Annotated in this window: 101 protein-coding genes and 3 pseudogenes (1 of these 104 only partly in view); 52 read left to right on the top strand and 52 right to left on the bottom strand. The window is 73.8% G+C overall.

The window, feature by feature from the left end; all coding sequences use genetic code 11:
• Together AB0947_RS27070 and AB0947_RS27065 are read right to left on the bottom strand one after the other, a co-directional pair.
• Positions 1-997: the 5' portion of a carbamoyltransferase C-terminal domain-containing protein gene (locus tag AB0947_RS27070; protein ID WP_366752922.1), read on the bottom strand. 638 nt of this gene lie to the left of the window's left edge; only the first 997 of its 1,635 coding nucleotides appear in the window; its start codon is at positions 995-997; its stop codon lies off the left edge, out of view.
• A 33-nt stretch (positions 998-1,030) separates the two neighbouring features.
• A complete protein-coding gene (locus AB0947_RS27065) occupies positions 1,031-2,038 on the bottom strand; it encodes an NAD-dependent epimerase/dehydratase family protein (RefSeq protein ID WP_366752921.1) in 1,008 nt (335 codons plus the stop codon).
• A 282-nt stretch (positions 2,039-2,320) separates the two neighbouring features.
• Between AB0947_RS27065 and AB0947_RS27060 the strand changes: the two genes are divergently transcribed.
• Together AB0947_RS27060 and AB0947_RS27055 are read left to right on the top strand one after the other, a co-directional pair.
• On the top strand, positions 2,321-3,214 hold the full coding sequence (locus AB0947_RS27060; RefSeq protein ID WP_366752920.1) for a polysaccharide pyruvyl transferase family protein: 894 nt from the start codon (positions 2,321-2,323) through the stop codon (positions 3,212-3,214).
• A gap of 101 nt (positions 3,215-3,315) precedes the next feature.
• Positions 3,316-3,879 (top strand): hemerythrin domain-containing protein, encoded by a 564-nt coding sequence (locus AB0947_RS27055; protein WP_366752919.1) that lies wholly within the window; start codon positions 3,316-3,318, stop codon positions 3,877-3,879.
• 132 nt (positions 3,880-4,011) lie between these two features.
• On the opposite strand, the gene AB0947_RS27050 is transcribed toward AB0947_RS27055, so the two are convergent.
• On the bottom strand, positions 4,012-4,362 hold the full coding sequence (locus AB0947_RS27050; RefSeq protein ID WP_366752918.1) for a DUF3040 domain-containing protein: 351 nt from the start codon (positions 4,360-4,362) through the stop codon (positions 4,012-4,014).
• Positions 4,363-4,596: 234 nt separating this feature from the next.
• Between AB0947_RS27050 and AB0947_RS27045 the strand changes: the two genes are divergently transcribed.
• From AB0947_RS27045 to AB0947_RS27015, 7 genes are all read left to right on the top strand, one after another.
• Positions 4,597-4,740 (top strand): hypothetical protein, encoded by a 144-nt coding sequence (locus tag AB0947_RS27045; RefSeq protein ID WP_366752917.1) that lies wholly within the window; start codon positions 4,597-4,599, stop codon positions 4,738-4,740.
• Between the two features lie 207 nt (positions 4,741-4,947).
• A complete protein-coding gene (locus tag AB0947_RS27040) occupies positions 4,948-6,162 on the top strand; it encodes a cytochrome P450 (RefSeq protein ID WP_366752916.1) in 1,215 nt (404 codons plus the stop codon).
• 133 nt (positions 6,163-6,295) lie between these two features.
• Positions 6,296-7,039: a beta-phosphoglucomutase family hydrolase gene (locus AB0947_RS27035; RefSeq protein WP_366752915.1), complete on the top strand. Its 744-nt coding sequence runs from the start codon at positions 6,296-6,298 to the stop codon at positions 7,037-7,039.
• On the top strand, positions 7,036-9,435 hold the full coding sequence (locus AB0947_RS27030) for a glycosyl hydrolase family 65 protein (protein ID WP_366752914.1): 2,400 nt from the start codon (positions 7,036-7,038) through the stop codon (positions 9,433-9,435). Before AB0947_RS27035 ends, AB0947_RS27030 begins: the two co-directional genes overlap by 4 nt.
• A 300-nt stretch (positions 9,436-9,735) precedes the next feature.
• The gene (gene dhaK, locus AB0947_RS27025; protein WP_366752913.1) at positions 9,736-10,728 is read left to right on the top strand and encodes a dihydroxyacetone kinase subunit DhaK; all 993 of its coding nucleotides are present in this window, start codon (positions 9,736-9,738) and stop codon (positions 10,726-10,728) included.
• Positions 10,729-10,795: 67 nt separating this feature from the next.
• Positions 10,796-11,401, top strand: coding sequence for a dihydroxyacetone kinase subunit DhaL (dhaL, locus tag AB0947_RS27020; protein ID WP_366752912.1), 606 nt, complete (start codon positions 10,796-10,798; stop codon positions 11,399-11,401).
• Complete coding sequence (locus AB0947_RS27015) at positions 11,398-11,808, top strand: PTS fructose transporter subunit IIA (RefSeq protein ID WP_366752911.1); 411 nt, start codon at positions 11,398-11,400, stop codon at positions 11,806-11,808. The genes dhaL and AB0947_RS27015 overlap by 4 nt, the downstream gene beginning before the upstream one ends.
• Positions 11,809-11,971: 163 nt before the next feature.
• Here the strand turns inward: AB0947_RS27015 and AB0947_RS27010 are convergent, their stop codons facing one another.
• Positions 11,972-12,673 (bottom strand): glycoside hydrolase family 75 protein, encoded by a 702-nt coding sequence (locus AB0947_RS27010; protein WP_366753049.1) that lies wholly within the window; start codon positions 12,671-12,673, stop codon positions 11,972-11,974.
• Positions 12,674-13,093: 420 nt separating this feature from the next.
• Between AB0947_RS27010 and AB0947_RS27005 the strand changes: the two genes are divergently transcribed.
• Together AB0947_RS27005 and AB0947_RS27000 are read left to right on the top strand one after the other, a co-directional pair.
• On the top strand, positions 13,094-14,071 hold the full coding sequence (locus tag AB0947_RS27005) for a fibronectin type III domain-containing protein (protein ID WP_366752910.1): 978 nt from the start codon (positions 13,094-13,096) through the stop codon (positions 14,069-14,071).
• Between the two features lie 221 nt (positions 14,072-14,292).
• Entirely contained in the window at positions 14,293-14,868 is a 576-nt protein-coding gene (locus AB0947_RS27000) for a hypothetical protein (RefSeq protein ID WP_366752909.1), read from the top strand.
• 35 nt (positions 14,869-14,903) lie between these two features.
• Here the strand turns inward: AB0947_RS27000 and AB0947_RS26995 are convergent, their stop codons facing one another.
• From AB0947_RS26995 to AB0947_RS26980, 4 genes are all read right to left on the bottom strand, one after another.
• Positions 14,904-15,449 (bottom strand): PadR family transcriptional regulator, encoded by a 546-nt coding sequence (locus AB0947_RS26995; protein ID WP_366752908.1) that lies wholly within the window; start codon positions 15,447-15,449, stop codon positions 14,904-14,906.
• A gap of 31 nt (positions 15,450-15,480) precedes the next feature.
• Positions 15,481-17,496: an NADPH-dependent 2,4-dienoyl-CoA reductase gene (locus tag AB0947_RS26990; protein WP_366752907.1), complete on the bottom strand. Its 2,016-nt coding sequence runs from the start codon at positions 17,494-17,496 to the stop codon at positions 15,481-15,483.
• A gap of 163 nt (positions 17,497-17,659) precedes the next feature.
• Complete coding sequence (locus tag AB0947_RS26985) at positions 17,660-18,034, bottom strand: hypothetical protein (protein ID WP_366752906.1); 375 nt, start codon at positions 18,032-18,034, stop codon at positions 17,660-17,662.
• A 94-nt stretch (positions 18,035-18,128) separates the two neighbouring features.
• Positions 18,129-19,010, bottom strand: coding sequence for a hypothetical protein (locus AB0947_RS26980; RefSeq protein ID WP_366752905.1), 882 nt, complete (start codon positions 19,008-19,010; stop codon positions 18,129-18,131).
• Positions 19,011-19,345: 335 nt separating this feature from the next.
• Here AB0947_RS26980 and AB0947_RS26975 point away from each other — a divergent pair, with 335 nt between their 5' ends.
• On the top strand, positions 19,346-21,424 hold the full coding sequence (locus AB0947_RS26975; RefSeq protein WP_366752904.1) for a SpoIIE family protein phosphatase: 2,079 nt from the start codon (positions 19,346-19,348) through the stop codon (positions 21,422-21,424).
• Positions 21,425-21,493: 69 nt separating this feature from the next.
• On the opposite strand, the gene AB0947_RS26970 is transcribed toward AB0947_RS26975, so the two are convergent.
• Positions 21,494-22,291 (bottom strand): putative protein N(5)-glutamine methyltransferase, encoded by a 798-nt coding sequence (locus tag AB0947_RS26970; protein WP_366752903.1) that lies wholly within the window; start codon positions 22,289-22,291, stop codon positions 21,494-21,496.
• A gap of 208 nt (positions 22,292-22,499) precedes the next feature.
• A complete protein-coding gene (locus tag AB0947_RS26965; protein WP_366752902.1) occupies positions 22,500-23,624 on the bottom strand; it encodes a hypothetical protein in 1,125 nt (374 codons plus the stop codon).
• 84 nt (positions 23,625-23,708) lie between these two features.
• Between AB0947_RS26965 and AB0947_RS26960 the strand changes: the two genes are divergently transcribed.
• Entirely contained in the window at positions 23,709-24,149 is a 441-nt protein-coding gene (locus AB0947_RS26960) for a MarR family winged helix-turn-helix transcriptional regulator (RefSeq protein WP_366752901.1), read from the top strand.
• Between the two features lie 33 nt (positions 24,150-24,182).
• On the opposite strand, the gene AB0947_RS26955 is transcribed toward AB0947_RS26960, so the two are convergent.
• The gene (locus AB0947_RS26955) at positions 24,183-24,941 is read right to left on the bottom strand and encodes a GNAT family N-acetyltransferase (RefSeq protein ID WP_366752900.1); all 759 of its coding nucleotides are present in this window, start codon (positions 24,939-24,941) and stop codon (positions 24,183-24,185) included.
• A gap of 290 nt (positions 24,942-25,231) precedes the next feature.
• Here AB0947_RS26955 and AB0947_RS26950 point away from each other — a divergent pair, with 290 nt between their 5' ends.
• From AB0947_RS26950 to AB0947_RS26925, 6 genes are all read left to right on the top strand, one after another.
• Complete coding sequence (locus AB0947_RS26950; protein WP_366752899.1) at positions 25,232-25,837, top strand: sulfite oxidase-like oxidoreductase; 606 nt, start codon at positions 25,232-25,234, stop codon at positions 25,835-25,837.
• On the top strand, positions 25,830-26,585 hold the full coding sequence (locus tag AB0947_RS26945) for a ferredoxin reductase (protein WP_366752898.1): 756 nt from the start codon (positions 25,830-25,832) through the stop codon (positions 26,583-26,585). The genes AB0947_RS26950 and AB0947_RS26945 overlap by 8 nt, the downstream gene beginning before the upstream one ends.
• Before the next feature lie 375 nt (positions 26,586-26,960).
• Positions 26,961-27,545 carry a hypothetical protein gene (locus AB0947_RS26940; RefSeq protein WP_366752897.1) on the top strand — a complete coding sequence of 195 codons (585 nt, stop codon included), beginning with the start codon at positions 26,961-26,963 and terminating at the stop codon, positions 27,543-27,545.
• Between the two features lie 225 nt (positions 27,546-27,770).
• The gene (locus tag AB0947_RS26935; RefSeq protein WP_366752896.1) at positions 27,771-28,739 is read left to right on the top strand and encodes an acetylxylan esterase; all 969 of its coding nucleotides are present in this window, start codon (positions 27,771-27,773) and stop codon (positions 28,737-28,739) included.
• Positions 28,740-28,848: 109 nt separating this feature from the next.
• On the top strand, positions 28,849-30,048 hold the full coding sequence (locus AB0947_RS26930; protein ID WP_366752895.1) for a serine hydrolase domain-containing protein: 1,200 nt from the start codon (positions 28,849-28,851) through the stop codon (positions 30,046-30,048).
• A gap of 153 nt (positions 30,049-30,201) precedes the next feature.
• The gene (locus tag AB0947_RS26925) at positions 30,202-30,945 is read left to right on the top strand and encodes a GntR family transcriptional regulator (RefSeq protein ID WP_366752894.1); all 744 of its coding nucleotides are present in this window, start codon (positions 30,202-30,204) and stop codon (positions 30,943-30,945) included.
• Here the strand turns inward: AB0947_RS26925 and AB0947_RS26920 are convergent.
• The 3 genes from AB0947_RS26920 to AB0947_RS26910 form a co-directional block, all read right to left on the bottom strand.
• Positions 30,915-31,688: a class I SAM-dependent methyltransferase gene (locus tag AB0947_RS26920; RefSeq protein WP_366752893.1), complete on the bottom strand. Its 774-nt coding sequence runs from the start codon at positions 31,686-31,688 to the stop codon at positions 30,915-30,917. The two genes, AB0947_RS26925 and AB0947_RS26920, sit on opposite strands and share 31 nt — an antisense overlap.
• Positions 31,689-31,780: 92 nt before the next feature.
• On the bottom strand, positions 31,781-32,239 hold the full coding sequence (locus AB0947_RS26915; RefSeq protein ID WP_366752892.1) for a hypothetical protein: 459 nt from the start codon (positions 32,237-32,239) through the stop codon (positions 31,781-31,783).
• Positions 32,240-32,266: 27 nt separating this feature from the next.
• The gene (locus tag AB0947_RS26910) at positions 32,267-32,881 is read right to left on the bottom strand and encodes a PadR family transcriptional regulator (protein ID WP_366752891.1); all 615 of its coding nucleotides are present in this window, start codon (positions 32,879-32,881) and stop codon (positions 32,267-32,269) included.
• Positions 32,882-32,957: 76 nt separating this feature from the next.
• Between AB0947_RS26910 and AB0947_RS26905 the strand changes: the two genes are divergently transcribed.
• Positions 32,958-33,356, top strand: a complete 399-nt coding sequence (locus AB0947_RS26905) for a nuclear transport factor 2 family protein (protein WP_366752890.1) — start codon at positions 32,958-32,960, stop codon at positions 33,354-33,356.
• A gap of 30 nt (positions 33,357-33,386) precedes the next feature.
• Here the strand turns inward: AB0947_RS26905 and AB0947_RS26900 are convergent, their stop codons facing one another.
• Positions 33,387-34,313, bottom strand: a complete 927-nt coding sequence (locus tag AB0947_RS26900) for a hypothetical protein (protein WP_366752889.1) — start codon at positions 34,311-34,313, stop codon at positions 33,387-33,389.
• A gap of 125 nt (positions 34,314-34,438) precedes the next feature.
• A pseudogene (locus tag AB0947_RS26895) lies at positions 34,439-35,689 on the bottom strand (cytochrome P450).
• A 388-nt stretch (positions 35,690-36,077) separates the two neighbouring features.
• Here AB0947_RS26895 and rho point away from each other — a divergent pair.
• A complete protein-coding gene (rho, locus tag AB0947_RS26890; protein ID WP_366752888.1) occupies positions 36,078-37,226 on the top strand; it encodes a transcription termination factor Rho in 1,149 nt (382 codons plus the stop codon).
• A gap of 101 nt (positions 37,227-37,327) precedes the next feature.
• Positions 37,328-38,221: pseudogene (locus AB0947_RS26885) on the top strand (serine hydrolase); the annotation flags it as partial.
• An 11-nt stretch (positions 38,222-38,232) separates the two neighbouring features.
• On the opposite strand, the gene AB0947_RS26880 reads toward AB0947_RS26885, so the two are convergent.
• The 12 genes from AB0947_RS26880 to AB0947_RS26825 all read right to left on the bottom strand — a co-directional run bounded on the left by AB0947_RS26880 (position 38,233) and on the right by AB0947_RS26825 (position 53,800).
• Entirely contained in the window at positions 38,233-39,636 is a 1,404-nt protein-coding gene (locus tag AB0947_RS26880) for a glycosyltransferase family 87 protein (protein ID WP_366752887.1), read from the bottom strand.
• Positions 39,633-41,045: a polyprenol phosphomannose-dependent alpha 1,6 mannosyltransferase MptB gene (mptB, locus tag AB0947_RS26875; protein WP_366753048.1), complete on the bottom strand. Its 1,413-nt coding sequence runs from the start codon at positions 41,043-41,045 to the stop codon at positions 39,633-39,635. Before mptB ends, AB0947_RS26880 begins: the two co-directional genes overlap by 4 nt.
• 210 nt (positions 41,046-41,255) lie before the next feature.
• The gene (locus AB0947_RS26870; protein ID WP_366753047.1) at positions 41,256-42,182 is read right to left on the bottom strand and encodes a glutaminase; all 927 of its coding nucleotides are present in this window, start codon (positions 42,180-42,182) and stop codon (positions 41,256-41,258) included.
• Between the two features lie 147 nt (positions 42,183-42,329).
• On the bottom strand, positions 42,330-43,742 hold the full coding sequence (gene aspA, locus AB0947_RS26865) for an aspartate ammonia-lyase (protein ID WP_366752886.1): 1,413 nt from the start codon (positions 43,740-43,742) through the stop codon (positions 42,330-42,332).
• 115 nt (positions 43,743-43,857) lie between these two features.
• Positions 43,858-44,874 carry an asparaginase gene (locus AB0947_RS26860; RefSeq protein WP_366752885.1) on the bottom strand — a complete coding sequence of 339 codons (1,017 nt, stop codon included), beginning with the start codon at positions 44,872-44,874 and terminating at the stop codon, positions 43,858-43,860.
• Positions 44,875-44,915: 41 nt separating this feature from the next.
• Positions 44,916-46,355 (bottom strand): amino acid permease, encoded by a 1,440-nt coding sequence (locus tag AB0947_RS26855; RefSeq protein WP_366752884.1) that lies wholly within the window; start codon positions 46,353-46,355, stop codon positions 44,916-44,918.
• On the bottom strand, positions 46,352-47,083 hold the full coding sequence (locus tag AB0947_RS26850) for a FadR/GntR family transcriptional regulator (RefSeq protein ID WP_078611689.1): 732 nt from the start codon (positions 47,081-47,083) through the stop codon (positions 46,352-46,354). Before AB0947_RS26850 ends, AB0947_RS26855 begins: the two co-directional genes overlap by 4 nt.
• A 141-nt stretch (positions 47,084-47,224) precedes the next feature.
• A complete protein-coding gene (locus AB0947_RS26845) occupies positions 47,225-48,061 on the bottom strand; it encodes an undecaprenyl-diphosphate phosphatase (RefSeq protein WP_366752883.1) in 837 nt (278 codons plus the stop codon).
• A 559-nt stretch (positions 48,062-48,620) separates the two neighbouring features.
• A complete protein-coding gene (locus AB0947_RS26840) occupies positions 48,621-49,580 on the bottom strand; it encodes an SMP-30/gluconolactonase/LRE family protein (RefSeq protein ID WP_366752882.1) in 960 nt (319 codons plus the stop codon).
• 54 nt (positions 49,581-49,634) lie between these two features.
• Positions 49,635-49,922, bottom strand: a complete 288-nt coding sequence (locus AB0947_RS26835) for a helix-turn-helix domain-containing protein (RefSeq protein WP_366752881.1) — start codon at positions 49,920-49,922, stop codon at positions 49,635-49,637.
• Between the two features lie 187 nt (positions 49,923-50,109).
• A complete protein-coding gene (locus AB0947_RS26830; protein ID WP_366752880.1) occupies positions 50,110-51,672 on the bottom strand; it encodes a glycosyl hydrolase 53 family protein in 1,563 nt (520 codons plus the stop codon).
• A 106-nt stretch (positions 51,673-51,778) separates the two neighbouring features.
• Positions 51,779-53,800 (bottom strand): beta-galactosidase, encoded by a 2,022-nt coding sequence (locus tag AB0947_RS26825; protein WP_366752879.1) that lies wholly within the window; start codon positions 53,798-53,800, stop codon positions 51,779-51,781.
• A 237-nt stretch (positions 53,801-54,037) separates the two neighbouring features.
• Between AB0947_RS26825 and AB0947_RS26820 the strand changes: the two genes are divergently transcribed.
• Genes AB0947_RS26820 through AB0947_RS26805 form a run of 4 tightly spaced genes read left to right on the top strand, consistent with a single transcriptional unit; the run spans position 54,038 to position 58,207 of the window.
• Positions 54,038-55,354: an extracellular solute-binding protein gene (locus tag AB0947_RS26820; protein WP_366752878.1), complete on the top strand. Its 1,317-nt coding sequence runs from the start codon at positions 54,038-54,040 to the stop codon at positions 55,352-55,354.
• Positions 55,351-56,277 (top strand): sugar ABC transporter permease, encoded by a 927-nt coding sequence (locus tag AB0947_RS26815; protein WP_366752877.1) that lies wholly within the window; start codon positions 55,351-55,353, stop codon positions 56,275-56,277. The genes AB0947_RS26820 and AB0947_RS26815 overlap by 4 nt, the downstream gene beginning before the upstream one ends.
• Positions 56,274-57,179: a carbohydrate ABC transporter permease gene (locus AB0947_RS26810; protein ID WP_366752876.1), complete on the top strand. Its 906-nt coding sequence runs from the start codon at positions 56,274-56,276 to the stop codon at positions 57,177-57,179. Before AB0947_RS26815 ends, AB0947_RS26810 begins: the two co-directional genes overlap by 4 nt.
• Positions 57,176-58,207 (top strand): LacI family DNA-binding transcriptional regulator, encoded by a 1,032-nt coding sequence (locus tag AB0947_RS26805; RefSeq protein WP_366752875.1) that lies wholly within the window; start codon positions 57,176-57,178, stop codon positions 58,205-58,207. The genes AB0947_RS26810 and AB0947_RS26805 overlap by 4 nt, the downstream gene beginning before the upstream one ends.
• Here the strand turns inward: AB0947_RS26805 and AB0947_RS26800 are convergent.
• Positions 58,188-58,904: a hypothetical protein gene (locus AB0947_RS26800; RefSeq protein ID WP_366752874.1), complete on the bottom strand. Its 717-nt coding sequence runs from the start codon at positions 58,902-58,904 to the stop codon at positions 58,188-58,190. The two genes, AB0947_RS26805 and AB0947_RS26800, sit on opposite strands and share 20 nt — an antisense overlap.
• Before the next feature lie 219 nt (positions 58,905-59,123).
• Here AB0947_RS26800 and AB0947_RS26795 point away from each other — a divergent pair, with 219 nt between their 5' ends.
• Positions 59,124-59,474 carry a VOC family protein gene (locus AB0947_RS26795; RefSeq protein ID WP_366752873.1) on the top strand — a complete coding sequence of 117 codons (351 nt, stop codon included), beginning with the start codon at positions 59,124-59,126 and terminating at the stop codon, positions 59,472-59,474.
• A gap of 74 nt (positions 59,475-59,548) precedes the next feature.
• Positions 59,549-59,983: a MarR family transcriptional regulator gene (locus AB0947_RS26790; protein WP_366752872.1), complete on the top strand. Its 435-nt coding sequence runs from the start codon at positions 59,549-59,551 to the stop codon at positions 59,981-59,983.
• On the opposite strand, the gene pqqB is transcribed toward AB0947_RS26790, so the two are convergent.
• The 5 genes from pqqB to AB0947_RS26765 all read right to left on the bottom strand — a co-directional run bounded on the left by pqqB (position 59,980) and on the right by AB0947_RS26765 (position 64,075).
• Positions 59,980-60,876: a pyrroloquinoline quinone biosynthesis protein PqqB gene (gene pqqB, locus AB0947_RS26785; RefSeq protein WP_366752871.1), complete on the bottom strand. Its 897-nt coding sequence runs from the start codon at positions 60,874-60,876 to the stop codon at positions 59,980-59,982. The two genes, AB0947_RS26790 and pqqB, sit on opposite strands and share 4 nt — an antisense overlap.
• A gap of 179 nt (positions 60,877-61,055) precedes the next feature.
• Positions 61,056-61,454, bottom strand: coding sequence for an SseB family protein (locus AB0947_RS26780; protein WP_225811200.1), 399 nt, complete (start codon positions 61,452-61,454; stop codon positions 61,056-61,058).
• 490 nt (positions 61,455-61,944) lie between these two features.
• Positions 61,945-63,498 (bottom strand): cytosine permease, encoded by a 1,554-nt coding sequence (locus tag AB0947_RS26775; RefSeq protein WP_366752870.1) that lies wholly within the window; start codon positions 63,496-63,498, stop codon positions 61,945-61,947.
• A gap of 85 nt (positions 63,499-63,583) precedes the next feature.
• Complete coding sequence (locus tag AB0947_RS26770; protein ID WP_366752869.1) at positions 63,584-63,907, bottom strand: DUF2795 domain-containing protein; 324 nt, start codon at positions 63,905-63,907, stop codon at positions 63,584-63,586.
• A 9-nt stretch (positions 63,908-63,916) separates the two neighbouring features.
• Positions 63,917-64,075 (bottom strand): hypothetical protein, encoded by a 159-nt coding sequence (locus AB0947_RS26765; RefSeq protein ID WP_366752868.1) that lies wholly within the window; start codon positions 64,073-64,075, stop codon positions 63,917-63,919.
• A 182-nt stretch (positions 64,076-64,257) separates the two neighbouring features.
• Here AB0947_RS26765 and AB0947_RS26760 point away from each other — a divergent pair, with 182 nt between their 5' ends.
• Complete coding sequence (locus AB0947_RS26760) at positions 64,258-64,452, top strand: DUF2795 domain-containing protein (RefSeq protein WP_366752867.1); 195 nt, start codon at positions 64,258-64,260, stop codon at positions 64,450-64,452.
• Positions 64,453-65,042: 590 nt separating this feature from the next.
• Positions 65,043-65,921 carry a CAP domain-containing protein gene (locus AB0947_RS26755; protein WP_366752866.1) on the top strand — a complete coding sequence of 293 codons (879 nt, stop codon included), beginning with the start codon at positions 65,043-65,045 and terminating at the stop codon, positions 65,919-65,921.
• Positions 65,922-66,039: 118 nt separating this feature from the next.
• Here the strand turns inward: AB0947_RS26755 and AB0947_RS26750 are convergent, their stop codons facing one another.
• Both AB0947_RS26750 and AB0947_RS26745 read right to left on the bottom strand, forming a co-directional pair.
• Positions 66,040-68,172, bottom strand: coding sequence for a sigma-70 family RNA polymerase sigma factor (locus AB0947_RS26750; RefSeq protein WP_366752865.1), 2,133 nt, complete (start codon positions 68,170-68,172; stop codon positions 66,040-66,042).
• Positions 68,173-68,464: 292 nt separating this feature from the next.
• Positions 68,465-69,046 carry a DUF4232 domain-containing protein gene (locus tag AB0947_RS26745; RefSeq protein ID WP_366752864.1) on the bottom strand — a complete coding sequence of 194 codons (582 nt, stop codon included), beginning with the start codon at positions 69,044-69,046 and terminating at the stop codon, positions 68,465-68,467.
• 404 nt (positions 69,047-69,450) lie between these two features.
• On the opposite strand from AB0947_RS26745, the gene AB0947_RS26740 reads away from it, so the two are divergent.
• Together AB0947_RS26740 and AB0947_RS26735 are read left to right on the top strand one after the other, a co-directional pair.
• Positions 69,451-70,524 (top strand): NAD(+)/NADH kinase, encoded by a 1,074-nt coding sequence (locus AB0947_RS26740; protein ID WP_366752863.1) that lies wholly within the window; start codon positions 69,451-69,453, stop codon positions 70,522-70,524.
• A 121-nt stretch (positions 70,525-70,645) separates the two neighbouring features.
• A complete protein-coding gene (locus AB0947_RS26735) occupies positions 70,646-71,146 on the top strand; it encodes a peptidylprolyl isomerase (RefSeq protein ID WP_366752862.1) in 501 nt (166 codons plus the stop codon).
• A 72-nt stretch (positions 71,147-71,218) separates the two neighbouring features.
• Here AB0947_RS26735 and AB0947_RS26730 read toward each other — a convergent pair whose 3' ends face one another.
• Complete coding sequence (locus AB0947_RS26730; RefSeq protein WP_366752861.1) at positions 71,219-71,998, bottom strand: alpha/beta fold hydrolase; 780 nt, start codon at positions 71,996-71,998, stop codon at positions 71,219-71,221.
• A gap of 125 nt (positions 71,999-72,123) precedes the next feature.
• Between AB0947_RS26730 and AB0947_RS26725 the strand changes: the two genes are divergently transcribed.
• From AB0947_RS26725 to AB0947_RS26715, 3 genes are all read left to right on the top strand, one after another.
• A complete protein-coding gene (locus AB0947_RS26725) occupies positions 72,124-72,798 on the top strand; it encodes a PAS domain-containing protein (protein ID WP_366753046.1) in 675 nt (224 codons plus the stop codon).
• Positions 72,799-72,812: 14 nt separating this feature from the next.
• Positions 72,813-74,012: an alanine racemase gene (locus AB0947_RS26720; RefSeq protein WP_366752860.1), complete on the top strand. Its 1,200-nt coding sequence runs from the start codon at positions 72,813-72,815 to the stop codon at positions 74,010-74,012.
• Positions 74,013-74,101: 89 nt separating this feature from the next.
• Positions 74,102-75,085: a threo-3-hydroxy-L-aspartate ammonia-lyase gene (locus AB0947_RS26715; RefSeq protein ID WP_366752859.1), complete on the top strand. Its 984-nt coding sequence runs from the start codon at positions 74,102-74,104 to the stop codon at positions 75,083-75,085.
• 364 nt (positions 75,086-75,449) lie between these two features.
• On the opposite strand, the gene AB0947_RS26710 is transcribed toward AB0947_RS26715, so the two are convergent.
• Entirely contained in the window at positions 75,450-75,956 is a 507-nt protein-coding gene (locus tag AB0947_RS26710) for an NUDIX hydrolase (protein WP_366752858.1), read from the bottom strand.
• 268 nt (positions 75,957-76,224) lie between these two features.
• Between AB0947_RS26710 and AB0947_RS26705 the strand changes: the two are divergent.
• Positions 76,225-76,664, top strand: a pseudogene (locus AB0947_RS26705) (sigma factor); the annotation flags it as partial.
• Between the two features lie 10 nt (positions 76,665-76,674).
• On the opposite strand, the gene AB0947_RS26700 reads toward AB0947_RS26705, so the two are convergent.
• Positions 76,675-78,747 carry a SpoIIE family protein phosphatase gene (locus AB0947_RS26700; RefSeq protein WP_366752857.1) on the bottom strand — a complete coding sequence of 691 codons (2,073 nt, stop codon included), beginning with the start codon at positions 78,745-78,747 and terminating at the stop codon, positions 76,675-76,677.
• Between the two features lie 85 nt (positions 78,748-78,832).
• Positions 78,833-79,312: an ATP-binding protein gene (locus AB0947_RS26695; RefSeq protein WP_366752856.1), complete on the bottom strand. Its 480-nt coding sequence runs from the start codon at positions 79,310-79,312 to the stop codon at positions 78,833-78,835.
• 611 nt (positions 79,313-79,923) lie between these two features.
• Here AB0947_RS26695 and AB0947_RS26690 point away from each other — a divergent pair.
• A complete protein-coding gene (locus AB0947_RS26690) occupies positions 79,924-80,811 on the top strand; it encodes an endonuclease/exonuclease/phosphatase family protein (protein ID WP_366752855.1) in 888 nt (295 codons plus the stop codon).
• Between the two features lie 78 nt (positions 80,812-80,889).
• Here AB0947_RS26690 and AB0947_RS26685 read toward each other — a convergent pair whose 3' ends face one another.
• Positions 80,890-82,146: an MFS transporter gene (locus AB0947_RS26685; protein WP_366752854.1), complete on the bottom strand. Its 1,257-nt coding sequence runs from the start codon at positions 82,144-82,146 to the stop codon at positions 80,890-80,892.
• A 424-nt stretch (positions 82,147-82,570) separates the two neighbouring features.
• On the opposite strand from AB0947_RS26685, the gene AB0947_RS26680 reads away from it, so the two are divergent.
• From AB0947_RS26680 to AB0947_RS26665, 4 genes are read left to right on the top strand one after another with little or no spacing between them, the layout of a single operon-like run.
• Positions 82,571-82,909, top strand: coding sequence for an antibiotic biosynthesis monooxygenase family protein (locus AB0947_RS26680; protein ID WP_366752853.1), 339 nt, complete (start codon positions 82,571-82,573; stop codon positions 82,907-82,909).
• The gene (locus AB0947_RS26675; RefSeq protein WP_366752852.1) at positions 82,906-83,793 is read left to right on the top strand and encodes an NAD(P)-dependent oxidoreductase; all 888 of its coding nucleotides are present in this window, start codon (positions 82,906-82,908) and stop codon (positions 83,791-83,793) included. Before AB0947_RS26680 ends, AB0947_RS26675 begins: the two co-directional genes overlap by 4 nt.
• Complete coding sequence (locus AB0947_RS26670) at positions 83,790-84,824, top strand: amidohydrolase family protein (protein ID WP_366752851.1); 1,035 nt, start codon at positions 83,790-83,792, stop codon at positions 84,822-84,824. The genes AB0947_RS26675 and AB0947_RS26670 overlap by 4 nt, the downstream gene beginning before the upstream one ends.
• Complete coding sequence (locus AB0947_RS26665) at positions 84,821-86,062, top strand: cytochrome P450 (protein ID WP_366752850.1); 1,242 nt, start codon at positions 84,821-84,823, stop codon at positions 86,060-86,062. Before AB0947_RS26670 ends, AB0947_RS26665 begins: the two co-directional genes overlap by 4 nt.
• 97 nt (positions 86,063-86,159) lie before the next feature.
• On the opposite strand, the gene AB0947_RS26660 is transcribed toward AB0947_RS26665, so the two are convergent.
• The gene (locus tag AB0947_RS26660; RefSeq protein ID WP_366752849.1) at positions 86,160-87,089 is read right to left on the bottom strand and encodes a LysR family transcriptional regulator; all 930 of its coding nucleotides are present in this window, start codon (positions 87,087-87,089) and stop codon (positions 86,160-86,162) included.
• A 95-nt stretch (positions 87,090-87,184) separates the two neighbouring features.
• Here AB0947_RS26660 and mdlC point away from each other — a divergent pair, with 95 nt between their 5' ends.
• From mdlC to AB0947_RS26645, 3 genes are all read left to right on the top strand, one after another.
• Positions 87,185-88,765 (top strand): benzoylformate decarboxylase, encoded by a 1,581-nt coding sequence (mdlC, locus tag AB0947_RS26655; protein ID WP_366752848.1) that lies wholly within the window; start codon positions 87,185-87,187, stop codon positions 88,763-88,765.
• Between the two features lie 49 nt (positions 88,766-88,814).
• The gene (locus AB0947_RS26650) at positions 88,815-90,269 is read left to right on the top strand and encodes a benzaldehyde dehydrogenase (RefSeq protein WP_366752847.1); all 1,455 of its coding nucleotides are present in this window, start codon (positions 88,815-88,817) and stop codon (positions 90,267-90,269) included.
• Between the two features lie 82 nt (positions 90,270-90,351).
• Positions 90,352-91,599, top strand: a complete 1,248-nt coding sequence (locus AB0947_RS26645; RefSeq protein ID WP_366752846.1) for an aromatic acid/H+ symport family MFS transporter — start codon at positions 90,352-90,354, stop codon at positions 91,597-91,599.
• Between the two features lie 15 nt (positions 91,600-91,614).
• On the opposite strand, the gene AB0947_RS26640 is transcribed toward AB0947_RS26645, so the two are convergent.
• The 4 genes from AB0947_RS26640 to AB0947_RS26625 form a co-directional block, all read right to left on the bottom strand.
• Positions 91,615-92,262, bottom strand: a complete 648-nt coding sequence (locus tag AB0947_RS26640; protein ID WP_366752845.1) for a TMEM175 family protein — start codon at positions 92,260-92,262, stop codon at positions 91,615-91,617.
• A 65-nt stretch (positions 92,263-92,327) separates the two neighbouring features.
• Positions 92,328-92,972 carry a DUF4232 domain-containing protein gene (locus tag AB0947_RS26635; protein WP_366752844.1) on the bottom strand — a complete coding sequence of 215 codons (645 nt, stop codon included), beginning with the start codon at positions 92,970-92,972 and terminating at the stop codon, positions 92,328-92,330.
• Positions 92,973-93,063: 91 nt separating this feature from the next.
• Positions 93,064-93,912, bottom strand: a complete 849-nt coding sequence (locus AB0947_RS26630; protein ID WP_366752843.1) for an alpha/beta hydrolase — start codon at positions 93,910-93,912, stop codon at positions 93,064-93,066.
• A gap of 42 nt (positions 93,913-93,954) precedes the next feature.
• Positions 93,955-94,680 carry an alpha/beta hydrolase gene (locus tag AB0947_RS26625; protein WP_366752842.1) on the bottom strand — a complete coding sequence of 242 codons (726 nt, stop codon included), beginning with the start codon at positions 94,678-94,680 and terminating at the stop codon, positions 93,955-93,957.
• 311 nt (positions 94,681-94,991) lie between these two features.
• On the opposite strand from AB0947_RS26625, the gene AB0947_RS26620 reads away from it, so the two are divergent.
• Positions 94,992-95,972 carry an AraC family transcriptional regulator gene (locus tag AB0947_RS26620; protein WP_366752841.1) on the top strand — a complete coding sequence of 327 codons (981 nt, stop codon included), beginning with the start codon at positions 94,992-94,994 and terminating at the stop codon, positions 95,970-95,972.
• Positions 95,973-96,017: 45 nt separating this feature from the next.
• On the opposite strand, the gene AB0947_RS26615 is transcribed toward AB0947_RS26620, so the two are convergent.
• Together AB0947_RS26615 and AB0947_RS26610 are read right to left on the bottom strand one after the other, a co-directional pair.
• On the bottom strand, positions 96,018-96,995 hold the full coding sequence (locus AB0947_RS26615; RefSeq protein WP_366752840.1) for an alpha/beta hydrolase: 978 nt from the start codon (positions 96,993-96,995) through the stop codon (positions 96,018-96,020).
• A 201-nt stretch (positions 96,996-97,196) separates the two neighbouring features.
• On the bottom strand, positions 97,197-98,291 hold the full coding sequence (locus AB0947_RS26610; protein WP_366752839.1) for a helix-turn-helix domain-containing protein: 1,095 nt from the start codon (positions 98,289-98,291) through the stop codon (positions 97,197-97,199).
• 330 nt (positions 98,292-98,621) lie between these two features.
• On the opposite strand from AB0947_RS26610, the gene AB0947_RS26605 reads away from it, so the two are divergent.
• The 3 genes from AB0947_RS26605 to AB0947_RS26595 all read left to right on the top strand — a co-directional run bounded on the left by AB0947_RS26605 (position 98,622) and on the right by AB0947_RS26595 (position 101,958).
• The gene (locus AB0947_RS26605) at positions 98,622-99,860 is read left to right on the top strand and encodes an MFS transporter (RefSeq protein ID WP_366752838.1); all 1,239 of its coding nucleotides are present in this window, start codon (positions 98,622-98,624) and stop codon (positions 99,858-99,860) included.
• A 135-nt stretch (positions 99,861-99,995) separates the two neighbouring features.
• Positions 99,996-100,865, top strand: a complete 870-nt coding sequence (locus tag AB0947_RS26600; protein ID WP_366752837.1) for a LysR family transcriptional regulator — start codon at positions 99,996-99,998, stop codon at positions 100,863-100,865.
• Between the two features lie 91 nt (positions 100,866-100,956).
• Positions 100,957-101,958, top strand: a complete 1,002-nt coding sequence (locus AB0947_RS26595; protein ID WP_366752836.1) for a helix-turn-helix domain-containing protein — start codon at positions 100,957-100,959, stop codon at positions 101,956-101,958.
• A gap of 286 nt (positions 101,959-102,244) precedes the next feature.
• Here the strand turns inward: AB0947_RS26595 and AB0947_RS26590 are convergent, their stop codons facing one another.
• Positions 102,245-104,587 (bottom strand): helix-turn-helix domain-containing protein, encoded by a 2,343-nt coding sequence (locus AB0947_RS26590; protein WP_366752835.1) that lies wholly within the window; start codon positions 104,585-104,587, stop codon positions 102,245-102,247.
• A 199-nt stretch (positions 104,588-104,786) separates the two neighbouring features.
• Between AB0947_RS26590 and AB0947_RS26585 the strand changes: the two genes are divergently transcribed.
• Positions 104,787-106,160, top strand: coding sequence for an alkaline phosphatase PhoX (locus AB0947_RS26585; protein WP_366752834.1), 1,374 nt, complete (start codon positions 104,787-104,789; stop codon positions 106,158-106,160).
• Between the two features lie 615 nt (positions 106,161-106,775).
• Positions 106,776-108,593: a glycoside hydrolase family 15 protein gene (locus tag AB0947_RS26580; RefSeq protein ID WP_366753045.1), complete on the top strand. Its 1,818-nt coding sequence runs from the start codon at positions 106,776-106,778 to the stop codon at positions 108,591-108,593.
• Between the two features lie 45 nt (positions 108,594-108,638).
• Here the strand turns inward: AB0947_RS26580 and AB0947_RS26575 are convergent, their stop codons facing one another.
• Entirely contained in the window at positions 108,639-109,478 is an 840-nt protein-coding gene (locus tag AB0947_RS26575) for an SDR family oxidoreductase (RefSeq protein WP_366752833.1), read from the bottom strand.
• 441 nt (positions 109,479-109,919) lie between these two features.
• Between AB0947_RS26575 and AB0947_RS26570 the strand changes: the two genes are divergently transcribed.
• Both AB0947_RS26570 and AB0947_RS26565 read left to right on the top strand, forming a co-directional pair.
• Positions 109,920-110,138, top strand: a complete 219-nt coding sequence (locus AB0947_RS26570; RefSeq protein ID WP_366752832.1) for a ferredoxin — start codon at positions 109,920-109,922, stop codon at positions 110,136-110,138.
• Positions 110,139-110,403: 265 nt separating this feature from the next.
• Positions 110,404-111,261: an HAD family hydrolase gene (locus AB0947_RS26565; RefSeq protein ID WP_366752831.1), complete on the top strand. Its 858-nt coding sequence runs from the start codon at positions 110,404-110,406 to the stop codon at positions 111,259-111,261.
• A 93-nt stretch (positions 111,262-111,354) separates the two neighbouring features.
• Here AB0947_RS26565 and AB0947_RS26560 read toward each other — a convergent pair whose 3' ends face one another.
• Positions 111,355-111,786, bottom strand: a complete 432-nt coding sequence (locus tag AB0947_RS26560) for a tetratricopeptide repeat protein (RefSeq protein WP_366752830.1) — start codon at positions 111,784-111,786, stop codon at positions 111,355-111,357.
• A gap of 45 nt (positions 111,787-111,831) precedes the next feature.
• Positions 111,832-112,443, bottom strand: a 612-nt coding sequence (locus AB0947_RS26555; protein WP_366752829.1) for an LLM class flavin-dependent oxidoreductase, incomplete at its 5' end; no start/stop codon positions are given.

The following is a 112,443-nucleotide window of genomic DNA, read 5'->3' as shown; positions in this document are numbered from 1 at the left end:
CCAGTGTGTCCTTCTGCCCGGCGACGTACGCCGCCGCGCCCAGGGCCGTGCCGGCGTCGCCGGCGGCGGGCTGCACCCACACGTGCCGGAAGCCGCTCTCCCGCCACAGCCGGGTGTTGGCGACGCAGTTCAGGGCGACGCCGCCGGCCATGGTGAGCGCGTCCTCGCCGGTGCGCTCGCGCAGCCACCGGGCGAGGGCCAGCATGGCCTCCTCCAGGCAGAGCTGGGCGCTGGCGGCGAGGTCGGCGTGGTCCTGGTTCCAGGCGCCGCCGGCCGGGCGCGGCGGGACGAGTTCGGCCCAGGGCACCGGGCGGGCCCGGAAGCCGCCGTCGTCGCCGGCGTGGACGTACTCGCGCAGCCGGCCGGCGAAGCGCGGGGTGCCGTAGGAGGCGAGGGCCATGACCTTGAACTCGTCGCTGCTGCGCAGGAATCCGAGGTGCTGGGTGAGGTCCTCGTAGAACAGGCCGAGGGAGTCCGGCAGCCGCTGGGTGCCGATGACGGTCAGTTCGCGGTTGGCGCAGCGGCCGGCCAGGTGGGAGCCGCACTCGCCACGGCCGTCCAGGACGAGGACGGCGCAGTCCGGGTACGGCGAGACCGGCCCGGCGGAGGCCGCGTGCGCGATGTGGTGCGGGACGAAGCGCACCTTCGCCGGGTCGAGTCCGGGCAGGGCCTCGGTGAGGAAGTCCGGTGCCTGGCGGGCGTACTGCTGGCGCAGGTGGTCCCAGGGGTCGTGCAGCCCCATCTCGTCGGCGGGGCGGGCCAGTGCGGGGTCGTAGGAGTAGGCGACGGCGTCCAGATCGGACGGGGTGAGGCCGGCCTGCTCCAGACACCAGCGGGCCGACTGCTCGGGCAGTTCCCAGGCCGAGAAGGGAACGGGCCGCTTGCCGTGCTTGCGGCGGGAGAACCGCTCCTCCTCCGCCGCCGCCACGACCCTGCCGTCGGTGACGAGGGCGGCGGCGGGGTCGTGGAAGAGTGCGTTGATACCGAGGACGTGCATGCGCTGTCTCCAGGGCCGGGGAAGATGCGGGGGTCAGGGGCGCGGGGCCGGTTCCTCCACGCGCGGGTCCGGATCCGGGGGCAGGGCCGCGAAGTAGGCGATGGTCTGCTTCAGGCCCTCCTCCCAGGGGACCTGCGGCGACCAGCCGAGCAGTTCGCGTGCGAGGGTGGTGTCGGGGCGGCGCCGGCCGGGGTCGTCGACGGGCCGGTCGACGAACGCGATCGGGGAGCGGGAGCCGGTGAGGGCGACCACCCGGCGGGCCAGGTCGGCGACGGTGATCTCGTCGCTGCCGCCTATGTTGACGGGTCGTACGGAGCGGCTCGCGGCGACCCGGAGGATGCCGTCGACCGTGTCGTCGACGTAGCACAGCGAGCGGGTCTGGCTGCCGTCGCCGGTGACCGTGAGCGGCTCGCCGGCCAGGGCCTGGCAGATGAAGGTGGGCACGGCGCGGCCGTCGTGCGCCCGCATCCGCGGACCGTAGGTGTTGAACAGCCGGACGATCCCGGCGTTCGTCCCCCTGGTGCCGGCGTGTGCCGTGACCAGGGCCTCGGCGAACCGTTTCGACTCGTCGTAGACGCTGCGCGGCCCGACGGGGTTGACGTTGCCCCAGTAGCCCTCGTGCTGCGGGTGGACGAGCGGGTCGCCGTAGACCTCGGAGGTGGAGGCGAGCAGGAAGCGGGCGCCGTCGCGTTCGGCGATCGCCAGGACGTTGCGGGTGCCGAGGCTGCCCACGTCCAGGGTCTGGAGGGGCATGCGCAGGTAGTCGGCGGGCGAGGCCGGGCAGGCGAAGTGCAGGACCAGGTCGTACGGGCCCGCCAGCCGCCCGGTGCAGTCGGGTGCGCAGACGTCGCCGTGCACGTACCGGAAACCGGGCCGGTCCTCCAGGTGCGCGATGTTCTCGCGCCGCCCGCAGGCCAGGTTGTCGGCGCAGTCGACTTCGACACCTGAATCCAGCAGCCGCTCGCACAGATGGGAGCCGAGGAAGCCGGCGCCGCCGGTCACGAGGGCGCGCCGCCAGGAGAACGGTGTGTCACCAGTCATGGGGCTGTTCCTTCGTCCGCGTCGTCGCGCCGGACAACGCCCCTGCCTGGGCGTTCGGCGCATACCGCGTCGCCGGGACCGACCTCGTCGGCCCGATGGGAGGAGAATGGCCCGGCCCGGGTCCCCGCTGATCGGGAGGACCGGCCTGGCACGCCGCCGCTTGCTGGACGGCACTGGCAGCTGAGTTCCCCTGCCAGTTGGGTTCACGCGTTGGATTCTTATTCTCGGGTCTCAGGGGTACTCGCGCGACTCCTGCGCCCCTCTACCACGCTGGAGGCGCTGATGCACGACGATGTCGCCGAGGCGGTGCTGCGCCTGCTGCGCGGGCCCGGCCGGCCTCCGCGGCGGCTGCTGCTCACCGGCTGGTTCAGTTTCCGCGAGGGAGAGGCGACGGCCGGGGACGTGCTGGCGCAGCAGCGCATGTCGGCCGCGCTGACCAGGGCGGGCATCCGGCACGAGACGGCGTGGAGCCCCGGCTTCCGGCCCGGTGAGCTGTCGCTGGAGACGGCTGAGCCGCGGGCGTACGACACCCTGCTGTTCGTGTGCGGTCCGGTGCACGGGCCGCAAGTGGCCGCTCTGCATGGAAGGTTCGGGTGTTGCAGACGACTGGCGGCCGGGGTCTCGGTGGTCGATCCGGCGGACCCGGCGGTCACCGGTTTCGACGTGATCGTCGCGCGGGACGGCACCGCCGGCCCGGCCCGGCGCGATCTCGCGGCCGACGCCCCGGCGGGACCGCTGCCGCCCGTGGCCGGAGTCGTCCTCTCCCACGGCCAGGGGGAGTACGGGGCGCGCCGCCGGCACGCGGAGGTGAACGAGCGGATCACCGGCTGGCTGGCCGGCAAGGACTGCGCGCGGGTGCCGGCCGACTCCCGGCTGGCCATGGGCGACTGGCGGCTGTGCGCCACCGCGGAGCAGTTCCTCTCCCTCGTGGCGCGCCTCGACCTGGTCGTCACCACCCGGCTGCACGGCCTGGTGCTGGGTCTGCGCACCGGCACCCCGGTGATCGCGGTCGATCCGGTGGCGGGCGGCGCGAAGGTCAGTGCCCAGGCCCGCGCGCTGCGGTGGCCGGCGCTGGTGGCGGCGGACGCGCTGGCGCCGGACATCCTGGACCACTGGTGGGAGTGGGCGCTGTCCGGGGCGGGCCGGATGGCCGCCGCGTGCCACTCGATGCGCTGACCGGGCGCGGCGGGCCGTGTAGCGCGTCCGCCGCGGGGCACTCTCTGCGGCGACGGCGGGCCGTTCACGGGCCGCCGCGTTCCACGCAGGAGGTAACGACCATGGGTCACGGCGGAAACGTCATCCAGGAGCTGACCACGGACCACCGCGAGGTCGAGGAGATCTTCGGCCGCATCGAGGCGCTGCCGGCCGGCTCCCAGGAGCGCAAGGACCTGTGCGACCAGGCCACGATCGAGCTGGTCCGCCACTCGGTCGCGGAGGAGGCCTACCTCTACCCGGCGGTGCGCCAGCACGTGACGGGCGGGGACGCCCTGGCCGACAAGGAGCTGGAGGACCACGCCAAGGCCGAGCAGATCATGAAGGATCTGGAGGGCTGCCAGGCGGACGATCCGCGGTTCGACTCGCTGATGGCTCAGCTGATGAGCGAGATCCGGTCCCATGTGACGGACGAGGAGCAGAACCTTTTTCCGCGGCTGGAGGCGGCCTGTCCCCCGGACGCGCTGATGGACCTCGGCGACAAGGTCCGCCGGGCGAAGAAGATGGCGCCCACGCGTCCGCACCCGTCGGCACCGGACAAGCCCCCGGCCAACAAGCTGCTGGCCCCCGGAGCCGGTCTGGTCGACCGGCTGCGGGACGCGCTGACGGGACGGGGCAAGGAGAGCTGAGAGCGGACCTGGAGAGCCAGGGCCGAGGGAGAACGGCGCCGGTCCGGACCCGTGGGGGCCGGGCGGCGCCGTTCTGGATTCACCCGTTCGGCTCAGGGATGCGGCCCAGTGCCGGCGCCCGGGAGCCGTGTGTCACAGCCACGGCTGCGTGCCACGGGTCGTCCTGACACCGGTGCGGGGACGGGTGCAGGAAGCCCGGCACAGCAGCCGGAACGCCTGGAAGAGGGTCAGCGGCCACAGCAGCGCGAAGCACCACAGCAACGCGGGGTCCGAGGTGCGGATGCCCATCACGGCGACGAACACCGACGCGACCGTCAGCAGCAGCACCGCCGCCGGCAGCCAGACCTCGCGCGGGCCGGCGCCCATACGGCGCGCGAACCTCCGGTCCCGCCGCAGGTCCGCCTCGATCCGCAACAGCGCCAGCCGCTCCCGCGGTGACAGCCGTACCTCGTCACGCATCTCCCACATCTCCCAGTCGTCCACGGCAACGGCACCTCCTCCGCCGATCGGCGGCCTCCGGGCCCCGGGCGACCGAGTTCCCCTCTCCGTCCGGCCGATGCGGTGCCGCGGCGGGCCGGGCGGAGAGGGGGTGGAGGAAACTCCACCCCGCCTCCGGTGGCCACCCCGACTGAAACGCGGCGCCCGCCCGGTCCACGATGGAGCCGGTACAGCCCCCGTACGCCCGGCCGTCCGCCGTCCGCCCCGCGAGGAGCCACCGTGTCCGAGTCCACCGAGGTCGAGCCGACGGTCCGGTCGGCGGTCGAACCGGCCGAGGAGCCCGCGATGTGGCCCTGGGTGGTCGTCGCGGCCGTCGTCGCCGCCGTGGTCATCGTCCTCGTCAACGTGCTGATGACGGTCTGAGCGGGTGCGCCCCCCGGGCGCCCGTGGTGCGGGACCGGTCGCGGTACCGCATAGTGAACACAGCTCTCGCACCAGGCCGACCGGGAAGGACCGGGGCTGCCCACCACGCCCCCGCCCCCGGGGCCGCCGCGACGACGCTCAGCGGCCGGCACGGGTAGGACCGGCCCCCCGGAAGCGACGCGCCCGGCGGCGCGCTAAGGAGGCTGTATGTCGTCCCACGACCCGGCGGTTCCCGACTGCCCCTTCGACTTCGCCGACGCACTGGAGTACGACCCCGCGCTGGACGCGCTGGCACGCCGCGGCCCGGTCAGCCGGATCCGGCTGCCCTACGGCGAGGCGGAGGCGTGGCTGGTGACCAGCTTCGCCGGCGTGCGCCAGGTGACGTGCGATCCCCGGTTCAGCCGGGCGGCGATCGTCGGACGCGACTATCCGCGGATGACGCCCGAGCCGATCGTGTCACCCGAGTCGATCAACGTGACGGACCCGCCGCACTCCACCCGGTTGCGGCACGTGGCGGCCCAGGCGTTCACCCGGGAGCGGGTGGCGGCCATGCGGCCGGCCGTGGACCGGGTGGTGGCCGGGCTGCTGACGGCGATGGACGAGGCCGGTCCGCCCGCGGACCTGGTCACCCATCTGTCCGTACCGCTGCCCCACCTGACGATCTGCGAGCTGCTCGCCGTCCCCGATGCCGACCGCGACCAGCTGCGCGCGCACACCATGCGGCTGCTGGCCACCTCGCCGGACGCGCGGCAGGACGCGGCCGACGCCAAGGCCTGCCTGCGGGCGTACTTCGCCGAACTGGTCCCGGCCCGGCGGAGCTCGCCGGGCGAGGACCTGCTCAGCACGCTGGCCACCGCCCCGGTGCCGGAGGGCGAGGAGCCGCTGAGCGACGACGAGCTGGCGGTCCTCGCCGTGACGCTCATCCTCAGCGGCAACGACACCGCGACCTGCCAGATCAGCGACATCGCCTATCTGCTGCTGACCCGGCTCGAGGAGACGGCCGCCCTCGCGCGCGACCCCGAACGGTTCCCCGGCGCGCTGGAGGAGCTGCTGCGGTTCATCCCGTTCCGCAAGGGCGTGGGCATTCCGCGGATCGCCCTGGAGGACGCGGAGATCGAGGGCGTCCCGATCCGCGCGGGCGACTACGTGCACGTGTCCTACCTCGCGGCCAACCGGGACCCCGAGGTCTTCCCCGACCCGCACAAGCTCGACCTGGAACGGCCCGCGCGCCCGCACATGACCTTCGGCTGGGGCGGGCACCACTGCCTCGCGGCACCCCTGGCACGGGCGGAGCTGGACAGCGCCGTCTCGGGTCTGCTGGCCCGCTTCCCCAAGCTGCGCCTCGACGTCCCCGCCGAGGACATCGAGTGGGACAACGGCACCATCCGGCGCTTCCCGCTGAGCCTGCCGGTCACCTGGTGAGGCCGGGCCGGGCCACCGCGGCGACGCGAACGGCCCGGCCCCGCCGTGCCCGCCTCCACCGAGCGGGTGCCTTGCGGCCCGGCGCGTGGTGTCCTGCCGCGGCGGGCCGTGCCGGGCCCCTAGCCTCGGCGGCATGCTGGGGCTTCCTTCTCATGTCCGTGCCTGCCTGTTCGACCTCGACGGGGTACTCACCCAGACCGCGAAAGTGCACGCGGCGGCCTGGAAGGAGATGTTCGACGGCTACCTGCGCGAGCGCGCGGCCCGTGAGGGGACCGGGTTCGTCCCCTTCGACGCGGTCGACGACTACGACGCGTACGTGGACGGGCGGCCCAGGGAGGACGGGGTGCGCACGTTCCTCGCCGCGCGCGGGGTGCACCTGCCGGAGGGGTCGCCGGACGACCCGCCGGAGGCGGAGACCGTGAACGGCCTGGGCAACCGGAAGAACGACCTGGTCCTGCGGCGGATCCGCGAGGAGGGGGTGCAGCCGTACGAGGGCTCGGTCCGCTTCGTGCACGCGGTGCGGGAGGCCGGGCTGCGCTGCGCGGTGGTGTCCTCCAGCGCCAACTGCCGGGACGTCCTGGTGGCGGCCGGGATCGAGGATCTGTTCGACGAGCGGATCGACGGCGTGGTGACGCGCGAACGCCGGCTGCGCGGCAAACCCGCCCCGGACACCTACCTGGAGGCGGCCCGCGGGCTGGACGTCCAGCCGGACGAGGCGGCCGTGTTCGAGGACGCCCTGGCCGGCGTCGAGGCGGGCCGGGCGGGCCGGTTCGGCGTCGTCGTGGGCGTCGACCGGGCCGGCCAGGCGGAGCAACTGCGCGAGCACGGGGCCGATGTGGTGGTCCGGGACCTGGCCGAGCTCCTGGAGTCGCGGTGATCACCCATCCCAGCTACACGGTCGAGCCCTGGTGCCTGCGCGAGACCGAGCTCAACCTCGATGTGCTCGCCCAGAGCGAGTCGGTGTTCGCGCTGTCCAACGGGCACGTCGGCTGGCGCGGCAACCTCGACGAGGGGGAGCCGCACGGGCTGCCCGGCGCCTACCTCAACGGCGTCTACGAGCGGCACCCGCTGCCGTACGCGGAGGCGGGCTTCGGATACCCCGAGTCCGGCGAGACGATGATCAACGTCACCGACGGCAAGATCATCCGGCTGCTCGTGGACGACCACCCGTGCGACCTGCGCTACGGCCGGCTGCTGGCGCACGAGCGGGTCCTGGACTTCCGCTCCGGTGTGCTCACCCGGACCGCGCGGTGGACGTCGCCCGGCGGCCGTACCGTCCGGATCACCTCGCACCGGCTCGTGTCCTTCACCCAGCGGGCGGTCGCCGCGGTCGTGTACGAGGTGGAGCCCGTCGACGGACCGACGACGGTCGCCGTGCAGTCCGAGCTGGTCGCCAACGAACAGCTGCCCAGCTTCCACGGCGATCCGCGCGTCGCCGCGGCGACCGAGTCCCCGCTGGTGCCCGAGGAGCACTTCGCGCAGAACACCCGACTGCGGCTCGTGCACCGCACCGCCAGCAGCGGGCTGCGCGTCGGTACGGCCGCCGACCACCTAGTCGAGGGGCCCGGGAGCACGAAGTGGACCGCGCACAGCGAGCCCGACGTCAGCCGGCTGACGGTGACCGCGGACCTGGTTCCCGGACAGCCGCTGCGGCTGGTCAAGTTCGTCGCCCACGGCTGGTCCGGTGAGCGTTCGCTGCCGGCCGTGCACGACCAGGTGGACGGGGCGGTGGCGGCCGCCGTCAGCACCGGCTGGGACGGGCTGGCCGCCGCCCAGCGGGCGTACCTGGACCGCTTCTGGGGCGGCGCGGACGTCGAGGTGGAGGGGGACGCGCAGATCCAGCAGGCGGTGCGGTTCGCCCTCTTCCACGTGCTCCAGGCGGCGGCCCGCGGCGAGAACCGCGCGATCCCCGCAAAGGGCCTGACCGGCACCGGCTACGACGGGCACTCCTTCTGGGACACCGAGTCCTTCGTGCTGCCCGTCCTGACCTTCACCGCGCCGGAGGCCGTCGCGCCGGCGCTGCGCTGGCGGCACCGGACGCTGCCGGCGGCACGGGAGCGCGCGCGTCAGCTCGGGCTGTCCGGGGCGACGTTCCCCTGGCGGACCATCGACGGCGCCGAGTGCTCCGCCTACTGGCCCGCCGGTACGGCCGCCTTCCACGTCAACGCCGACATCGCCGTGGCCGTCGTGCGGTACGTCATGGTGACCGGGGACGAGGAGTTCGAGCGCGCCGAGGGGCTGGAACTCCTCGTGGAGACCGCCCGGCTGTGGCGCTCCCTCGGTCACCACGACCCGGAAGGCGTCTTCCACATCGACGGGGTCACGGGTCCCGACGAGTACAGCGCCTTGGCCCGGGACAACCTGTACACGAACGTGATGGCCCGTCAGAACCTGCTGGCCGCCGCGGACGCGGCGGTACGCCATCCGGACCGGGCGGCCGAACTCGGCGTGGACGACGAGGAGGCCGCGGTGTGGCGGGACGCGGCGGCCCGCATGGCGCTGCCGTACAACGAGTCCCTCGGCGTCCACGAGCAGTCGGCCGGATTCACGACCTTCCAGCGCTGGAACTTCGAGGCGACCCCGCCGGACGACTACCCGCTGCTGCTGCACTACCCCTACTTCGACCTGTACCGCAAGCAGGTGGTGAAGCAGGCCGACGTGGTGCTGGCGATGATGCAGTGCCCGCACTCCTTCACCGAGGAGCAGAAGGCGCGCAACTTCGCCTACTACGAGGCGCTGACCGTCCGCGACTCCTCCCTGTCGGCGTGCTGCCAGGCGGTGCTCGCCGCCGAGACCGGTCATCTGCGGCTGGCCTACGCGTACCTCAACGAGGCCGCGCTGATGGACCTGGACGACCTGGAACACAACACCCGTGACGGACTGCACATCGCCTCCCTCGCCGGCACCTGGATCGCCCTCGTCATGGGCTTCGGGGGGATGCGCCGCTACCTCGACGAAGACGGCAGGCCGGGGGTGCTGTCGTTCACGCCGCGCCTGCCGGAGGCGCTCGCCAGGGTGGCGTTCACCGTGCTGGTGCGCGGACGCAGGCTGAAGGTGGACATCGGCCGGTCCCACGTGCGCTACCGGCTGGTGGAGGGCGAACCGCTGGACATGCTCCACCACGGGGAGCCGACGCACCTGACCACCACCGATGGTCCGGTCGACCGCCCGATGCCCCGTCCGCCCGCCCGCCCGGAACCCCAGCAGCCGCCGGGCCGCCGCCCGGTGGGCCTGCCCACCGGTGAGGAGGACCGGGCCGAGACGCCGGAGTAGCACGGCGCGGGCGGACGGTGGGGGCACCCCGGGACGCTGGGGCGACAGGTGTGCGTCGACCACCCCTTCGACGGGCTCCCCGGCGCGCGACCCCGTCCGCCGCGGCGCGGCGGACACGCTGGGCCAAGCGGCCGCTACGCACCGTGAAGGGGTGCGGTCACAGGTGACCTTCGCCGCCGCAAGGTCGATACTTCCAGTAGACGGACGGGCGGCTTCCCTCCTCGGGCGGCCGTCAGTGCACCGCTGACCTGCGAAGACACGGGTCTTGGGCGCAACCGCCGAGCTCACGAGGAGATACGCATGAAGATGCTGATCAACGTCCCGGAGACCGTCGTGGCGGACGCGCTGCGTGGTTTCGCGGCCGCGTATCCGGACCTGAACGTGGACGTGGAGAACCGGGTGATCGTCCGCCGCGACGCTCCCGTGTCCGGTCAGGTCGCGCTCGTGTCGGGCGGCGGCTCGGGGCACGAGCCGCTGCACGGCGGGTTCGTCGGTCCGGGCATGCTGTCCGCCGCCTGCCCCGGAGAGGTGTTCACCTCGCCGGTGCCCGACCAGATGGCGCGGGCCGCGGCGGCCGTCGACAGCGGCGCGGGCGTGCTGTTCGTGGTGAAGAACTACACCGGCGACGTGCTCAACTTCGACATGGCGGCCGAGCTGGCCGAGGACGAGGGCATCCAGGTCGCCAAGGTGCTCGTCGACGACGACGTGGCCGTCACCGACAGTCTCTACACGGCCGGCCGGCGCGGCACCGGCGCGACGCTCTTCGTGGAGAAGATCGCGGGCGCCGCCGCGGCCGAGGGGCAGCCGCTGGAGCGCGTGGAGGCCATCGGCCGCCAGGTCAACGAGAACTCCCGCAGTTTCGGTGTGGCCCTGAGCGCCTGTACGACCCCGGCGAAGGGCAGCCCGACCTTCGATCTGCCGGACGGCGAGCTGGAGTTGGGCATCGGCATCCACGGCGAGCCGGGCCGCGAGCGGCGGCCGATGATGACCTCCGGGGAGATCGCCGACTTCGCGGTCAACGCCATCCTGGAGGACATGCCGCCGCGCAGCCCGGTCCTGGTCCTGGTCAACGGCATGGGGGCGACGCCGCTGCTGGAGCTGTACGGCTTCAACGCGGAGGTGCAGCGGGTGCTCCGGGAACGCGGGGTCGTCGTGGCCCGCACCCTCGTCGGCAACTACGTGACCTCGCTGGACATGGCGGGCGCCTCGGTGACGCTGTGCCAGGCCGACGAGGAGCTGCTGCGGCTGTGGGACGCGCCGGTGAAGACCCCGGCGCTGCGCTGGGGAATGTGATACGGCGGAGCAGACGGCGCACCGTCCCGGCCGAACGGCCGACAGCCCTACCACGCGAGGAGATCCAGTGCTCGACGCCGCATTCTTCCGCCGTTGGATGACGACGGCCGCCGCGTCCGTCAGCCGCGAGGCGGACCGGCTCACCGCTCTCGACTCGGCCATCGGGGACGCGGACCACGGCAGCAATCTGCAGCGCGGGTTCACCGCCGTGGCGGCCGCCCTGGAGAAGGACGCGCCGGACACCCCGGGGGCCGTGCTGACGCTGGCCGGGCGGCAGTTGATCTCGACGGTCGGCGGTGCGTCCGGGCCGCTGTACGGCACTCTGCTGCGCCGGACCGGCAAGGCGCTCGGGGACGCCGCCGAGGTCGGCGAGGAGGAGCTGGCCGCGGCGCTGCGCGCGGGCGTGGACGGGGTGATGGCGCTCGGCGGGGCGGCACCGGGCGACAAGACCATGATCGACGCCCTGGTGCCGGCCGTGGACGCGCTCGGCGCCGGGTTCGGCGCCGCGCGGGCCGCCGCGGAGGAGGGCGCGCTGGCCACCACGCCGTTGCAGGCGCGCAAGGGGCGGGCGAGCTATCTGGGCGAGCGCAGCATCGGCCACCAGGATCCGGGGGCGACCTCGTCGGCGCTGCTGATCGCCGCGCTGGCCGAGACGGCGGAGGCGGAGCAGTGAGCGAGGGGCGGCTGGTCGGGATCGTGCTGGTGTCGCACAGCGCGGAGGTGGCCGCCTCGGTCGCCGCGCTGGCGAAGGGTCTGGCGGGCGGGGCGACCGCGGTGCCGGTGGCCCCGGCAGGCGGCACGGAGGGCGGCGGGCTCGGCACCAGCGCCGAGCTGATCTCCGCCGCGGCGGCCTCGGTGGACCGGGGGGCCGGGGTGGCGGTCCTCACCGACCTGGGCAGCGCGGTGCTCACGGTAAAGGCGCTGCTCGCCGAGGGCGACGAACTGCCGGACGGCACGCGCCTGGTGGACGCGCCGTTCGTGGAGGGCGCGGTGGCCGCCGTGGTCACCTCCGCCGCCGGGGCGGACCTGGACGCGGTGGAGGCCGCGGCGGCGGAGGCGTACAGCTACCGCAAGGTGTGACGCGAGGGGCCCGGTCCCGGCACCCGGCCGGGCTCTCCCGGTCTGGGCCGACCGGCGGCGGGCCCGGACTCGCCGACGGGCCGGCCACCGGAGGCGCGGGGCGCCGCTCCCAGCCGCCGCGGATGACGGCCGGCAAGGGGCCCGTGAACCCCGGGCCCGCCGGTCAGTCGTTCGTGAGGAACTGTCTGGCCAGCCGCTCCCCCGTCGCCACCGCCTCCTCGTGGTCCTCGATCGGGGTGATCAGGGAGTCCCGGAAGAGGATGTAGGTCACGTCGGAGGGCGCCCCGCCGGTGAGCGGGTCGGGGTCGATGCCCAGGCCCTTGGCGGTGGCGTAGGAGGCCTCGCCGATGAGGTCGCTCGGGCCGGTGTCGCCGACGACCGCGTACTGCACCCGGTCGCCGTGGACGACGGCCGCCACGGAGCCGCCCTGGATGCCGTGCGCGCGGTAGTCCCAGCGGGAGCTGGGCGCGGGGACCACGATGTAGGGCAGGGTCTCGGCGTTCAGGTAGCGGCCGTCGGACTGCTGGAAGGCCGTGGTGGGGGCGAAGACCGGGTCGGTGCCGGAGTTGCAGTGGGTGGTGGGCCGGCCGTCGCAGTCGACGTCCAGGTCCGCCTTCCAGAAGACGGCGTCGTCGGTGCCGCAGACGGGGACGGTCGCGGGGCTGCTCGCGTCGGTGCGGTACCGGCCCCGGGAGAGTTCGGTGCACGTGCCGGTCCGGGCCAGCAGGTCGGCGGCGGTGACGCCGCCCTCGTCCCGGGCCGCGGGCCGCTCGCGGGGCGGGACGGCGGTGGCCGGGGCGGGCAGCGCCGCCGGGGCGATCAGGGCGGCGCCGGCCGCGGCCAGGATCAGCGACGGGACACGCACGATGGGGGACCCTCTCGTCGGGGACGTGGCGGACATCCAGCACACTGTGGTGGCCGCTCCGGGCGCGGGGCCACGGGAGCCGCCGCGAAGGGGCCGGATGGAGCACGCCGCTGACACCCCGTCAGGGGACTGTCGGGCGAGCCTAGGGCCCGGCGGGGGACAACAGGGGCCGGGGAACCGGACGGGTACCGACCCGGATCCCCCGGCCACCCGCGCCGGCGCGGGTTCGGCGACGACAGCGTGTCCGCGCCGCAGGCATGAACTTCCCTGCCCTCTTGGGTAGTTCAGCCGCAGGAACGTCCAGCATACGTAACGTCCGGGGCTGCTCACCAACGCGGCCCCCTTGCTGTGGCCGCACCGGCCGGGCATATTGGTCCGGACCTTTAAGGGATTGCCGAGGCCGTCCGGGGGAGGCAGAGCGTGCGACGCGTTCCCGTTCCGCTCGTACTGTTCTGCGGCTCGCTGCTGCTGGTCGCGTCCTGCGGCTGGAGCCGGTCCGACGACGGTGGCGGCGAGGGCCGGGTGCCCGGTGCTCCGGCCGGGGTCACCGCCGCGGCCGGCAGCGCCACGAGCGTCCATGTGATGTGGAACGCGGCACCGGACGGTTCCGGGGTCCGCGTCTACGAGGTCTATCGCGGCCACACCAAAGTGGCTGAGGTACCGGGTTCGCAGCACATGGTGGACGTCACCAGGCTCAGGCCGTCCACCATGTATGCGTTCACCGTCCGGGCCCGGGACGGCGCGGGCCGGCTGGGTCCGCCCAGCCGGGCGGTGCGGGCCCGGACGCCGGTGCAGGCGGCGGCGGACCGCTCCGCACCGACTCGGCCGCCCACGACCACCGGGCGCGCCGTGGGCAGCCGCGCGGTCCAGCTGTCCTGGGGGGCGTCACGGGACGACCGGGGCGTGCTGTCGTACGACGTCTACCAGGGCGGAGTGAAGATCCACAGCGTCGGCGGCAACCAGACCGCCACCGTCGTCACCGGCCTGCGCCCCGGCAGCCGTTACGTCTTCACGGTCCGGGCCCGCGACGCCGCCGACAACCTCTCCCCCGCCGGCGCACCGGTCCGCCTCACCACGCCCGGCACCGACGACGGCCGCGGCACCGCGCCCACCGGGTTCACCGCCGCCACCCACCGCTCGGGCCGGGCCCACTACATCGACCTGGCCTGGGACCCGCCGCGCACGGACGGGGTGATCACCGAGTACCTGATCCAGCTGGACCGCACCACGGCCACCTCGCTCGTCTGGGGCGGCACACCACCGCGCGGCCGGGCACGCTACAGCTTCTACGCCGGCACCGACGCCGGCGAGGTGCACCGCGTGCGGCTGCGGGCCCGGCTGCCGGACGGCACCTGGGGCGGCTGGTCGGCGGAGCGGACGGTGACCACGGGCGGCTGACCGGCGCACCGGACCCGCGTCGCCGCGCGGGGCGGCGCACCCGCCGATCGGGCCGGTGTGTCCCTTCTGCGCCGGACGGCGGAACGCGTCACCCGACCGGGTCCGCCCCGCATGCGGGCGGGTCCGGGGGCGCGTTGGCTGCGGTAGTGGCAGCACGGACGTTCCCCGACCCCCGGCGGCGCATGGGACGTACCGCCGACCGTGCCGCCGGAGGCCAGCCCATGCACACCTCGCGACTTCCGCTCCGCCGCGGCCTGGCCCTGGCGGCCGCCGCCCTCCTCCCGGCCGCGCTCGCCGGGCCGTCCGCCGCGGCCTCGGGCATCTCGGTCAGCACCACCGGCACCACGGTCTCCGTGGTCACCAGCGCCTGCACCCTGATCAACGGCAGCTGGGGCACGGCGGCCCTGCTCACCGACCGTCAGGCGAACTTCGCCCAGGGCCGCCAGGTGGCGCTGACCGGCACCTCCGTCAGCCAGTCCGCGGCCTGGACCGGGGTGAGCCCGGGCACGTACACCGTGGCGGTGGTGTGCTCCAGCGGTCTCACGGCGGGCAGCCAGTCGGTGATCGTGTCCGCGTCCGCGCCCGCGTCCGTGAGACCGGCGGTCCCCTCGACGCGACCGACGATCTCCTCGACGTCCAGCCCGGCGGCACCGTCCCGGGGCGTGATGGGCGGGCTCGGCGGTGCCGCCCGCGACTACGGCCCGCTGACCCTGGGCGTCGGCGCGACCCTGGTCGGCGCCGGGGTCGTCGCCACGGGCTGGGTGCTGCGCCGCCGTTCGAAGCCGTACCGGCTCTGAGCGGGCCGCACGGCCGCGGCGGCGGACGCGCGCCCTCAGTCGGCGTCCGGCAGCCCGGCGAACTCCGCCAGGGCCTGCGTCAGCCACTGGGTCCAGAAGGTCTCCAGGTCGATGCCCGCCCGCAGGACCAGGTGGCGCAGGCGGTCCTGCGGGGCGTCCCGGTCCGGCGGGAAGTCGCGCTGCTCGATCTGCCGGTACTCGGCCAGCTGCCGCCGGTGCAGCTCCAGATGGCGGCGCAGATCGTCCTCCAGGCCCGCGGTGCCGACCACGGCCGCCGCGCGCAGCCGCAGCAGCAGCGGATCGCGCATGGCCCTCGGGTCCTGCGCGGCGGCGGTCCAGCGGGCCAGCTCGGCGCGGCCCGCCGGCAGGACCTCGTACCTCTTCTTCTGCCCGCGGGCCGGCTGCTCGGCCGGCAGGGTGCGGATGAGGCCCTCCGCTTCCAGCTTCCCCAGCTCGCGGTAGATCTGCTGGTGCGTCGCGGACCAGAAGTAGCCGATCGACTTGTCGAACCGGCGGGTCAGCTCCAGTCCCGACGACGGCTTTTCCAGCAGGGCGGTGAGGATCGCGTGCGGGAGTGACATGGGGTCATCCTAGGGAGGCGCGCGGACGGCCCTACAGCGCCGCCGCCAGTTCCGTGCCCTGCTTGATCGCCCGCTTGGCGTCCAGTTCGGCCGCGACGTCGGCGCCGCCGATCAGGTGCGCGCTGCGCCCGGCGGCCAGCAGCTCCTCGTACAGCTCCCGGCGCGGTTCCTGGCCGGTGCAGAGCACGACCGTGTCGACCTCCAGGACCGTGCTCTCCTCTCCGACGGTGATGTGCAGCCCGGCGTCGTCGATCCGGTCGTAGCGCACGCCCGGCACCATGGTCACGCCCCGGTGCTTCAGCTCGGTGCGGTGGATCCAGCCGGTGGTCTTGCCGAGTCCGGCGCCGACCTTGCTGGTCTTGCGCTGGAGCAGGTGGACCTGGCGGGGCGGCGCGGGCCGCTCGGGGGCGGTGAGCCCGCCCGGCGCCCGGTAGTCCGTGTCGACGCCCCAGTTCCGGAAGTACGTCTCCGGGTCCTCGCTCGCCTTGTCGCCGCCGTCCGTGAGGAACTCGGCGACGTCGAAGCCGATGCCGCCGGCGCCGAGGACGGCGACGCGGTCGCCGACGGGGGCGCCGTCGCGCAGCACGTCGAGGTAGCCGAGGACGCGGGGGTGGTCGACGCCGGGGATGTCGGGGGTGCGCGGGGTGACGCCGGTGGCGACGACGACCTCGTCGAAGCCCTCCAGGTCGCCGGCCTCCACCCAGGTCTCCAGGCGGACCTCGACGCCGTGGGCCTGGAGCTGGTGGCGGAAGTAGCGCAGCGTCTCGTCGAACTCCTGCTTGCCGGGCACCTTGCGGGCGACGTTGAGCTGTCCGCCGATGTCGCCCGCCGCGTCGAACAGGGTGACGGCGTGGCCCCGTTCGGCGGCGGAGACCGCGCAGGCGAGGCCGGCCGGGCCGGCGCCGACGACGGCGACGCGCTTCTTCAGCCGGACCGGCGCGAGGACCAGCTCGGTCTCGTGGCAGGCACGCGGATTGACCAGGCAGGAGGTGATCTGCCCGCTGAAGGTGTGGTCGAGGCAGGCCTGGTTGCAGCCGATGCAGGTGTTGATGGCCTCCGGGGTGCCGGCGGCGGCCTTGGCGACGAAGTCGGGGTCGGCCAGCATCGGGCGGGCCAGGGAGACCATGTCCGCGCAGCCGTCGGCCAGCAGTCGCTCGGCGAGTTCCGGGGTGTTGATGCGGTTGGTGGTCACCAGGGGCACGGACACCGCGCCCATGAGCTTCTTGGTGACCCAGGTGTAGGCGCCGCGCGGCACGGAGGTGGCGATGGTGGGGATGCGGGCCTCGTGCCAGCCGATGCCGGTGTTGATGATCGTGGCCCCTGCGGCCTCGACGGCCTTGCCGAGCGCGATCACCTCGTCCAGCGAGGAGCCGCCCGGAACCAGGTCCAGCATGGACAGCCGGTAGATGATGACGAAGTCCTCGCCGACGGCCTCGCGCACCCGCCGGACGATCTCGACGGGGAACCGCATCCGGTTCTCGTAGGGGCCGCCCCAGCGGTCCGTGCGCCGGTTCGTCCGCGCGGCGATGAACTCGTTGATCAGATAGCCCTCGGAGCCCATGATCTCGACGCCGTCGTAGCCGGCCTGCCGGGCGAGGCGGGCGGCGCGCGCGTAGTCCTCGATGGTGCGCTCGACGTCGGCGTCGGTCAGCTCGCGGGGGACGAAGGGGCTGATGGGCGCCTGGAGCGGGCTCGGCGCGACGAGGTCCCGGTGGTAGGCGTACCGGCCGAAGTGCAGGATCTGCATCGCGATCCGGCCGCCCTCGCGGTGCACGGCCTCGGTGACGGTCCGGTGCCGCTCGGCCTCCGCCTCGGTGGTGAGCATGGCGCCGCCCTCGTACGGCCGTCCCTCCTCGTTGGGCGCGATGCCGCCCGTGACGATGAGGCCCACTCCCCCGCGCGCGCGGGCCGCGTAGAACGCCGCCATCCGTTCGAAGCCGCCCTCGGCCTCCTCCAGGCCGACGTGCATGGAGCCCATGAGCACGCGGTTGGGCAGCGTGGTGAAGCCCAGGTCGAGCGGGGTCATCAGATGCGGGTAACGGCTCATCGGGCCCTCCGTGCGCGGTGCGGTCACCTCCTGTTGTAGAGGAAGCCCGAGCCTTTGTGCAACTAGTTGCACAATCGGCGGCACGCGGGAACCGACGGTCCGGCGCGGCGACGCCCCGGCCGGCGGTGGGCCGGCCGGGGCGTCGCCCGGAACCTCGACGCGGTCAGCGGCTCTCCAGGCGCAGGTGCAGGTCCCGCTCCTGGTCGCCGGAGGCCGTGCAGGTCTCCTGCACGGTGAACATCGAGTCCAGGGTGGTGCGGAACCGCTCCACCGCCCAGTAGCTGCCCTGCACGTCCGCCTGGACCGGCGAGTCGAGGTGGACCGGCGGGCAGCCCCCGCCGCGGGTGTCCGAGACGTCGTACGTACCGAGCCATACCATCGGACGGGTCTCGTGGAGCTGCTGCGGTACCTCTTCCGGAGTCCGGTCGGAGGCGAAGCAGGCGCTGAGCGCTTCGAAGACGAGCCGGGCGTCGTCCTTGGAATAGCCGCTGATCTCCACCGAGACGGTTTCCGGATGCGACCGCTCCGTGTCTGCCATGATCGCTCCTTTCGTGGCCGTGCTGCGGTGGAACGGGGTACCCCGCCGAACCGCATCCATCCTCAGCAAAGCACCACCGGTCGCCGGGCACACCTCAGCCGCGGGAGAACTTGTACGTCTTGCTGTCCGTCAGCACGCAGAAGCCGGGCGAGACAACGATCACACGCAGGGTGCCGCTCCTGCGGTCGTAGTCGATGCCCTCCGCCTCGAAGGTGCCCGAGCAGGAGCTGCGCAGCGGCAGCTGACGCAGCGCCGTGACATGCCCGGAGACGTCCGCCGTGCCGTTCGGCGCGGCCGACAGGTCGATCTGGAGCAGCGGTTTGGTGAGGCCGAACAGGCTGCCCTCCGGGTCGTCGGAGGAGCACAGCAGGGTCGTGGGGCCGGAGAAGTCGCAGCCCTGGACGTCGCGGACGGCGTGGTCCAGACGGACGGTGGAGACCTGCGGGAGGTTCGCCGAGGGCGAGGTGGCCGGGTTGACGCCCGGGGTCGGGAAGACCAGCAGCCGGGTCATCGTGCCCCACTCGCCGGACAGCATCCACTGGCCGTCGGGCGAGATCGCGGCCCAGGAGTTGTTCAGCGCCTCGCCCGCGCCCAGCGTGTGGACGTACTCCGACCAGGCGCCGCCGGGCGCCTGCACCCGGAACATCTTGGAATTGCCGGAGTCCCGCTGGTAGGGCTCGACGTAATAGCCGTCGTACGAGGCGTCGGGGTCGCCGACGTGATTCCAGCCGCGGCTGGAGACGCCGAGGGGAATGGTGCCGATGCCGGTGTAGCGGTTGGGGCTGTTCGCCGGGACCTCCACCGAGGCCAGGCCCTGGCTCTCGGTCAGCGGGTCGGCGCGGTCGGAGCCGGTCTCGGTCCAGGTGTCCGCCGCGTGGGCGGGCGCGGGCGCGGCGAGCGACACGACGGCGGCGGTGGCGAGGGTGACGAGTCCGGCGAGAACTGCGTGACAACGTTGCCGGGCGGACACGGGCATGGCCGACTCCTCTGCGGGTGGGGGGCCCGGGGCGAGCGGGCGGGATCACTCGGTCGGCGGACAGTCTGGCGTGGCGCCGTAGTCATGTACAGACCAACAGAGCAACATGAGCGTGAACTCTCACGGCCCGCCGGACCGCGCTGTACGGTCTCGGCAGGAGGTCCGGCACGGCGCGCACCGCCGGCGCGACGGCTTCGGCGGACGGCCGCGCCGTGTTGAGAGATGGTGGAGGTAGGCGGCGAAGGCGTCGGAGAGTCGGGTGTGAGCGCGGTAGAACCAGGGGATTCGGCACGGGGGACGGCGTGCCGTGCGGACGGGCGAAGGCGGTGCGTGGCATGAGTGCACCCGGGGCTCCGGTGACGGAGGGCGGCGAACCGGCGCGTGGGCCGGTGCCTCCGGGCGGCCTGCTCGACGTCCTCGGCGTGGCGTCGGTGGTGCTGGACACCGACGGGCGGATCGTCCTGTGGAGCCCGCAGGCGGAGGAGCTGTTCGGCTACACCGCGCAGGAGGCCCTCGGCCAGTACGCCGCCCGGCTGATGGTGCACGAACGGCACATCCAGCTGGTCGGCAAGCTCTTCGCCGACGTGATGCGCACCGGGCAGAGCTGGGCCGGCGGCTTCCCGGTCCGGCACAAGGACGGCAGCACCCGTCTGGTGGAGTTCCGCAACATGCGGCTGCTGGACGACCAGGGGGACGTGTACGCGCTCGGGCTCGCCGCCGACCAGTCGACGGTGCGGCGGCTGGAGCAGGACGTGGCGCTGTCCGAGCGGATGGTGATGCAGTCACCGATCGGCTACGCCGTCCTGGACACCGGCCTGCGGTTCGCCTCGGTCAATCCGGCCCTGGAGGAGATGAACGGGGTGCCGGCCGCCGGGCACGTGGGCCGGACGGTGCGCGAGGTGCTGCCGATGCTGGACACCGAGGCCCTGGAGGCCGCCGCCCGGCAGGTGCTGGACACCGGGGCGCCGGTGATCGACGCCACGCTCGTCGGCCGCACGCCCGCCGACCCGGACGCGGACCACACCTGGTCGCACTCGCTGTACCGGCTGGAGGACGCGATGGGCAATGTGCTCGGGGTGGCGGTCTCGATGACCGACATCACCGAGCAGCACCGGGCCTCGGTGGAGCGGGAGGCCGCGCGACGCCGGCTCGCGGTCATCGCGGACGCCTCCGCCCGGATCGGTACGACGCTGGAGCTGGAGCGCACCGCGTGCGAACTGGCCGACGTCGCCGTGCCGGAACTGGCGGACGTGGCGGCCGTGGACCTGCTGGAGGCGGTGGTCGAGGGCCGGCGCAGCACCCTGGGCCCCTCGGAGGCGGCGGTGATCCGGGCCCTCGCGGTCCGTCCGGCGGAGGGTACGGAGGCGGTGCTGGCCGCCGACCCGCCCGGCCGGACCGCCCGCTACGCGCCCGACCGCCTGGTCACCGAGTGCGTGCGCACCGCCGAGGCGGTCCTGGTGCCGCAGGTGAAGGACGAGGACCTGCCGCGCATCGCCCGCTCCCCCGAGGCGGCCGTGCTGCTGGGCCGGGCGGGCCTGCACTCGTACCTCGCGGTGCCGCTGATCGCGCGCGGCGAGGTGCTGGGTGCGCTCGACCTCAAACGCACCCGCAATCCGGCGCCCTTCGACGAGGACGACGTCCTGCTGGCGCGCGAGCTGGCCGCCCGCGCGGCGGTGCAGATCGACAACGCGCGCTGGTACCAGAACGCCCGCAACACCGCGCTGACCCTCCAGCGCAGCCTGCTGCCCGGCCATCCGCCGGTCACCACCGGCCTGGAGGTGGCCTCCCGGTACCAGCCGGCGGGCGCCACCAGCGAGGTCGGCGGGGACTGGTTCGACGTGATCCCGCTGGAGGGGGACAAGACCGCGCTCGTCGTCGGTGATGTGATGGGCAGCGGCATCAGCGCCGCCGCCACGATGGGCCGGCTGCGCACCGCGACGACCACCCTGGCCGCGCTCGACCTCGATCCGGCGCGGCTGCTCGAGCACCTGGACAACACGACCTCGGCCCTGAACCACTCGATCGCGACCTGCGTGTACGCCGTCCACGACCCGCATCTGCGGCAGTGCCGGATCGCCAACGCCGGCCACCTGCCGCCGGCGCGCGTGCGGCCCGGCCGCCCGGCGGAGCTGCTCGACCTGCCCACCGGGGTGCCGCTGGGGGTGGGCGGGGTCGGCTTCTCCACCGTCACGGTCGACTTCGCGCCCGGCGACGAGCTGGTGTTCTACACCGACGGCCTGGTGGAGACCCGCCGGCACTCGCTCGACGAACGCCTGGCCTTCCTGCTGTCCCTGCTCGACGACCCGGCCCGCCCGCTGGAGGAGGCGTGCGACCTGCTGCTGCGCACGCTGCACCACCCGGACAACCACGACGACGTGGCCCTGCTCATCGCCCGGGCGCAGGAACTGCCGTAGGTCTTGGGGCTCCCGCGGCCTCGGGCGGTCGGGCGGTCGGGCGGCTGACGGGGGTTCGCGGAACCGGGGTCACCCTCGGGCCGGGGGCCGTACGCCGATCACCACATGCGCGTACAGCTCCTCGCTGACCGCCAGGCGGGTCGTCAGGCCCGCGGTCTCAAAGGCCCGTACGGCGGCCGGGGCCTGGCGTTCGCTGGTCTCGGTGAGCAGGCAGCCGCCGGGGGCGAGCCACTCGTGCGCCCCGGTGGCCACCCGGCGCAGCACGTCGAGCCCGTCGGCCCCGCCGTCCAGCGCCACCAGCGGCTCGTGCTCGCGGGCCTCCGCGGGCAGCAGGGCCACCTCGGCGGTGGGTACGTAGGGCACGTTGGCGGTCAGGACACCCACCCGGCCGCGCAGGCCGGCGGGCAGCGCGTCGTACAGGTCGCCCTGGTGCGCCCGGCCGCCGAACGCGGCGAGATTGCGGCGGGCACAGCGCACGGCGGCCGGATCGATGTCGGCGGCGTGCACCTCCGCCCCGTCCAGGGCGGCGGCCAGCGCCGCGCCGAGCGCGCCGGAACCACAGCACAGGTCCACCACGACGGTCGCGTCCGGCGCGGCGGCCAGCGCCTGGTCGACCAGGAACTCGGTACGGCGGCGGGGGACGAACACGCCGGGTTCCAGGGTGACGCGCAGCCCGTGGAACCCGGCCCAGCCGAGGACCTGTTCGAGCGGCAGCCCGGCGGCGCGCCGGTCCACCATGCCGGCCGCCTCCTCGGGGGTGCGGGCGGTGGCGAGGATCAACTCGGCCTCGTCCTCGGCGAAGACGCACCCTGCGGCGCGCAACGCGGAGACGACGTCGGACGGGGAGAACGGAACGGGAAGGGGCATGGAAGCCGGAAGCCTTTCGGGAGCGCGAAGCCTTCAGGGCGCTCCCGCGGTCACCGGAGCCGGCGTACCGCGCCGTCACGAGGAGGGAGCACCCCAGCCGACACAGCGGAAATGGGTCTCACCTCCTCGTCATCGAAGCCGCGGGGCGTCCGCGGCCGGACGGCCACCTTACCCGACGGCCGCCGACGGGCCCTCGGGGAGGCGGGGTTCAGACACCGACCGTCTCCTCGGCCTCCTCCTCGGCCTCCTGCGCGGCCTCCTCCTCGGCGGCCCGCCGGGGCTCCCGGCCGGACCCGGACCCGGCGGACCCGGACCCGGCGGACCCGGACCCGGCGGGTGCGGCCTCGGCGCCGGGGACGGCCGCCTCCTGGCGGGCGGCGCGGGTGCGTTCGTACAGGGCGGCCACCGCGGTCACGAGGACACCGGCCAGTAGCCAGGCCACCAGGGTCCACACGGCGCGGGACAGGCCGTCACCGCCGAAGTAGAGCAGGCCGCGGGAGCCCTCGACGAAGCCGGCGCCGTTCCAGAAGGCGTGCAGGGTGCCGAAGAAGCCGTTCTGGAGTTCGGGTCGGAACAGGCCGCCGGAGCTCGTGAAGTTCAGCATCACGAACAGCACCATCATGGTGAGCGTCGTCCACCGCTTGAGGAACGTGTGCAGGCCCACACCGACGAGGAGGATGCCCGCCGAGTACAGCGAGGCCATGCCCCAGACGCCCGCGAGGTCGTGGTGGGCGAGGTGGAACACCGGCCCGGCGAGCAGCGCGCCGATGCCGCCGACCACGGCGGCGACGCCGAGCGCGAGCAGCGCCCGGACCCGCATCGCGAGGGCGGCACCCGCGGCGCCGAGCGCGGCGACGGAGGCGTACGAGCCGATGCTGACCGCGACGAGCAGGAAGAACAGGCCCTGCCCGGTGGGGTCGTCGGCGACCGGGGCGGCCACGTCGGTCACCGTCAGCGGCACACCCTCCCGGGCGACGACCGGCGTGAAGACCTTCTCCACGGCGGTGGCCCCCATGTCGGACGCGGCGCTCGCCACCAGCAGTTCGGGCGCCTTGGCGCTCGGCACGTAGGCGCCGGTCACCTCGCGGGACATGAGCAGGTGGACGGCGTCGGCCCGGGTGGCGACCGTGCGGACGTCGAGCCCGTCCCCCGCGGCGTCCTTGACGGTCTGCGCGAAGACCTTCGCCTTCGGGGCGGTGCCGACGACGGCGACCGGCAGGTGGTGCGGCTCGGGGGTGACGAACGCCCCCATGTACGCGAGCCCCATGCCGACGCACATCAGCAGCGGGGTGATCAGGTGCGTGAGCACATGGCGCAGTGCCGGTGACCTCATCGCGCGCGGACCTCCAAAGGTTGGCTTATACAACTCTGACTTCAAGTTGTACTATACAACTAGACCGTCGGAGGAGGTATTCCCGTGAGCGCAGCGGAGTCGGCCGTCGAGACGATCCAGCGCGAGATGACCATCTTCGCCCGCCGGGCCCGTGCCTCGGCGGGCCGCATGCACCCCGAGCTGTCCCTGGTGTCGTACACCCTGCTCGGCCACCTGGAGGAGCGCGGCGGCTGCCGGGCGACGGACCTGGCGGCGCACTACGCCCTGGACAAGTCGACGGTCAGCCGCCAGGTGGCGGCGCTGGAGCGGGCCGGGCTGATCGAGCGCCGGCTGGACCCGGAGGACCACCGGGTCCAGGTGCTGCATCTGACGGACGCCGGCCAGGAGATCCTGGCCCAGGTCACCCGCAGCCGCCGGGCCGCGTTCCGGGAACGGCTCGCGGACTGGCCGGAGGAGGACCTGGTGCGCTTCGCCGCCTACCTGGAGCGCTACAACGCCGGCCCGGGCGGCGCGGACCCGGACTGAGGCGGCGGCCCGGCCGGGGGGAGCGGCGCCGGTCTACGGCACCGGCACGGCCGCGCGGTCCTCCGCCGGCCGCTGCGGTGCCCTCGCCGCGAGGAACGCGGTACGGCGGCGCAGCCGGAAGCCGAGGGACTCGTACAGCCGGATGGCGTTGGTGTTCTCGGCGCTCGTGTGCAGGAACGGGGTCTCGCCGCGCTCGCGGATGCCGTGCGCGACCGCGAGGATCAGGCGGGTGGCCAGGCCCTCGCCGCGGAAGGCGGGATCGGTGCAGACCGCGCTGATCTCGGTCCAGCCCGGCGGGTGCAGCCGCTCGCCCGCCATGGCGATCAGCGCGCCGTCGCGCCGGATGCCCAGGTAGGTGCCGAGTTCCACGGTGCGGGGCAGGAACGGTCCCGGCTGGGTCCGGGCCACCAGGTCGAGCATCTCGGGCACGTCCGCCGGGCCGAGGCGGACCGCCTCCGGGTCCGGCGCCGCGGCGAGGCCGTCGTCCACGAACTGCACGCCCTCGACCCGGAAGGTGATCTCCCAGCCCTCCGGCAGCTCCCCGCGGAACCCGGGCAGTGCCACCTCGGCGCCGGGACCGGCCAGCGCGGCGACGTCCGCCCAGTCCCGCGCGTCCGGGTCGTCGGGCAGGGCCAGCCAGGGGGAGACGTCGACCGGATAGCGCAGCACCCGGCCGCGCCGCTCGGCGAAGCGGGCGTGCGGGCCGGTCAGGGAGGCGAGCGCCGGGTTGTCGAGGACGTGCGGGGCGGCGGGGGCCGGTCCGGGGACGCCCGGGCTCGTCACGGCGCTCATCCGGCCGCCTCGGTCACGGTCCTGGAGACATGGGCCTGGAGCATCCTCGTTTCCTCACTTCTCTCGTGCTGTCACCGGCGCACCGGCGCCGGCACTAATCGGCAAGGAGCGGTTCCGGGCCGGTATTCCCGGCCCGGGACAGAGTTCACACGGCCGCAATGACAGGCAACGCGTCACGCGATGAGGGCGACGAGCCGGGACGCGGCGCGGCGCGGCGCCGTGAGGTGCGAGGCGCCGCGGGACCGCCGGCCGGGGCCGGAGCATCCCGGCCGACCCCGTACGGTTTAACCATGAACGTCACGCGAGGCTTCACGGGTCGCCCGCGCGTCCACAACCCGGGGCTGCCGCCCGGGCAGTACGACGCGCGCGACGACTGGCCCGTCCTGTCCGCCGAGGTCACCCCCGACCTCACCCCCGCCGACTGGTCCTTCTGCATCGACGGCCTGGTCGAGCGCCCGCACACCTGGGACTGGGACGCGGCGCACGCACTGCCGGCGTCGGCGTACCACGGTGACATCCACTGTGTGACCGGCTGGTCGAAGTTCGGCGTGCGGTTCGGCGGCGTCTCGCTGGACGCCTTCTTCCGTGTGGTGCGCCCCCATGGGACCGCCACACATGCCGTCGCCCACTCCCACACGGGCTACACCACCAACCTGCCGCTCGCCGACCTCACCGGCGGACGGGCCTGGATCGTCTGGGAGTACGACGGCGCACCGCTGCCGCCCGAACACGGCGGACCGGCGCGGCTGGTGGTGCCCCACCTGTACTTCTGGAAGAGCGCCAAGTGGATCGCGGGCATCACGCTCCTGGACCACGACGAGCCGGGCTTCTGGGAGCGCAACGGCTACCACGGGCGCGGCAACCCGTGGGAGGAACAGCGGTACGCCGGTGACTGAGACGACGACTTCCGCGCAGCGGTTCGCGGTGCCGGGGCGGATCGCCGTGAGCGAGCAGGCGGCCTCCGTGTGGCGGACGGCCACCCTTACGGAGATCCGGCGCGAGACACCGCACGCGGCCACGTTCCGGCTGGCGGTGCCGCACTGGGCGGGGCACCTGCCGGGCCAGCACCTGCTGCTGCGGCTGACCGCCGCGGACGGCTATGCGGCGCAGCGCCACTATTCGATCGCGTCCGCCCCGGACGGTTCCGGGCACATCGAGCTGACCCTCGACCGGGTGCCGGACGGCGAGGTCTCCGGCTGGTTCCACACCGTGGCCCGGCCCGGTGACACGGTGGAGGTGCGGGGCCCGCTCAGCGGCTTCTTCGCCTGGCCGGGCGACCGGCCCGCGCTGCTGATCGGGGCAGGGTCCGGGGTCGTACCGCTGATGGCGATGATCCGGCACCACCGGGCGCGCGGTCTCACCGTCCCGCTGCGGATGCTGGTGTCGGCGCGCAGTCCCGAGGAGCTGATCTACGCGTCCGAGCTCGGCGCGGAGACGACGCCCGTGTTCACGCGCAGCGCTCCGCCCGGGGTTCCGGTGGGACGTATGACGACCGCACATGTGGCGCCCCTCCTGGCCGACCCGCCCGTCGGTGGGTGGGAAGCCTATGTGTGCGGGTCCAACGGTTTCGCCGAACACGCTTCCCGACTGCTGGTGGCGGCCGGCCAGCCGGTGGACCGCATCCGCATCGAGCGCTTCGGCTGACCCCTGGGGACCGGCCGGGACGCGGTGACGCTGAGCGCGCCGGCCGAACCCCGGCGGAAGAGCCGGCCCGGAACACGCCGGCCCGAGACCGCTCGGGGCCCGGCTCCGAACCCGTCGGCCGGGACCAGGCGGTGCGGCCGGGGCCCGGCGGGGCGGCGCCCGGGTCGCGCCGGGGGGCGCCGCGCGCGATCGTGGGGCGCGGGGGGCGTGCCGTGCACCATATGGGCCGGAACTGGCTGGTTCACGGCGTGCGCGAGGTGCGCCGAACGGGGTACGAGACGGGTGTGGACGCTCGTGTCCGTGAGCGGCGGGGGCGGTGGACCGGCGACCCGGCTCCTCCCGCTCTCCGGCTGCGGCGGTGGCGAGGAGGTGGACATGCGTACCCGGGTGCGTGGCTGGCGCTGGCGGCGCAATCCGCTGCGGCGCCGGTCGGACGTCGTGGAGGCGTGGGCGGTGCTGGTGGTCGCCGTCCTGATGTCCGTGGTCGCGCCCCTGGCCGGGGTGGCCGCGGGCCTGCACGCCCACGACCAGGCCCGGGCACTGGCCGCTGCCCAGCGGGCCGAACGCCATCAGGTGCGCGCGGTGGTGGTCGGCGACACGCTCCGGCGGCTGGCCCCGTCGCAGAGCGACCCCCGGCAGCCCTACCGCGCCCAGGTCCGCTGGACCGAGCCGGGCAAGGGCGTCCGGACGGCGTGGGCCCGGGTTCCGGCGGGGACCCGGGCCGGGGAGCCGGTGTCGGTGTGGTTCGACTCCCGGGGCCGTAGCGTCGGGCCGCCCGCGGACGACGTCGCGGTGTGGCAGCACACCGTGACCGCCGGGCTGTGCGCGGCGGCCGGTACGGCGACCGTCGTCTTCCTCGGCCACGTGGTCGCGCGCCGGATCGCGCTGCGCCATCGGCTGGCCGAGTGGGAGCGGGAGTGGGCCAGGACGGGACCCCGGTGGACCCAGCCGCTCACCTGACGCCCAGCCGCCGGAAACGGCCGCCTTGTGACCCGACCACTCGGAGCGTCCTCCCGCACTCGCCCGTGCCTCGGAGCACGCGCTTACCCGCCTTCGGACCAGCCGCGATGGCACGCACGAGGGAACGGCCCAACCCGCGCGGCGCCCCCACATGACCCTGGCGAGTCATCCGATCACCCCCGTACGGTGAGGCGACGCAGTCTCCCTTCACGAAGGCGGTTGTTGATGGCCCTGTTCGACCTGCCCCTCGACGAACTCCGCGCGTATCGCAGCGAGTCCCCCGAACCGGACGACTTCGACGCCTTCTGGGACAAGACGCTCCAGCAGGCCCGCGAGCACGAACTGGACGCGCGCTTCGAGCCGGTGGAGACCGGGCTGTCCACCGTCGAGGTGTACGACGTGACGTTCGCCGGGTTCGGCGGCCACCCGGTGAAGGGCTGGCTGCGGCTGCCGGCCGGTGCCGCACAGCCGCTGCCGCTGGTCGTGGAGTTCATCGGCTACGGCGGCGGGCGCGGCCTGCCGCACGAGAACCTGCTGTGGGCGTCGACGGGCCGGGCCCACTTCGTGATGGACACCCGGGGGCAGGGCAGCGCCTGGGGCGGCGGGGGCGGCACCCCGGACCCGGTGGGCGCGCCGCCCGCGTACCCCGGCTTCATGACGCGGGGCATCGACGCGCCGGAGAACTACTACTACCGCCGGGTGTTCACGGACGCCGTGCGCGCGGTCGAGGCCGCCCGCCGCCACCCGCTGGCCGACCCGGCGCGGACGGCGGTGACCGGCGAGAGCCAGGGCGGCGGCATCGCCCTGGCCGTCGGCGGACTGGTCCCGGACCTGGTGGCGGTCGCCCCGGACGTGCCGTTCCTGTGCGACTTCCCGCGCGCGACGACCCTGACGGACCGTCACCCGTACCGGGAGTTCGGCCTGTTCCTGAAGACGCACCGCGGGCGCTCGGCGGACGTGCTGCACACGCTGTCCTACTTCGACGGGGTGCATTTCGCGGCCCGGGGCCGGGCGCCGGCCCTGTTCTCGGCGGCCCTGGAGGACCAGACCTGCCCGCCGTCGACCGTGTTCGCGGCCTTCAACGCGTGGGCGCACGAGGACAAGGCGATCGAGGTGTACGAGTTCAACGACCACGAGGGCGGCGGCCCCTTCCAGGAGGCCGAGAAGGTGCGCTGGCTGCGGTCGTACGCTTGAGACCCGCCGTCGACGGCGCCGGTCTTTCCTCCGGTCCGACCAGTCGGTACGTTCGGAGCGCCCGGGCGGCAGTGCCGCGGCCCGGGATCCCGGCGACGAGGGAGGCCACATGCCCGCGCACGAAGCCCAGGGAAGACGGCAGACACCGCAGACGGACGCGCAGGTCCACGGGCACTGCGATCCGCGGTTCGCGGCGGTACGGGAGGCGTTCGCGGAGAACTTCCGCGCACGCGGGGAACTCGGCGCCGCGGTCGCGGTGACCGTTGCCGGTGAGACGGTGGTGGACCTGTGGGGCGGCTGGGCGGACGCGGACCGCACCCGGCCCTGGGCACGGGACACCGTGGTGAACGTGTGGTCGACCACCAAGGGGCCGGTGGCGCTGTGCGCGCACATCCTCGCCGACCGGGGCCTGCTCGACCTCGACGCGCCGGTGGCCGCCTACTGGCCGGAATTCGCCGCCGAAGGCAAGGACAAGGTGCTCGTGCGGCACCTGCTGTCACACCGCGCCGGGCTGTCGGGGCTGCGCGAGCCGCACACCCTGGAGGACCTGTACGACTGGGACCTGACCACCGCGCGGCTCGCCGCGACGGCGCCCTGGTGGGAGCCGGGCACCCGATCGGGCTACCACGCGCTGACGTACGGCTTCCTGGTCGGGGAGGTCGTGCGGCGCGTGTCGGGACTGCGGCCGGGAGCCTTCCTGGAGCGGGAGGTGACCGGGCCGCTCGCGCTCGACTTCACGGTGGGCCTGCCGGAGCGGGACTCCGGCCGGGCGGCGCGGCTGGTGCACCCGCCGGCCGCGTCGCGCACCGAACAGGCGCCGGCATCCGGCCAGTTGGCGCCGGTCGCGCTGGCGGCCCTGGCCAACCCCCTCGTCGGGGCGGCGGAGGCGAACAGCCCGGCCTGGCGTGCGGCGGAGATCCCGGCGGCCAACGGACACGGCACCGCCCGCGCGGTCGCGGCGCTGTACGGCGTCTTCGCCGGGGGCGGCTCGTACGGCGGCCGGCGCATCCTGTCGCCGGAGGCGGCGGAGCGGGTGCGCGAGGGCCAGGGCAGCTGCCGCGACCTGGTGCTCGGCGCGGGCTTCGAGGGCGACACCGAGGTGGGGCTCGGGCTGTGGCTGAGCGGGCCCCAGGGGTCGTACGGCCCCAATCCGCGCGCTTTCGGCCACGACGGTTTCGGTGGTTCCTGCGGGCTCGCCGATCCGGACGCGGGGGTGTCGCTGGGTTACGTCATGAACCGGATGGGGCCGCACATCGCCAATGATCCACGGAAAACAGCGCTGGTGGAGGCCCTCTACAGCGCCTTGTGACGGTGCGGCGCGGCGCCTGGCGAGTGCCGTGCGCGCGGGTGGGTTTCGGTCGAACCGACCGATCGCTCTTCCCTCGTGGTTTAGACCAATGGTAGTCATGGTTGCGCACTGAACCCGTACGACTACCTTTTGTCACCGACAGGAGGGCGCGGCATGGCCCGCACCACCCCGCACGATCCCCCGACCGGCGGCGACCGGCCCCTGTACGGGCGGATCGCGGCGCTGCTGCTCGACGAACTGCGCGCCGGCACCATTCCACCGGGTCAACGGCTGCCGGGCGAACGGCACTTGGCCGCGCACTACGGAGTCAGCCGGGAGACCGTCCGGCAGGCGCTGGAGGTGCTGCGCCGCAGCGGTGCGGTCGCCACCGACCGGCGGGGCAGCCATGCGACGCTGCCCGGCCGGCCCGTCGAGACGGCGGGATCGCTCACCTTCCCGGTGGGCGCCCGGCCGGTGGACCCGTACGCGGTCGACCGGGCCACGGTGAGCTGGGAGGAGCCGCCGCCGGAGCACGCACGGGCCCTGGGCCTGGCCCCGCACCGGCCCACGCTGGTGCACCGCTACCGGTCGGTGACGCCGGACGGCCGGTCGCTGCGCACGGCGGTGACGTCGTTCTCCGCGGTGGCGCTGGCCGAGGTGGCGGAGCTGGCCCGCTACCGGGACCGGGCCGACGGGACCACCCCGGCGCAGCTGCGGCGGGCCTACGACTGGATGCGCACGGCGGGCCTGACCCTGCACCACCGGGACGCCATCACCCAGATCGGCGCCGCCTCCTCGGTGCGGGTGACCCGGCGTGTGCACGACCAGTACGCGCGCCCGCTGGAGATCACCGACCTGTTGGTGAACGCCGAATGCGACGCCCTGGTCTACGAGTTCACCCTGCCCGCCGCGGGCTGACCGCCGAGGGGCGCGGCGTCGGCCCGCCGGGCCACCAGCAGTCGGGCGCGCGGGCTGCCGTCGGCTCGCCGGCCGAACCCGGGCAGGACGCCCAGCTCCACCGTCAGGCCCGCGCGCTCCAGCTCGCGCAGCACGGCGCTCAGCCGGAAGGTCCGGTAGTACATGACGAACGGCGGTCGCCACAGCGCGTTGCGCACCCGCATCACCGCGTCGAAGCCGAGCAGCGTCCAGAAACCGGGGTGCGCCGGGCCGGGCGGCGCGAACACCGGGAAGACGAAGCGGCCACCGGGCCGCAGCACCCCGCGGACCTGGGTGAACAGGCCCGGCAGTTCGCGGGGCAGGAAGTGGCCGAACGCGCCGAAGGAGACGACGAGGTCGAAGGCGGCCGTGAATGGCAGGGCCCGGGCGTCGCCGCGCACCCATGCGACCCCCGGCCCGTCGGGGGCCGACACGCGCCGGCGGGCGACGTCGAGCATGCCGGCGCTGAAGTCGACCCCGGTGACGCTGCGGCGGCACAGTCCGGTCAGCAGGTGCGTGCCGGCGCCGGTGCCGCAGCACAGGTCGAGTCCGTCCGTGAAGGGGCCGAGCGGGGCGAGTGCCCGCGCCACGGAGTCCAGTACGGCGTCGGGCGTCCGGAAGGGGGTGTGGTCGAACTTCGGCGCGAGCAGGTCGTAGCCGTGCTCGACGGACGACAGCGCCTGGACGGTCAGCTCGCGGAGCGTGGGGCCTTCGGGACCGAACATGACGTCAGCCTATGACGGTGGTGTCGCGGCGCGGGCGGAAGCGCACAAGGCGACGGGCTTCACCGCGGGCCCGGCCGGCCCGGCGCCGTCGGTCAGCCGAAGGTGTCGTGGCACAGCCGCGCGATCTCCGGTGTGGTCACGCCGTCCGCCTGGCGGCACAGGTCGCGCATCCGGACGGCGGCGGGCGGCCGGGAGGCGGGGCGGGGACGCCGTACCGGGTGGCGTACCGGTCCCCGGCGCTCGGGGCGGGGGCGCCGGACCGGCGGGGCGGCCGGTGCCACCGCCCGGGGAGGTGCCGCGGGCACCGGTACGCGGCCGGTCCCGGGGTTGCGGCGCGGCCCGGCCGACGAACGGGGTCCGTGGCCGGTGCGGACCAGCGCCGCGTGCCCGGACGGCGCTCGGACCGGCTCCTGGAGCACCGAGGGCCGCACCACCGTGTCCGGGGCGAGGGAGCGACGGGGGCGGGCCGTGTCGGGCACGGGGTCGACGGTGGCGCAGCCGGCGACGGTCACCAGCGCCGCCACCAGCAGCGGAAGAAGTCGGCGAGGCACCCGCCCACTGTCCCGCACCACCCGGGGTCACGACCCGTTCCGCGGGGGATCACCACCCTGATGAGCGATCCGCCGGGCCGGCGCGGCGTCTCCGCGCCGCCGGAGCACCGCGAGGACCCGCTCGCACCAGCGCACGTTCTCCTCCTCGAAGGCGATCCCGGCCAGGAGCGTGAGGTAAGGCCCCACCCGGTCGGCGGTGTGGAGGAAATCCTCCTCCGTCCGCCCCGCGAGCAGGCGCTCGCGCACCCTCCGGTAGCGGTCGAGCTTGCCGCGCGCCCAGCCCATGCGCTCCTCGATCAGCGCCCGGGTGACCTCCGGGTCGCCCCCGTCCATGGCCTGGACCTTGATGAGGAGTTCGTCCCGGATCGCGGTGGGCCGCTTCGGCGGCTCGGCGGCGAACGCGTCCAGCTCGGCCCGGCCGGCCTCGGTGAGCGTGAACATCCGCTTGTTCGGGCGGCGTTCCTGCTGCACGGTGCGGGCCTGGAGCAGGCCGTCCCCGGCGAGGCGCTCCAGCTCACGGTAGAGCTGCTGGGGGGTCGCGGGCCAGAAGTTCGCGAACGAGACGTCGAAGGCCTTCGACAGCTCGTAGCCCGAGGCCTCGCCCTCCAGCAGGGCGGCCAGGACGGCGTACTTGAGCGACATGTGGACAGGCTAGCAGTCAGTTGATTAATCTCAGCCGCACTTATTCAATTAGTTGACTAGTGAGTGGGGTGAGCCGATGCGCGCGTTCCGCGAGGCGGTGGAGGCCGGGGACCTGGACGCCGTCGAGGCGCTGCTGGCCGAGGACGTCGTGTTCACCAGCCCGGTCGCCTTCAAGCCGTACCCGGGCAAGGCGATCACCGCGGCGGTGCTGCGCGCGGTGTTCCAGGTCTTCGAGGACTTCCGGTACGTCCGGGAGATCGGCGGCCCGGCCGGCCTGGACCACGCGCTGGTGTTCCAGGCCCGGGTCGGCGACCGGGAGCTGACCGGCTGCGACTTCCTGCACGTGAACGAGGACGGCCTGATCGACGACCTCACGGTCATGGTCCGTCCGCTGTCGGGCGCGCAGGCCCTCGGCGAGGCCATGGGCGCGCGGTTCGAGCAGATCGTGAAGGATGCCGGGGCGCGGTCGGCGTGAGCCGCCGCGCGCACCGCGGCACGGCGGTGATCAGTCCCTCAGCTGCCGTAGCGTGGCCTTGGTGTCGGTCTTCAGCCAGTCGGTGACGTCGGTCAGCGCGGGCGGGTTCTTGTCCTCGTCGTACGAGGTGAGGTAGACGCTGTAGCTCATCGTGTACGTCACCCAGCCGTCGCGGACGGCGAGCGTGGCGTACCGGGAGCCGCTGGAGGAGGAGCCGTTCGAGGTGTCCTGGCTGACCAGGTAGGCCTCGTCGCCGATGCCCTCGACCGGGTCGACGTCGTACCCGGTGTGGCTCTCCCCGTAGTTCTTCCAGGTCGCGGTGAACTCGGGCGCGGGGTCGGTCTTCTTGTGCAGGTCCAGCTGCAGGGTCAGATAGGCGTCCGCGTAGGACGAGCCGGACTTCTTCAGGCCCAGGCTGCAGTAACTCTCGTCCAGCGCCCCGTCCTTGAGTGAGGTCCGGGTCGGCGAGGAGTCGTTCTCGGTGTACTCGGCCTTGAAGGACGAGTAGTCGGCGCCGGAGCACATGTTGGCGGGCGCCGAGTAGCCGCGCAGGTCCGCGCTGTCGCTCCGCCCGCCGATGAGGAGGACGCCGGCCGCCCACGCGGCGGAGGCGACGACCGCGCCGACGGCGGCCCACAGCACCGCACGGCCGGCCCCGCCGCCGGCCGGGGGGCCGGGCGGCACGGGCCCGTACTGGGGTAACTGCGCGTACGGGTTGCCCGGCTGCGGCTGTCCCGGCGCGGGCTGGTCGGCCAGGGTGGGCTGCGCGTGGAACGTCCCCGGTGGGGGCGACTGCGGGTTCGGGTAGGGGTAGGCCGTCGGCTGCGGAGGCACGGCCGGCTGCTGCGGGGGCCGCGGCGCGGGCTGGTCGGCCGGCTGCGGGGGCACGGCCGGCTGCTGCGGGGGCTGCGGCGCGGGCTGGTCGGCCGGCTGCGGGGGCTGCGGTGGCGTGGACATGTCGCGAAGATAGTGGACGGTTGGCGGTCAAGTCCCCTGGTGTCCGGGATCGTTACGGTCTGGGGACGTCTGTTCCCGGATTCCCGGACCCTGCCGCTCCGGCCGGTTCGCGGCTCAGGGGCGGGTCACCCCGCGGCGAGCCGCACCGGCAGAGCGCGCACGCTGTTGCCGACGAAGCCCGCGTGCGGCACCAGGCCGGCTTCGGGTACGGCGAGTCGCAGCGACGGGAACCGGGTGAACAGCCGCTCCAGGGCGACCGTGGCCTCCAGCCGGGCGAGTGGCGCGCCCAGGCAGTAGTGGGCGCCGTGCCCGAGGGACAGGTGCCGTACGGCACCGGGCCGGGCGGAGCGGGTGAGGTCGAAGCGGCCGGCGTCCGGGCCGTGCGCCGCCGGGTCGCGGCCGGCGGCGGAGTAACCGGCCAGCACGGGGGTTCCGGCGGGGACGAGCGTGCCGGCGACGGTCAGGTCCCGTACGGGGTAGCGGAACGGGAAGTAGCTGACCGGCGCGTCCCAGCGCAGCGTCTAGTCCACCACGTCCGCCCAGCTCGCCCGGCCCGCGCGCACCAGGCCCAGCTGCTCGGGGTGGGCGCACAGGGCGCGCACGGCGTTGGTGATCAGGTTGAGCGTGGTCTCGTGCCCGGCGATGACCATCAGCAGCAGGGTGCCGATCAGCTCCTGCTCGCTGAGCCGGTCGCCGCCCTCGTCGCGGGCGGCGAGGAGCGCGCTCGTGAGGTCGTCGCCGGGCCGCGCGGCCTTCGCCGCGGCGATCTCGCCGAGGACCGCGACGAGTTCCCGGTTGGCGGCGACGGCCTCGGCCGGTGCGGTGTCGGTGGCCACGACCAGGCTGCCGAGCCGGTGCAGGCGGTCCCGGAACTCAACGTCCACGCCCAGGAGTTCGCAGATCACGCCCATCGGAAGGGGCAGGGCGAAGTGCCGGCGCAGGTCGGCGACTCCGTCGCCCGAGGCGGCGGCGCGTGCCAGGCCGTCCAGCAGTGACTCCGTCAGCTCCACCACCCGTGGCCGCAGTTCCGCCACCCGGCGGGGCGTGAAGGCGCGGGCCGCCAGGGACCGCAGCCGCCGGTGGTCGTCTCCGTCGGCGGTGGTCATGCCCGGCACGGTGGCGAACGTCAGCAACGGCCAGCCCGCACCGACCCTCCCTTCACGCAGGGCGGTGAAGTGGCGTGCGTCCTTGGCGACCTGCGGGTGTTGCAGGAACTCCTTCAGCGCCTCGTGCCCGAGTACGGCCATGCCCTCGATCCCGCCGGGCAGCTCGACCGGGACCACGGCACCCCGGGACAGCAGGCGCGCGTTCACGGCGTGCGGGCAGCCGCCGGCGGGGTCCAGGCGGTGCGGGGTGCGGGCGGCCGAGGTGTCCACCGGATGCTGCTGACGTTCCCCTGACAAGGCGACTCCTCCCGACGTCTCCCCGAGAGCGCGCCCGCCCTCCGGGGGAATAACCCGCTCCGGTGGTTCGTTGAGCCGACCAAGGACGCGGTACTCCCCCGGGTGGTACCGTTCCCTCAGCACCCGTGCACGGCCGCTGTGGCCGCCGGTGCCAGTCTCCCCTCTCCACGCTGATCCGTCCGCCGTTTTCCGGATGTCCGGTTCCCGGCGCGTCAGCTTTCCCGGCACCACCTCGTGACGGGCCTTCCACGCCGTACCCGAGGTGCCGTTCCCGCCGCCCGGAGGCAGTCCCGCACGCCTCCCGCTCGCGGCCTCACCCCCTTTTTTCCTCTCTGATCCGTCCGCGAAAGGACCCCCTCCCATGACCACCACACTCGAACACCCGCCCGCGGCCCGACAGGCGCCGGCTGCCCCGCTCGTCACCGGTGTCCTCGACATCGACGCGCACGGAAAGGGACACCTGAGGGCCGCGAGCCTCCTGCCCTCCCCCGCCGATCCGCAGGTCGCACCGGCGCTGATCCGCCGCCACGGGCTGCGCAAGGGCGACCTGGTCGAAGGCGTCCGGGGCGCGCAGCGGGCCCTGACCGAGGTCGCGCGCGTCAACGGACGCGCTCCCGGCGAGCCGGGCCCCCGGCCGCACTTCCGCGACCTGACCCCGCTCCACCCGCACCGGCGCATCCGTCTGGAGCACCCCGCCTCCGGCCTGGCCGGACGCGTCACCGATCTGCTCGCTCCGGTCGGCAAGGGCCAGCGCGGCCTCATCGTGGCCCCGCCGAAGACCGGCAAGACGGTGCTGCTCCAGCAGTTCGCCGCCGCCGTGGCCGGCAACCACCCCGAGTGCCGGCTGATGGTCCTCCTGCTCGACGAGCGGCCCGAGGAGGTCACCGAGATGCGCCGCTCGGTACGCGGCGAGGTGTACGCCTCCACCTTCGACCGGCCGGCCAAGGAGCACATCGCCCTCGCCGACCTGGTCGTGGAGCGGGCCAAGCGCCTGGTGGAGGCCGGCGAGGACGTCGTCGTCCTGCTGGACTCCCTGACCCGGCTGTGCCGGGCCCACAACAACGCCTCCGCCGCCGGCGGCCGTACCCTGAGCGGCGGTGTCGACGCCGGCGCGCTGCTCGGCCCCAAGCGGTTCTTCGGCGCCGCCCGCCAGACCGAGGAGGGCGGCTCGCTCACCATCCTCGCCACGGTCCTCGTGGACACGGGCTCCCGCGCCGACGGCTACTTCTTCGAGGAGCTGAAGGGCACGGGCAACATGGAGCTGCGCCTGGACCGGGAACTCGCCGGCCGCCGCGTCTTCCCCGCCGTCGGCATCGACACCAGCGGCACCCGCCGCGAGGAACTCCTCCTCAGCCCCGCCGAGCTGTCGGCCGTACACGGTCTGCGCCGTGTCCTGCGCTCCCGGGAGGGCGGGCCCCTCGGGCTGGAGACCCTGCTGGAGCGGCTGCGTGCCACACCCGGCAACGCCGCGTTCCTGCGGCAGGTCAGGCCCACCCTGCCGGCCGCCTGACGCGCGGCCACGGGGGCGCCGGGTGTGGCATCCGGGTTGCCCCGGTGACCCGAACGGCCCGGCGGTGTGGTGCATACACACCAATTTCGTACTTTGATCATATGATCACCGGATTCTCTTATCGCGCGGCGGTGTCGGCCTGCTCCCTCTGTGTGGCGGGCCTGCTGGCGCTCACGCCGGCCGCTGCCGCCGCCGGGCCCCGGGTCGCGCAGCCCGCCGGGGAGCCCGCCCCGCCCCGCCCTGGGACGGCGATGCCGGGGCCGTCCCTGCTCTACCACTCCGGCATCCAGGTCCGGCCGCACCGGGACGCCCCCGGGCTCCCGGACGTCTCGGCGCTGTCCTGGCTCGTCGCCGACGCGGGCAGCGGCGAGGTGCTGGCCGCGTACGACGCCCACCGCGAGCTCCCGCCCGCGAGCACCCTGAAGACCCTCTTCGCGCTCACCATGCTGCCGGTGCTGCCCAGCGGCCGGCAGCACACCGTGCGGTACGGCGAACTGGACGACGTCGCCGAGGGCAGCAGCCTGGTCGGCGTCGAGGAAGGGCACACCTACCAGGTGGCCGACCTGTGGCGCGGCGTCTTCCTCAGCTCCGGGAACGACGCCGTGCACGTGCTCGCCCGGATGGGCGGCGGCTGGGAGGCCACGGCCGCCCGCATGCAGGACAAGGCCCGCTCGCTCGGCGCCCTGGACACCCATGTGGTCTCCCCGGACGGCTACGACGCCCCCGGCCAGGTGTCCTCCGCCTACGACCTCGCGGTGTTCGGCCGGACCGGCCTGCGCAACCCCGACTTCGCCCGGTACTGCGCCACCGCCGAGGCCCCCTTCCCCGGTGACGGGTCCCCGTACCCCATCGAGAACACCAACCGGCTGCTGACCGGCGAGGACGGCGTGGCGCCGTACCCCGGACTCATCGGGATCAAGAACGGCTACACCAGCAACGCGGGCAACACCCTGGTGGCCGCGGCGCACCGGGGCGGGCGCACCCTCGTGGTGACCGTGCTCAACCCTCAGGCCGGCGGCGGGTTCACCGTGTACGAGGAGGCCCGCTCCCTGCTGGACTGGGGCTTCGCGGCGGCCGGGCGGGTCGACCCGGTCGGCTCGCTGGACGGGCTGCGGCCCGCTACCCCCCGTCCCTCGGCGTCCGCGGCGCCGGTGGCGGCGGCCGTGGCACCGGACGACGACTCGGACTGGTCCGGCACCGCCGTCGTCGCGGGGCTGTCCGGACTGGGCGCGGGGGCCGTGGCACTGGTGCTGCGGGCCAAGGTGAGCCGGGGCCGCGACTGACCCACCGGCAGGCCGAGCAGCAGGCCCAGCGAGATCCACGTGTAGAGGTTGCCGCCCAGGAACCCGTCCAGGCCGGAGGCGTCGTCGAACCACAGCCACACCACGCTGGTGCACAGCACCGCGTACAGGACGGCCGCGGTCCGCGGACGCCCGGCGCGGACCAGCACCGCGAAGGAGGGCAGCAGCCACACCAGGTGGTGCACCCAGGTGACCGGGCTGACCAGGCAGGCCGCCGCACCGGTGAGCGCGAACGCCGCCGGCCAGTCCCCGGCCGCGACCGCCCGCCGGCCGCGCCACGCCCAGACGCAGAGGGTCAGCAGCACCACGGCCGCCCACAGCGGGCGGCCGGTCTCGCCGAGGCGGGCCAGCACCCCTTGCAGCGACTGGTTCGACACGTAGTCGAGCCGGCCCACGCGGCGGGTGTCCCAGAGCGCCTCGGTCCAGTAGAAGCGGGAGGCCGCCGGATCCGCCCAGCAGGCCAGCGCGGTCGCGGCCACGGCCACGGCCGTCGCGGTGCCGGCCGCCCGCCGGCGCCCGGCGAGCAGCAGCAGGCCGATGAAGAGGGCGGGGGTGAGTTTCACGGCGGCGGCGAGCCCGGTCCCCGCGCCCGCCCAGCGGCCCCGGCCGCTCGCCAGCAGCCAGGAGTCGCCGAGGACCAGGGCGAGCAGCACCAGGTTCACCTGGCCGAAGCTGACGGTGTCCCGCAACGGCTCGAACAGCGCGAGCAGGCACAGGCACAGCGCCCACCGGTACCAGCCGTGGCCGCGCCCGTGCGGGCCGGCCAGGACGCGCAGGACCACCACCAGCGCGGCCAGGTTCACCAGCAGGGACGCGGTGATCGCCGCGGTCCTGCCGAGCAGCGCCAGCGGCAGCATGGCGACGGCGGCGAACGGCGGGTACGTGAAGCCGTACGCGGTGCCCGGCACCCGGTAGTCGTAGATCCGGCCGCCGTGGTGCACCCAGGTGTGCACCGTGCCGTAGTACACCCGCAGGTCGAAGAAGCCGCGCAGCAGCGGCACGGTGGCCGTGAACACGGTCACGGCCGCCACGAGGAGCACGACGAGCACCAGCCGGCCCCGCTCCGTGCGCGGCCCCGGCAGCCCCGGCGTTCTCCGCCGGCCCGTCATGCCACGCGTCCCGGCACCGGACCCCGGGCCGCCCTGTGGGCCTGGCCGGCCTGGTGGGCCTGCCACAGGACGACGACCCCGAGTGCCCCGCCGGAGACCGCGAGCACCAGCTGTCCGGGGCCGGCCGGGCCGCCACCGGGCAGGACGGCGAGGGAGAGCACCCCCGCCAGGGCGGCCACCCGGTGCCGTACCGGGGTGCTGGGCGCGGCGGCGGCGATGAGGAACAGGCCCCACAGCGCGTACCAGGGGCGGATCGCCGGGCCGAGGACGGCGACCGCGAGCAGGCTCAGGCCCAGCGCGTACACCGGGCGGGGCCTCAGCCGCAGCCAGATCAGCAGGACGGCGACGGCGGTGGCCGCGAGGCCCAGCAGGTGCCAGGCCGGGACGGCCAGCGGGGCCAGGGAGCTGCCGAGGTGTTCGAGCAGGGCGCCGGTGGCGCGGCCGAGCAGGCTGGTCAGCGCCCAGTTGTGCGGGGAGACCGGGGTGTCCAGGGCGCCGATCCAGCCGTAGCCGGTGCCGGCGACGGCCGTGGCGGCGACCGTCGTCGCCGCGGCGGCCGCCGCCGTGGTCAGCGCGGCCGGCAGCGGACGGCCGCCGGAACGGACCCGCAGGGCCACGACGGCCGGCAGGCCGAGCAGCGCCGGTGCCTTGACCAGGGCGGCGAGGGTGACGAGGACGGCGCCGGCGACGGGGCCGCGGCCTCGCGCGGCGACCAGGCCGAGCCCGAGCAGGCCGAGCATCAGGGCGTCGTTGTGGGCGCCCGCGACCAGGTGCAGCAGCACGAGCGGGTTCAGGGCGCCGAGCCACAGGGCGGCGGCCGGGTCGGCTCCGCTGTGCCGGGCGAGCCGGGGCAGCGCGACCGCCATGAGGGCCACGCCGAGCAGGGCCAGCAGGCGCATGCCGAGCAGACCGGCGGGCACCGCGCCGCCGGTCAGTCCGGACAGCGCCGAGGCGAGCGCCAGGAAGGCGGGTCCGTAGGGGGCGCCGGTGTGCCGCCACATCGGGGCGACCTCGCCGGCGAGCGGGCCGCCGAGCCACGCCGGGCCGTGGGCGTAGACGTCCAGGTGGGCGTCGACCATGGCGCCCTGCGCGAGATAGCTGTACACGTCCCGGCTGAACAGCGGCGGGGCCGGCAGCAGCGGGGCCGCCCACACGGCCAGGACGAGCAGCAGGGCGCGCGGGGTGGGCGGTTCGGGGCCGCGGACCAGCCGGCCGAGGAGCACCCAGGCGGCGATCAGCAGCACGACCCCGAAGTACACCCCGACCAGGCCGAGCGCCGCCTTGGCCGAGGCGGGCGCCAGGAGGTCCCGGACGGGGAGGGCGCCGGCCGTCTCACCGCCGAGCGCGAGACAGGCGGTGCCGGCCAGGCCCGTCACCTGGCAGCGGCGGATATCGACGGGGAACGCCAAGGCCAACACCGGGTCAGCGTGGCGGCGCCGGGTGGCCGGAGGGCGACGGCGGCCCTGCCGGGCGGGGGCCGGGGTGTGACCGGAGCGTGGTGTGGTGCGGCCGGGTTCGCGGTGCCGGTCCGTCGGGCCCGCCGGCTAGGCCGAGGCCTCGCCCGAACCGGGTGCCTCTCGCGGGCCGGCTGCCCCGCCGCGTGCCGGGGGTGACGCGCCTCAGAACACCGACAGCCCGGTCAGGGTCGTGAAACGGTCCAGGGCGGCCACACCGGCCACCGAGTTGCCGCGTTCGTCCAGGCCCGGGCTCCACACGCAGAGCGTGCACCGGCCCGGTACGACGGCGATGATGCCGCCGCCGACCCCGCTCTTGCCGGGCAGGCCGACGCGGTAGGCGAAGTCGCCGGCCGCGTCGTACGTGCCGCAGGTCAGCATGACCGCGTTGACCTGCTTGGCCTGGCTGCGGCTGAGCAGCCGGCTGCCGTCGGCGCGGATGCCGTGCCGGGCGAGGAAGCCGGTGGCGAGGGCCAGGTCGGCGCAGGAGGCGGCGATGGAGCACTGCCGGAAGTACTGGTCGAGCAGGACCGGCACCTCGTTGTCGACGTTGCCGTAGGACGCCATGAAGTGGGCGAGGGCGGCGTTGCGGTCACCGTGGGCGGTCTCGGAGGCGGCGACCTCCTCGTCGAAGCCGAGCTCGGGGTTGCCGCTCTCGGCGCGCAGGAAGGACAGCAGCTCGCCGGCCGCGTCCCCGGTGCGGGTGTGCAGGCGGTCGGTGACGACGAGCGCGCCCGCGTTGATGAAGGGGTTGCGCGGAATGCCGTTCTCGTACTCCAGCTGGACCAGGGAGTTGAACGGGTTGCCGGAGGGCTCGCGGCCCACGTGCTCCCAGAGTTCGTCGCCCTCGCGGGCCAGGTCCAGGGCGAGCGTGAAGACCTTGGTGATCGACTGCGTGGAGAACGGCTGCCGCCACTCCCCCACCCCGTACACCGTGCCGTCCAGTTCGGCGACGGCCATGCCGAACCGGCGCGGGTCGCGGGCGGCCAGGGCCGGGATGTAGTCGGCGGACCGGCCGCGCCCGGGAGTGCGATCGATCTCCGCCATGATGCGATCGAGGACCGGCTGGAACTGCGAGGACATGATCGTCATCATGCCGCACCCCTGGCGCCGGGGCGCTCCGGGGCGCCGGCGCCCTGCTTCCCGGCGGTGCCGGACCCCGACGGGGATGCTGCGACGGCACCCGCGGGCAGGACCGGCCGGGGGGACCGGGCCTGCCGGCACGCGGGTGCCGTCGGGTCAGAGCGCCGGCGTGGTCCCGCTGCCCGCGAGCACCTCCGGCCGGAGGAGTCCCGTGAGCTGTTCGGCGGGCAGCAGGCCCTTCTCCAGGACCAGTTCGGCCACGCCACGGCCCGTCGCGAGGGCCTCCTTGGCGATGTCGGTGGCGGCGGTGTAGCCGATGTGCGGGTTGAGCGCGGTGACCAGGCCGATGGAGTTCTCCACGGTGGCGCGCAGCCGCTCGGTGTTGGCGGTGATGCCGGACACACAGCGCTCGGCCAGTGTCAGGCAGGCCGTCCGCAGGTGCGTGACGGACTCCGACAGGGAGTGCAGGATGATCGGCTCGAACGCGTTGAGCTGGAGCTGCCCCGCCTCCGCGGCCATGGTGATGGCGACGTCGTTGCCGATCACCTCGAAGGCGACCTGGTTGACCACTTCGGGGATGACCGGGTTGACCTTGCCCGGCATGATCGACGAACCGGCCTGTACCGGCGGCAGGTTGATCTCACCGAGACCCGCGCGCGGACCGGAGGACAGCAGCCGCAGGTCGTTGCAGCTCTTGGAGAGCTTGACCGCGATGCGCTTGAGGACGCCGGACATCTGCACGAAGGCACCGCAGTCCTGCGTGGCCTCCACCAGGTTGGCCGCCGTCACCAGGGGCAGGCCGGTGATGGCGGACAGGTGCCGGCGGGCCGCCTCGGCGTAGCCGGCGGGAGCGTTGAGGCCGGTGCCGATGGCCGTGGCACCGAGGTTGATCTCGTGGATCAGCTCGACGGCCTCGGCGAGACGGCTGCGGTCCTCCTCGATCATGACGGCGAACGCGGAGAACTCCTGACCGAGCGTCATCGGTACCGCGTCCTGCAACTGGGTACGGCCCATCTTGAGCACGTCGCGGAACTCGACGGCCTTGCGGGCGAACGCGTCCTGGAGTACGGACATCGCCTTGAGCAGTCCGCGTACGGCGAAGATCGTCGCCACCTTGACGGCCGTCGGGTAGACGTCATTGGTGGACTGGCCGAGGTTGACGTCCTCGTTGGGGTGCAGATGCGTGTACTCGCCCTTGGCGTGGCCGAGCAGTTCCAGCGCGCGGTTCGCCACGACCTCGTTGGCGTTCATGTTCGTGGACGTGCCGGCTCCGCCCTGGATGACGTCCACGACGAACTGGTCGTGCAGCTCGCCGGCCCGGATCGCCCGGCAGGCGGCGACGATCGCGGCCGCCTTCCGGGGCGCCAGCAGCCCGAGTTCCTCGTTGGCGAGGGCGGCGGCCTCCTTCACCGCGGCCAGGGCGTCGATCAGGTGCGGGTAGGCGGAGATCGGCGTGCCGGTGATGGGGAAGTTCTCCGTCGCGCGCAGGGTGTGGACACCCCAGTAGGCGTCGGCGGGCACATCGCGGTCCCCGAGCAGATCGTGTTCGCTGCGGGTGGCGGCGGTCATGAGGGTACGGTCCTCTTCCTGAGGTACGGGGGTGGAGCCCCCCCGGGGAGGGGCGCGGGGAACTGCGCGGTCGACCACAGCGGACCCGCGGATCCACGACGGCCGGTCAGCGGAGCTACGCGCAGGCGGTGAGCGGAGCCGGGTCCAGCGCGGGCACGGCCCGCACACATCCCACCGGCTCCCCGCCCCCGAGCAGCGGCTCCCCGGCGAACTCGGTGAGCAGGGCGGGGTCGACGCCCGCGCGGGCGAGCGCCGCCGCGGCGACCGGGATCCGCGCCCGGTTCGCCCCGTCGGCGATCTTCACCGCGACGGCCCGGCCGTCCGGCAGCGCGGCGGCCTGCACGCCCTCGAAGCCGTCCTTGGCCAGCAGCCCCGGCACGGCCCGCATCAGCGCGGCCACGTCACGCCCCGAGCCGGAGGCCATCTCCGCGTGCTCGCGCATCGCGTCGGCGACCCGGGCCTCGGGCGTGCCGGGCGCGGCGGAGGTGATCCGGGCGAGGGCGCGGGCGAGTCCGTGCAGGGAGATGGCGAACAGCGGCGCGCCGCAGCCGTCGACGGTGACCCGGGCGACGCGCTGGCCGGTCAGCTCCTCGACGGTCGCGGCGACGGCCTGCTGGAGCGGGTGCTCCGGGGCGAGGTAGTCGTCCAGGGACCAGCCGTTGAGCTTGGCGGTCCACAGCATGGCGGCGTGCTTGCCGGAGCAGTTCTGGGCGAGCCGGGAGGGCAGCCGGCCCTCGCGGACCCAGGCGTCCCGGACGACCGGGTCGAACGGCATGTCGGGCACGTTGCGCAGGTCGTCCTCGCCGAGTCCGGCGAGTTCCAGGATGCGCCGGGTGCCGGCGAGGTGGCGTTCCTCGCCGGAGTGGCTCGCGGCGGCCAGCGACAGCAGTTCGCCGTCGAGCGGCAGCCCGGCGCGCACCATGGCCACGGCCTGGACGGGCTTGAGGGCGGAGCGCGGGTAGAAGGCCGCCTCGGTGTCACCGAGCTGGAGGCGCACCTGGCCGTCGGTGCCGAGGACGACGACGGAGCCGTAGTGGACGCCTTCGACGACCCCGCCGCGGACGAGGTGGGCGACGGGGGTGTGGAGGGGTTCGCGGACGGCGGGGGCGTCGGTGGGGGAACTGTTGTGCATCACTGCCTGGGTCTCGGGGTCGGGGCCGGCCGGTACGCGGGTCACGCGTCGGCGCCGGTGGATGTGCGGGTCATGCGGGCGCGGACGGCGTACCAGCCCGCGACCAGTGCGGCGACGATCAGCGGCAGACAGAGCACGGTGGTGCGTCCGGCGCCGCCGTCGGCGTACATGAGGACCAGGACGGCGGCGAGGAACGCCAGCGTCACGAGTTCGGTCCAGGGGGAGCCCGGCAGACGGTACGACGGCCGGGTCAGCTCGCCGTCGCGGGACTTCCGCCAGAACAGCAGGTGGCAGAGCATGATCATGCCCCAGGTGGCGAGGATGCCGATCGCCGCGAAGTTGAGGACGATCTCGAACGCGTCGGAGGGCACGACGTAGTTAAGGCCCACGCCGAGGACACAGATGCCGCTGGTGAGCAGGATCCCGCCGTACGGCACCTGGCTGCGGCTCATCCGGCCGGTGAACCGCGGGGCCGAGCCGCTCATCGCCATGGAGCGCAGGATGCGGCCGGTGGAGTACAGGCCGGAGTTCAGCGACGACATGGCGGCGGTCAGGACGACCAGGTTCATCACACCGCCGGCCGCCGGGACGCCGATGTGGGACAGGACCGTGACGAAGGGGCTCTGCCCGGCGGAGTACTTGTTCCAGGGGAGCAGCATCGAGAGCAGGACGACCGAGCCGACGTAGAACAGGCCCACGCGCCACATGATCGAGTTGATCGCCTTGGGCATGATCTTCTCGGGGTTCTCGGTCTCGCCGGCGGCGACGCCGACCAGCTCGACGGAGGCGTAGGCGAAGACGACGCCCTGGATGATCAGCAGCATCGGCAGCAGGCCGTTGGGGAAGACGCCGCCGTTGTCGGTGATCAGGGACGGGCCGGGGTGCCGGCCGTCGACCGGGTGCTGGGTGACCAGCAGGAAGATGCCGATGCACATGAACACGACGAGCGCGCCGACCTTGACGATGGCGAACCAGAACTCCAGCTCGCCGAAGATCTTGACCGAGATCAGATTGACGGTCAGCACGACCGCGAGGGCGATCAATGCGATCAACCATTGCGGGATGTCCGAGAACATGCCCCAGTAGTGGGTGTAGGTCGCGACCGCCGTGATGTCGGCGATACCGGTGGTCGCCCAGTTGAGGAAGTACATCCAGCCCGCGGTGTACGCGCCCTTCTCGCCCATGAACTCCCGGGCGTACGACACGAAGGCACCGGAGGAGGGGCGGTACAGGACGAGTTCGCCCAGGGCCCGCACGACCAGGAAGGCGAAGACGCCGCAGACGGCGTACGCGATGAAGAGGGAGGGCCCGGCGTCGGCGAGCCGGCCGCCCGCGCCGAGGAAGAGGCCGGTGCCTATGGCGCCGCCGATGGCGATCATGTTGACGTGCCGGTGCTTCAGACCTTTGCTGTAGCCGGCGTCTCCGGCGTCGACATGGCCGGACGAGGGGCGCGTCTCGTCTTCGAGGTGCTGCTCGCTCACGCCTCGGGTCCGCCTTCCGTAGGGGGGTCCGTCCGCTGGGGACGCACGATGTCGGTGAGGGTCGTCTCGACGCGGTCCAGGTGGTGGCTCATGGCCTCCACGGCGTCGTGCTCGGAACCGTCCGTCAGCGCCTCGACGATCGCCCGGTGCTCGCGGTTGGACTGCTCGCGGCGCCCGCCCAGTTCGTTGAGGAAGGCCGACTGGCGCGCCAGTGCGTCGCGGATCTCCTCGATGACCCGGCGGAAGACCGGGTTCTGGGCGGCCTCGGCCACGGCGAGGTGGAAGAGGGTGTCCATCGCGACCCAGGCGGTGGTGTCCGTCTCCCGCTCCATGCGGTCGAGCAGGTGGGCCAGGTGGTCGAGGTTCTCCGGGGTGCGGCGCAGGGCCGCGTACCCGGCGACCGGGATCTCGATGTGGCGGCGCACCTCGAGCAGGTCGCTGGCGGCGTAGTCGCCGAAGGTGGGGTCCTCCACCGTGTTCGCGACGACGAAGGTGCCCTTGCCGGTCCGGGACACGGTGAGGCCCATGGTCTGCAGCGCGCGCAGCGCCTCGCGCAGCACGGGCCGGGACACCTCCAGCGTGCGGCACAGCTCGGCCTCGGAGGGGAGCTTGTCGCCGATGGCGTACCGGCCGCGCTCGATGGCGTCGCGGAGGTGGGCGAGCACCGCTTCCATGGCGCTGACGCGCCGCGGGGCCGGACCACCTGTCTGGCTGTCTGACAGGTTCACGGGAGCGATCCTGCGGGTTGCGCGCGCGGGCTGTCAAGACGTCACGTAAGGAAACATTCACGGGGTGCGGCGCCTGTATGCAGGCATCCGCACCCCGTAGGTGATCAGCGGTGTTCTTCCGGATTCTTCCGGCCGCCCGGCTCAGCCGCTGAGCGCGCCGGTGGCCAGCAGGCCGAGGAGACCGACGCCGACGACGATCCGGTAGATCACGAAGGCGTTGAAGGAGTGCTTGGCGACGAACTTGAGCAGCCAGGCGATGGAGGCGTAGGCGACCACGAACGAGACGATCGTGCCGACGGCCAGCGGAGCGGCGCCGACCCCCGCGCCGAGGGCGTCCTTCAGCTCGTACAGGCCCGCGCCGGTCAGGGCCGGGATGCCGAGGAAGAAGGAGAGCCGGGTGGCGGCGACGCGGTCCAGGTCCAGGATGAGCGCGGTGGACATGGTGGCGCCGGAGCGGGAGAAGCCGGGGAAGAGCAGAGCCAGGATCTGCGAGCAGCCGACCCACATCGCGTCCTTGAAGGACGTGTCGTCCTCACCGCGCTTGTGCCGGCCCATCTGGTCGGCGGCCCACATCACGCCAGAGCCGACGATCAGCGACCCGGCGACCACCCACAGCGAGGCGAGCGGGCCGTCGATCAGCGGCTTCGCGGCCAGGCCCACCACCACGATCGGGACGGTCGCGGCGATGACCCACCAGGCGAACTTGTAGTCGTGGTGGTAGCGCTCCTCGCGGTTGGCCAGACCGCGGAACCAGGCGGTGACGATCCGCTTGATGTCCTTGAAGAAGTACACGAGCACGGCGGCGATGGCGCCGACCTGGATGACGGCGGAGAAGCCGACGACGGACTTGTCGTCGACGGGGATGTTCATGAGCCCCTCGGTGATCTTCAGGTGGCCGGTGGAGGACACGGGAAGGAACTCGGTCACCCCCTCGACTACTCCGAGGACGACGGCCTGACCGACGGAGATGGCGCTCATGGGATCCAGTTCTGAGGAGAGTTGGTCGACATTGCTGTAGACAGTACTTGCTGTGCCCGGCCGTACGGCAAGCGCCCGGGCTCCGGACCCGCCGGCACGCTTGCCGCGACGTCCAGGGCAGCGTAGAGGCCCGGGCCGGCCCCGGTCAGCCGCGGCGTCTCGCGGGGGAAGGCCGGGCGACGAGGGCGCCCCGCCGGAAGACCGGGTCGTGACGGGCCCGCACGGCGTGGCCGGAGAGAGGGCGCGGGGGTGCGCCGATGAGGGCCCCGGTGCGGACGAGCAGCCGGTTCACAACGACTTCTTACCTCTACTGTCCGTTTTGTCCGGCGTGTTGTCCGGCGCGGCGCCCGGGGCGGGCGGGCGTGGACCGGGCGGTCGCGGATGCGGAGCGGGCCGCGCGCCGACCGCCACGACGGGCCTGCGCCACGCGCCGGGGACCGCCGCCGTCGCCTGGACCGGACGCCGTGGATCTCGGTCTCCGGGAGGGCCATGCCGGTACGTCTCCTGTCCGGCCCCCGCCTCGACGGTCGATCCAGGCCGGGACCAGGGTACCGGCGCCTCAGCGCGCGGCGGGCCGGGCGCAGACCGCCATGCCGGACTCCCACAGGCTGCCGAGCACCAGGTGGTCTCCGACGGCGCACACGCTGGTGACCATGCGGAATCCGGAGCGCCGGCGGGTCAGGCGGTGCACGGTCCGGCCCCGGTCGTCGACGGCGACGACGCCGACGGTCCCGCTCGGGCGGTACGGCGCGTGGACGGCGGCCCGTGCGGCGGCGCGGCGGACGGCCGGCGGGGCGCGGTGCAACAGGTCCAGCGGGGGGACACGGGGGCTGGCCAGGGCGATCCAGAGCGGACCGTCGGGTCCCTCGCGCCAGAGGTTGTCCGGCATCCCGGGAAGCTCGGCGAAGGGTTCGGCGTGTCCGGCGCGGGGGCCGGTGAGCCGGCAGCGGGTGAGCCGGCAGGAGCCGGTCTCGGCGATCACCAGGAAGGAGCCGTCCGCGCTGAGGGTGAGCCCGTTGGCGAACTGGAGTCCGTCCAGCAGGACTTCGGGTTCCCGGTCGCCGGGGGCGAGCCGGAGCAGACGGCCGGTGCCGGTGTGTTCGACGATGTCGCCGATCCACCGGCCCAGCGGGTGGCGGCGGCTGGAGACGGTGAAGTACACGGTGCCGTCGGGCGCGGCGACGGCGTTGCTGCAGAACCTTAGGCGCTCCCCCGCCACCGCGTCCGCGAGGACGCGGACGGTGCCGTCGTGCGGGCCGACGCGCAGCAGGCCGCGTTCGGCGTCGCACACCACGAGGTCGCCGTCCGGCAGGAGTTCGAGCCCGAGGGGACGTCCGCCGGTCTCGGCCAGCACCTCGGTGCGGGCCTCCAGCGGGTCGCCGGGGTGGTGGACGCGCAGGATGCGCCCGTCCTCCACCCCGGTCAGCACCCGCCCGTGCGGATCGGCGACGACGTCCTCGGGACCGCGGGCGCGCAGGGAGAGGTAGTGGAGCGGTACGAGTGCCGTCGATCGGTCCATGTGCGGTCCCTTCCGTCCGTGCCCCTGCCGGCAGCCGCCCCGTGACCGTCCTCGTCACCAGCCCTTTTCGAACATCCGGGCCACCTCGGCGATGCGGATCTCGTCACGCCGGTAGTAGGTGCGGCCGCGGATCCGGCGGGTGCGCAGGACACCGAGGCGGGTGAGGAACTCGAGGTGGGCGAGCGCGGTCCGGCGGGGCACGCCCAGCTTGGCGGCGACGGCCCGCGCGGTGACGCCGGTCTCGGCGGGATCGCGGCGGCGCGGGGCCGGGAAGTGGGCCGGCGGGTCCTTGAGCCACTCCAGGATGGTCTGCCGCATCCGGCCCGAGGGAGTCCCCGTCATCCGTCCGCCCTCCCGTCCCCGGCCTCCTCGTACGCAGTCTTCCCACTGTGGCGCGGGCGACGCGGGCCCGTGCGGGACTCGGCGGCCGTTGTCCGGCACCGAACGGCCGTACGACCGGGGAGGGTTCCGCCGCCCCGGAACGGCGGGGGCCCGGCCCCGCGCGCGGCCGGGCCCGTTCACGGACGGCTCAGCGGTGGCCGAACCACGTCATGGAGGACAGCGCCTTGTCGTCGTAGCCGAACAGGGCCTGGTTCTCCCAGCCGTTGCCGGAGGCGGCGTCCGCCGGGTCCCAGCCGTTGCCGGTGACGGCGGTCCAGGTCGCCTCCCAGTAGAAGACGCCCAGACCGCGGCCGTTCGGGACGGCCTCCACGATGCTCGCCACGTCGTTCATCCACTTGGTCTGGCCGGCCACGGTCGCCGGGTAGCCGGGGACCAGTTCGCCGGTGGTGTCGATCTGGTTGGTGAGCGCGTCGTCGCTGTCCAGCCGGAAGGGGTAGGCCGTCTCGGCGACGAACACCGGCTTGCCGTAGCGGGCGGCCGCGTCGTCCAGCGTGCTCTGGAAGTCCGACAGCGGGCCGTGCCAGTAGCCGTAGTACGACAGGCCGATCGCGTCGAACCTGACGCCGTTCGCGACCGCGTTGTCGAACCACCACTCGGTGCCGGCCTTGTCCCCGCCCTTGGCCAGGTGCAGCGCGACCGTCGTGGACGGGTTGACCGCCTTGACGGCGTCATAGCCGGAGTTGATCAACCCGGCGAGCCGGCTCCAGTTGTCCGTGGATCCCTCGGACCACAGCATGCCGCCGTTGATCTCATTGCCCACCTGGACCATGTCGGCGGCGGTGCCCTGGGCCTTCAAGGCGTTGAGCACGTCGTACGTGTGCTGGTACACGTCCGTCTTGAGCCGGCTGTACGTATGGCCGGCCCAGGCGGCCGGCTTGTTCTGCTGGCCGGGGTCCGCCCAGCTGTCCGAGTAGTGGAAGTCGACCAGCAGCCTCATGCCCTGCGCCTTGACGCGCTTGGCCGTCGCGAGGACGTGCGCCGTGTCGTTGAAGCCGTCGGCCGGGTTCACCCAGACCTTCAGACGCGCGTAGTTCATGCCGGACGACCTGAGGATGGAGAGCGCGTCCCCGGTCGCCCCGGAACTCGTCCGGTAGACGCCGCCCTTGGCCTCGCTCTTGGCGAGGGAGGAGATGTCGGCACCATGGATGGACGTCCCCGTGGCGCCGGCTGTGAAGGTGAGATCGTCAACGTTGATCCAGTTGCCGGCGTTCGCGTCACTGTTGACGCTGACGGTGCACTGGTTGTTGGTCACCTTGACCGACGTGACGATCCGTATCCACCCACTGGACGATGTCGGCAGATCGGTGCGCTGTTCCGCACTGCCGCAGTTCTTGAGCGACATGTACGCGGCCTTCTGCCCGCCACTGGACCGGACCCACGCCGTCAACGTGTAGGTCCCGTTGGCCAGTCCGGACAGGTACTGGTAGGTCTCCACCTTGTAGGCGGACGACGCGTAATGGCTGAGGCGGTAACTGCCGCCGTGGCCGCCGGACTCGGTGTACGAGGCGCCGGTGTCGCCGTACTCGGACCAGCCGGCGGGCGTGGCCGTGCCCGTGCCGTCGGATTCGAAGCCGCCGTTGGCAAGGGTGCTCGCGGCCTGCGCGCTCTGGGCGGGCAGGGCGGTGAGGGCGAGTCCGGCCGCGAGCGGCGGCAGCAGGGCCCTGATGGTGCGTCTGGGATGGAACTTCATCGTCCGTCGTCCCTTCGACGTAACGGGGAGGGTGTCCTCCGGCGGGGCCGGAGGAGACCCCTCCGCCCACGGCTCTCGTGGCACACGCGGGCGGAGGGGAGCCGGCTCAGCCGTCGAGTCGTACGACCCGGACGGCCCCCGCCGGGACCGCGAGGCGGCCCGCGGCGCGTTCGCCCGTCAACAGTTCTCTCCCGGGCGTGTCCAGCGGCACCTTGGTGTCGCCGGCGGTGTGGTTGATGACGAAGAGGTAGGTGCCCGAGTCGCCGCGGCGGCGCACGACCTCCACGTCCCGGGGCAGGCCGGCGCGCGGGGCGAGACCGGCGTCGTCGGCCGCCCAGCCGATGAGCGCGTCCAGGCCCTGGGCGTCGAGGCGGGTGGAGACGTACCAGGCGGTGCCCCGGCCCAGCCGGTGCCGGGTGACGGCGGGACGGCCCGCGGTGAGCCCGTCGGCGTAGGTCCACACGGTCTCGGCGCCGCGCGGGACCACGAACTCCGTCCACACCTCCCCGGTCAGCTCGGAGCCGTCCGGGCCGGTCAGGCGGACCCGCTCGTCCTGGAGCAGCGGCGAGAACTCCTCCACGGTGAGCCCGAGGACCTCGCGCAGCGCGCCCGGGTAGGCGCCCTCGTGGACGGCGTCGTGCTGGTCGACGATGCCGGAGAAGTACGACACCACGAGCGTGCCGCCGTTCTCGACGTACGCGCGGACGTTGTTGCCGGCGGCCCGCGTCATCAGGTACAGCGCCGGCACGACGACCAGGGGGTACCGCGACAGGTCGGCTTCGGGGTGGGCGAAGTCGACGGTGAGGTGGCGGTCGTAGAGCGCCTCGTAGAAGGAGTCGGCGCGCTCGCGCGGGTCGTGGTCCTCGCTGGGGCGCCAGGCGAGGTTCTGCGCCCACCAGGACTGCCAGTCCCACAGCATGGCCGCGTCGGCCTCGGTCCGGGTGCCCCGGATCTCGCCCAACGCGCCGATGGACGAGCCCAGTTCGACCACCTCGCGCCAGACACGGGTGTCGGTGCCGCCGTGCGGCAGCATCGCCGAGTGGAACTTCTCGGCGCCGCGCCGGGACTGGCGCCACTGGAAGAACATCGCGCCCTCGGAGCCGCGCGCCACGTGCGCGAGGGAGTTGCGGGCCATCTGGCCCGGTGCCTTGGCGGGGTTGCGGGGCTGCCAGTTGACGCCCGAGGTGGAGTGCTCCAGCAGCAGCCAGGGCGCGCCGCCGGCGACGGAACGGGTGAGGTCGGCGGCCATCGCGAGGTTGACGTGGGTGCGGCGGCCGTCGGTGATCAGGTAGTGGTCGTTGGTGACGAGGTCGACCTCGCGGCCCCACGCCCAGTAGTCCATGGAGTCGCACTGGCTGAGCGCGGTCATGAAGTTGGTGGTGACCGGCACGCCCGGCGAGAGGCCGTGCAGGATGTCCCGCTCGGCGCGGAAGTTCTCCCGGATGGTGGCGTCGGCGAAGCGCTTGTAGTCGAGGGCCTGGCCCGGGTTGCCGACGGTCGGGGTGGCCCGGGGCGGGTTGATCTGCGCGAGGTCGGTGTAGCGCTGGCCCCAGAAGGCCGTTCCCCACGCCTCGTTGACGGCGTCGACACTGCCGTAGGTGTCCGCCAGCCAGTGGCGGAACCGGTCCGCGCAGGACTCGCAGTAGCAGGCCGAGACGGGGACGCCGTACTCGTTGTGGACGTGCCACATCGCGAGCGCCGGGTGGTCGCCGTAGCGCTCGGCGAGCCGGGTGGTGATGTTCGCGGCGGCGGCACGGTAGTCGGCGTTGCTGTGGCAGATCGCGCCGCGCGAACCGAATTCGTAGCGCGTGCCCTCGGCGGTGACCGGCAGGGCCTCGGGGTGGGCCCGGTAGAACCAGGCGGGGGGTGCCACGGTGGGCGTGCCCAGGTCGACGCGGATGCCGTTCCCGTGCAGGAGGCCGATGACCCGGTCGAGCCAGCCGAAGTCGTACTCCCCCGGTGCCGGCTCCAGCAGCGCCCAGGAGAAGATCCCGACGCTCACCATCGTGACGCCGGCCTCGCGCATCAGCCGGACGTCCTCCTGCCAGACCGATTCCGGCCACTGCTCGGGGTTGTAGTCCCCGCCGAAGGCGAGCCTGGTGAGGCCCCTGGGGCTGGTGTCCGGCATGGATCTCTCCCGGGAAATCGATCAATTGGGAACGTGCACACACATCATCGGCAGTGCGAGCCCAACATAACCGCACAGCAACAACCATTGACAAGTGTCCGGGATGTTTCTCTACTGTGAACGCTCACAGAAGCATGGCAGGGGCCTCCGGAGCTGAGCGCACCCGGGTCATGTGAACGTGCACATCTGCATGGCAGGTCCCCGCAGCGGGCGGGGACCCAGGTCAGGGGAGAAACCATGCCGCACACGAAGCGCCGTCGCCTCGTGACAACCGCCCTCACCGTGTCCCTCGGCGCGACCGCCCTCGCCGCCTGTGGTTCCGGGGACGGCACCAAGGCCGAGTCGGGTCCCGTCTCGCTCACGTACTGGACCTGGACACCCGGCATGGACAAGGTCGTGGACCTGTGGAACAAGGGGCCGGGGAAGAAGGACGGGATCACCGTCACGGTGAAGAAGCAGGCGTCCGGCGACACGCTGGTCACCAAGATCCTCACCGCGCACAAGGCGAAGAAGGCCCCCGACCTGGTGCAGGCCGAGTACCAGGCGCTGCCGACGCTGGTCAGCAATGACGCGCTGGCCGACATCTCCAAGCAGGTCGGCGGCGTCGAGGACAAGTTCGCCGAGGGCGTCTGGCAGCAGACCACGCTCGGCACGGACGCGGTCTACGCGGTGCCCCAGGACATCGGCCCGATGATGTTCTACTACCGCGAGGACCTCTTCAAGGAGTACGGCCTCAAGGTCCCCACCACCTGGGAGCAGTTCGCCGAGACCGCCCGCCGGCTCAAGAAGAAGGCGCCGGACAAGGATCTGACCACCTTCTCCGCCAACGACTCCGGTCTCTTCGCGGGCCTCGCCCAGCAGGCCGGCGCCAAGTGGTGGACCACCTCCGGCGACAAGTGGAAGGTCGGCATCGACGACGCCGCCACCCGGAAGGTCGCCGGGTTCTGGGGCGGTCTGGTCAAGGAGGGCGTCATCGACAACCAGCCGATGTACACCCCGTCCTGGAACAAGGCGCTGAACACCGGCAAGCAGATCGCCTGGGTGAGCGCCGTGTGGGCGCCCGGCACCCTGACCACGGCGGCCCCGGACACCAAGGGCAAGTGGGCCATGGCCCCGCTCCCCCAGTGGTCGGCCGACCAGGACGTCACCGGCAGCTGGGGCGGGTCCTCGACGGCGGTGACCACCGACTCCGCGCACCAGGAGGCCGCCGCCCAGTTCGCGGCCTGGCTGAACACCGACCACGACGCCCTGAACGCGCTGGCGAAGGAGGGCGGCATATACCCGGCCTCCACCTCGGCCCAGCTCAGCGGCGCCTTCTCCAACCCGCCGGCGTACTTCGACAACCAGCCGGACTTCTACACCAAGGCCGCCGGCATCGCGAAGACCACCGCGCCGTCCGCCTGGGGGCCGAACGTGAACGTCGCCTACACCTCCTTCAAGGACGCCTTCGGCGCCGCCGCCAAGAACAAGTCGGACTTCACGGCCGCCCTGCGGAAGATGCAGGACGACACGGTCGCCGACATGAAGAAGCAGGGCTTCGAGGTCGCTCCGTGAGCAGCCCCACCAGCCGGAGGCCGTACGGGGTCAAGGGGGCCCCGTACGGCTTCCTCCTCCCCGCCACGGTCCTGTTCGCCCTCTTCTTCGCGCTGCCCATCGGCTACGCGGTCTGGCTCAGCTTCCGCAAGGTGCGCGTCTCGGGCCTCGGCCTGGGGTCGGGTGCGCGCAGGGAGGTGTGGGCCGGCTTCGAGAACTACACCGGGGCCTTCCGGGACAGCGAACTGCTGCACGGCGCGCTGCGCGTGCTCGGCTACGGCTGCATCGTCGTCCCGGTGATGCTGGGCCTCGCGCTGCTGTTCGCGCTGATGCTGGACTCCGACAGGGTGCGGCTCGCCCCGTTCACCCGGCTCGCGATCTTCCTGCCGTACGCCATCCCCGGCGTGGTGGCCGCGCTGCTGTGGGGCTTCCTGTACCTGCCGGACGTCAGCCCGTTCTACTTCGTGCTCGACAAGCTGGGCCTGCCGCAGCCGGACCTGCTGGACGGCGGTCCGCTGTACCTCGCCCTGTCGAACATCGCGGTCTGGGGCGGCACCGGCTTCAACATGATCGTCATCTACACCTCGCTGCGGTCCATCCCGGCCGAGGTCTACGAGGCGGCCAGGCTGGACGGCGCCACCCCGGTGCAGACCGCGCTGCGGATCAAGATCCCGATGGTGGCGCCCTCCCTGGTGCTGACCTTCTTCTTCTCGATCATCGCGACGCTCCAGGTGTTCAGCGAGCCGACCACCCTCAAGCCCCTCACCAACTCGGTCAACACGACCTGGAGCCCGCTGATGAAGGTGTACCAGGACGCCTTCGGCCGCAACGACATCTACTCGGCGGCGGCCGAGGCCACACTGATCGCCGTGGTCACGCTGCTGCTGTCGTTCGGCTTCCTGCGGGCCGCGAACCGCCGGAACAAGCAGGAGGCAGCGGGATGAGCACCCTCGCCGTCCACAAGGCGGCCCCGGCCGCCGGCACCACCCCGGGCACCGCGCGGGGCCGTCGGCCGCGCCGCCGGATCGCGCTGATCCCCACGGCCACGCTGCTGCTCGGCGCGCTCTACACCCTGCTCCCGGTCGCCTGGGTGGTGATCGCGTCGACGAAGTCCGGGCACGAGCTGTTCTCCACGTTCACCTTCCTGCCCGGCACCGGCTTCGCCGACAACCTCAAGGACCTCAACGCCTACCGGGGCGGGATCTACTGGGAGTGGATGGGCAACTCCGCGCTGTACGCCGGTCTCGGCGCCCTGCTGTCCACCGCCGTCTCGGCGTGCAGCGGCTACGCGCTGGCCGTCTACCGCTTCCGGGGCCGCGAGACGATGTTCAACGTCCTGCTCGCGGGCGTCCTGATGCCGCCGGTGATCCTCGCGATCCCGCAGTACCTGCTGCTGGCGAACGCCGACCTGACGGACTCCTACCTGTCCGTGCTGCTGCCGCAGATCCTCTCCCCGTACGGCGTCTACCTGGCCCGCGTCTACGCCGCCGCCGCCGTACCGGCCGACGTGGTCGAGGCCGGGCGTATGGACGGGGCGAGCGAGTGGCGGATCTTCACCCGGATCGCGCTGCCGATGATGATCCCCGGCATGGTCACGGTGTTCCTGTTCCAGTTCGTCGCGGTCTGGAACAACTTCCTGCTGCCGTACATCATGCTGAGCGACGACGAGAAGTTCCCGCTCACGCTGGGTCTGTACACACTGCTGGAGCAGGGCGCGAACACCCCCGCGCTGTACACCCTGGTGATCACGGGCGCGTTCCTCGCGGTGCTCCCGCTGATCGCCCTCTTCCTGGTCATCCAGCGCTTCTGGAGCCTCGACCTGCTGTCCGGGGCCGTAAAGTCATGACCATGAGCACTACGGGGGGCCGGCGCAGACCGCCGACGATCCACGACGTGGCGCGCGAGGCGGGCGTCTCGCGCGGCACCGTCTCGCGTGTGCTCAACGGCGGCCACTACGTCAGCCCCGCCGCCCAGGAGGCGGTCAACGCCGCCATCCGCAAGACCGGGTACGTCGTGAACCGGCACGCCCGTTCGCTGATCACGGGCCGCTCCGACTCGGTGGGCTTCCTGCTGACCGAGCCGCAGGAGCGGTTCTTCGAGGACCCCAACTTCAACGTGCTGCTGCGCGGTTGCACCCAGGCGCTGGCCGCGCACGACGTCCCGCTGCTGCTGATGCTGGCGGGCACCGAGGACGAACGGCGGCGCATCACGCGGTACATCACCGCCGGGCACGTCGACGGGGTGCTGCTGGTCTCCAGCCACTCCGGCGATCCGGTCGCCGAGGAGCTGCGGAAGGCGGGCGTGCCGCTGGTGGCCTGCGGCAAGCCGATCGGGCTGGGCTCGAAGGTGAGTTACGTGGCCGCCGACGACCGGGACGGCGCCCGGGACATGGTCCGGCACCTGCTGTCGCTGGGGCGGCGCCGGATCGGGGTGGTCACCGGTCCGCTGGACACCCCGGGTGGTGTGGAGCGGCTCGCCGGGTACCGGGAGGTGCTCGCCGAGGCGGGTGTCGCGGCCGACGAGCGGCTCGTCGTCTCCGGTGACTACAGCAGGGCCAGCGGTGAGGCGGGCGCGGAGCGGCTGCTGGCGCGGGCGCCGGACATGGACGCCGTGTTCGTCGCCTCCGACCTGATGGCGCAGGGGGTGCTGGCGGCCCTGCACCGGGCCGGGAAGCGGGTGCCCGAGGACATCGCCGTCGGCGGTTTCGACGACTCCCCGGCGGCGACCGCCGCCACCCCGGCGCTCACCACCATCCGGCAGCCGTGGGACCGGATCAGCACCGAGATGGTGCGGGTGCTGCTCGCCCAGATCGGCGGTGAGGACCCGGCGGCGGTGATCCTGCCGACGGAGCTGGTCAGGCGCGACTCGACGTGACGCCGGGTGCGCCCCGCCGTACCTCCCGGCAGGCGACCTGCGGCGACGCGCCGTAGGGCACCACGGTGGTCGTCGTACCGGTGACGGTGCCGTCCAGGCACAGGTGGCCGCCCATGATCCGCAGGTCGAGCGTGAAGCCCGCACCGCCGGCGGACCGCCGGGGACCGTCGATGCGCTCCGGGAGGTAACCAAGGCCGCGCAGCGCCTCCCCGACCCGGGCCGGGGTGAGGCCGGGCGTCTTCTCCAGGGCGTCGGTGATGCGGCGGGTGTGGGCGCGGGCCGCGCACTTCTCGAGGCCGCTCAGTGCCACCTGCGCACGGGGGTTCACGGGGTCGGCGGTGGCGTCCGGGACGGGCGGGGCGCTGGGGAGCACCGGCAGGGGCACGGGCGCGGTCCGCGGGTGCCCCGGCTCGGACGGCTCGGGCGCGACGGTGGCCGGCGCCTGCGGCACGCACGGCTCCGCGACGGAGTCGAGCAGTTCCATGAACCCGGTGAACCCGGGGCCCTCGGAGGGTGTGCGGGCGGTCACGGTCCGGCTGCCGGCGTCGTCCTTGCCCTCCTGCCGACCGCCGTCCCGTTCGCTCCCGCAGGCCGCGAGGAGCAACGCGCACAGGGCGAGCGGTACCGCCCGGCCGCCGACGCGGGCGAGCCGAGCGGAGCGCGCGGCACGGGTACGTGTGCTGAGGAGTGGCTTCATGTCGGCAGTCTCGGATGCGTGCGGCTCCCTGGCATGAGTACGGCTACTCAGGTACGGCTCCCGGGTTGCCGTGCGTCCGGGCGGGGCGTCGTTCGGTGCCGCCGGGCCGTCCCCGCCCGAAGCGGTCAGGATCGGAGAAGCCGCGGCCGGCTTCCCGGCCCTAGCGTGGGAGCACCGGCGGGGAACCGCCGGGTTCCGCATCCCGAAGGAGTGACCGCCATGACCGCCGGCCTGCAGACGATCATCTACCCGGTGAAGGACCTGGACCGCGCCAAGGCCGTGTTCGGCGCGCTGCTGGGTGTCGAGCCGTACGCGGACGAGCCGTACTACGTCGGCTACAAGGCCGCCGGCCAGGACGTCGGCCTGGACCCGAACGGGCACGCCAAGGGCATGACCGGGCCGGTGCCGTACTGGCACGTGACGGATCTGCGGGAGCGGCTCGCGGCGCTGCTGGCGGCGGGCGCCGAGCTGCTCCAGGACGCGCAGGACGTCGGCGGCGGCCGGCTGATCGCCTTCGTGAAGGACCCCGACGGCAACCTCGTGGGGCTGCTCCAAGACCCGGCGGCCTGACGCCGCCGCGGCCCTCCGCTCCGAGCACTAGTTGCACACTCAACGATTGGCCGGATCGGTGCTACCGTGCGGGTATGGCAGGCACGACGGCCGAGACCCGGCTCGAAGAACGCTGGCGGGACATCCTCGCGGTGCACGCGCGCACGATGTGCGAGATCGACCGCGCCCTGCATCCGCACGGTCTGGGCGCCAGCGACTTCGAGGTGCTGGACATCCTGGCGGCACAGTCGCCCCGGCAGGGTGACCAGTGCCGGGTGCAGAACCTGGTCGGCCGGGTGCACCTCAGCCAGAGCGCGCTGTCCCGGCTCATCGGCCGGCTGGAGAAGGACGGCCTGGTGGAGCGCTCGGTGTGCGCGGAGGACCGGCGCGGGGTGTGGGTGGCGCTCACCGCGAAGGGCCGGGCGCTGCACGCCGAGGTGCTGCCGGTGCAGCGGACGGTCCTGCGGCGGATGCTGGCCGGGCAGGAAGGCCGGCGGCGCGGGACCCACAGCGGGGAACCGGCCGCCTAGAACTCCAGCTCCGTCCCGTCCGGCAGGACCTCGACGCCGTACTCGGCCACGCGCGCGCGTGCGGATGAGGCCGGGTCGAGGAGCGGGTTGGTGTTGTTGAGGTGGGTGTAGACCCGGCGCGCGCCGGGATGCCGGGCCAGCGCGGCCAGGGAGCCCTGCGGCCCGGTGACCGGCAGGTGGCCCATGGCGGCCTGTCCGCCGCCGGAGCGCACCGCGGTGCCCATCTCGTCGGCCGCGAAGAAGGTGCCGTCCAGCAGGACGCAGTCGGCCCCGGCGCACAGCCCGTCCAGGGCGGGGCTCCAGGCGCCGACGCAGGGCGCGTACACCAGCACTCCCCCGGTGGCCAGGTCCTCGACGCGGTACGCCGTCACCCAGGGCCCCGGCGCCGTGGACGCCTGGTCCGGTACGTACTTCGGGACCTTCACCCCGGCCTCATGAGCGGTCACCACCAGTCCCCCCGCCAGCACGAAGCCGCCGGCGGCCAGGCTGTCGGCCCACTCCCAGGGGGCGTAGCGGTCCAGCGCGGCGCGGGCGGGGGCGAGGACGGCACGGACCGGGGGCGCGGCGTAGATCTTCAGGCCCGCCGCCCCGCGCAGCTCGGACAGGCCGGTCACATGGTCGGCCTCGGCGTCGGTGAGCAGCACTCCGCGCACCGGGGTGTCCCGGGGGCCGGGGCCGGGCCACAGGGCCCAGGTGGCGGCGAGCTGCGTCCGCAGGTCGGGGGACGCGTTCAGCAGCCACCAGTCGCGGCCGTTGCCGGTAACGGCGGCGCAGTCCTGTGTGCGGGAGGGCAGCCTGCCGTCCCGGGCGGCGGCGCAGAGCGCGCAGGCGCAGTTCCACTGCGGGAAGCCGCCCCCGGCGGCGGTGCCCAGCAGGACGACCTTCACGACCATCGGCTCCTTCGCGCTCGCCCGACTCGTCCCCCGTGGGGATCTTCCCGCGGGAAGACCGGTGACCACCGGCGCCGGGGAGCACTTCCGGCCATCCTGGACCGGGACGCCCGGGTCCGCGCGTGCCCGGGGCGCCCGGTGTGTGGACGCGCGCCGGGCTCGCGCCCCTCAGGGGCGTCGGATCACCGGGCCAGCAGGGTGCGCACTCCCTGTGAGGTGAGGGTCAGCCCGTGCGCGGAGCTGCCGTCGATGGCCAGGGAGAGGTCTCCCTCGGGCCACTGGGCGGCGAGCGCGCCGAGCGGGATCAGCCGGTAGCGCGAGACGAACGGCAGCAGCTCGGCCATCTCGCCCTCCGTGGTGAACACCGGGACGACCGGGTCACCCCCGGGCTGTTCCAGGACGGGCAGCGCCACCGTCGAGGCGTCGGCGCCCTCTCCGTCCACCGCGTCGTCCGGTACGGGGACGAGCACGTCACTGTGGGCGAGGGTGTCCAGGGCGGCCTGGTCCTCGGCGTTCTCGGCCAGCGCGTCCAGTGCCTGCTGGGCCGGCGTCGGCTGGGCTTCGTGTGCGGGTGTCTCCATGGCTGGTCCCCAGGTAGGCGGTGGTCGTACGGGCCGTCCGGGCGGACTGCCGCCCGGCCGGGCTCCCGCCTCGCGTACCCGGTGGGGTTCCCGGCATGCGCGGGGATCGGCGGGAGGTCCGGTGACGGGGCGGTGGAGCGGGCGACGGACGTGAAAAGGCCAGGTGAGCGCCGCGGGGACCAGGTGAAGGGCACCTGATGCGGAGGGTGCTCGTCCTGGGAGCTCGCGGGGCAGCCGCTCACCGCCTGGTGCTCGCCGGCGTCAGTTCGGGCTGCCGCGCGCCCTACACCGCAGGGGACGCCTGCGCCGGCGTCCGGGGGCCGTCCGCCGAAGGTGGCGGCGTCTACGAGGTGGTCCGCGAGGTCGGGGGAACCCGTCCGTCGGCGCTCACGGTGCCGGGCTCGCCGGGTCGGCGAAGACGCGCGTCATGCCGATGACGGCGAGATGCCCGGGACTTCGGCACGGGCCCGTTCGCCGGGGCGTGCCGCGCTCACGTGTTCAGCACCCCCTCGTCGAGCGCCGGGCTCGGTTCCCGGGCCTCCTGGGAGCGGACCCGGGCCCGGCCCGGGAGCAGCGTGCCGAGGAAGGCGAGGGCCAGGGCCACGAGGACGCCCAGGTTGGCGTAGGCCCAGGCACCGGTCCTGCCACCGAGGCCGAACGGCCCCAGCAGGTAGCCCTGCCAGGTCAGCCAGTGCGCGGCGCTGTTGGTGACCAGCCCCCAGCCGACGGCCGTGGCGGCCAGGGTGAGGACCAGCGGGCGGAGGGGGGCGTCGCCGTAGCGGCCGTGCGGGCGGAACAGGTCACCGTCGTCGTAGTCGCGGCGGCGCAGGGCCAGGTCGGCGAGCATGACGCCGGCCCAGGCCGCGATGGGCACGCCGAGGGTGGTGAGGATGCCCTTGAACTGGCCGAGGAAGGTGCCGGCGAAGAACACGATGTAGACCGCGCCGGCGATCATCAGCACACCGTCGAAGAACGCGGCCAGATAGCGGGGCACCCGCAGGCCGGCGGAGAGCAGGGCCAGGCCGGAGGAGTAGATGTCGAGGACGGCGCCGCCGACCAGGCCGAGGACCGCGACCACGGCGAACGGCACCAGGAACCAGGTCGGCAGGAGCGTCGCCAGCGCCCCGATCGGGTCGGCCGCGATGGCCTTGCTCAGCTCCGCGGAGGAACCGGCCAGCAGCAGGCCGAAGACCAGCAGGACGAGCGGGGCCAGGGAGCCGCCGAAGGCGGTCCAGCCGATCACGCCCCGGCTGGAGGAGTCGCGGGGCAGATAGCGGGAGTAGTCGGCGGCGGCGTTGACCCAGCCGAGGCCGAAGCCGGTCATCATGAACACCAGCGCGCCGATGAACTGCTGCGCCGAGCCCGCCGGGATCGCGCCGACGGTGCTCCAGTGGATGTGGTCGGCGACGAGAATGACGTAGACGATCGTGAGCACGCCGGTGATCACGGTGATCCAGGTCTGCAGCCGCATGATCAGGTCGAAGCCCATGACGCCGCCGACGACGGTCAGCGCGGCCACCACCATGAGGGCGACCGCCATGGTCTCGGTGCCGCCGCCCCAGCCCAGGCTGTCGAAGACGGTCGCGGTCGCCAGCGTCGCGAGCGCGATGAGGACGGTTTCCCAGCCGACGGTCAGCATCCAGGAGACAGCGGAGGGCAGCCGGTTGCCGCGCACGCCGTAGGCCGCCCGGCTGAGCACCATGGTGGGGGCCGAGCCGCGTTTTCCGGCGACCGCGATGAAACCGCAGAGCAGGAACGAGACGGCGATGCCGAGCACGCCGGAGACGAGGGCCTGCCAGAAGGAGATGCCGAAGCCGAACGCGAAGGCGCCGTAGCTCAGCCCGAGGACGGACACGTTGGCCCCGAACCAGGGCCAGAACAGGGAGCGCGGGACGCCCCGGCGCTCCGCGTCCGCGATCACGTCGAGCCCGTGCGTCTCCACCTGGAGGGGACGGCTGGTGGCTCCGCCGTCCACGGGGCCGGGGGCTCCTCCGTCCAGGGGGCCGGTGGCTCCGCCGTCGAGAGGGTCGTGCGGATGCGTCATCGCCGAGCCACCTGCCCTGCCTGTCCGTACGTGTTCGATCACGCTAGGTGTGCCCTCGGGGGCGGGGCAAGCCGGGTTCGACCGGTCAGCGGTCGAACTCCTCCTGGATCGGGGTCTTCGGCTCCTCCCGCAGGTGCTGGGAGAGCCCCGGCTTGCCGCCCCGCCGTGCCTGTTCCGCCCGCTGGGCGGCGTCGGTGCCGAGGTCCGAGTCCGGGTCCACCCGGACCGACCTCGCCACGTCCGCGCGGTTGGTGTACTCCTCGGCGGGGATGCCGCGCAGGGCCTTGACGACCTCCTCGGAGGCTCCCGCCTGCCGCGCGGCCGAGACCAGCCGGTCCTTGCCGGCCGGGTAGGTCACGTCCTTCAGCGCGTCCAGCACCTCGGGAACGCTGGTGTGTGCCACGCCCATGACGCCTCCCTACGCGTCGCCGTCGCTCTCGTCGGTGACCCCGTCCGTCCGCTCCTCGTCGGGGTCCTCTCCTTCCGCCTGTGACGGAGTGGTGCGGGGCGGCTGTTCGGCCTCGGGAGCGTCCGGCTCCCGTTCGCCCTCGGCCTGGGAAGGGGTGTTCTCGCTCATCGTGTGTCCTCGGTCGTCTCACGCGTGCCGGCTGTTCCGGCGCCCCGGGTACCCGCGCGACGCGGGACCCATCACCCACGGAATCTCTGAATCCGCTTCCATCGGATGGGTACCTGACCAGTCCGGCGCAGCATGCGGCGCCGGTCCGATGATCCTGAACCAACTCACCGCCTGGAGGAGCCATGGCGGGTATCACCCCACCTGACCTGCAGAAAGCCCTGTCGGGCGCGGACTACCCGGCCACTTCCGACCAGCTTCGGAAGGTCGCCGAGAACAACCACGCGCCCAAGGAGATCACCGAACGGATCTCCCACCTCGGGAAGAAGGAGTTCGAGAATCCCGCCGAGGTCAGCAAGGCCGTCTTCCAGAACGAGTGACGGCGCCCGGACACGGGTGCGCGGCGGCCGGAGACTTTCCGCTCCGGCCGCCGCGCGCGGGCGCCGCGCCGATGCCGGGGAAGACGGGGGCGACCGGTCGGGATGACGGTATGTCAGTCGCGAGGGGAATCGCTCTCCACCCGGGCGAGGGTGACGGCAAAGGTGGCGGGGCCCAGGGCGGCCGGTGCGGGCCCAGTGACAGCACGACGCCCGCACCCGACACAGCCGCTTGTCTCCGACGCGACCCCTTGAAGTGACATCCGCCACAGGCGTGTCGTCGACTAGGCGGGGCGAATAGTAGGTACGGCTCCCACGACATATGGGATTTGTCCGGCTTGCCGGGGGCGTGCGCGGTGGTTCGGGTGATGGCGCACGCACCGCTCGGCACCTCGCCCCATCACCCGCCGACACCGCGCTTCTGACGGTCCGACAGCGCCGCGCAAACGTCGCGCTCGCGAAGTCGGCATCTCTCGGCCCGTCTGACAAGGGCCGCGTCAGCCTACGAGAAGCGATAGTAGAAGGGCCCTTTGCACTCGGTGCGAAGCCGTCTTGAGAATGAGCGCTCCGCGATCACCGAGTGAGGTTGACGTATGGGCCAGCACCGCAAGACCAAGCACTACCGGCGAATAGTCGTCACCGCTGCCGCCATCGGCGCCGTGGGCGTGCCCTCCGTCGCCCTGGCCTGTTCCGAGTGGCCGTCCGGCACGGACGACCCGGCGCAGTCCACCGCGACGAGCGCACCCGTGGGGCACTGGCAGAGCGCGTCCGGAGATCACGACAGCAACGCGTACGTCACCGGGGCGCCTCTGACCACCGCCCCGGAGACCAGCGTGCCGTCCACTTCCCGGTCCACGGCGCGAGCGACGACCCGGCCGAGCACGCCCTGGCACGCCAAGAAGAAAGCGCCGTCGCAGAAGAAGGGCCTGGCCCACAAGGCCTGGCGGACCACCGCGCCCAGCGCTCCCGCCGCCCCTGCCGCCACCGCTCCCGCGGACACCGCCACGACCGCCCCGGCTTCCGCGGCCCCCTCGACCGCCCCCGCTTCCGCGGCCCCGGCCGCGCCGAGCAGCCCGGCGCCCACCGCCACGGCGTCCGGCGTCACCGCGGAGATCGTGCAGCTCGTGAACACCGAGCGGGCCAAGGCCGGTTGCCAGCCCCTGGCCCTCAACTCGACGCTGACCAAGGCCGCGCAGGCCCACAGCGACGACATGGCGGCCCACCAGAACATGTCGCACACCGGATCCGACGGCTCGTCCCCGGGCGACCGCATCACACGGGCCGGCTACACCTGGAGCAGCTACGGCGAGAACGTCGCCTACGGCTACGGCACGGCGCAGCAGGTCATGGACGGCTGGATGTCCAGCCCGGGTCACCGGGCCAACATCCTCAACTGCGGCTTCAAGGAGATCGGCGTCGGTCTCGCACAGCCCGGCAGCTACTGGACCCAGGACTTCGGCACGTCCCGCTGAGCGCCGGCCCGCCGACCTCCGCCCGCTGACCACCGGCCGGCGGCGGGCGGCGGGCGGCGTGCCGAGGCCGGCGTGACGCCGGGAGACAGTTTGGGACCGGGGACGGAATGGGCCGGGCTCAGAGCCTGGCGCCGAAGGCCTGGGTCCACCAGGGGCCGCCCGAGCCGTCGTGGACGCCCACGCCGATGTTCTTGAACGCACAGTTGAGGATGTTGGCGCGGTGGCCGGGGCTGTTCATCCAGGAGTCCATCACCGCCTGCGGGGTCTGCTGGCCCTTCGCGATGTTCTCGCCGTACGTGGACCAGCGGTAGCCCGCCGCGGTGATGCGCTCGCCGGGGCCCGCGCCGTCCGGGTCGGTGTGGTCGAAGAAGCCGCGGGCGGCCATGTCGTCGGCGTGGCCCTGGGCGGCCTTGTCCAGTCGGGGGTCCTCGGTGACCGGGCCGCATCCGGCGGCCGCGCGCTCCTCGTTCACGAGCGCGACCACCTGGGCCACCGTGCCGGTGGGCGCCGGCTGCGCCTGCGGGGTACGGGAGGCGCGCGGAGTCGTGGGCACGGCCGGCTCGGCCCGGGGAGTGGTGCTCTTCGGCGCCGGACGGGGGCTCTTGGAGGCGCTGGGCTTCTTCTTCGCGGGGGACGGGGTCGGGGACGGCGACGCGGACGCCGAGGGCGGCGAGGAGGTCGCGACGGCGCTGGGTTCCGCGAGGTCCACGGCGGGGGCGCCGGGCGTCTGCGCGGCGGTCGCCTCCCTGGTGCCCGCCGGTCCGGAACCGGTACCGAAGTACCAGAGGCCGCCGCCGGCCACACAGGCGGCCACCACGGCACCCCCGACGGCCCGGCGCCGGGCCCGCCGCCGTCGCCGCGCCTCGCCGCGCCCGCTCGTACGACGACGGGAGGCCGCCCGGAGTCCGACGGGGGCGGCGGGGTCGTTGCCGCCGGCGCCCGCTCCGGTGCTGCCGGCGTCCGCCTGGGCACCGCCCGGCTCCGGCTCGGCGCCGCCCGCACTCCGTCCGGGGGCCGCGTGATCCGGTCCGGTGGCGGTGGCCCGGTCCGGCCCCGCGGGTCCTTGGCCGGATGCCAAGGGCCCGTGGTCGGAGCCGAAGGCCCCGCGATCCGGCCCATAGGCCCCCCGATCCGGCCCGAAGGTCCCGTGACCCGACCCAACTGCCCCCTGGTCCGGCCCGAAGGCACCCCCCTCCGACCCAAAACCACCCCCATGCGCCCCGAAGGCCCCCCGGTCCGGCCTCACGGCGCCATGCCCCGCCCCGGTGGCGCCATGACCCGGTCCCGTCGCCCCGTGCCCCCACCCGGCCGCACCCCCGTCCGACCCGGTGGTGCCCTGACCCGGCCCGCCGGCACCCGCGTTGGTGCCCAGGCCCCCGTGGGCCGGCTGAGGGGCGGTCGCGGTCGTGGCGGTGGTCGCGGTGGTCGCGGTGGTCGCGGTGGTCGCGGTCAGGGTGGCCGTCGCCGAGCGTGTCGTCGCAAGGAGCGTCGACGACACCGCGACCAGCGCCAGTCCGGCCAGCAGCCCCTCCGCCGGCAGCAGGCCGCTCCACAGACCGCCGCAGCGCGTGCACTCACGGGCGTGCCGGGCTATTCGCTTGCGCCAGAGGGCGGAGGGCAGACCGTCCCAGGAGGCCAGCACGGCGCGCAGTTCCCCGCACGCGGGCCGCGTGTCCAGCGCCCGTACCACCACCCGGGCCGCCTCCAGCCGCGCCTTCATCCGCTGCACCCGTACCGCCGTGTGCTGCGGGGACACCGCGAGGGCCGCGGCGACCTCCGCCCGCGTCAGCTCACCGGCGCACTCCAGCCACCACAGCGAGAGCACCTCCCGGTCGTCCGGCTCCAGCCAGCGCGTGGCCCGCGCGGTCTCCTGGCGCTGGCCGGACAACTGGAGGCGGACGATGGTCAGGTCGACGAAGTCGGCGCCGGGGTCGGCGACCTCGCCGCTCTCCTCCACGGCGTCCGGGGCGAGCCGGCGGTCCTGCCAGTGCGCCCGGACCCGGTTCATCGCGATGGCCACGAGCCAGGAGCGGAAGCTCTCCGGGGTCCGCAGGTCACCGAGCGAGCCGAGGGCCCGGAGCATGGTCTCCTGGACCACGTCGTCGACGTCGACCGAACCGTTCAGGGCGCGCCCCACGATGTTGTACACCAGCGGCAGGTAGGCGCCGACCAGGGCGTCCTGGGCCGCCGGGTCTCCCGCTCGGGCGGCGTTCACCAGTGCCGCCGCGTCCGCCGTGTGCTGTGTCCTCATCAGAGCTTCCCTGTCCTCGACGCCGAACGATGCTGTCCGTTACCCGGGAGACCGCTCGGCGCGGTTCCGATAACAGTTCCTCGGAAAATCGTTCGACGGGAGACTCACAGCAGCGGCGCGGCAACCGCAAGGGAGGAGATCACACCGCGACGGACCGAGGCCCGCTCCACGCCTGCTGATCGCCGGTCAGCCCGCGGCCGTCCACCGGCCGGCTGACGGGACATGCGATCCCGGGACGCGGCCACGTCGTCCCGTGACGGGCGGTACGGCCGGCGGGTGGAAGAGAGCGCGCTCAGGAGGGGCGCGTCGCCGACACCGCCGTCACCGCGACCGTGTTGTCGCACTCGGCGATCTCCCCGTCCACGAGGGCGACTTGATGCTTCCCGGCGCCGGGCAGGCCGACCACCAGCGTGGGGAAGACGGAGGGCGTGGCGCCGGAGACGCAGTACCCGTCCGCCTCGCCCTGCACCTGGACGAAGGTCAGCTTCACCCAGGCCTTGCCGCCCGGTGCGACCCGCACCAGGGCCGCGACGCCCGTGCGGGTCGCTCGCAGCGGGAGGTTGCGCGCCGGGGAACCGTTGCCGGCCACGGCCACCGTCGGGTGGCCCCGCACCACGCACGCCCGCGCGGAGACATTGGTGAACTGGACGACCACCGCTCCCGTGCCCGTACCCGGGGGCCGGTGGGCGGCCCGGTACGCCGTCGCCTCCAGCGACTCGGGTGCGCAGGCCGGCGTCCTGGAAGCGGGGGCCGTGCCGGTCGGGGCCGCCTCCGCCGAGGTGGCGCCCGCCGTCTGGGCGGCCGCCGGTGACAGGGTCGCGGCGACGGCGGCCAGGGCCGCCGCGGTGACGCGGGTGCTGTGTCGGTCGCGCATGGCATGTCCCCGGTTGTCCTCGGTGCGTGGTCCGGGCGTCCGCCAGGGCGCCGGTGCTCGCCGGTGAGAACGCGGCGCCGGGCTCATCGGTACGGACGGACGCCGGGCAGCGGGTTCCCCGGTGTGTCGGGGGTGACACCTGTGACGCCTGTTAACGGGCAGCGCACGGAACGTCAGTAGGCGCACGGAGAGTCAGGTGGCGCACGGAAAGTCACGAGGTAGGCGGGAACCGGAGGAGGTACACGGACGGCGCAGGAGGTACACGGAAGGCCGGGCACAGGACCGGCGCCGGATGGGCGCGGACGGCCGTGGGCCGGCTGCGGCGGCGTGGCGTCCGCCGGGCCGGCGCGGTCCGCGGTGAGGATGGCGCCCGGCAGGAACCGGCTGGGAGGCGGTGGGCGGATATGACGGTGAACCGTGTCGGCCTGGTCGTGCACGGCGGACGCGCCGAGGCGGAGACGGCCGCGCGGGCCGTGCGCGCGTGGTGCGCCGAGCACGGGGTGGGATGCGCGGACATCGACGTGTGGCAGGAGGGGGCGCGGCACAGCGCCCGCGAGGAGGTCGACAGCGCGGGCGACCCCGACCTGATCGTCACCCTGGGCGGCGACGGCACGTTCCTGCGCGGTGCGCGGCTCGCGGCCGAGAACGACGCCCTGGTGCTCGGTGTCGACCTGGGCCGGGTCGGCTTCCTCACGGAGGTCCCCGCCACGGCGGTGCGGGACGCGCTGGACGCCGTACGGGAGGAGCGGATCAACGTCGAGAGCCGGATGCTCCTCACCATGCGGGCGTCGTGCCGGCTGGAGGTGCCGGAGCAGATGGAGACGCTGCTGCGGTACGGGCGGGGGCCGCTGCTCCCCCCGCCGCAGGTGCGCGGGGAGTGCGAGGCGGGCGACGACTGGGGTGTCGCCCTGCACGTCACCGCACTGAACGACGTGGTCCTGGAGAAGCTGGCCCGGGACCGGCAGGTGTCGGTCGGGGTCTATCTGGCGGGCCGGCTGCTCGCCTCCTACTCGGCCGACGCCCTGCTGGTGGCCACGCCTACCGGGTCCACCGCCTACAGCTTCGCCGCGGGCGGTCCGGTGGTGTCGCCTCGGGCGGACGCCCTCGTGTTCACCCCGGTCGCGCCGCACATGGTCTTCAACCGTTCGGTGGTGGCCGCGCCGGACGAGCCCATCGCGCTGCGGGTGCTGGAACGGTCGGGCCAGGCCGCGGTCAGCATCGACGGCCAGCTGCGCGGGGTGCTGAGCCCCGGCGACTGGATCGGCGTGTACGCCGCACCGCGCCGGCTCAAGGCGGTCCGGCTCGGTCCGATGGACTTCTACGGGCGGCTGCGTCAGCGCATGAACCTCACCGACGCGCCGGCCGCGCTCGCCGACGGAAAGGCCGCTCCGCTGTGGCCGGTGACCAGTCCGCGGCCGGGCGATCTGGCCCATCTGGCCCTGCCTCCGGTCCCCGACGACACACCCCGGCTGTCCTGACGCATGACCCGGACGGATGGCCGTGCGCACCACGGGGTGCTGCGGCGCGTCCCTGTGCCCCGTGGTCGTGTATTCCGTAGCGTGAACGGGGGCAGGCCCCGCCGGAACAAGGAGATGTCCGATGTCGACAGTCGAGCTGAACACCAACGTCGGCCGGATCGTGCTGGAACTGAACGACGCCGAGGCGCCCGAGACCGTCGAGAACTTCCTGTCGTACGTGCGGGGCGGCCACTACGACGGCACGATCTTCCACCGGGTGATCAACGGCTTCATGATCCAGGGCGGCGGCTTCACTCCGGACATGGACCAGAAGCCCACCCGGGCGCCGATTCAGAACGAGGCCGACAACGGACTGAAGAACGACAACTACACCGTGGCGATGGCGCGGACGAACGACCCGCATTCCGCGACGGCGCAGTTCTTCATCAACGTGTCGGACAACGCCTTCCTCAACCACTCGGCGAAGAGCCCGGCCGGCTGGGGCTACGCCGTGTTCGGCAGGGTCACCGAGGGCCGGGACGTCGTCGACTCCATCAAGGCGGTGAAGACGGCCAGCCGCCACGGCCACCAGGACGTCCCCACCGAGCCCGTGGTCATCGAGTCCGCCAAGGTCCTCGGCTGACGCACATCCGCCGCGGGGCGGCGCCGGTGCACCGGTACCGCCCCGCGCCCCCCGGTGCCTACGGCGGCGGGCTCAGGACGCCGCTTGGCCGCCGGGACCGAGCCGCCGCAGCGTCGCCTCGATCCGGTCCACGACGGCCTGCTGCTGCGCCGTCAGGTAGAAGTGGCCGCCGGGGTACACGTGCAGCTCGAACGGGCCGTCGGTCTCCTGGTCCCAGGCCCGGGCCTCCTCGGGGGTGACGCGGGGGTCGGCGTCGCCGGTCAGCACGACGAGGGGGCAGTGCAGCCGCGGTCCGGGAGCGCGCCGGTAGGTCTCCACGGCGCGGTAGTCGGCCCGCAGCGCGGGCAGGATCATCTCCAGCAGCTCCTTGTCCTGCAACAGGGCGGTGTCGGTGCCGTCGAGCCTGCCGACCTCCTCGATCAGCCGTGCGTCGCCGCCCTCGTGGACGGTCTCGGTCCGGTGCAGGGACGGTCCCCGGCGGCCGGAGAGGAAGACCACCGCGGGAGGCCGCCCGGCGGCCTCCAGGAGCCGGGCCAGCTCGAAGCCGACCAGGGCGCCCATGCTGTGCCCGAACAGCGCCAGAGGTGTGCCGTCCCCCTCGTCCAGCGCGCGGAACACCCCTTGGGCGAGTTCCCGCACGGAGCCCGCCGGGGTTTCCGCGAGGCGGTCCTGCCGGCCGGGGTACTGCGCCGCGAGCACGTCGACCGCGGGCGACAGTGCCTTGGAGACGGGGACGTAGAAGCTCGCGGAGCCGCCGGCGTGCGGCAGGCAGAGCAGCCTGGGCGCGCCCGGTGCCGCCTGGTGGAAGCTGCGCAGCCACAACCGGTGTGCCGCGCCGTACCGGTCGGTCATGTGTCCCCCTCGGTGGAACGGAAGCTGGTGCCGTGCTCGGCCCCTCCATCCGATCACGAGTGATCACGGTTGACCCACCACATCCCCCTCCTTAGACTCGAATTCCAGAGATGGACGGCGAGTCTATGGAGGATGGCGTGGTCGAGGGGGGCGCGGACGGGGACGGCTCGGACGGGGACGGCGCGGACGAACACCTCATCCGGGAGGCCGAGAAGATCGCCGTCGCGCTGGGCCGCATGTTCCCCGGTCTGTGCGAGGTGGTGCTGCACGACCTGAGGCATCCGGACCACGCGATCCGCGCGATCGAGAACAACCTGTCTGGCCGTCAGGTGGGCGATTCCGCGACCGAGTTGGGCCTGGCCCGCATAGCCGATCCGCAGTACCCCAGCGTCATCCAGAACTATCCCAACCGGTTCCCCGACGGCCGCCCGGCGAAGAGCACCTCCATCGGCATCAAGAACGCGGCCGGCGAGTACATCGCGGCACTCTGCCTGAACCTGGACGTGTCCGTCCTGTCCCCGGTCACCCTGACCTTGTCCCATCTGGTGGCCACGGACACCGAGCACCGTGACGGGCCCCTGGAGTCCCTGCGGGACCGTGCCGCACGCGAGCTGCGCCAGGCGGTGGAGGCCCGGGCCGCCGAGCGCGCCGCCACACCCCGCTCGCTGAGCCGGGAGGACAAGAAGGCCCTCGTACGGCAGCTCCAGCGGGACGGCTACTTCGACTCGCGCGACGCCGCTCAGACCATCGCGGACCTGCTGGGCGTGTCCCGGGCCACGGTCTACAACTACGCGAAGTGAGAGGTCACCTGCCCATGACGACCGGGTCCGTCCCCGTTCCGTCCGCCCCCGCCGGGCCCTCCCCCGCCGCCCCGAGCCTGGCGGACCCCGACACCCCGTTCGCCGTGGTCGACGTGCACCGGGTGCGGCGCAACGCCGCCCGTCTGCGGGCACGGGCGGACCGCCTCGGCGTCACCCTGCGCCCCCATGTGAAGACGGCCAAGAGCCTGGACGCCGCCGCCCTCCTGCACGACGGCGCCCCCGGCCCCGTCACGGTCTCCACGCTCGCCGAGGCCGAGGCGTTCGCCGGTGCCGGTTGCCGCGACATCACCTACGCCGTCGGCATCGAACCGCACAAACTCCCGCGCGTCGTCGCCCTGGTGCGCCGCGGTGTCACCCTGCGCGTCCTGCTGGACAGCACCGAGCAGGCGACGTTCGTCGCCGCGGCCGCGCGGGAGGCCGGCACCGTCCTTCCCGCCCAGATCGAGATCGACTGCGACGGCCACCGCGGCGGCCTCAAGCCCGACGCCCCGGGGCTCACCGGCATCGCCGGCATCCTGCACGACGCGGGCTGCCTGGACGGCGTACTGACCCACGCGGGCGAGTCGTACTTCTGCTACACCGCCGGGGAACGGCGCAAGGCGGCGCGGAACGAACGCGATGCCGCGGTCGCCGCGGCGGAACGGCTCCGTGCGGCAGGTCTGCCCGTGCCCACCGTCAGCGTGGGCTCCACCCCCACCGCCCACGCCGCCGAGGACCTGACCGGAGTCACCGAACTCCGCGCGGGCAACTACGTCTTCTTCGACCTGGTGATGGCCGGACTCGGCGTCTGCGAGCTGGACGACCTCGCCCTGTCGGTCGTGGTCACCGTGATCGGCCACCGTCCCGAGTACGGCTGGATCGTCACCGACGGCGGCTGGATGGCCATGTCCCGCGACCGCGGCACCGCCGTCCAGCCGCAGGACCAGGGCTACGGCCTGGTCGCCGACCTGTCCGGCACGCCGATCCCGGGCCTGGTCATGACGGCCGCCAGCCAGGAGCACGGCACCCTGACCGCCCGCGACGGCGCCGCCCTGCCCGACCTGCCCATCGGCACCCGCCTGCGCGTCCTGCCCAACCACGCGTGCGCCACCGCCGCCCAGCACCAGGGCTACCACGTCGTCGACGGCTCCGGCGGCACGCGACCGCCCGCGCCCGGTATCGAGGCGTACTGGCCGCGCGTCACCGGCTGGTGACCCCGCCCGCCCCCGTCCGTCCGTCCGCCCCGCCCGCCCCGCACATCTCCCCCGTCCCCCCGCCCGTCACGGACACTCCGAGGACACCCATGGCCACCGCCGCTCCGCCCGTCACGTTCGCCGATGTCCGCGAGGCCGCCGCCCGCCTCGAAGGCATCGCCCACCGCACCCCGGTCCTCACCTCCCGCACGCTCAACTCACTGGTCGGGGCGGAGGTGTTCGTCAAGGCGGAGAACTTCCAGCGGATCGGCGCCTTCAAGTTCCGCGGCGCCTACAACGCCGCCGCCCAGCTGCCCCGGGACCGGTTGGCGAAGGGCATCGCGGCCTACTCCTCCGGCAACCACGCCCAGGCCGTCGCGCTGGCCGCCCGGGAACTGGGCACCACGGCTGTCATCCTGATGCCCGAGGACGCCCCCCGCTCCAAGAGGGAGGCGACCGCCGGATACGGGGCGGAGGTCGTCACGTACGACCGCTACACCCAGGACCGCACCGCGCTCGGCCACGCCCTGGCCGAGGACCGCGGTCTCGCCCTGATCCCGCCCTACGACCACCCCCACGTCATCGCCGGCCAGGGCACCGCCGCACTGGAACTCCTGGAGGAGACCGGCCCGTTGGACGCCCTCCTCGTGCCGGTGGGCGGTGGCGGCCTCATCGCCGGCAGCGCCACCGCCGCCAAGGCGCTGCACCCGGGCACGCGCGTCATCGGCGTCGAGCCGGAGGCCGGCGACGACACCAAGCGCTCCCTGGAGGCCGGCACACGGGTCACCGTCCCGGTCCCGCGCACCATCGCCGACGGACAGGCCCTGGCCACCCCGGGCGAGATCACCTTCCCCCTCAACCAGCGCCTGGTCGACGCCATCGCCCTCGTCAGCGACGCCGAGATCGTCACCGCGATGCGCTTCGCCTTCGAACGCCTGAAGATCGTCCTGGAGCCGAGCGGCGCAACGCCCCTGGCTGCCCTGCTGGCCGGACGCGTCGACAGCCCGCCCCGGCGGATCGGTGTCATCGCGTCCGGCGGCAACATCGACGTGGACCGCTTCACCGCGCTCACGGGACGGCCTGACCAAGGGTGACGCGGGTGTAGCGGACGCGGGGTGACGACGATCTCGGGGCGGGCCTCCCCAGCGTGCGCGAGGAGGCGGCCCACGGCCTCGTCGAGAGGCAGCTCGCACCACCGGGACCGGCCGGGAGCGGACGCGGGGACCCGGTGGCCGGCCCGACCGAGCCTCCCCGGCGTCTCCCGGACGCCCACGGCCGCCGCCGAACCGGCGAGGTCGCCCGCACGCGGACTGCCGGGGGTCCCATGTTGCCGTGGCGGCGTTCCGGGCCGGCAGTCCGCCGGCCCGGAGGGCTACGTCGTCCGGGTACGCGAGACGGAAGGCGGACCGGGCAGCACGGTGCCCGCCCACGGGCCCGGCCGTCGCCCGGCCTCGCTGCTCACGCCTCCCCCCAGTCCCAGGTGTCGAAATACTCGGCCACGCCCGTGCGGCGGGCCCTCGTCACGGCGTTCAGACGCGCGAAGTCCTGGGCCGGCATCAGTGGGCGCCACGCCTCAAGCGGCAGCACGCGGAACTCGTCGTGCTCCTCCGGGTCGAGGGTGATGCCCCGGAGCTGCGCGTCGCTGAGGCGGCCGCCGTCGAAGACCAGGCCCATGGTGCTGTACGGCCATTCCTCCCCGGGCAGTCCGTAGACCGCGGCCAGCAGTCGTGGCGGGCCGCTCACCGTGATGCCGGTTTCCTCGTGGCATTCCCGCACAGCCGTCTCCCAGGGCCGCTCACCGGGCTCCATCGTGCCGCCGGGCATCTGCCAGGGATGCGCGGGGCTGTACAGGGAACGGAGCTGGACGGGCCGGTCCCGCTCGTCGGTGAAATGGACGCAGGCGAATCCGGTGGCCTTCATCAACTGCTCGGCGTACTGCTCGGGCGGGAGCCAGACACGGCTCACGGTGTCTCCTTTCCCCCGGCCTCGACGGCTGGTCGTCCGGGTGGGTCGCCGGGTTCAACGACCGGGCCGCGACATCCAACACACGTGTTTCGGACGGACCGCGAACCGCCGTACGGAGCGGGTCCCGGAACACGCGAGGTGCACGGCCCTTGTCCGGCAAGGGAAGGGCCGGGGACGCGGTTGGCCGAAACGCCGCTGTCGCGGGGCGGTCGCGGATTCCCGAGAGCGCCTCCGTCCCACCGCCCGCTCCGCACGTGCGCGGAGCAGGGTGCCGGAGACCGGGGACGAACCCGATCCGCTGGGCCGGTACCTGGCCCAGACCGCCGCGCCCCCTGCTCACCGCGGCGTGCCCCTGCTCGACGTAACCCAGGAGGGCAACCTCGGGCTCATCCGGACCGTGGAGCAGTTCGACCACACCGAGGGCTTCACGTTCTCCACGTACGCCACCTGGTGGATCCGCCAGGAGATCGAGAGCGGATTCGGCGAGGAGGCGGGGCGCTCTGGCTGCGCCGTGTCGGCGGCACACCCTCGGTCCCGACACACCCGTGGACGACACCGGTGAGACCGTGGTCGGCGATCTCGTCCCCGCCGCCGACGTACTCCAGGCCCCTGAGGTGACTCACCCGGGAGCGGGTCCGCCGGCTGGAGGAGGAGTCCCTCGGCCGGCTGCGGGCGCCGGAGGCCGGCGAGCGCCTGCCGGCATGGGCGGGCCGACCCTTCAGCCCTCGGCGCGGGCCACGAGCAGGGCCACGTCGTCGTCGCCTCCCGGAGGCCGGAGCCTCTCCAGGACGCTGTCGCAGGTCTGTTCGAGATCCTGGCCGGCTGTCGCGGTCAGGGCTTCGAGGAGGGTGCCGAGACGGGTGTCGATCGGGTCGCAGCGGGTTTCGACGAGCCCGTCGGTGTAGAGAGCGAGCTGGTCACCGGGGCGGAAGTCGAACGCCGTCGTCTCGAACGCCGTGCCGCCGACGCCCAGCGGCACACCGGACGGAAGCTCGAGGAGCCGCGCCGGCCGGCCCGCCCGGACGAGGGCCGGGGGCAGATGACCGGCGAGGCTGATGCGGCACTGGCCCTGCCCGGGGTCGTACCGGCAGTAGGCGCAGGTCGCGATGGTGTGCTCGACGTCCTCGGTGAGGCGGTCGAGCTGCCGCAGCACTTCCGCCGGGTCGAGGTCGAGTCCGGCGAACGCGCGGGTGGCGCTGCGCAGTTGCCCCATGCTGGCGGCGGCGTTGATGCCGCTGCCCATCACGTCCCCGACGACCAGCGCGGTCCTGTCCCCCCGGAGGTGCATGGCGTCGAACCAGTCGCCGCCGATCTCGCTGACGGCTCCCGCCGGCAGGTAGCGGCTGGCGATCGTCAGGCCGGGCAGGCGGGACGGCAGCTGCGGGAGCAGGCGGCGCTGGAGGGTGAGGGCGGTGTCGCGCGCGCTCTGGTACCAGCGCGCGTTGTCGATGCAGGTCGCGGCACGGCCGGCCAGCTCGCAGGCGAGGAGCGTGTCGTCCTCGTCGAAGGGCGCGGGGGTGCCCACGCGCGCGAGGCTCAGCGCTCCCAGGACCTCGCCGCGGGCCAGCAGCGGCACGGCGAGGTAGGAGTGCACCCCGGTCGTCTCCAGGAGGGAGGCGGCCTCACTGGTGTGGGCGATCCGCCGCAGGTCCTGGCGGGTGCACTCGGCCACCCGTACAGGCCGGCGGGTGCGCACGCACCGGGTGAGCAGGCGGTCGCTGTCGTAGGCGGCGACCTTCCCGGGCGGTTCGGCCGTGTGCACGGCCTCGCAGGCGTGGACCCCCGCGGTGGCCACGGCCCGGAAGCGGGCGGGACCGGTGACGGACGGGGCGCGCCCGCGCAGGACGCTGTCGAGAACGTGCACGAACACCATGTCGGCCAGGTCCGGGACGACGACCCGGGCCAGCTCGTGCGCCGTCTGCTCCACGTCGAGGGTCGTACCGATGGAGGCGGAGGCGTTCGCGATCAGGGTCAGCCGGTTCCGGGCCCGGTTCGCGGCAAGGGTCGCCTCGTGCCGCTCGGTGATGTCGATGACGGACGTGACCACGCCGAGCACCCGGCCCGAGGCGTCCTCCAGCCGGTGGTACGACGCCGACCAGGCGTGCTCGCGGTGCGGGTCGGCGTCGGGGCGGCCGATGACGTGCTGGTCGGTCACCGGCTCCCCGGTCTGAAGGACATGGCGCAGACAGTTTTCGACGGCCTCGGCGTCCAGGAAGGTCAGGACGTCGCGGACCCGTCGGCCGACCTGTTCGGCGGCGGAGAGGCCGTGCATGCGTTCGAGGGCGGGGTTCACGGTCAGGTAGCGCAGATCGGTGTCGAGGATGGCCAGGCCGATCGGGGACTGGGTCACCAGGCGTGCCGAGAGGGCGACGCCCCGCTCCACCCGCGCCACGGTCGCCTGGTCCACGGCCAGGCCCAGGGCGTAGGTGTCGCCGAGGTCGTCGAGCAGACGCATGTTGCGGAACTCCACCAGCCGCGTGCTGCCGTCCTTGTGCCGGATCGGGAAGGCCCCCGCCCAGTCGGTGCCGGACTCCATGACCTCGGCGAACAGCGTGATGACCTCGTCCCAGTGCTCCTCGTGGACCAGCAGGCGCGCCGCGAACCGGCCCAGCGCCTCGTCCGCGGTGTAACCGAACAGCTCCTCCGCCTGGGGGCTCCAGAAGACCACGCGCCCGTTCGTGTCCAGCACCACCGCGGCGACGCTCAGCAGGTCGAGCAGGCTGGTGGGTGACGAGCCGGCGCCGGCCAGGGGCCGGCCCCGGCCAGGCCGGGAGACGTCCGTTTCACCCATACGCCGCTTCTCCTCTGCCAGTCGGTCGGGGCGCGCGCCGTGCCGTCGAGGCGCCGGACCGGAGGCGTCGGCCGGACACCGGTCGTCACACCGGGGCGCGGCCGGCCACGTCTCCCCCGGGGTCGTCGGCCAGCACCACGGACGCGGTGATCCGCTTGCCGACCGGTTCCCGGTGCACCTCGAAGCCCTGGCACACGGCCATCACGATCTCAAGCCCATGCTGCCCCACCCGGCCCGGATCGGCGGCCTTGGCGACGGGCAGCACGGGCGCGGTGTCCCAGACCGTGATCCCGACGCCGTCCCCGGACAGCTCCAGATCGACCAGGCACGGCCCGGGTGCGTGTTTGCAGGCGTTGGTGACCAGCTCGCTGACCACCAGCTGGACCACGCCCATCACCCGCTCCGACACCGGCAGGCCGTGGTCGTCCTGCACCCGGTTCAGGAACGTGCGCGCCAGCTCACGGGCCGCCGCGATGTCGGCGGGGCTGCCCTCGTACGCGGCCGAGGCGATGACGGGTCCGGCTCGGTCCGTCCGCCGGTCCCCGTTCCGGGCGACCTCTTCCATACCGACCGCCCTCTGCCTGAGCGCCTGATCCCCGCCTACCTCGCGTGTACCCAGAAACGGCCGGTATCCGGCCATGCCGGATGGCGAAGGCGTGAGCGAGCCGGTGCGGGCCCGCGCCGTCAGAGGTGGCCACGGGCGGCTCGGTGGTCAAGCGGCCCCCGGGCGGGCATCATGCGGGGGACGAGGCAGGCGGGCGGCGGGGGGCCGATGGTCGGCGGGGTGCGGCGGGACGGGGACGGCGGCGGGGGCGGCGGCACGGCAGCGGGAGCCGGCCGCAGCGCTCCAGGAGGCTCACCGGCTGTCACGCGCGGCGGGCCCCGTGGTCGTGCTCGGGATGCGCGGTCTGCGCAGGGGTGGGCACGCGTCGTCCGGCTGCGGCGGGCGGCGGGCGGCGGGCGGCGGGCGGCGGGCGGCGGGCGGCGGGCGGCGGGGTCGCAACGCCCGTGCCGGGCGGACCGGAACGGCGGTCCTGCGGGCCGTCCCGCCGTGCCTCGACGGTGCACACCACGGAGGGCGGCCGTCACCCATCAGGGCGACCCGGCGCCCGTTCCGACGGGTCGGGGCAGTCGTACCGCCCGGCCGGCCGACAAGGATCACCTCGGGAGGACTCAGTGGACCGCAAGCCCCGACGCACCGCTCCGCGCCTGCTGGCCGCCGCCGTGCTCGCCGCCACCGCCGTGCTCGGCGCCGCGTCGCCCGGCGCGTCCGCGGCGGACGCGGCGACCGGCGCGGAACCGGCCGCTGCCCGTGTGCCGTTGCGCGTGGCCACGTACAACATCCATGCCGGAGCGGGACAGGACGGCGTCTTCGACCTCGACCGCACGGCGGCCGCGATCCGGGACCTGGATGCCGACGTGATCGGCCTGGAGGAGGTGGACGTGCACTGGGGTGCCCGGAGCGGCTTCACGGACGAGGCCCGGGAACTGGCCGGAAAGCTGGGCATGCGGGTCTTCTTCGCGCCGATCTACGACCTCCCGCCGGCCACGCCCGGTGCGCCACGGCGGCAGTTCGGTGTCGCGGTACTGAGCCGCCATCCGGTGCGGGGCGCGTGGAACCACGAGATCACCCGCCTGTCCACCCAGACGCCCGACCCGGTGCCGGCCCCCGCGCCGGGCTTCGCCGAGGTGGCGGTCAGGGTCCGCGGCACCCTGGTGCACGTGTACGCGACCCACCTGGACTACCGCACGGACCCCTCGGTCCGGCGCGCCCAGGTCGACGACATGCTGGGCGTCCTGGCCGCGGACTCCGGCCCGAAGGTGCTCCTCGGCGACTTCAACGCCGAGCCGGACGCCCCTGAACTGGCCCGGCTGTGGGGGCCCTTGGCCGACGCGGCCCCGGGCGGCGGCAAGACCTACCCGGCGGTGGACCCGGTCAAGCGCATCGACCTCGTGGCGGTCTCGCCGGACGTCACCGTCACGGGCGCGCACGAGTCCGACACCACGGCCTCCGACCACCGCCCCGTGGTCGCCGGCCTCCTGCTGCACCGCCGGAGCCGCTGAACGCGCCGCGAACGGCCCAGGGTCTCTCGTTTGGATCATGCCGGGCTCGCGGGCCCTGCCTGGTCCGAACGAAAGACCCTAACGCGCCCCTCGCGCTTCACGGTCACCGTGGCGCCGTGCCCCGCCCATGACGGCGAGCAGCACGAGCGCGACGGCCTGGATCGCGGTGACCACGGTGATCAGGAGCGGGACCGAGTAGCCGTACAGGGCCCCGGTCAGCGCGCCGCCCACCAGGGTCGCGCCGCCCACCACCCCGGCGAAGACGCCGTACGCCGTCGCCCGGCGCGGCGAGGGCACCAGGTCCGCGACGGTCGCCCGCAACGTGGACTCCTGGATGCCCGTCGCCGCGCCCCACACCAGCGCACCGGCCACGGCGGGGGCGACGGTGTGCGTGAACGCCAGTGCCGGCACGGCGGCGGCCAGCACGGGCAGGACCGCCAGCACCCGCGGGCCGGTCCGGTCGTACACCCAGCCGGTGGCCAGGGCGGCCACCGCGTCCACGGCCATCGCCGCCGCGTACAGCACCGGCACCCACGCCGTCGTCATCAGGTGCTGTCGGACGAGGTGGTACGACAGCACGCCGAAGGTGGTGAAGCCGGCCGTCGTGACGGCGGTGAACGCCGCGTACGTCCAGAAGGCGGCGGGCAGACGGCGAGGGGGCGCAGGGCCGTCCGGCGCGGGTTTCCCGGGCGGGGCCGTCGCCTGACGCTCGTACGCCTCCGGGTCGGGCACTCGTGCCCGGAGCCGGAACAGGAGCAGCAGCACCGCGACGCCGGGCACGGCGAGCACCCCGAGCGCGGGGCCGTAGGCGTCCCCGCTCAGCGCGAGCACACCCGCCACCGTCAGCGGACCGATCAGCGCGCCCACCTGGTCCATCGCCTCGTGGACGGCGAAGCCCCGGCCGCGTCCGGTCGCGGCCGTGGCGTGCGACAGGAGGGTGTCCTTCGCCGGGGAGCGCACCGCCTTGCCCACCCGTTCGGCGATCACCAGGGCGCAGGCGGCCCACAACACGCCGACCACGCCCAGCGGGGGCACGGACACCACGGTCAGGGCGTAGCCGCCGATCGACAGGCCCCAGAAGCGGCGCGTGCGGTCGGCCAGCGGTCCGGACACCAGGCGCAGGCCCAGCGCCGCCGCCTCACCGGCGCCGGTGACCACACCGACGACCAGGGAGGAGGCGCCGAGGGACGCCAGCAGCGGGCCGGTGACCGAGCGGGCCCCCTCGTACACGAAGTCGGCGAGGAGGCTGACCACGCCGAACCACACGATGAAGCGCCACGGCCCCATCCCGTCCGGCCGCTGCGTCTCCGGCCCCTCGGCCCGCGCTGCCCGCACGCCCGCACCACCTCCGCGCCTGCCCAGCCCAGCATGCCTCGCGGCGCCGGGCGGGCGCGAGACAGCCCGGCGCCGGAACGCGCCCCGCGCCTGGGACGCCCGCTGTCCGCGCGGGGGAACGGATTGCCGCCCGCCGAGCGGGGGTTCGCGCCGAAGCGCCGTCGCCCGCCCGCACGGCGTGCTGCCGCCGCGCGTCGAGGGACGGGTCACGGCACCCGGAGGAACATCTCCGGCGACCCGTCACCCGGCCGCCGTACGGCGGGTCACCCGCGGGGACGACCCCCGTCGGTCACTCGAAATGACTAATGACGGAACGTGCACCCCTTGTGCCGACCGGCCCCTCCCCCATTCGGAGTTGCGGCCGTAAGAGGGACATGAGTCCGTTGGTGTCGTGTCCTGCCGGATCTCACTCAGGAGGAGACACATGGGCAGCAACCACAACGGCCTGTCGTCCGAGAAGCTGAACGTCGTCTTCGCGGTCCGCGTCGTCGAAGGCGGCGAGCAGGGCTTCCTGGACCTGTACGAGCACCTCCGGAAGTCCGTGTCCAACACCCCCGGCCACATCGTCGAGCGGCTCGGAGAGCCCGTCGACGACTCCCGCCAGTGGGTGATCACCAGCGAGTGGCGGTCGGCCGAGGACTTCTTCGCCTGGCAGCAGAGCCAGGAGCACCAGGAGCTGGTGGCCCCGCTGCGCCAGTGGGTCGACCAGCGGCAGTCGATGCGGTTCCGCGTCGTCAAGGAGACCAAGGGGGTGTCCGCGTGAAGGGCAACGTCAACGGCCCCGTCGCCGTCCTCGGCCTGGGCACGATGGGCGCCGGCCTGGCCGGCCGCCTCCTCGAACAGGGGGTGCCGGTCCGGGTCTGGAACCGTGACCCGCACCGCGCCGCACCGCTCGCCGAGGTGGGCGCCCACGTCGCCGGCCACCCCGCCGACGCGGTCGCGGGCACGAGCGCCGCCCTCTGCGTCGTCTCCGACGGCGAGGCCCTCGGCGCCGTCCTGCACGGGCCGCACGGCGTGCTGGCCGACGGCCCGTACCCCGGCGTCCTGATCTGCGCCAGCACCGTCGCCCCCGACGAGGTGGTGCAGATCGCCGGTGAGGCGCGCTCGGTCCTGGACGTCGGCATGCTCGGCAACCGCGACCACGCCCGCGACGGGGAGCTGCGGCTGTTCGCCGGCGGCGACAAGCGCGTCTTCGACGCCGCCCGCCCGCTGCTGGAGACGCTGGGCAAGGAGGTCGTCCATCTGGGCGTACTCGGGTCCGGCATGCGGATGAAACTGCTCCTCAACCTGCTGATGGGCATAGAGGTGCAGGCCCTGGCCGAGGCGACCGAACTGGCGGGGGCCTGCGGCCTCGACCGGCAGCAGGTCCTCAAGACCATCGCGGGCAGCGGTTTCGCCTCGCCGGTCATGGCGTTCAAGTCCCGGCGCCTGGCCGCCGGCCGCTTCGACGAGCCGGACTTCCGGCTGCGGCTGATGGCGAAAGACCTCATGCTCGCTTCCAAGCAGGCGGCGACAGTCGGCCTGAGTCTGCCGTTGGCGACCGCCGCGGCGGAGACCCACGTCCGTGCCACCGAGCAGGGACTGGGCGACCAGGACTGTGCCGCGGTCACCCGCGCACTCGCACCGAAACCGGAAACCGACACGTGATCATCGACATCCACGGGCATCTGTCCCCACCGGAAGCGGCCGAACGCTTCCCCATGCCCCCGAGCCTGACCGACGTCGACGGCATGCTCGCCGCCCGCGCCGAGGCCGGGATCGACCTCACGATCATCGGCAGCCCCGTCGGGGCCGGCGCGATGGCGCGGGTGCCGGGCGTCGACAACTACGCCCAGCCCCGCGACCGGCTGCGCCGCTTCCACGACTGGATGTCGGGGCTGATCCGCAGGTTCCCGGACCAGTTGCGCGGCTACGTGTACGCCAACCCGTTCGGCGACGACGACCACCTCGAAGGGGTCCGGGAGACCCTCGCGGACCCGGCCTTCGTGGGTCTGATCACCACGTCCAGCGTGCACGGCGAGCTGCTCGGCTCGCCCCGCGCCGACTCCTTCTTCGCGCTGGCCGCGGAGGCGGGGGTGCCGGTGCTGGTGCACGCGCCGGCCGAGCCGGCCGGCACGGAACGGGTGGACGAGACCGGGTTCGTCGAGCAGATCGGCCGCTTCGGCGACGTCACGATGGGCATGGCCATGATCGCGTTCGCGGGGTGGCTGGACAAGTACCCGGGTCTGCGGTTGATCGGCGCGACCGGCGGCGGCGCGATGGCGCTGCTGCCGGAGCGCCTGCAGACGGCGGCGCGCCCCCGGCACTGGGCCGGGGGCGCGCCGCCCTCCGGGCGGCCCGGGGCCGGGGCGCCCGACACCGCTCGTCCGGAGGGGAAGGGCCGGGCGCCCGACACCGCCCGTCCGGCGGCCACGGCGCTGCGGCCCTCGGCCGACCCGGCCTCCGCCCTGCGGCGCATGTACGTCGACACCAGCCCCTTCAGCGCCGCGCACCTGAGCCTGAACGCCGAAGTGCTGGGCCCGGAACGGATGTTGTTCGGCACCGACTCCCCGCCGATGGCCGCGCCGCTGGAGGACTTCGTCCACATGATCGAGAAGTTGCCGGTCGACGAGGCGTCCCAGCGGCTCATCCTCGGCGGCAACGCCCAGACCCTCTTCGACCTCGGGAGCCGTCCGTGACCACCACGCAAGAGGCCGTCGCCGCGGCCGAGCGGTGCACCCCGGAGTTCCGCCGCGATCCGCACGCGGTCTACGCCCGGCTCCGCGACGCGGCGCCCGTCTGCCCCATGAGACCCCCGCACGGCAACGAGACGTACCTGATCACCCGGTACGACGACGCGCGGGCCGCCCTGTCGGATCCGCGGCTGAGCAAGGACATGTACGGAGCCATGGACGCCTACCGGAGCATCTTCGGTGACTCCTCCGTGGCGCTGGACGACAACATGCTCAACTCCGACGCGCCGAAGCACACCCGGCTGCGCCGGCTGGTCAACTCCGCGTTCACCCCGCGGCGCGTGGCGGCGCTGCGGCCGCGGATCGAGGAGATCGTCCAGGACCTGCTGGACGGGTGCCCCACCCGGGAACCCTTCGACCTGCTGCCCGTGTTCGCGTTCCCGCTGCCGATCGTCGTGATCTGCGATCTGCTCGGCGTGCCGCCCGAGGACCGGGCCCGGATGCAGCACCTGTCCACCACGGTGGCGCAGACCGGCTTCGGCGAGGAGGCCAAACGGGCCCAGCAGCAGGCCGAGGAGGGCCTGCACGCCTACTTCACGGACCTCGTCACCGCCAAGCGGGAGCGTCCGGCCGACGACCTGCTCAGCGCGCTCATCGCGGCCCGCGACAACGACGGCGGGCTGACGGAGGGCGAGCTGGTGTCCACGGCGTTCCTGCTGATGTTCGCGGGTCACAAGACGACCGCGTACCTCATCGGCAACGCCGTCCACCACCTGCTGTCGCATCCCGCCCAGCTGCGGGCCGTACGGGAGGACCCGGAGCTGATCCGTGCGGCGGTCGAGGAACTGGTGCGCTACGACGGCTCGGTGGAGAGCGCGACGTTCCGCTACGCGACAGAGGACGTGGAGTACGGCGGGACGCTGATCCCCAAGGGGGCCCTGGTCCAGATCGCGATCAGCGCGGCCAACCGCGACCCGCGGAAGTTCGACGCGCCGGACGAGCTGGACGTGCGGCGGCCGGGCAACGCGCAGGACGCCCATCTCGGTTTCGGGCACGGCAGCCACTACTGCCTGGGGGCCCCGCTGGCGCGGCTGGAGACGCAGCTGGCCCTCACCCGCCTGTTCGACCGGTTCCCCCGGATGGCCCTGGCCGGCCCCGCCGGTGGGCCACGGTGGCTGGAGGTCCCGTTCCCGGCCTTCCGGGGCCTGGCGGAGCTGCCGGTCGTCCTCGACCCGGCGGGGTGAGCGGCGGCGCGACGCGGCGAACCCGCCACCGCCCGGCCGGCACGACCGGCCGGGCGGTGGCGCGCCGGTGCCCGGCCGGGGCCTGTCCGAGCATCTCCTAGGCGCTGGGCGGCAGTTGGGCCGGGCTGACCCGTTCGCCCAGCACTTCCGCCATGAACTGCACCAGCCAGCGCTGGGACGGGCTGCGGGACGCCTCGTGCCGGGCGTAGAGGGCGACCTCGATCGGCTCGGTCTCGAACGGCAGCCGTACCAGGCGCAGGCGGTGGGAGGCGGTGAAGACCTCCCCGACGTACTCGGGGACGATCGCGATCAGGTCGGTGCGTTCCAGCAGGTACGGCAGCATCGAGAAGCGGGTGGCGTCCACGGCCGCGCGGTCCAGGAGCCCGTGGGTGGCGAGCACGGACCGGGGGACGACGTGGCCGCTGGGGCCGTACACCGTGGCGTGGTGCTCGGCAGCCAGCTCGGCGAGGGTGACGGACGTGCCCCGGACGCGCGGGTGGTCGGCGGCGACCATGCCGACGTAGCGCTCGTGGAAGAGCGGGATGCGCACGGTGCGGTGGGAGGTCAGGACGGGGGTGGCGACGAACGCGTCGAGTTCGCCGCGGCGCAGCTGGCCCTCGGCGTCGTCGACGTCCAGGGCGCGGACGGTGAAGGACACCCGGGGGGCGCGTGCGCGGGCGGCCGCCACGAGACGGGGCAGCAGGGTCACCTCGCCGAGGTCGGACAGGGCGACGGTGAAGCGGCCCGCCATGGTCGCGGGGTCGAAGTCGTCTCCCTGGCGGATCGCCCCGTCGATGTCGGCGAGGGCGCGTTGCAGCGGTTCGTAGAGGCGGCGGGCACCGGCGGTCGGGGTCAGGCCGCGGCCGGTGCGGCGGAAGAGGTCGTCGTCGAAGTGCCGGCGGAGTTTGGCGAGGCTGTAGCTGACCGTCGGCTGGGTGACGTGGAGGGTCTCGGCGGTGGCCGTGACGCTGCCGGTCTCGTAGAGCAGCACGAAGACCCGGGCAAGGTTGAGATCGAAGCTGCTCATATCGATCGACTCTATATCGTGCCCCGCCACTCTTTATTGGTGGCCAGGTCGCGTGCTCCCTAGCGTGTGCTGCGTCACTTCCAAAAGGAGGGCCTGTGCCGTCCGTGCGCCGCATCGCCCATGAGTTCCTGGAGCGCCAGGGGCTGACCACCGTCTTCGGCAATCCCGGTTCGAACGAGCTGCCCTTCCTCACCGGCCTCCCGGACGGGTTCCGGTACGTGCTGGGCCTGCACGAGGGTGCCGTCGTGGGCATGGCCGACGGCTACGCCCAGGCGACGGGCCGGCCGGTGCTGGTCAATCTGCACGCCGCCTCCGGCTCCGGCAACGCGATGGGGGCGCTGACGAACGCCGTGGCCTCGCGGACGCCCCTGGTGATCGTGGCCGGCCAGCAGGTGCGGCCGGCCATCGGGCCGGAGGCCAACCTCGCCAACGTCGACGCCCCGGCGCTGATGAGGCCGCTCGTCGGCTGGGCCGCGGAACCCGCGTGCGCCCAGGACGTGCCGCGGGCGCTCGCCCAGGCCGTCTTCGAGGCGCGGTTGCAGCGCCGGCCGTCCTACCTGTCCGTCCCCTACGACGACTGGGCGGCCGACGCGGGCGAGAACGCGCCGGCCGTGCTGGACCGCCGGGTGGAGCGCGCGGGGGTGCCGGCCGGCGAGCAGGCTCGGCGGCTGGCCGAGGCGGTGGCCGGCGCCCGGCGGCCCGCGCTCGTGCTGGGCGGTGACATCGACACGGCCGGGTGCTTCGACGACGCGGTACGGCTGGCCGAGCGGCTCGGCGGCCCGGTGTGGGCGGCGCCGTCACTGTTCCGGCTGCCCTTCCCCAACCGTCACCCGCTGTTCCGCGGGGTGCTCCCCGCCGGCATCGAGCCGGTCTGCCGGGCCTTCGAGGGCCACGACCTGGTGCTGGTGCTCGGCGCCCCCGTGTTCCGCTACCACGAACACCTGCCCGGACGGTATCTGCCGGCGGGCACCCGGCTGATCCAGGTGACGGAGGACGCGTCCGCCGCCGCGCGGGCGCCGGTGGGCGAGGCGCTGGTCGCCGACCCCGGCGCGGTGATCGGGCTGCTGACGCAGGCGCTGGGCGCGTCCGGGGAGCCCGCGGGCGACTACCGGCCCGTGCCGGCGCCGCGCTCCGCAAAGGGCCCGCGCCTGCACCCGGAGGAGGTCTTCGCGGCCCTGCGGGACGAACTGCCCGCCGACACCGCGTACGTGGTGGAGTCGACCTCGACCGCCTCCTCGTGGTGGCGCCAGATGGATCTGCGCCGGCCCGGCTCCTACTACTTCCCGGCGGCGGGCGGCCTCGGGTTCGGCCTGCCCGGCGCGGTCGGGGTCGCCCTGGGCCGCCCCGGCCGGCCGGTCGTGGGGGTCGTCGGGGACGGCTCGGCCAACTACGGCATCACCGCCCTGTGGACGGCCGCCCGGCACCGGGTCCCGCTCACCGTGGTGCTGCTGCGCAACGGCACGTACGGCGCGTTGCGCTGGTTCGGCGGCCTCCTCGGCGTGCCGGACGCGCCGGGCCTGGACATCCCGGGCCTGGACTTCACCCGTATCGCGGAGGGGTACGGGGTGCCCGCCCTGCACGCGAACGGCGTGGACGAGTTGCGGGCGGTCCTCGCCGAACACCCGGACGGCCCCCGGCTCGTCCAGGTGGACACGGCGCTGACCACACCCTCCTGAGCACGCTCCGCGAGTCCCCGTCCCACGGCAGCTCCACGAAGGGAATCAGATGACACTTCTGGACGACGACGTCTGGAGCAGGAAGCTCTTCGGCGACGGCTGGAAGGACGCCACCCGCGAACAGCCGGTCGTCGAACCGGCGACCGGGGCGCGGCTCGGCACGGTGGGTCTGGCCACGGCCGGGGAGGTGGGCCCCGCCGCGGCCCGCGCCGCCGAGGCGCAGCGGGCCTGGGCGGCCACCCCTCCGCAGGCGCGGGCGGCCGTACTGCGCCGCGCGGGCGAGCTGTTCACCGAGCACGCCGCCGAGATCGAGGACTGGCTGGTGCGGGAGGCGGGCTCCGTCCGGGCCAAGGCGGTTTCCGAGGTGGGGCTGGCGCGGGGCGAGTGCTTCGAGTGCGCGGCGCTGCCGACGCATCCGCAGGGCGAGGTGCTGGCGTCCGAGGAGCCCCGCTGGTCGTTCGCCCGCCGCCGCCCGGCCGGGGTGGTGAGCGTGATCGCGCCGTTCAACTTCCCGCTGCTCCTGGGGCTGCGCTCGGTGGCTCCCGCGCTGGCGCTGGGCAACGCGGTGCTGCTCAAGCCGGATCCGCGTACGGCGGTGAGCGGCGGTGTCGTCATCGCGCGGGTCTTCGAGGAGGCCGGACTGCCCCCCGGTGTGCTCCATCTGCTCCCGGGCGACGGCTCGGTCGGCGAGGCGGTGGTCGAGGCCCCCGAGGTGCGGGTCGTCTCGTTCACCGGGTCGACGCCGGTGGGACGGGCCATCGGCGAGCGGGCCGGCCGTCTGCTCAAGCGGGCCCACCTCGAACTCGGCGGGAACAACGCCCTGGTGGTGCTGCCCGGCGCCGATGTGGGCAAGGCGGCCTCGGCCGGTGCGTTCGGCTCGTACCTGCACCAGGGGCAGATCTGCATGACGACGGGCCGGCACCTCGTGCACGAGTCCCTGCTGGAGGAGTACACCAGCGCGCTCGCCGCGAAGGCCCGTGCGCTGCCCGTCGGTGATCCCGCCCGGGAGGACGTGGCGCTCGGCCCGGTCATCGACCGGCGGCAGCTGGAGCGGGTGCACGGCATCGTGACCGGGAGCGTCGCGGCGGGCGCGACGCTGGCCGCGGGCGGCGAGATCGTGGGCGCCGGGTACCGCGCCACCGTCCTGACCGGCCTGACCACCGACATGCCGGCGTGGCGCGAGGAGATCTTCGGACCCGTCGCACCCGTCATGGGTTTCTCCACGCTGGAGGAGGCCGCGCGGATCGTGAACGACTGCGAGTACGGGCTGTCCGTCGGCATCCTCGGTGACGTCGGTACGGCGATGAGGCTCGCCGGCCGGATCGACTCCGGCAAGGTCCACATCAACGAACAGACTGTCGGCGACGAGCCCCACGCGCCCTTCGGAGGCGTCAAGGCGTCGGGCACCGGCTCCCGGTTCGGCGGAGCGGCCGCCAACATCGAGGCGTTCACCGAGACGCAGTGGCTCACCGTGCGGCCGGACATCGCCGACTACCCGTTCTGAACCGGAGCCCAGCACCACCTGCGCAGCACTCTCCCCACCTCCGTCTCCGTCTCCCGCAGCCGCTCACAGGGGGAACACCGCCATGTCGTCCATCGCCTCGTCCGACGCGTCCGGCACCAGCACGGGAACCGGCACCGCCGGACGCGACCTGTGGACGGTGGTCCTGTGCTGGATCACCGTCCTGCTGGAGGGCTACGACCTCGTCGTCCTCGGCGCCATCATCCCGACCCTGCTCAAGACGCGTCACCTGGGCATGACCGCGGGGGACGCGACCACCGTCGCCACGCTGTCGCTCGTCGGCGTCGCCATCGGCGCGGTGCTGGTCGGCCCGCTGGCCGACCGGCTCGGCCGGCGCCTGCTGCTCATCGGTTCGGTCGTGCTGTTCTCGGTCTTCACGCTGCTGGTGCCGCTCGCCGGCTCGGTCGCGGTGTTCGCCGCGCTCCGCCTCGTCGCCGGTCTCGGGCTCGGCGCGTGCATGCCGGTGTCCCTGACGATGATGGCCGAACACATGCCGGCGGACCGGCGGGCGCGCGCCAGCACGCTGACCATGACCGGCTACCACACCGGCGCCGTGATCACCTCGCTGCTGGCGCTGCGGGTGGCCGGCGACTGGGAGGTGCTCTTCTACGTCCTGGGCGCCGCCGGACTGGCCGTCGCGGTGGTCCAGTGGTTCCGCCTGCCGGAGTCGGAGGCGTTCGTCCGCGCCAAGGAGGCTCCCGGCACCGGGCGCGTCCCGTTCACCGAACTGCTCAGGCCGGCCTACCTCCGCGCCGGCATCGGGATCTGGGTCGCCTCCTTCATGGGCCTGCTGCTGGTCTACGGCCTCAACACCTGGCTGCCCAAACTCATGAGCGACGCCGGATACCCCGTCCCCACGGCCGTCACCCAGCTCCTGGTACTCAACGCCGGCGGTGTGGCCGGCCTGGTGCTGGGCGGTTTCGTCGCCGACCGGCGCGGCATCAAGCTCACCACGCTCGGCTGGTTCGCGGTCTCGGTGGGCATGCTGGCCTGTCTCGGCGTGAAGATGGACAGCGACCTGCTGCTCGACACCGTCGTCTTCCTCACCGGCGTGTTCGTCTTCTCGGCGCAGGTGCTCGTCTACGCCTACGTCACGCAGTTCTACCCGGCCCCCGTCCGCGGCACCGCGCTCGGCTCGGCGTCCGGCATCGGCCGCATCGGCTCCATCGTCGGCCCGTCGGTCACCGGTGCCCTGGTCTCCGCCGGGGTCGGTCATCCGTGGGGGTTCTACTTCTTCGCCGCGGTCGCCGTCCTGGCCTTCCTGGCCGTGCTCACCCTCCCGGCCCGCCCCCCGCGGGAACCCACCGCCTGACGCGGCCGCGTCCGCTCACCGTTCCTCGGGGAAGCCGTCGCTGGTGAGGAAGTAGAACACCGGCAGCACGACGAAGACGGCGACGGCCGCCAGCGGTGCGACGAGGACGCCGAGGAGCCCAGCGGCGCCGTACGCCAGGGCTCCCGCCCAGGAGCGCAGGCGGCCGTGCCGTACGTACGTGCTCTCCACATCCGGGGTCAACAGCTCGGGCCTGCGGGCCAGTTGGTGGTAGAAGGCCACCCAGCTCAGGCACATCACCGCTGCCAGACCGGCGTAGAGGGCGACGGCGACCCGGGCGTCGGAGCCGTCGGGGTCCGCCTGGAGCGCGTCCGCGACGACCGCGGTGGGGAACGACAGCGCGGCGGTGCTGAACAGCATCAGCAGGTTCGCGGCGTGCAGCCCCCGGTCCATCACGCGGACCCGCACGAAGGCCTGGTGGTGGTTGAGCCAGATGACCGACACGTATCCGAAGGAGGCCAGGTAGCCGAGGTAGGCGGGCCACTGGGCGAGCAGGGCGTGGCCGAGGCCGCCCGGCCGGTGCGGTGGGTCGGCGAGACCGAGGGCCAGCAGTGTGACGGCGATGGCCAGCACGCCGTCGCTGAAGGCCTCCGCGCGGGTGGTGTCGGACCGGGAGAATCCGCGGAGGCGGCGGGTGCGGGACACACTGGCTCCTGAGCGCTGGTTCACTACGGGACAGGTCGGGGCGGGACGGGGCCGGGGCGGGTGTGTCAGGCCCCGCTGCCCGGCCTGAGGGGACTCACCCGGGGGACGGACGCCTTACCCGTGTCGGAGACCTGGCCGCCGGTCCAGCGGACGGAGAGCGGGGCGGTCTCGTCGGGCGGGGTGATGAGCAGGGCCCGCGGGGTGACCGTGGTGACGCCGGTGATCGCCGGATCGGTGTAGCTCAGCGCCGACCAGGCGTCGCCGCCCGGGGCGAGCGTCACCCGCTGTCGCGGCTGGTCGGTGGCCCGCTCGGGGTCCGGGGTGACGGCGTCGCCCGCTGCGTCGACGAACGCCACGCCCGGGAAGCCGTACAGGCTGCACGCGCGCGGGGACCGGTTGGTCAGCACGAGGGCGAAGTTCTGCTGCCCGGCCCCGGGGTGGTCGGGCCCGAGGGACGCCTTCAGGTCGGAGGTGCGGCAGCGTTTCGGCGCCGGCGCGGCGGGCGACGCCACCGCCGAACCGGTGCCGGCCGGCTCGGCGGGGCTCGGGGTGTCGCCGCCGTCGGGCCCCGGGGCGGTCGCCGACGGCGTACCGGTGGCGGCGGACGCGGGCGGGGTGCTCCCGGAGGTGCCGTCCGCTCCGTGGCCCGTACACGCGGTCAGCACGGCGCAGCAGGCGAGTACGGCGGGCAGGAGATGACGGTGCGTCATGGTGCTTCTTCCTCGGGGCGCCCCGGGCTCGCGGGCGCCGTGGCGGATGTGGGCGCCCGGGGCCGGGCGCGGTGACGGGCGGCGGGCCGGGTCAGTGGCCGGTGCGGACGGACCGGACGGCGCGCAGGATCAGGTCGGTGACGGGGCCGGGGTCGCTCACGGACACCGCGTGCGGGGCGCGGACGGCGACGGTGTGGGCGCGGGCGCGCTCGGCCATCCAGCGTTCGGCGGCCGGCGGGATGTTGCGGTCCTCGGTGGCCACGAGGTACCAGCTGGGGATCTTCTTCCACGCGGCGGCGGTGGCCGGTTCCCGGAGCGCGGCGAGGGTGATCGGGCGCTGGCCGGCGGCCATGGCCTGGGCGATCGGCACGGGGACACCGGCGGCGAACTGGTTGCGGAAGAGGTCCTGCCTGATGACCAGTTCATCGCCCTGGCCGCCGTCGGGCAGCGGGTAGTGCTGGGTGACGGTCGCCTCGCCCAGGGTGCTGCCGGGGAACGTGCCGGTGAGCTGGAGCGCGCTCTCCCCGATCTCGGGGACGAAGGCGGCGATGTAGACCAGCGCCTTGACGCTCGGCAGACCGGCCGCGGCCTGGCTGATGACGGCGCCGCCGTAGGAGTGACCGACCAGCACGACCGGTCCGCTGACGCTCTCCAGGACGCTGCGGATGTAGGCGGCGTCGCTCGCCAGTCCGCGCAGGGGCAGGGCGGGCACCAGGACGCGGTGGCCCTGCCGCAGCAGACGCTGGACGACGGCGCGCCAGCTGGAGCCGTCGGCGAACGCGCCGTGGATGAGGACGACGGTGGGGCCGGCCGGGCGGCCGTGTCCGGTGGCCGGACGGCCGGCGGCCGGCGCGGCGTGCGCGATGCCGGCGGTGCCCAGGGCGGCGGCGCCGGCCAGGAGGGACGTGGTCACGGTACGGCGCGAGATCGGTGAGTTCATCGTTCGCTCTCTGTCAGGGGTGGAGGGGGGTGCGGGCCGGGGTCAGCGGGAGGTGGCCCGGACGGCGTCCTCGATGAGGCGCACGACCCGCTCGGGGTGGGCGAGCATGACCAGGTGGGAGGAGTCCACCTCGACGGTGGTCATGCCGGCCCGCCGGTAGCCGTAGCGCTCCACGTCGGGGTTGATGGTGTGGTCGGCGGAGGCGACCAGGCCCCAGGACGGCTTGGTCTTCCAGGCCGCGGCCGGGGCCGCCTCGGTGAAGGCCCGAGCGGCCAGCGGGCGCTGGGACACGGCGAGGGCGGAGGCGAGGCGGGGGTCGACGTCGGCGGCGAAGACGGCCGGGAACCTGTCGGGCCGGACCGACACGTCGGTTCCGGGCTGGTCCGGGCCCTCGGCCGGGAACGGGGTGCGGACGAGGGCGTCGGCCAGGTCGGAGTCGGGGAAGCGGCCCTGCAGCTCGCCGAGGCTCTCGCCTTCCTCCAGGGCGTAGGCGGCCAGGTAGACCAGGGCGCTGACGTTGTCCTCGGTCCCGGCGACCGTGATGACGGCACCACCGTAGGAGTGGCCCACCAGGACGACGGGGCCGGGGATCTGGCGGACGATCCCGGCGACGTAGGCGGCGTCACCGATGAGGCTGCGGTTGGGCACGGCCGGGGCGACGACGTCGAGGCCGCGGGCGACCAGCCGGGGGATGACCTCGGCGTAGCTGGAGGCGTCGGCGAAGGCTCCGTGGACGAGGACGACGGTCGGTCCGCCGGTACGGGACATGGGGGAACTCCCTGGTAGCTGGGGTGGGTGCCGGTCCGCGCCCGGCTGCCGGGCGGGTGGGGGCCCGTGGGTGGTGCCGGGGCCGCGGGACGCCCGGACGGGTCGGGTCGTCCGGTTCGTGCGCGGGGAGCGCGCCACCACGCCGTGGGCGGAAACCACCGGTACGTCCGAGACCCTAGGGCGGGCGGGAGTGGGCGGATTGACTGTCTGTGCACCACATGTGGCCTGTGCGCGCTCAGCGTCCGCCGGCCCCTCCGGGGGCGCCGTATCGTCGGGATCCCGGCATCCGGGACATCGATTCGGAGGGTTGTGTGCTGCTGCTCGATCTCGCCACCGTGGCGCCCCGTGACCGGGCCGGCGCGTTCCACCACGCGCTGACGGACTCGTCGGTGCCCAACGACGTGGTCCACGAGGAGCCCGCGTCCGGCATCCACGCCCGTATGCGGATGTGGCGGGTGGGCGACCTGCCCCTCTTCGCCACCCGCAACTCCGGCTTCGAGGTGCGGCGCACGCAGCGGCACGTCCGGCACCACCGCAGCAACCCGATCGTCTCCGTCTCGCTCCAGCCCGAGGGTGTGCACCGGGCCGAGGTGTCCGGAGTGCGGCGGCTGCTGGGCTCGGACGACATCTGCGTCTTCCACGAGCTGTCGCCCCGGGTGTACGGCTGGTCCGGTGACGGGGCGTCCCAGTCGATGATGTTCGACATGCACCGGCTGGGCCTGCCGGTGGACGTGGTGGTGCGGGCGGCGGGACGGCTGCGTGCCAGTCCGCTGCACGACCTGGTGCTGACGCATCTGCGCGGGGTGTGGCGCGACCCGGACGGCCTGGAGGCCGACCCCGGTGCGCGCCATGTGGCGTCCGCGACGACCGATCTGGTGCGCGCGCTGCTCGTGTCGGCCGCGCACGCCGAGGAGTCCGCCGCGGTTCGGTCCGCCATGGACGACACCCTGCTCACCCGGATCATGACCTATGCGCGGCGCCACCTCGCGGACCGCGATCTGACGCCCGAACGGATCGCGGCGGAGCACGCGGTCTCCGTGCGCCGGCTCTACGTGCTGCTCAGCGGGGCGGGGCTCAGCCTGGAGCAGTGGCTCATCACCGAGCGCCTGGGCAAGGCGCGGGAAATGCTGGCCTCCGCCCGGTACGACCGGCTCACCGTGGCGGCGATCGGCGCCCGCTGCGGGTTCAGCAGCCCCAGCCACTTCAGCCGGCGCTTCCAGGCGGCGTACGGGGTGGCGCCGAGCGAGTGGCGGCGGCTCCGGCGCGAGGAGGCGAGGGGCGCGGCCGGGTGAGCCGGCACCCGCCGCCGCACGCGTCGGTGCCTCCCTCGGGAGGAGTCAGGCGGCGTGCAGCGCGGTGTGCAGGGTGTCCGTCACCTGGATGCGGGCCGCCCGCGAGGCGTCGGTGCCGCGGAGGGAGTCGAAGAGCACGAAGCCGTGGATGGTCCCGTGGTAGCGGATCGACACGACGGGGACGTCCGCCTCCCGCAGGCGGGAGGCGTAGGCCTCGCCCTCGTCGCGGAGCACGTCCGCCTCCGCGGTGAGGACGAGTGCCGGCGGCAGGCCGTGCAGCGACCGGGTGGGTGCGCGCAGCGGGGAGACGGTGTCGTGCGTCCGGATCCGCGGGTCGGGCGCGTACTGCTCCCAGTAGTCGCGCATGGCCGCGCGGCTCAGGAAGTAGCCGTCGGCGAACTGCTCGTAGGAAGGGGTGTCCATCGCGGCGTCGGTCACCGGGCAGAGCAGTACCTGGTGCCGCAGGGCCGGGCCACCGCGCCTGCGCGCCAGGAGGGCGAGCGAGGCGGCGTGCTGGGCGCCCGCGCTGGCACCGACGACGGCCATCCTGGTCCCGTCCAGCCCGCATCCCGGGCCGTGCCGGGCGAGCCACCGGGCCACGGTGTACGCCCGCTCGACGGCGCCGGGATAGCGGACGTCCTCCGGCGCGTCGTACTCCGGGATGACCACGGCGGCGTCCGCCCCGAGGACGAGGTCCGTCAGCAGGTGCCCGTGCGCGTACGCGTCGGTCAGCATCCAGCCGAGGCCGTGCAGGTAGAGCACCACCGGCAGCTCTTCGTCGCTGCCGGCGGGGCGGAGGATGCGTACCCGGACGCGGTGGCCGTCGCTGCCCGGCAGGGCCAGCCACTCCTCCTCGACGTCCGGCTCGTCGGCGTCGTCACCGGTCCACAGGGACGCCATCCGCGCCCTGGCGCCGACCGCGTCCGGGTCCGAGGACGCGGGCAGTGCGTGCGTCTCGACGAAGGCGCGTGTCAGCCGCTCCAGGACAGGCGCGGCCCCGGGGGCCGGAACGTCATCGTGCAAGAGAACTCCTGCGAGGGGGCCCGGCCGTTCGAAGGACCGGGCCGTCGGAAAGGGTGCCGGCCCCTCCCCCGCGGCCGGGCAGGCAGGCGTGCGGCGCCGGAGGCGGCTCCACCGGCACGACTGCCCAGCCTAGGGCGCGGTAGACGTGATGCGCTCGGCACCGTGCCATGGATACTTGCCGCTGCGTGCACAGTTCCGGCGTCAGCCGCCCCCGCCCGCGGTGCCCTCGGGCGGCCGGGTACGATCCCGCCACTCGCGGGGTGACACGCCGTAGGCCGCGCGGAAACTCCGGCTGAAGTGGGTGGCGTTGGCGAAGCCCCACCGCTTGGCCACCACCCCCACCGCGACGTCCCGCGCCCCGGGCCGGGCCAGCTCGCGCCGTGCCTCCTCCAGGCGGCGGTGCTGCACCCACCGGCCGACCGTGCTGCCCTGGCCCTCGAAGAGCTTGTGCAGATAGCGGACCGAGATGTGCTGGGCCGCGGCGATGGTGGCAGGGCTCAGGGTGCGGTCCCACAGCCGCGCGTCGACGTGGGCACGCACGCGCCGCAGGAGTTCCCGCTGCTCCTGGCCCGCTCCGGACGCGGGTTCGGCACCCGCCCCGCCCCCGGCCTCCACCGCGTTCACGCTGTCCCCCACGTGCTGCGCGTCCACCGCACCCTCCGCGCCGGCCGCGCCCTCCGCGTCCTCCGCGTCCTCCGCCGCGAGCGAGCCGACGAACCCGGTGACCGTCGTGGCCAGACGGAGGGCCGTCGCCGGCGGGAACGCGGGCAGGGTGTCGAGGAACGTCCGCAGGAGGGGGCCGAGCAGGGGCGCCACGGAGCCGTCGGCGAAGGGCGCCCGGGCGCTGAGCGCCCGCACCTGGCGGTCGGTCAGTGCGAGGGCGGCCCGTGGGATCCGCAGGAGGTGCAGTTCGAAGTCCTCCGACTCGTGCAGCAGGAAGGGCACCGCTCCGTCGCAGACGAAGATGTCGTCCGCACGGCAGGCCGCGGTGCCGTCACCGCGGACGAGGGTGGCCCGGCCGGACGAGTGCACGCCCAGCGTCAAGTGGGGCTCGGTGGCGTCCCCGGTGGGGCGGACGAAGGACCGCCCCGGTCCGCGGTAGGTGCTGACCTGGAGCAGGCCGAGCATGCGGACCTGTGCCGGCCCGGTGAAGCGGGCGGCGGCACGGGCGTGGGCGGGCAGGAAGGCGCGCGTCGCCGCGGGCACCGGCGCGCTCGCCAGGGTCAGGTCCGGGTACGGGTACGGGGGTCGGCCGGCGGCGCTGCCGGTTGGGGCGGGCGGGGGCATCGAGTTCATGGGATCCCCTGGTGGAAACGGTGGTTCCGCGCCGGGACGGTGCGGCGGTGGACGTCCGGTGAGGAGCCCACGCAACTCAGCCTGGAGCGGCCGGCCGGCGCGCAGGAGGCCGTCCGGCGTTCCGTGCGGACAGGGGCATGAGCCGTGCGCGGTGAGGCATCGCCGCGTGCGTCACCCGGCAAGAAGCACCGGGCGCGCGCCTCTAGGGTCGACACGCGGGGCTCCCGCGGTCATCTCCGCATGAGATGACTGCCATCCCGAACGATCGCGTCAGGTGAGGAAGCCGGCCGGCGGTCAGGTCGTTGTGCTGCATGACGAAAGAAGGTGCACATGTCCACACCGCTCGATCACCGCCGTGGAACCGGCTCCGGGCGTCAGGCCCAGGGCGTGCCCGGCTGGCTGGTCGCCCTCCTGGCCGTCGCGTCCGGGATGACGGTCGCCAACCTCTACTACGCGCAGCCGCTGTTGTCGTCGCTGAGCGACGTGTTCGGGATCAGCGAGGCCACCGCCGGCACGCTGATCACTCTGACCCAGATCGGCTACGTCCTCGGCATGATCTTCCTGGTGCCGCTCGGCGACCGGCTGGAGAAGCGCAATCTGGTCTCCGTCCTGCTGATCGTGACGACGGCCGCCCTCGTGGTGGCGGGACTGGCCCCGAACTTCCCCGTGCTGCTGATCGCCGCGCTGATCAGTGGTGCCACCTCGGTCGTGGCCCAGATCCTCGTGCCCTTCGCCGCCAGCCTCGCCCCGGACCATGCCAGGGGCCGGGTCGTCGGCCGGGTCATGAGCGGTCTGCTCACCGGCATCCTGCTCTCCCGGACCCTCAGCAGCCTGGTCTCCGACGTCGCCGGCTGGCGGGTGGTCTTCCTCGGCTCCGCCGCCCTGATGGCCCTGCTCACGGTGGCGCTGCGCGTCGCCCTCCCCGACCACGCCCCCACCACCTCCGTCCCGTACCACCACGTGCTGCGGTCCACGGTCCGGCTGGTACGCACCCATCCGGCGCTGCTGCGCCGCGGGCTGTACCAAGCGGCGATGTTCGGAGCGTTCAGCGCCTTCTGGACCACGGTCTCCTTCGTCCTGACCGGTCCCCGCTTCCACTACTCGCCGATCGGCGTCGGCGTCTTCGCGCTCGTGGGCGCGGCGGGCGCGGCGGTGGCCCCGTTCGCCGGCCACTGGGCGGACCGGGGGCTCACGCGGCCCATGACCGGTGCCGCGTTCGCGGTCGCCGCGCTGGCCTTCGTGCTCGCGGGTCTGGGCGGACACAGCATCGTGCTGATAGCCCTGGCCGCGATCCTGATCGACATGGCCGTACAGGCGACGCTCATCCTCGGACAGCACACCATCTACGCCCTCGACCCCAGCGCCCGGGCCCGTCTGAACAGCGCGTTCATCGCCATGTTCTTCGTCGGCGGCGCGGCCGGCTCCCAGCTCGGCTCCACGGTCTACCACGCCGCGGGCTGGGCCGGCCTCAGCGTCCTCGGTGCGGTGCTCCCGCTGGCCGCGCTGGTCTACTGGGTCTTCGAGCCCCGGACGGCGCCCCCGGCCCCGGCCGCGGAGACCCGCGACTGAGGACGCCGGGCCGGTCCGGCCGGCACACCGTTCACAGGCGCCTGACGGACCGCCCCGCCGTCAGGCGCACCCCCACGACGCGGCACGGGTCCCGCCCCGCGGCAACCGGCCCCGCACCACCCGGAGGAGCACACGATGGATCTGCGGCAGATGGAGGTCGTCGTCGCGGTGGCCGACGCGGGCGGCTTCACCGCGGCGGCGCGACAGCTGCACGTGGTGCAGTCGGCGGTGTCGGGCACGGTCCGCGCCCTCGAACGCGAGCTGGGCGCGCCCCTCTTCGACCGCACCACGCACCGGGTCGCGCTGACGCCGGCGGGCGAGGCGTTCGTGCCGGCGGCGCGCGCCGCCCTGCGCGCCGCGGAAGCCGCCCGGGAGGCGGTCGACGCGGTGCGGGGGCAGCTGCGGGGCCGGATCACGGTGGGCACGATGCAGGGGGTCTGGGCCGGGCTCCACCACGCCCTGGCCGCGCTGCGGGCGGAGCATCCGGGGCTCGGCGTGCAGCTGCGGCAGGCGGCGGTCGCCGACATCCGGCAGGCCCTGCGCGAGGGCACGGTCGACCTGGCCGTGGTGGCCCTGGACCGCCAGCAGCAGCGCGGGCTGACCACCCGGCTGCTGTCCGAGGAGGAGATGGTGCTGGTCGCGTCGCCGCGCCGGGTCCTGGGGGCCACGACGCCCCAGGGCGAGGTGGAGCTCGCCGATGCCGCCCGGCTGCCGCTGGTGGACTTCAGCCCGGGCTGGGCGATCCGTCACTCGGTGGACCGCGCCTTCCGGGCCGCGGGCGTCGACCGTGCCACGACGTTCGAGGTGAACGACATCGTGGCGGCGGCCGAGCTGGTCCGCAACGATCTCGGGATCTGCATCCTGCCCAGGTCGATCGCGGACCGCTTCCCCGACCTGGCCACATATGGTTTCCGGCACCACGCACCCCACTGGAAGATCATGCTGGTGCGCCCTCCGGGTGAGGCGTCACCCGCGGTCGCCGCGCTGTGGCGGCACTTCACGTGATCGTTTCTGCCTGCTTTGTTCCTGGTGGCCGCCGGTTGCCGCTGCTTGGCTGGGCGGGGAACACAACCAGTACGGCGCCCCGGTGCCACGCATGCCAAGGGAGAGCCAGTTGAGCCTGGTGCTGACGACCGACACGGTGCCGGACCAGGAGAAGGTCGCGTACTGGAACGACGCGGTGAGCAGGGCTCTGGTGCCGGTCACCGTGGCCCCCCGCGACAGCCGGCGGTTCGACGGCAGGATCGCCAGCGACTGCCTGGGGTACCTGCGGGTCTCGCGCATGGAGGCCGACGCCGGGCGGGTCAGCCGCACGCCGGCCCTGATCGAGCGCTCACCCGAGGCCCTCGTGGCGGTCGGCCTGCTGGTGTCGGGCACCGCCACCTTCCTCCAGGACGGCCGGCGGGCCGAGATGAGCGGGGGCGACCTGGTGTTCTACGACACCGCGCGGCCGTTCTCCTTCACCTATCCGGAGCGGTTCGCCACCCATGTCTTCCAGCTGCCGCGCCATGTGCTGGGCGTCTCGGACAGCGACATCAAGCGGGTCACGGGTACCGCGATCGGCACGGCACAGGGCCTGGGCTCGGTGCTGCGGCCCTTCCTCGCCACCCTGGCCGACGCGGCCCCCTCCTACCCGGCGGCCGTCGGGCACCGGCTGGCCGGTCATGTCGTCGACCTGTTCGCCACCCTCATCACCGACCAGACCCTGCGGGACCCGGACGACGGCCGCGACCACCTCGTGCTGAGCGTGCGGGCCCACATCGACCACAAGCTCGGCGACCCCTCCCTCTCACCGGAGTCCATCGCCCGCGCGCACCACATATCCGTCCGCTACCTGCACCGGCTCTTCGAGGGCGAGGGCATCACCGTCAGCCGTCTCATCCAGCAGCGGCGACTGGAGGCGTGCGGGCGTGAACTGGCCCGTCGCGGGAGGGTGACGCCGACCGTGTCGGCGGTGGCCCGGCGCTGGGGATTCGTCAATCCCGCCCACTTCAGCCGGGCGTTCCGCGCCGCGTACGGGCTCTCCCCCCGCGAGTGGCGCACCCTGCACCTGGAACGGGGCGAGGACGAGCAGCCCGCGAGGCCGGCCCTCACCTGACAACCACGCCGGGCGGCGAGTACCGGCGGTCGCCGCCCAGGCGGACGAGCCGGCAGCGGGGCAAGGACGGACAGCCGACGACGCCGGCCCTCACCTGACAACCACGCCGGGCCGCGGGTACCGGCGGTCGCCGCCCAGGCGGACGAGCCGGCAGCGGGGCAAGGACGGACAACCGACGACGCCGGCCCTCACCTGACAACCACGCCGGGCCGCGGGTACCGGCGGTCGCCGCCCAGGCGGACGAGCCGGGAGCGGGGCGAGGACGGACAACCGACGACGCCGGCCCTCACCTGACAGCCACGCCGGGCGGCGGGTGCCGGCGGTCGCCGTCCAGGCGGGCGAGCCGGGAGCGGGCCTCGGCGACCCGTCGCGGGTCCGCGTCGCTGCCGAGGGCGACGCACCGCGTGAACGCCTCACGGGCCTCGGCCGGACGGCCGGCTCCGAGGAGGACGTCGCCGAGCACGAGGAGGTAGCGGCTCTCCAGGGCGATGTTGCCGTCCGTGCGGGACAGCGCGACCGACGCCCGCAGGTGCTCCACCGCTTCCTCCCAGCGCCCCAGGCGGCTGTAGGCGCCCCCTAGTCCCGCGAGTGCGTTGACCCGGGTGAAGGCGGCGATGTGCGGTTCGACGCGGTCGCCGACCTCGTCCAGGCGGGTCAGGACCTGCCGGTAGGCGTCGGCCGCCTCCTCGTCGCGCCCGGCGCCCTTCAGGTCCAGGGCGCGGGAGACGAGGGCCTGGAGCATGCCGTGCAGGTCTCCGGCGGCCTCGAACAGCGCGACCGACAGGGCGCTCTGCTCGGCGGCCGGGCCCTCTTCGCGCAGCACGCGGTGGGCCCAGGCGGCGTACGCGTGCGCCCAGGCCTGCTGCTCGGCGTCACCGGCCCGCCGGGCCGCGGCGAGCGCGCGGGCGGCGAGCGGGAGGCTGTCCCGGGGCCGGCCCTCGCAGATCAGCACGGCCCAGGCGTAGTAGTTGAGCTGGGTCGCTTCGAGCACGGGGTCGCCGAGCGCCTCGGCGGAGCGGACGGCGGTGCCGAAGACCTCCGGCCAGTGCCCCCAGAACATCCACTGGTCGGAGAACCAGTGCAGCGACTCGGCCACCTCGACGACGGTGGCGTGGTCGCCGTCCGCCGCGGCGGCGTGCAGGGCCGCCAGCCAGTTGGCGGCCTCCGCCTGGAGCCACTCACGGGCCTTGTCGGCGCTGGAGAGGTCCACCGTGCCGCGCCAGGAGGCGGGCGGGGCCCCGTGGCCGGGTTCGTACCACCGCCCCGCCACGACGGCCGTCTCCAGCAGCCAGCGGAACATCGACCGGCGGGCCCGTTCGATGTCGGCCTCGCCGTCCTCGGCGGTGAGGCGGCAGCGGCCGTACAGGCACAGCAGGTCGTGGAGCCGGTAGCGGTCCTCGGCGCTGCCGACCAGGCCGGCCTCGACCAGTTCCTCCAGGGTGTCCTCGGCGTCGTGGACGTCCTGGCCGGTGAGCCGGGCGGCGCAGGCGGCGCCCACGTCCGGGCCGGGGACCAGGGACAGGCGGCGGAACAGGCGGGCGGCCGTGGGTGTGAGCTGCCGGTAGGACAGGTCGAAGGCCGTCGTGACGCGTACGTCCCCGGCGGACAGCGCGTCCAGCCGCCGTTCCTCGCTCGCCAGCCGGTCCGCGAGCCGGCGCACGGTCCATCCCGTGCGGGTCGCCAGCCAGTTGCCCGCGATCCGCAGGGCCAGCGGCAGGTGCTCGCACAGCCGGGCGACCTCCTCCAGGGCCTCGGGTTCGGCCGTCGCGCGCGCCCCGCCGACGAGGGAGGCCAGGAAGGCGGCCGACTCGGCGGGTCCGAGCCCGCCGAGGGGCAGCCGGTGCACGTCGTCCAGTCCGGTGAGCATGCGGCGGCTGGTCACCAGGACCAGGGTCCCGCCCGAGCCCGGCAGCAGCGGGCGTACCTGCGCCTCGTCACGGGCGTCGTCCAGCACCAGCAGGCAGCGGCGGTCGGCGAGGACCTGCCGGTAGAGGGCGGGGTGGGCCTGCGGTCCCGTCTTGGCCAGGTCGCGGTCGGGCACGCCGAAGGCCTTGAGCACCCGGACCATCAGTTCGGAGGGGGCGGGCGGGCTGTCGTCGGTCCCTCTGAGGTCGACCACGAGCTGGCCGTCCGGGAAGCGGTCCGCGAGCCGGCGGGCGGCGCGCAGCGCGAGGGTGGTCTTTCCGGTGCCCGGCGGTCCGTGGATGACGACCACGACGGGCTGGGCGTCCGCGGCACCACCGCCCTGTGCGGCACCACCGCCCTCTGCGGGGGCGCGGTCCGTCCGGGGCCGTACGGCCAGTGCCTCCAGGCCGGCCAGTTCGTCGGCGCGGCCGACGAAGTCGTCGATGCCGCGCGGGAAGGAGCGGACGCCGACGGGACTGTATCCGGGGGCGCGTCCGGCGCGGGCGGCGGCGAGCAGCCCTTCCCGGTCGGCGTCGTCCAGGCCGAGGCCGTCCGCGAGCGCGGCCACCGTCCGCCGTTGCGGCGCGGCCCGCCGTCCGCGTTCCAGGTCGCCGATGCCCCGCTCGCTGACCCCGGAGGCCTCCGCCAGGGCCTCGATGGTCAGTGATTTCGCCCGTCGCATCGAGCGCAGCAACGGCCCGAACGCGACCTCCTGTCCGGACATGTCCGTCCTTTCCCCCGGCTCGCTTGAATATTGTAGTACCGGGCGCTCGGCCGCAAGGGCCGCCGAGCGCAGGGGCGGCCGTCCTGGCGTACGTCACGACGCGTGACATCCGGGACACGCGTGGTTCCCGAGGCCCCCGGCAGGTGATAGACACAGCGGGATCGCAGTTCCTGTCCGCCAGCAGGAAGGTTGCCGCCGCATGTCTGCAACACGCCGTCAGGTCCTGGCCGGAGCGAGCGCCCTGGGAGCGTGCGTCGCCTTCACCGGGGCCCTGTCCGAGCTCTTCGCGGGCACCGCCGCCGCACAGCCCCTCGGCCGCACCGGCTACGGCCCGCTCGTCTCCGATCCGCACGGCCTGCTCGATCTGCCGAAAGGTTTCCGCTACACCGTGCTCTCCCGCGAGGGCGACCAGCTCCGCTCCGGGGAGGGCCGGGTCCCCTCGAACCACGACGGCATGGCCGCCTTCGGCGGCAGAGGGGGCCGCACCCACCTCGTGCGCAACCACGAGAACCGCGTCACCGCGCCGGTCCCGGTCCCGACCGTCAGCGGCCTCACCTACGACCCGGCCGGCAAGGGCGGCTGTACGGCGCTCACGCTCGACGCGCACCGGCAGGTGCTGTCCGAGCGGGTCGCCATCGCCGGTACGGCCGTCAACTGCGCGGGCGGCCGGACCCCTTGGGGCACCTGGCTGACCTGCGAGGAGACCGAGGACCGTGCGGGCACCAACGGCTACACGAAGGACCACGGCTTCGTCTTCGAGGTCCACCCCACCGACCCGCACCGCACCGGCGCCGTCCCGCTGACCGCAATGGGCCGCTTCCAGCACGAGGCAGTCGCGATCGACCCGCGCTCCGGCGTCGTCTACGAGACCGAGGACGCCTTCCAGAAGCCGTTCGGCCTCTTCTACCGCTTCCTGCCGGACAAGCCGCTCGGCGGTGTCGGTTCGCTGCGCGCGGGCGGCCGGCTCCAGGCGATGCGGGTGCCCGGCGTGCCGGACCTGTCCCCGGTCCAGGAGCCGGGGACGCGCTTCGACGGCATCGAGTGGGCGGACGTCCCCGACCCGCTGGCCGCCGCCACTCCCACCCGGTTTCAGGACTACGGCCCCGGCGGCATCACCCACGCGCAGAAACTGGAGGGCTGCTACTGGGGCGGCAGCTGTGTGTACTTCGTGTCGTCCTTCGCCCGCGGCGCGGACGGCTCCGCGGCCGACCACTACGGCCAGATCTGGCGCTACGACCCGGCGCACCGCCGGCTGACCCTGGTCGTCGTGTTCGGCCCGGACACCGATGTGCGGCTGCCCGGCGAGTCCCCGGACAACATCTGCCTCGCCCCCGGCGGCGGCCTGATGGTGTGCGAGGACGGCAACGGGGCCCAGCACGTCTTCGGCGTGACCCGCGCAGGCGAGGTGTACCCGATGGCCCGGAACCGCCAGGCCCTCACGGCGGGTACGGCCCAGGAGCCGGAGTACGGCGAGTTCGCGGGGGTCACCTTCTCCGCCGACGGCGAGACGATGTACGTCAACTGCTACACGCCCGGAACGACGTTCGCGGTGACCGGCCCCTGGCGCGGCTAGGAGCTGTCCGGGCGATCACGGTCGCTGTCGGCCTCTGTGAAGTCGACTGCCCAAGTCCGTTTGACGCGGGCCCGCGCGGCGAGCAGCGCGACCGGCCCGGCACCCCGACGCCGGGCCGACATCCGCAGCAGGTGGCCCCTTTCGCCGGCCGAGGCGAGGAAGTACGGGCCGGGAAGGCGGTGTTCGCGGGCCCCGCGCGGCGAGCAGGGCGACCGGCTCGGCACTTTGGTGACGGACGGTCGGCCTCGGACGCCTTGTCTCCGCCGGCCCCGGCGAGGTGGTCGACGGTGCGCGTGGACAACGGCCGGCGGCGCTGACGACAAGCGGGCAGGTGTCCTCGGCGCGTTCGCAGGTTCCCCTCTCGCCAGTCCAACGGCCGCCGGAGGCACGCGGGTTGGACCTGTGCCGCGCGGACGGCTGCGGTCAACGAGTCCGATCCAGCCTCCCGCGCGGCGGTTCCGGTCCGGCCCGCGCGGCGGCGAGGACGCACGGAATGCCACCGGCCGTGTCTGACGGCGGCCGTCCCGCGGTCTCGCCTCCCGTCGCGCGTTCCGTGGCGGCTGCGTCGCACAGGGCGGACAGTGGAGTCAGGGCTACCAGGGAAGCGAGATGATCATGGACCGTTACCCGCCCATCGCCGACCACGGCCTCGTCGGGGACCTGCAGACCGCTGCTCTCGTGTCGTCCCAGGGCGTCGTCGACTGGTTCACGGCTCCCCGGTTCGACTCGCCGAGTGTCCTCGCCGCCCTGCTCGACCACGACCGCGGTGGCTACTTCCTGTTCGCGCCGGAGAGCCGGAACGTCACCTGCAAGCAGCTCTGCTACCCGGACACCGCGGTCCTGGTCACGCGGTTCATGTCGCCGGACGGAGTCGGTGAGGTTTTCGACTGCATGCCGCCGGACCGCACCGGCACCCCCACCGACAGGCACGTGCTGCTACGCGGCGTCAGGGCGGTCCGTGGCACGGTGCGCTTCACGTTGGAGTGCCGTCCGCGCTTCGACTACGGCCGTGCCGGCCACCGTCTCGACGTGCAGGACGATACCGCCACGTTCCGGGCGCCGAACGCCACCGCCCATCTGCGGAGCACCTTCCCCCTGCGGCAGGACGGCGACGACGTGCGGGGGGTGGTGACCCTGAGGCCGGGTGAGGTGGCCGCGGCGGAGTTCACCGTAGGCGATCCCGGTGGCGGCCCTGCGCCGCCGGTCACCCCGGGCCGGGCGCTGGAGCGGTTCTGGGACGTCGTGGACTTCTGGCAGCGCTGGGTGCACCACTCCAGCGACCGCGGCCGGTGGCCGGGCGTGGTGCACCGCTCGGCCATCACGCTCAAGCTGCTCACCTACGCACCCACGGGTGCTCCCGTCGCCGCGGCCACCATGGGTCTGCCCGAGCAGATCGGGGGTGAACGCAACTGGGACTACCGCTACACCTGGGTCCGCGACGGCTCCCTGTCCGTGCGCGCCCTGCTCGACCTGGGGTTCGACGAGGAGGCGGCGCAGTTCACGCGCTGGATGGGAGACCGCCTCCAGGCCCGGAAGGGCGTCGACGGCGAGCCGCTGCAGATCATGTACCGCGTCGACGGGGACCCCGAGCTGCCGGAGGAGATCCTCCCGCACTTCGAGGGCTATCGGGGTTCGTATCCGGTGCGGGTGGGGAACGCGGCGGCCGATCAGCTCCAGCTCGACATCTACGGGGAGGCGCTCTACGCCCTGTCGGAGGGGCGTGAGGTCACCATGGAAGGCAGTTACCACGGCTGGAAGAACGTCGCGCGGACGCTGGACTGGCTGGCCGGTTCCTGGGACCGCCCCGACGAGGGCGTCTGGGAGACCCGTGGCGGGCGCAAGGACTTCACCTTCAGCCGGATGATGGCGTGGGTGGCCTTCGACCGGGGGTTGCGACTGGCGCGGGAGCACAGCCGTCCGGCCGACGCCCCTCGGTGGACCGCGGCTCGCGACGCGATCCTCGAACAGGTGATGGAACGGGGCTGGAACGACAAGGAGCAGGCCCTCGTCCAGCACTACGGGAGCGACGTCCTCGACGCTTCGCTGCTGCTCGTTCCGCGGGTCGGGTTCCTGGCGCCCAGGACGGTGAGCTGGCTGTCGACCCTGGACGCGATGGAGCGCAGGCTGGTGTCCGACAGCCTCGTCTACCGCTACGACCCCGCGGCCTCCCCGGACGGGCTGCGCGGTTCGGAGGGCACCTTCAGCCTCTGCACCTTCCTCTACGTCGACGCCCTCGCCCGCGCCGGTCGGACTCGTCCGGCACGCTACGCGTTCGAGAAGATGCAGACCTACGCCAACCACGTCGGCCTGTTCGCCGAGGAGATCGGCCCCAGCGGCGAGCAGTTGGGCAACTTCCCGCAGGCGTTCACGCATCTGTCGCTGATCATGGCCGCCACCACCCTGGACGACGCCCTAGACCAGCAGCGCGAGTGAGCGCCGCCCCGGCGTCCCGCCTGCCGGCCGGGGTCGCGCGGCGGTTCAGCCTCCGGTGGCGAAGCCGGGGAAGAGGGTCATGCCGCCGTCCACGTAGAGGGTGGTGCCCACCACGTAGTCCATCAGGTCCGAGGCGAGGCCGACGACCGCGTGGGCGATGTCCTCGGGATCGCCGACACGCCCGTAGGGGATCAGCCGCAACAGCTCCTTCTCCGCATCGGCGGTGTCCCAGGCGTCGCGGTTGATGGGTGTCCTGATGGCTCCAGGAGCCACTGCGTTGACCCTGATCCGGTGGGGTGCGAGCTCCTGGGCGAGTGTCGCCATCATCATCTGCACGCCGCCCTTGGACGCGGCGTAGTTGACGTGCCCGGCCCAGGGGATGATCTGGTGCACCGAGCTCATACAGACGATCTTCCCAGCCGCCCGCGACACCTCGGGGACGACCCCCCGCCTGAGGAACTCCCTGGTCGCCTCCCGGGCGCACAGGAACTGGCCGGTGAGGTTGACGTCCAGCACCTTCTGCCACTGGGCGGTCGTCATGTCGGTGAGCGGAGCGTCGCGCTGCAGCCCGGCGTTGGCCACGAGGATGTCGATGGTCCCGAACTCCTGCACCATCCGTGCGATCATCGCAGCGACCTGGTCCTCCTGGGACACGTCGGCCTCGTAGGCGGCCGCCCGCACGCCCAACCCGGAGATCTCCTCGACCACCCGCTCGGCCTCCTCGCGCCCGACGACGTAGTTCACGACCACGTCGGCTCCGGCGCGTCCCAGCCCGATGGCCGTCGCCTTGCCGATGCCCGAGTTGGCGCCGGTGACCAGTGCCTTCTGGCCTTTGAGTAGCTGCGCGGGAACAACGCCCTGCGAGGCTCCCTGAGTCACGCTCACGCCCGTTCTCCTCCTCGTCCGGCCGGCCGGCCGCGGGACCCACGCGGGTCCGGCGGTCCCTGTCGACACCGAACCATCGCAGAGGCCAGGCCACACCCCGGGTGCGGGCTGATTGCGCCGATCGGCCGAACACGGCCGGCCCCCGGCACGGACATCGGCGCCGGTCGGCAAGGTGGCACTTCGTCCGGGTGCGGGTGATATACGCACGGGATAGGCTGACCTGCGGGGAGGCCGTGATCTCCGAGCGGTTCTGCCCGCCGGTCGCCTTGGAGGCGACGACCGGATTCTCTCCGCGGTGACCCGACGGGCGCGGCGCGCATCCCCGCAGTCGACGGAGGCGGGCAGCGGCCGAGCCTCTTTCCCGTCAGCCGTGCCGAGCCCCTGCGCGCCGGCACGGCGCGGCTCCCGGGCCCGCGGCTTGCAGCCCCTGTGGAGGCCGGGATGCGAGTCGTCGTAGATCTTTCCCGATGCGAGGGATACGCGCAGTGCGCCTTCCTGGCCCCGGACGCGTTCCGGATGCACGGCGAGGAAGCGCTGGTGTACGACCCGGCTCCCGACGACGCCCGCCGCGACCAGGTGCTGCGCGCCGCGGCGGCCTGCCCCGTCCAGGCGATCCTGGTCGACCGGACGGAGGAACGGGGCGCGTCGGCGGGAGCTTAGGCGCCCTGACCAGCGCCCCCCGACAACCTGCAAGCCGTCGAGCGTGAGGGCCGCGTCGCGGTCGTCGGGGCGTCACTGGCAGGACTACGGGCCGCGGAGGCGCCGCGCAGCAAGGGTTTCACCGGATCACTGACCATGATCGGCGATGAGCTGGGCGTGGCAGGGGGTGTCCGCCGCCGGTGAGGGGTGCGGTGGAGGGGGGCCGCGACGTCAGGGCTGCCGAGAGCCGATACTTCTCCGGAGAGTACGGGAGGTACCGGCACCCATGACATCCACGCCCGCCCCACCGCTGGTCACGCCGCCGAAGCTGGTGGCGACCGATCTGGACGGCACACTGTTCCGGAGCGACGGCACGCTGTCGCGGCGCACGCGAGCGGCGCTGGCGTCGGCCGAGGGGGCCGGCATACGTGTCGTGCTCGTCACGGGCCGCCCGCCACGCAGCGTGCCGGACCTGCTGGAACGCGTCGGGCCGCACGCCGTCATCGCGGCCAACGGCGCCGCCGTCCACGCACCGGACGGCACCGTCGCCCACACCTTCCCGCTCACGGCCCCCGCGGCCGCCCGTCTCGTGGACCACGTACGCGCCGCGATCCCGGGCGTCTCGTTCGCGGTCGAGTTCGACGGCGCCTTCGGCCACGAACCGGCGTACCCGGCCTGGTCGTTCGGGGACGAGGCCGTCGAACTGATCGGCGCGGCGGAGGAGATCCTCACCCCCGGCTCCGGCCGGCGTCCGCTGAAGATCCTGGCCCACCATCCGGCGGTCCCGCTCGACGCCTTCTACGAGCGGGCGCGCCAGGCCGCCGGCCCGGACGCCGAGACCACCCACTCCACCGGGCTGTCGCTGGTGGAGTTCAGCGCGCCCGGCGTCACGAAGGCCACCACCCTCGTCACCTGGAGCGGCCGGCTCGGCATCGGCACCCAGGAGATCGCCGCCTTCGGTGACATGCCCAACGACCTGCCCATGCTCGGCGCGGTGGGGAACTCCTACGCCATGGCCAACGCCCACCCGGACGTCCTGGCGGCCGCGCGTCACCGTGCGCCCGCCAACGACGAGGACGGGGTGGCGCAGGTGCTGGAGGCGTTCGTCGACGCGATCACACGCCGATCACCCCTGACCGCGTGAGCCCCGGGGGGTGACCCCGCGCCGCCGGGGTGCCCGGGGCCACGCCCTGGACACCCCGGTCCCGGACCACGGGAGGGGTTCCCGCCGCGTCGCTCAGTCGTCCTCCGGGAACTCGCCCGACCACGCGGCGGCCATGCGCAGCAGCGGCTCGGCCTCGGCCTGCCGCCCCTGGCGCTGCAAGGTGCGGCCCAGCATCAGGTGGGCGTAGTGCTCCACCGGATCGCGCTCGATGATCGCGCGGAGCTGTTCCTCGGCACGCCGCAGCTGAGCGGAGTGGTAGTAGGCGCGGGCCAGGAGCAGCCGGGGGCCGGTCTGCTCCGGAGCCTCCTCCACGACGAGGGCGAGCAGCCGCGCGGCCCCGATGTAGTCCTTGGCCTCGAACAGCAGCTGCGCGCGCTCCCAGCGCTCCGTGGTGGTCTCCTCGCGCGGCGCGCCGGCGCCGTTGTCGAACAGGTGCAGGGCGCTCGCCCAGCGGTCGGGCGCCACTCCGTCGCCCGCGGTGTACCCGGTGAAGTCGTCGCTCATCGTTCCTCGTTCTCCTCTGCCGTGGTGGCCGCGTGGGCCCCGGTCTCAGGCCGCCGGTCCGGTGGTGTGCGCGCGTTCCGCGTCGCGGGCCGCGCGCAGGGACGCGTGGGTGGGCGCGTCGGGCACGCCGGCCGGCCGGTTCTTCGCGAACTCGTCACGCAGCACCGGTACGACCTGCGCACCGAGCATCTCGATCTGCTCCAGCGCGGTCTCGAGCGGTATTCCGGCGCCGTCCACCATGAACAGCTGGCGCTGGTAGTCCCCGAAGTGCTCACGGAAGGTGAGCGTCTTCTCGATGACCTGCGCGGGCGTGCCGACGGTCAGCGGGGTCTGCTCCATGTACTCCTCCATCGGGATCCCGCCTCCCATCACCGGTGAGTGGTCGAAGTACGGGCGGAACTCCCGGACGGCGTCCTGGGAGCGCGGACGCATGTGGACGTGGCCGCCGAGTCCGACGACGGCCTGCTCCGGGGTGCCGTGGCCGTAGTGCGCGTACCGCTGCCGGTACAGGTCGATCAGCCTCTTGGTGTGCTCCTTGGGCCAGAAGATGTTGTTGTGGAAAAAGCCGTCGCCGTAGTACGCGGCCTGCTCGGCGATCTCCGGGGAGCGGATCGAGCCGTGCCAGACGAACGGCGCGACGCCGTCCAGCGGGCGCGG

It is taken from the genome of Streptomyces sp. NPDC047841 (assembly GCF_040704085.1).
GTDB lineage: Bacteria > Actinomycetota > Actinomycetes > Streptomycetales > Streptomycetaceae > Streptomyces > Streptomyces argyrophylli.
Note: the sequence above shows the minus strand (reverse complement) of the source record. Positions and strands in the feature narration are given on the sequence as shown.

Excerpts from the sequence above, each read along its gene's own strand:
- AB0947_RS26845 (WP_366752883.1), bottom strand. The coding sequence starts at position 48,061 with ATGAGCGCCATCTCCGTCGGTCAGGCCGTCGTCCTCGGAGTAGTCGAG.
- AB0947_RS26985 (WP_366752906.1), bottom strand. The coding sequence starts at position 18,034 with ATGGCAGACACGGAGCGGTCGCATCCGGAAACCGTCTCGGTGGAGATC.
- AB0947_RS26975 (WP_366752904.1), top strand. The coding sequence starts at position 19,346 with ATGAGTGCACCCGGGGCTCCGGTGACGGAGGGCGGCGAACCGGCGCGT.
- dhaK (WP_366752913.1), top strand. The coding sequence starts at position 9,736 with ATGAAGATGCTGATCAACGTCCCGGAGACCGTCGTGGCGGACGCGCTG.
- AB0947_RS26700 (WP_366752857.1), bottom strand. The coding sequence starts at position 78,747 with ATGGGTGAAACGGACGTCTCCCGGCCTGGCCGGGGCCGGCCCCTGGCC.
- AB0947_RS26810 (WP_366752876.1), top strand. The coding sequence starts at position 56,274 with ATGAGCACCCTCGCCGTCCACAAGGCGGCCCCGGCCGCCGGCACCACC.
- AB0947_RS26730 (WP_366752861.1), bottom strand. The coding sequence starts at position 71,998 with ATGACCGACCGGTACGGCGCGGCACACCGGTTGTGGCTGCGCAGCTTC.
- AB0947_RS27040 (WP_366752916.1), top strand. The coding sequence starts at position 4,948 with ATGTCGTCCCACGACCCGGCGGTTCCCGACTGCCCCTTCGACTTCGCC.
- AB0947_RS26765 (WP_366752868.1), bottom strand. The coding sequence starts at position 64,075 with ATGAGCGAGAACACCCCTTCCCAGGCCGAGGGCGAACGGGAGCCGGAC.
- AB0947_RS26585 (WP_366752834.1), top strand. The coding sequence starts at position 104,787 with ATGTCTGCAACACGCCGTCAGGTCCTGGCCGGAGCGAGCGCCCTGGGA.
- AB0947_RS26725 (WP_366753046.1), top strand. The coding sequence starts at position 72,124 with ATGGAGGATGGCGTGGTCGAGGGGGGCGCGGACGGGGACGGCTCGGAC.
- AB0947_RS26840 (WP_366752882.1), bottom strand. The coding sequence starts at position 49,580 with ATGGACCGATCGACGGCACTCGTACCGCTCCACTACCTCTCCCTGCGC.
- AB0947_RS26745 (WP_366752864.1), bottom strand. The coding sequence starts at position 69,046 with ATGCGCGACCGACACAGCACCCGCGTCACCGCGGCGGCCCTGGCCGCC.
- AB0947_RS26635 (WP_366752844.1), bottom strand. The coding sequence starts at position 92,972 with ATGACGCACCGTCATCTCCTGCCCGCCGTACTCGCCTGCTGCGCCGTG.
- AB0947_RS26995 (WP_366752908.1), bottom strand. The coding sequence starts at position 15,449 with ATGTCACTCCCGCACGCGATCCTCACCGCCCTGCTGGAAAAGCCGTCG.
- AB0947_RS26720 (WP_366752860.1), top strand. The coding sequence starts at position 72,813 with ATGACGACCGGGTCCGTCCCCGTTCCGTCCGCCCCCGCCGGGCCCTCC.
- AB0947_RS26760 (WP_366752867.1), top strand. The coding sequence starts at position 64,258 with ATGGCGGGTATCACCCCACCTGACCTGCAGAAAGCCCTGTCGGGCGCG.
- AB0947_RS26560 (WP_366752830.1), bottom strand. The coding sequence starts at position 111,786 with ATGAGCGACGACTTCACCGGGTACACCGCGGGCGACGGAGTGGCGCCC.
- AB0947_RS26775 (WP_366752870.1), bottom strand. The coding sequence starts at position 63,498 with ATGACGCATCCGCACGACCCTCTCGACGGCGGAGCCACCGGCCCCCTG.
- AB0947_RS26835 (WP_366752881.1), bottom strand. The coding sequence starts at position 49,922 with ATGACGGGGACTCCCTCGGGCCGGATGCGGCAGACCATCCTGGAGTGG.
- AB0947_RS26820 (WP_366752878.1), top strand. The coding sequence starts at position 54,038 with ATGCCGCACACGAAGCGCCGTCGCCTCGTGACAACCGCCCTCACCGTG.
- AB0947_RS26920 (WP_366752893.1), bottom strand. The coding sequence starts at position 31,688 with ATGTTCGGTCCCGAAGGCCCCACGCTCCGCGAGCTGACCGTCCAGGCG.
- AB0947_RS26965 (WP_366752902.1), bottom strand. The coding sequence starts at position 23,624 with ATGAGGTCACCGGCACTGCGCCATGTGCTCACGCACCTGATCACCCCG.
- AB0947_RS27000 (WP_366752909.1), top strand. The coding sequence starts at position 14,293 with ATGCACACCTCGCGACTTCCGCTCCGCCGCGGCCTGGCCCTGGCGGCC.
- AB0947_RS26580 (WP_366753045.1), top strand. The coding sequence starts at position 106,776 with ATGGACCGTTACCCGCCCATCGCCGACCACGGCCTCGTCGGGGACCTG.
- AB0947_RS26900 (WP_366752889.1), bottom strand. The coding sequence starts at position 34,313 with ATGTCCACGCCACCGCAGCCCCCGCAGCCGGCCGACCAGCCCGCGCCG.
- AB0947_RS26925 (WP_366752894.1), top strand. The coding sequence starts at position 30,202 with ATGGCCCGCACCACCCCGCACGATCCCCCGACCGGCGGCGACCGGCCC.
- AB0947_RS26645 (WP_366752846.1), top strand. The coding sequence starts at position 90,352 with ATGTCGTCCATCGCCTCGTCCGACGCGTCCGGCACCAGCACGGGAACC.
- AB0947_RS26795 (WP_366752873.1), top strand. The coding sequence starts at position 59,124 with ATGACCGCCGGCCTGCAGACGATCATCTACCCGGTGAAGGACCTGGAC.
- AB0947_RS26950 (WP_366752899.1), top strand. The coding sequence starts at position 25,232 with ATGAACGTCACGCGAGGCTTCACGGGTCGCCCGCGCGTCCACAACCCG.
- AB0947_RS26590 (WP_366752835.1), bottom strand. The coding sequence starts at position 104,587 with ATGTCCGGACAGGAGGTCGCGTTCGGGCCGTTGCTGCGCTCGATGCGA.
- AB0947_RS26625 (WP_366752842.1), bottom strand. The coding sequence starts at position 94,680 with ATGTCCCGTACCGGCGGACCGACCGTCGTCCTCGTCCACGGAGCCTTC.
- rho (WP_366752888.1), top strand. The coding sequence starts at position 36,078 with ATGACCACCACACTCGAACACCCGCCCGCGGCCCGACAGGCGCCGGCT.
- AB0947_RS26930 (WP_366752895.1), top strand. The coding sequence starts at position 28,849 with ATGCCCGCGCACGAAGCCCAGGGAAGACGGCAGACACCGCAGACGGAC.
- pqqB (WP_366752871.1), bottom strand. The coding sequence starts at position 60,876 with ATGGTCGTGAAGGTCGTCCTGCTGGGCACCGCCGCCGGGGGCGGCTTC.
- AB0947_RS26755 (WP_366752866.1), top strand. The coding sequence starts at position 65,043 with ATGGGCCAGCACCGCAAGACCAAGCACTACCGGCGAATAGTCGTCACC.
- AB0947_RS27060 (WP_366752920.1), top strand. The coding sequence starts at position 2,321 with ATGCACGACGATGTCGCCGAGGCGGTGCTGCGCCTGCTGCGCGGGCCC.
- AB0947_RS26825 (WP_366752879.1), bottom strand. The coding sequence starts at position 53,800 with ATGCCGGACACCAGCCCCAGGGGCCTCACCAGGCTCGCCTTCGGCGGG.
- AB0947_RS26605 (WP_366752838.1), top strand. The coding sequence starts at position 98,622 with ATGTCCACACCGCTCGATCACCGCCGTGGAACCGGCTCCGGGCGTCAG.
- AB0947_RS26910 (WP_366752891.1), bottom strand. The coding sequence starts at position 32,881 with ATGTCGCTCAAGTACGCCGTCCTGGCCGCCCTGCTGGAGGGCGAGGCC.
- AB0947_RS26695 (WP_366752856.1), bottom strand. The coding sequence starts at position 79,312 with ATGGAAGAGGTCGCCCGGAACGGGGACCGGCGGACGGACCGAGCCGGA.
- AB0947_RS27055 (WP_366752919.1), top strand. The coding sequence starts at position 3,316 with ATGGGTCACGGCGGAAACGTCATCCAGGAGCTGACCACGGACCACCGC.
- AB0947_RS26790 (WP_366752872.1), top strand. The coding sequence starts at position 59,549 with ATGGCAGGCACGACGGCCGAGACCCGGCTCGAAGAACGCTGGCGGGAC.
- AB0947_RS26595 (WP_366752836.1), top strand. The coding sequence starts at position 100,957 with ATGCCAAGGGAGAGCCAGTTGAGCCTGGTGCTGACGACCGACACGGTG.
- AB0947_RS26680 (WP_366752853.1), top strand. The coding sequence starts at position 82,571 with ATGGGCAGCAACCACAACGGCCTGTCGTCCGAGAAGCTGAACGTCGTC.
- AB0947_RS26935 (WP_366752896.1), top strand. The coding sequence starts at position 27,771 with ATGGCCCTGTTCGACCTGCCCCTCGACGAACTCCGCGCGTATCGCAGC.
- AB0947_RS26940 (WP_366752897.1), top strand. The coding sequence starts at position 26,961 with ATGCGTACCCGGGTGCGTGGCTGGCGCTGGCGGCGCAATCCGCTGCGG.
- AB0947_RS26650 (WP_366752847.1), top strand. The coding sequence starts at position 88,815 with ATGACACTTCTGGACGACGACGTCTGGAGCAGGAAGCTCTTCGGCGAC.
- AB0947_RS26740 (WP_366752863.1), top strand. The coding sequence starts at position 69,451 with ATGACGGTGAACCGTGTCGGCCTGGTCGTGCACGGCGGACGCGCCGAG.
- AB0947_RS26905 (WP_366752890.1), top strand. The coding sequence starts at position 32,958 with ATGCGCGCGTTCCGCGAGGCGGTGGAGGCCGGGGACCTGGACGCCGTC.
- AB0947_RS26800 (WP_366752874.1), bottom strand. The coding sequence starts at position 58,904 with ATGAAGCCACTCCTCAGCACACGTACCCGTGCCGCGCGCTCCGCTCGG.
- AB0947_RS26750 (WP_366752865.1), bottom strand. The coding sequence starts at position 68,172 with ATGAGGACACAGCACACGGCGGACGCGGCGGCACTGGTGAACGCCGCC.
- AB0947_RS26955 (WP_366752900.1), bottom strand. The coding sequence starts at position 24,941 with ATGAGCGCCGTGACGAGCCCGGGCGTCCCCGGACCGGCCCCCGCCGCC.
- AB0947_RS26570 (WP_366752832.1), top strand. The coding sequence starts at position 109,920 with ATGCGAGTCGTCGTAGATCTTTCCCGATGCGAGGGATACGCGCAGTGC.
- AB0947_RS26735 (WP_366752862.1), top strand. The coding sequence starts at position 70,646 with ATGTCGACAGTCGAGCTGAACACCAACGTCGGCCGGATCGTGCTGGAA.
- AB0947_RS26565 (WP_366752831.1), top strand. The coding sequence starts at position 110,404 with ATGACATCCACGCCCGCCCCACCGCTGGTCACGCCGCCGAAGCTGGTG.
- AB0947_RS26980 (WP_366752905.1), bottom strand. The coding sequence starts at position 19,010 with ATGCCCGTGTCCGCCCGGCAACGTTGTCACGCAGTTCTCGCCGGACTC.
- AB0947_RS27035 (WP_366752915.1), top strand. The coding sequence starts at position 6,296 with ATGCTGGGGCTTCCTTCTCATGTCCGTGCCTGCCTGTTCGACCTCGAC.
- AB0947_RS26780 (WP_225811200.1), bottom strand. The coding sequence starts at position 61,454 with ATGGAGACACCCGCACACGAAGCCCAGCCGACGCCGGCCCAGCAGGCA.
- AB0947_RS26805 (WP_366752875.1), top strand. The coding sequence starts at position 57,176 with ATGACCATGAGCACTACGGGGGGCCGGCGCAGACCGCCGACGATCCAC.
- AB0947_RS27065 (WP_366752921.1), bottom strand. The coding sequence starts at position 2,038 with ATGACTGGTGACACACCGTTCTCCTGGCGGCGCGCCCTCGTGACCGGC.
- AB0947_RS26610 (WP_366752839.1), bottom strand. The coding sequence starts at position 98,291 with ATGAACTCGATGCCCCCGCCCGCCCCAACCGGCAGCGCCGCCGGCCGA.
- AB0947_RS26870 (WP_366753047.1), bottom strand. The coding sequence starts at position 42,182 with ATGACGATCATGTCCTCGCAGTTCCAGCCGGTCCTCGATCGCATCATG.
- aspA (WP_366752886.1), bottom strand. The coding sequence starts at position 43,742 with ATGACCGCCGCCACCCGCAGCGAACACGATCTGCTCGGGGACCGCGAT.
- AB0947_RS26990 (WP_366752907.1), bottom strand. The coding sequence starts at position 17,496 with ATGAGCCGTTACCCGCATCTGATGACCCCGCTCGACCTGGGCTTCACC.
- AB0947_RS26660 (WP_366752849.1), bottom strand. The coding sequence starts at position 87,089 with ATGAGCAGCTTCGATCTCAACCTTGCCCGGGTCTTCGTGCTGCTCTAC.
- AB0947_RS26715 (WP_366752859.1), top strand. The coding sequence starts at position 74,102 with ATGGCCACCGCCGCTCCGCCCGTCACGTTCGCCGATGTCCGCGAGGCC.
- AB0947_RS26970 (WP_366752903.1), bottom strand. The coding sequence starts at position 22,291 with ATGCCCCTTCCCGTTCCGTTCTCCCCGTCCGACGTCGTCTCCGCGTTG.
- AB0947_RS26880 (WP_366752887.1), bottom strand. The coding sequence starts at position 39,636 with ATGACGGGCCGGCGGAGAACGCCGGGGCTGCCGGGGCCGCGCACGGAG.
- AB0947_RS26630 (WP_366752843.1), bottom strand. The coding sequence starts at position 93,912 with ATGAACTCACCGATCTCGCGCCGTACCGTGACCACGTCCCTCCTGGCC.
- AB0947_RS26860 (WP_366752885.1), bottom strand. The coding sequence starts at position 44,874 with ATGCACAACAGTTCCCCCACCGACGCCCCCGCCGTCCGCGAACCCCTC.
- AB0947_RS26600 (WP_366752837.1), top strand. The coding sequence starts at position 99,996 with ATGGATCTGCGGCAGATGGAGGTCGTCGTCGCGGTGGCCGACGCGGGC.
- AB0947_RS26830 (WP_366752880.1), bottom strand. The coding sequence starts at position 51,672 with ATGAAGTTCCATCCCAGACGCACCATCAGGGCCCTGCTGCCGCCGCTC.
- AB0947_RS26770 (WP_366752869.1), bottom strand. The coding sequence starts at position 63,907 with ATGGGCGTGGCACACACCAGCGTTCCCGAGGTGCTGGACGCGCTGAAG.